105 protein-coding genes and 1 tRNA gene (1 of these 106 cut by a window edge) are annotated in these 113,695 nt (G+C 62.0%); 39 read left to right on the top strand and 67 right to left on the bottom strand.

Annotation, left to right across the window (positions count from 1 at the left end; translation table 11 throughout):
* The 3 genes from ACXX81_RS05010 to ACXX81_RS05000 form a co-directional block, all read right to left on the bottom strand.
* Nucleotides 1–46, bottom strand: partial view of an ABC transporter substrate-binding protein gene (locus ACXX81_RS05010; RefSeq protein WP_231421462.1) — the beginning only. It extends 1,592 nt beyond the left edge of the window; 46 of the gene's 1,638 nt are visible here — the first part of the coding sequence; it begins with the start codon at nt 44–46; the stop codon falls past the left edge of the window.
* Between the two features lie 95 nt (nt 47–141).
* On the bottom strand, nt 142–1,416 hold the full coding sequence (locus ACXX81_RS05005; protein WP_458571301.1) for an NAD(P)/FAD-dependent oxidoreductase: 1,275 nt from the start codon (nt 1,414–1,416) through the stop codon (nt 142–144).
* A gap of 30 nt (nt 1,417–1,446) precedes the next feature.
* Nucleotides 1,447–2,115 (bottom strand): haloacid dehalogenase type II, encoded by a 669-nt coding sequence (locus ACXX81_RS05000; protein ID WP_209983724.1) that lies wholly within the window; start codon nt 2,113–2,115, stop codon nt 1,447–1,449.
* Between the two features lie 501 nt (nt 2,116–2,616).
* Between ACXX81_RS05000 and ACXX81_RS04995 the strand changes: the two genes are divergently transcribed.
* From ACXX81_RS04995 to ACXX81_RS04985, 3 genes are read left to right on the top strand one after another with little or no spacing between them, the layout of a single operon-like run.
* Entirely contained in the window at nt 2,617–3,468 is an 852-nt protein-coding gene (locus ACXX81_RS04995) for a GNAT family N-acetyltransferase (protein WP_458571300.1), read from the top strand.
* Between the two features lie 21 nt (nt 3,469–3,489).
* Nucleotides 3,490–4,203, top strand: a complete 714-nt coding sequence (locus tag ACXX81_RS04990; RefSeq protein WP_209983728.1) for a cupin domain-containing protein — start codon at nt 3,490–3,492, stop codon at nt 4,201–4,203.
* Between the two features lie 28 nt (nt 4,204–4,231).
* On the top strand, nt 4,232–5,695 hold the full coding sequence (locus ACXX81_RS04985; RefSeq protein WP_458571299.1) for an aldehyde dehydrogenase family protein: 1,464 nt from the start codon (nt 4,232–4,234) through the stop codon (nt 5,693–5,695).
* A 296-nt stretch (nt 5,696–5,991) separates the two neighbouring features.
* Here ACXX81_RS04985 and ACXX81_RS04980 read toward each other — a convergent pair whose 3' ends face one another.
* Nucleotides 5,992–7,317, bottom strand: coding sequence for an NAD(P)/FAD-dependent oxidoreductase (locus ACXX81_RS04980; protein WP_322214211.1), 1,326 nt, complete (start codon nt 7,315–7,317; stop codon nt 5,992–5,994).
* Nucleotides 7,318–7,562: 245 nt separating this feature from the next.
* On the opposite strand from ACXX81_RS04980, the gene ACXX81_RS04975 reads away from it, so the two are divergent.
* Both ACXX81_RS04975 and dacB read left to right on the top strand, forming a co-directional pair.
* The gene (locus tag ACXX81_RS04975; RefSeq protein ID WP_209983734.1) at nt 7,563–7,907 is read left to right on the top strand and encodes a YggL family protein; all 345 of its coding nucleotides are present in this window, start codon (nt 7,563–7,565) and stop codon (nt 7,905–7,907) included.
* A 303-nt stretch (nt 7,908–8,210) separates the two neighbouring features.
* Nucleotides 8,211–9,671: a D-alanyl-D-alanine carboxypeptidase/D-alanyl-D-alanine endopeptidase gene (gene dacB, locus ACXX81_RS04970; protein WP_209983736.1), complete on the top strand. Its 1,461-nt coding sequence runs from the start codon at nt 8,211–8,213 to the stop codon at nt 9,669–9,671.
* 107 nt (nt 9,672–9,778) lie between these two features.
* Here the strand turns inward: dacB and ACXX81_RS04965 are convergent, their stop codons facing one another.
* Together ACXX81_RS04965 and rlmKL are read right to left on the bottom strand one after the other, a co-directional pair.
* Nucleotides 9,779–12,163, bottom strand: coding sequence for a sensor domain-containing diguanylate cyclase (locus tag ACXX81_RS04965; protein ID WP_458571298.1), 2,385 nt, complete (start codon nt 12,161–12,163; stop codon nt 9,779–9,781).
* 136 nt (nt 12,164–12,299) lie between these two features.
* Entirely contained in the window at nt 12,300–14,564 is a 2,265-nt protein-coding gene (rlmKL, locus tag ACXX81_RS04960; protein WP_209983740.1) for a bifunctional 23S rRNA (guanine(2069)-N(7))-methyltransferase RlmK/23S rRNA (guanine(2445)-N(2))-methyltransferase RlmL, read from the bottom strand.
* 532 nt (nt 14,565–15,096) lie between these two features.
* Here rlmKL and rmf point away from each other — a divergent pair.
* On the top strand, nt 15,097–15,312 hold the full coding sequence (gene rmf, locus ACXX81_RS04955) for a ribosome modulation factor (protein WP_002553055.1): 216 nt from the start codon (nt 15,097–15,099) through the stop codon (nt 15,310–15,312).
* Between the two features lie 749 nt (nt 15,313–16,061).
* Here the strand turns inward: rmf and ACXX81_RS04950 are convergent.
* The 4 genes from ACXX81_RS04950 to sctC all read right to left on the bottom strand — a co-directional run bounded on the left by ACXX81_RS04950 (nt 16,062) and on the right by sctC (nt 19,661).
* Entirely contained in the window at nt 16,062–17,102 is a 1,041-nt protein-coding gene (locus ACXX81_RS04950; RefSeq protein ID WP_458571297.1) for a quinone-dependent dihydroorotate dehydrogenase, read from the bottom strand.
* Between the two features lie 85 nt (nt 17,103–17,187).
* Nucleotides 17,188–17,649, bottom strand: coding sequence for a transglycosylase SLT domain-containing protein (locus ACXX81_RS04945; protein ID WP_209983744.1), 462 nt, complete (start codon nt 17,647–17,649; stop codon nt 17,188–17,190).
* On the bottom strand, nt 17,642–18,037 hold the full coding sequence (locus ACXX81_RS04940; RefSeq protein WP_458571296.1) for a winged helix-turn-helix domain-containing protein: 396 nt from the start codon (nt 18,035–18,037) through the stop codon (nt 17,642–17,644). The genes ACXX81_RS04945 and ACXX81_RS04940 overlap by 8 nt, the downstream gene beginning before the upstream one ends.
* A 166-nt stretch (nt 18,038–18,203) precedes the next feature.
* Nucleotides 18,204–19,661: a type III secretion system outer membrane ring subunit SctC gene (gene sctC / locus ACXX81_RS04935; protein ID WP_458571295.1), complete on the bottom strand. Its 1,458-nt coding sequence runs from the start codon at nt 19,659–19,661 to the stop codon at nt 18,204–18,206.
* 161 nt (nt 19,662–19,822) lie between these two features.
* Between sctC and ACXX81_RS04930 the strand changes: the two genes are divergently transcribed.
* The 8 genes from ACXX81_RS04930 (at nt 19,823) to cobA (ending at nt 31,338) form a co-directional block, all read left to right on the top strand.
* Complete coding sequence (locus ACXX81_RS04930; protein WP_231421452.1) at nt 19,823–21,049, top strand: CmpA/NrtA family ABC transporter substrate-binding protein; 1,227 nt, start codon at nt 19,823–19,825, stop codon at nt 21,047–21,049.
* 13 nt (nt 21,050–21,062) lie between these two features.
* The gene (locus tag ACXX81_RS04925; protein WP_209983751.1) at nt 21,063–21,638 is read left to right on the top strand and encodes an ANTAR domain-containing response regulator; all 576 of its coding nucleotides are present in this window, start codon (nt 21,063–21,065) and stop codon (nt 21,636–21,638) included.
* Between the two features lie 365 nt (nt 21,639–22,003).
* Nucleotides 22,004–23,215 carry a nitrate/nitrite transporter gene (locus ACXX81_RS04920; protein WP_003230331.1) on the top strand — a complete coding sequence of 404 codons (1,212 nt, stop codon included), beginning with the start codon at nt 22,004–22,006 and terminating at the stop codon, nt 23,213–23,215.
* Complete coding sequence (locus ACXX81_RS04915; protein WP_458571294.1) at nt 23,215–24,885, top strand: bifunctional protein-serine/threonine kinase/phosphatase; 1,671 nt, start codon at nt 23,215–23,217, stop codon at nt 24,883–24,885. Before ACXX81_RS04920 ends, ACXX81_RS04915 begins: the two co-directional genes overlap by 1 nt.
* A 223-nt stretch (nt 24,886–25,108) precedes the next feature.
* Nucleotides 25,109–27,562: a nitrite reductase large subunit NirB gene (nirB, locus tag ACXX81_RS04910; RefSeq protein ID WP_209983755.1), complete on the top strand. Its 2,454-nt coding sequence runs from the start codon at nt 25,109–25,111 to the stop codon at nt 27,560–27,562.
* Nucleotides 27,559–27,876, top strand: coding sequence for a nitrite reductase small subunit NirD (gene nirD, locus ACXX81_RS04905; protein WP_003230326.1), 318 nt, complete (start codon nt 27,559–27,561; stop codon nt 27,874–27,876). Before nirB ends, nirD begins: the two co-directional genes overlap by 4 nt.
* A complete protein-coding gene (locus ACXX81_RS04900; RefSeq protein WP_458571293.1) occupies nt 27,876–30,584 on the top strand; it encodes a nitrate reductase in 2,709 nt (902 codons plus the stop codon). The genes nirD and ACXX81_RS04900 overlap by 1 nt, the downstream gene beginning before the upstream one ends.
* Before the next feature lie 10 nt (nt 30,585–30,594).
* Nucleotides 30,595–31,338 carry a uroporphyrinogen-III C-methyltransferase gene (gene cobA, locus ACXX81_RS04895; RefSeq protein ID WP_458571292.1) on the top strand — a complete coding sequence of 248 codons (744 nt, stop codon included), beginning with the start codon at nt 30,595–30,597 and terminating at the stop codon, nt 31,336–31,338.
* A 59-nt stretch (nt 31,339–31,397) separates the two neighbouring features.
* On the opposite strand, the gene ACXX81_RS04890 is transcribed toward cobA, so the two are convergent.
* The 8 genes from ACXX81_RS04890 to ppsA form a co-directional block, all read right to left on the bottom strand.
* Nucleotides 31,398–32,378 carry an OmpA family protein gene (locus tag ACXX81_RS04890; protein ID WP_003230320.1) on the bottom strand — a complete coding sequence of 327 codons (981 nt, stop codon included), beginning with the start codon at nt 32,376–32,378 and terminating at the stop codon, nt 31,398–31,400.
* Between the two features lie 107 nt (nt 32,379–32,485).
* Nucleotides 32,486–33,076 carry an RNA polymerase sigma factor SigX gene (gene sigX, locus ACXX81_RS04885; protein WP_209983760.1) on the bottom strand — a complete coding sequence of 197 codons (591 nt, stop codon included), beginning with the start codon at nt 33,074–33,076 and terminating at the stop codon, nt 32,486–32,488.
* Between the two features lie 85 nt (nt 33,077–33,161).
* The gene (locus ACXX81_RS04880; protein WP_209983762.1) at nt 33,162–33,986 is read right to left on the bottom strand and encodes a mechanosensitive ion channel family protein; all 825 of its coding nucleotides are present in this window, start codon (nt 33,984–33,986) and stop codon (nt 33,162–33,164) included.
* 2 nt (nt 33,987–33,988) lie between these two features.
* The gene (locus ACXX81_RS04875) at nt 33,989–34,231 is read right to left on the bottom strand and encodes a CrfX protein (RefSeq protein WP_209983764.1); all 243 of its coding nucleotides are present in this window, start codon (nt 34,229–34,231) and stop codon (nt 33,989–33,991) included.
* Between the two features lie 87 nt (nt 34,232–34,318).
* The gene (gene cmaX, locus ACXX81_RS04870) at nt 34,319–35,314 is read right to left on the bottom strand and encodes a divalent cation transporter CmaX (protein ID WP_209983766.1); all 996 of its coding nucleotides are present in this window, start codon (nt 35,312–35,314) and stop codon (nt 34,319–34,321) included.
* Between the two features lie 25 nt (nt 35,315–35,339).
* The gene (rraA, locus tag ACXX81_RS04865; RefSeq protein WP_139136753.1) at nt 35,340–35,828 is read right to left on the bottom strand and encodes a ribonuclease E activity regulator RraA; all 489 of its coding nucleotides are present in this window, start codon (nt 35,826–35,828) and stop codon (nt 35,340–35,342) included.
* Between the two features lie 178 nt (nt 35,829–36,006).
* Nucleotides 36,007–36,996, bottom strand: coding sequence for an alpha/beta fold hydrolase (locus tag ACXX81_RS04860; RefSeq protein ID WP_209983768.1), 990 nt, complete (start codon nt 36,994–36,996; stop codon nt 36,007–36,009).
* Nucleotides 36,997–37,102: 106 nt separating this feature from the next.
* The gene (gene ppsA, locus ACXX81_RS04855) at nt 37,103–39,478 is read right to left on the bottom strand and encodes a phosphoenolpyruvate synthase (protein WP_057009261.1); all 2,376 of its coding nucleotides are present in this window, start codon (nt 39,476–39,478) and stop codon (nt 37,103–37,105) included.
* Between the two features lie 179 nt (nt 39,479–39,657).
* Here ppsA and ppsR point away from each other — a divergent pair, with 179 nt between their 5' ends.
* Nucleotides 39,658–40,476 carry a posphoenolpyruvate synthetase regulatory kinase/phosphorylase PpsR gene (ppsR, locus tag ACXX81_RS04850; protein ID WP_003230310.1) on the top strand — a complete coding sequence of 273 codons (819 nt, stop codon included), beginning with the start codon at nt 39,658–39,660 and terminating at the stop codon, nt 40,474–40,476.
* 34 nt (nt 40,477–40,510) lie between these two features.
* Here ppsR and ACXX81_RS04845 read toward each other — a convergent pair whose 3' ends face one another.
* Nucleotides 40,511–41,935 (bottom strand): aminotransferase-like domain-containing protein, encoded by a 1,425-nt coding sequence (locus ACXX81_RS04845; protein ID WP_231421446.1) that lies wholly within the window; start codon nt 41,933–41,935, stop codon nt 40,511–40,513.
* Between the two features lie 160 nt (nt 41,936–42,095).
* On the opposite strand from ACXX81_RS04845, the gene ACXX81_RS04840 reads away from it, so the two are divergent.
* From ACXX81_RS04840 to ACXX81_RS04820, 5 genes are read left to right on the top strand one after another with little or no spacing between them, the layout of a single operon-like run.
* Nucleotides 42,096–42,989 carry a DMT family transporter gene (locus ACXX81_RS04840; RefSeq protein ID WP_209990459.1) on the top strand — a complete coding sequence of 298 codons (894 nt, stop codon included), beginning with the start codon at nt 42,096–42,098 and terminating at the stop codon, nt 42,987–42,989.
* Nucleotides 42,990–43,015: 26 nt separating this feature from the next.
* Nucleotides 43,016–44,878, top strand: a complete 1,863-nt coding sequence (gene moeB, locus ACXX81_RS04835; RefSeq protein ID WP_231421445.1) for a molybdopterin-synthase adenylyltransferase MoeB — start codon at nt 43,016–43,018, stop codon at nt 44,876–44,878.
* Nucleotides 44,879–44,893: 15 nt separating this feature from the next.
* Nucleotides 44,894–45,808, top strand: coding sequence for a PLP-dependent cysteine synthase family protein (locus ACXX81_RS04830; RefSeq protein WP_231421444.1), 915 nt, complete (start codon nt 44,894–44,896; stop codon nt 45,806–45,808).
* A 37-nt stretch (nt 45,809–45,845) separates the two neighbouring features.
* On the top strand, nt 45,846–46,838 hold the full coding sequence (locus tag ACXX81_RS04825; RefSeq protein WP_209983776.1) for a serine O-acetyltransferase: 993 nt from the start codon (nt 45,846–45,848) through the stop codon (nt 46,836–46,838).
* 2 nt (nt 46,839–46,840) lie between these two features.
* Entirely contained in the window at nt 46,841–47,569 is a 729-nt protein-coding gene (locus ACXX81_RS04820; RefSeq protein ID WP_209983777.1) for an alanyl-tRNA editing protein, read from the top strand.
* A gap of 65 nt (nt 47,570–47,634) precedes the next feature.
* On the opposite strand, the gene ACXX81_RS04815 is transcribed toward ACXX81_RS04820, so the two are convergent.
* The 6 genes from ACXX81_RS04815 to ACXX81_RS04790 form a co-directional block, all read right to left on the bottom strand.
* Entirely contained in the window at nt 47,635–48,564 is a 930-nt protein-coding gene (locus ACXX81_RS04815; protein WP_458571291.1) for a hypothetical protein, read from the bottom strand.
* A gap of 291 nt (nt 48,565–48,855) precedes the next feature.
* Complete coding sequence (gene prpF / locus ACXX81_RS04810) at nt 48,856–50,046, bottom strand: 2-methylaconitate cis-trans isomerase PrpF (RefSeq protein ID WP_322214226.1); 1,191 nt, start codon at nt 50,044–50,046, stop codon at nt 48,856–48,858.
* Nucleotides 50,047–50,056: 10 nt separating this feature from the next.
* Entirely contained in the window at nt 50,057–52,651 is a 2,595-nt protein-coding gene (gene acnD / locus ACXX81_RS04805; RefSeq protein WP_209983781.1) for a Fe/S-dependent 2-methylisocitrate dehydratase AcnD, read from the bottom strand.
* Nucleotides 52,652–52,775: 124 nt separating this feature from the next.
* Complete coding sequence (gene prpC, locus ACXX81_RS04800; RefSeq protein ID WP_209983783.1) at nt 52,776–53,903, bottom strand: bifunctional 2-methylcitrate synthase/citrate synthase; 1,128 nt, start codon at nt 53,901–53,903, stop codon at nt 52,776–52,778.
* Between the two features lie 42 nt (nt 53,904–53,945).
* Nucleotides 53,946–54,839 (bottom strand): methylisocitrate lyase, encoded by an 894-nt coding sequence (gene prpB, locus ACXX81_RS04795; RefSeq protein ID WP_209983786.1) that lies wholly within the window; start codon nt 54,837–54,839, stop codon nt 53,946–53,948.
* Nucleotides 54,836–55,549 carry a GntR family transcriptional regulator gene (locus ACXX81_RS04790; RefSeq protein WP_209983788.1) on the bottom strand — a complete coding sequence of 238 codons (714 nt, stop codon included), beginning with the start codon at nt 55,547–55,549 and terminating at the stop codon, nt 54,836–54,838. Before ACXX81_RS04790 ends, prpB begins: the two co-directional genes overlap by 4 nt.
* A gap of 271 nt (nt 55,550–55,820) precedes the next feature.
* On the opposite strand from ACXX81_RS04790, the gene rloA reads away from it, so the two are divergent.
* From rloA to ACXX81_RS04750, 8 genes are all read left to right on the top strand, one after another.
* Nucleotides 55,821–56,357: a retropepsin-like aspartic peptidase RloA gene (gene rloA, locus ACXX81_RS04785; RefSeq protein WP_231421441.1), complete on the top strand. Its 537-nt coding sequence runs from the start codon at nt 55,821–55,823 to the stop codon at nt 56,355–56,357.
* A gap of 5 nt (nt 56,358–56,362) precedes the next feature.
* Complete coding sequence (gene rloB, locus ACXX81_RS04780) at nt 56,363–57,895, top strand: osmotic stress tolerance membrane protein RloB (protein WP_209983791.1); 1,533 nt, start codon at nt 56,363–56,365, stop codon at nt 57,893–57,895.
* Nucleotides 57,895–58,881, top strand: a complete 987-nt coding sequence (locus ACXX81_RS04775) for an alpha-L-glutamate ligase-like protein (RefSeq protein WP_231421440.1) — start codon at nt 57,895–57,897, stop codon at nt 58,879–58,881. Before rloB ends, ACXX81_RS04775 begins: the two co-directional genes overlap by 1 nt.
* 192 nt (nt 58,882–59,073) lie before the next feature.
* Nucleotides 59,074–60,417, top strand: a complete 1,344-nt coding sequence (pabB, locus tag ACXX81_RS04770) for an aminodeoxychorismate synthase component I (protein ID WP_209983795.1) — start codon at nt 59,074–59,076, stop codon at nt 60,415–60,417.
* A 226-nt stretch (nt 60,418–60,643) separates the two neighbouring features.
* On the top strand, nt 60,644–60,946 hold the full coding sequence (locus ACXX81_RS04765) for a type II toxin-antitoxin system HigB family toxin (RefSeq protein WP_209983797.1): 303 nt from the start codon (nt 60,644–60,646) through the stop codon (nt 60,944–60,946).
* Nucleotides 60,946–61,302 carry a helix-turn-helix domain-containing protein gene (locus ACXX81_RS04760; RefSeq protein WP_209983800.1) on the top strand — a complete coding sequence of 119 codons (357 nt, stop codon included), beginning with the start codon at nt 60,946–60,948 and terminating at the stop codon, nt 61,300–61,302. Before ACXX81_RS04765 ends, ACXX81_RS04760 begins: the two co-directional genes overlap by 1 nt.
* A gap of 151 nt (nt 61,303–61,453) precedes the next feature.
* On the top strand, nt 61,454–62,188 hold the full coding sequence (locus ACXX81_RS04755) for a phosphoadenylyl-sulfate reductase (protein WP_057009232.1): 735 nt from the start codon (nt 61,454–61,456) through the stop codon (nt 62,186–62,188).
* A gap of 31 nt (nt 62,189–62,219) precedes the next feature.
* Entirely contained in the window at nt 62,220–62,948 is a 729-nt protein-coding gene (locus tag ACXX81_RS04750) for an aspartate/glutamate racemase family protein (protein ID WP_458571290.1), read from the top strand.
* 17 nt (nt 62,949–62,965) lie between these two features.
* On the opposite strand, the gene ACXX81_RS04745 is transcribed toward ACXX81_RS04750, so the two are convergent.
* A complete protein-coding gene (locus tag ACXX81_RS04745; protein ID WP_209983804.1) occupies nt 62,966–63,652 on the bottom strand; it encodes an HAD-IA family hydrolase in 687 nt (228 codons plus the stop codon).
* 110 nt (nt 63,653–63,762) lie between these two features.
* Between ACXX81_RS04745 and ACXX81_RS04740 the strand changes: the two genes are divergently transcribed.
* The 3 genes from ACXX81_RS04740 (at nt 63,763) to ACXX81_RS04730 (ending at nt 65,406) form a co-directional block, all read left to right on the top strand.
* The gene (locus ACXX81_RS04740) at nt 63,763–64,128 is read left to right on the top strand and encodes a DUF2784 domain-containing protein (protein WP_209983806.1); all 366 of its coding nucleotides are present in this window, start codon (nt 63,763–63,765) and stop codon (nt 64,126–64,128) included.
* 55 nt (nt 64,129–64,183) lie between these two features.
* Complete coding sequence (locus ACXX81_RS04735; RefSeq protein WP_209983808.1) at nt 64,184–64,762, top strand: DUF4337 domain-containing protein; 579 nt, start codon at nt 64,184–64,186, stop codon at nt 64,760–64,762.
* A 308-nt stretch (nt 64,763–65,070) separates the two neighbouring features.
* Nucleotides 65,071–65,406, top strand: coding sequence for a hypothetical protein (locus ACXX81_RS04730; RefSeq protein WP_057009237.1), 336 nt, complete (start codon nt 65,071–65,073; stop codon nt 65,404–65,406).
* 164 nt (nt 65,407–65,570) lie between these two features.
* Here the strand turns inward: ACXX81_RS04730 and ACXX81_RS04725 are convergent.
* A tRNA-Ser gene (locus tag ACXX81_RS04725) sits at nt 65,571–65,660 on the bottom strand.
* 319 nt (nt 65,661–65,979) lie between these two features.
* Between ACXX81_RS04725 and ACXX81_RS04720 the strand changes: the two genes are divergently transcribed.
* From ACXX81_RS04720 to ACXX81_RS04710, 3 genes are all read left to right on the top strand, one after another.
* A complete protein-coding gene (locus ACXX81_RS04720; RefSeq protein ID WP_209983866.1) occupies nt 65,980–66,672 on the top strand; it encodes a crotonase/enoyl-CoA hydratase family protein in 693 nt (230 codons plus the stop codon).
* A gap of 214 nt (nt 66,673–66,886) precedes the next feature.
* Complete coding sequence (locus ACXX81_RS04715) at nt 66,887–67,627, top strand: lysophospholipid acyltransferase family protein (RefSeq protein WP_209983869.1); 741 nt, start codon at nt 66,887–66,889, stop codon at nt 67,625–67,627.
* A gap of 88 nt (nt 67,628–67,715) precedes the next feature.
* Nucleotides 67,716–68,687, top strand: a complete 972-nt coding sequence (locus tag ACXX81_RS04710) for a magnesium and cobalt transport protein CorA (RefSeq protein ID WP_209983872.1) — start codon at nt 67,716–67,718, stop codon at nt 68,685–68,687.
* Here the strand turns inward: ACXX81_RS04710 and ACXX81_RS04705 are convergent.
* Nucleotides 68,684–69,406, bottom strand: a complete 723-nt coding sequence (locus tag ACXX81_RS04705) for an amidotransferase (protein ID WP_209983874.1) — start codon at nt 69,404–69,406, stop codon at nt 68,684–68,686. The genes ACXX81_RS04710 and ACXX81_RS04705 overlap by 4 nt on opposite strands.
* A gap of 717 nt (nt 69,407–70,123) precedes the next feature.
* On the opposite strand from ACXX81_RS04705, the gene ACXX81_RS04700 reads away from it, so the two are divergent.
* The gene (locus ACXX81_RS04700) at nt 70,124–70,930 is read left to right on the top strand and encodes a cytochrome c (RefSeq protein WP_458571289.1); all 807 of its coding nucleotides are present in this window, start codon (nt 70,124–70,126) and stop codon (nt 70,928–70,930) included.
* Between the two features lie 25 nt (nt 70,931–70,955).
* Here the strand turns inward: ACXX81_RS04700 and ACXX81_RS04695 are convergent, their stop codons facing one another.
* From ACXX81_RS04695 to ACXX81_RS04635, 13 genes are all read right to left on the bottom strand, one after another.
* The gene (locus tag ACXX81_RS04695; RefSeq protein ID WP_209983878.1) at nt 70,956–71,759 is read right to left on the bottom strand and encodes a transglutaminase family protein; all 804 of its coding nucleotides are present in this window, start codon (nt 71,757–71,759) and stop codon (nt 70,956–70,958) included.
* A 114-nt stretch (nt 71,760–71,873) separates the two neighbouring features.
* Nucleotides 71,874–73,283, bottom strand: a complete 1,410-nt coding sequence (locus ACXX81_RS04690; RefSeq protein ID WP_209983880.1) for a circularly permuted type 2 ATP-grasp protein — start codon at nt 73,281–73,283, stop codon at nt 71,874–71,876.
* 400 nt (nt 73,284–73,683) lie between these two features.
* Nucleotides 73,684–74,025, bottom strand: a complete 342-nt coding sequence (locus tag ACXX81_RS04685) for a ribonuclease E inhibitor RraB (RefSeq protein WP_057009243.1) — start codon at nt 74,023–74,025, stop codon at nt 73,684–73,686.
* A gap of 214 nt (nt 74,026–74,239) precedes the next feature.
* Nucleotides 74,240–74,476: a hypothetical protein gene (locus ACXX81_RS04680; RefSeq protein WP_209983882.1), complete on the bottom strand. Its 237-nt coding sequence runs from the start codon at nt 74,474–74,476 to the stop codon at nt 74,240–74,242.
* Between the two features lie 103 nt (nt 74,477–74,579).
* The gene (locus tag ACXX81_RS04675) at nt 74,580–75,185 is read right to left on the bottom strand and encodes an START domain-containing protein (protein WP_458571288.1); all 606 of its coding nucleotides are present in this window, start codon (nt 75,183–75,185) and stop codon (nt 74,580–74,582) included.
* Between the two features lie 41 nt (nt 75,186–75,226).
* Entirely contained in the window at nt 75,227–75,481 is a 255-nt protein-coding gene (locus ACXX81_RS04670) for a YkgJ family cysteine cluster protein (RefSeq protein WP_209983886.1), read from the bottom strand.
* Nucleotides 75,482–75,640: 159 nt separating this feature from the next.
* A complete protein-coding gene (locus ACXX81_RS04665; RefSeq protein WP_209983888.1) occupies nt 75,641–76,114 on the bottom strand; it encodes a translation initiation factor 2 in 474 nt (157 codons plus the stop codon).
* Between the two features lie 104 nt (nt 76,115–76,218).
* On the bottom strand, nt 76,219–77,658 hold the full coding sequence (locus tag ACXX81_RS04660; RefSeq protein ID WP_209983892.1) for an aminotransferase-like domain-containing protein: 1,440 nt from the start codon (nt 77,656–77,658) through the stop codon (nt 76,219–76,221).
* Nucleotides 77,659–77,931: 273 nt separating this feature from the next.
* Entirely contained in the window at nt 77,932–78,741 is an 810-nt protein-coding gene (locus tag ACXX81_RS04655; RefSeq protein ID WP_231421411.1) for an OmpA family protein, read from the bottom strand.
* A complete protein-coding gene (locus ACXX81_RS04650) occupies nt 78,738–79,100 on the bottom strand; it encodes a DUF4398 domain-containing protein (RefSeq protein WP_209983896.1) in 363 nt (120 codons plus the stop codon). Before ACXX81_RS04650 ends, ACXX81_RS04655 begins: the two co-directional genes overlap by 4 nt.
* A gap of 9 nt (nt 79,101–79,109) precedes the next feature.
* Nucleotides 79,110–79,925: a substrate-binding periplasmic protein gene (locus ACXX81_RS04645; protein ID WP_458571287.1), complete on the bottom strand. Its 816-nt coding sequence runs from the start codon at nt 79,923–79,925 to the stop codon at nt 79,110–79,112.
* Nucleotides 79,926–79,996: 71 nt separating this feature from the next.
* The gene (locus ACXX81_RS04640; protein WP_209983900.1) at nt 79,997–80,926 is read right to left on the bottom strand and encodes an electron transfer flavoprotein subunit alpha/FixB family protein; all 930 of its coding nucleotides are present in this window, start codon (nt 80,924–80,926) and stop codon (nt 79,997–79,999) included.
* Between the two features lie 2 nt (nt 80,927–80,928).
* Nucleotides 80,929–81,678 carry an electron transfer flavoprotein subunit beta/FixA family protein gene (locus ACXX81_RS04635; RefSeq protein ID WP_122718035.1) on the bottom strand — a complete coding sequence of 250 codons (750 nt, stop codon included), beginning with the start codon at nt 81,676–81,678 and terminating at the stop codon, nt 80,929–80,931.
* Between the two features lie 520 nt (nt 81,679–82,198).
* On the opposite strand from ACXX81_RS04635, the gene ACXX81_RS04630 reads away from it, so the two are divergent.
* Entirely contained in the window at nt 82,199–83,863 is a 1,665-nt protein-coding gene (locus ACXX81_RS04630) for an electron transfer flavoprotein-ubiquinone oxidoreductase (RefSeq protein ID WP_458571286.1), read from the top strand.
* Between the two features lie 86 nt (nt 83,864–83,949).
* On the opposite strand, the gene ACXX81_RS04625 is transcribed toward ACXX81_RS04630, so the two are convergent.
* Nucleotides 83,950–84,843, bottom strand: a complete 894-nt coding sequence (locus ACXX81_RS04625; protein ID WP_209983904.1) for an AraC family transcriptional regulator — start codon at nt 84,841–84,843, stop codon at nt 83,950–83,952.
* A 181-nt stretch (nt 84,844–85,024) separates the two neighbouring features.
* Between ACXX81_RS04625 and ACXX81_RS04620 the strand changes: the two genes are divergently transcribed.
* A complete protein-coding gene (locus ACXX81_RS04620; protein WP_209983906.1) occupies nt 85,025–86,077 on the top strand; it encodes an NAD(P)-dependent alcohol dehydrogenase in 1,053 nt (350 codons plus the stop codon).
* Here ACXX81_RS04620 and ACXX81_RS04615 read toward each other — a convergent pair whose 3' ends face one another.
* From ACXX81_RS04615 to ACXX81_RS04580, 8 genes are all read right to left on the bottom strand, one after another.
* A complete protein-coding gene (locus tag ACXX81_RS04615; RefSeq protein ID WP_458571285.1) occupies nt 86,078–86,881 on the bottom strand; it encodes an IclR family transcriptional regulator in 804 nt (267 codons plus the stop codon).
* Between the two features lie 181 nt (nt 86,882–87,062).
* Complete coding sequence (gene araH, locus ACXX81_RS04610; RefSeq protein ID WP_069665466.1) at nt 87,063–88,031, bottom strand: L-arabinose ABC transporter permease AraH; 969 nt, start codon at nt 88,029–88,031, stop codon at nt 87,063–87,065.
* 9 nt (nt 88,032–88,040) lie between these two features.
* Complete coding sequence (gene araG / locus ACXX81_RS04605) at nt 88,041–89,543, bottom strand: L-arabinose ABC transporter ATP-binding protein AraG (protein ID WP_458571284.1); 1,503 nt, start codon at nt 89,541–89,543, stop codon at nt 88,041–88,043.
* The gene (locus ACXX81_RS04600; protein WP_245229013.1) at nt 89,540–90,535 is read right to left on the bottom strand and encodes a substrate-binding domain-containing protein; all 996 of its coding nucleotides are present in this window, start codon (nt 90,533–90,535) and stop codon (nt 89,540–89,542) included. The genes araG and ACXX81_RS04600 overlap by 4 nt, the downstream gene beginning before the upstream one ends.
* A 32-nt stretch (nt 90,536–90,567) precedes the next feature.
* Nucleotides 90,568–91,389, bottom strand: a complete 822-nt coding sequence (locus tag ACXX81_RS04595) for an SDR family oxidoreductase (protein WP_209983914.1) — start codon at nt 91,387–91,389, stop codon at nt 90,568–90,570.
* A gap of 236 nt (nt 91,390–91,625) precedes the next feature.
* The gene (locus ACXX81_RS04590) at nt 91,626–92,105 is read right to left on the bottom strand and encodes a GNAT family N-acetyltransferase (protein WP_003193496.1); all 480 of its coding nucleotides are present in this window, start codon (nt 92,103–92,105) and stop codon (nt 91,626–91,628) included.
* Between the two features lie 65 nt (nt 92,106–92,170).
* On the bottom strand, nt 92,171–92,770 hold the full coding sequence (locus tag ACXX81_RS04585) for a 4'-phosphopantetheinyl transferase family protein (protein WP_458571283.1): 600 nt from the start codon (nt 92,768–92,770) through the stop codon (nt 92,171–92,173).
* Nucleotides 92,725–96,762 carry a Pls/PosA family non-ribosomal peptide synthetase gene (locus ACXX81_RS04580; RefSeq protein ID WP_458571282.1) on the bottom strand — a complete coding sequence of 1,346 codons (4,038 nt, stop codon included), beginning with the start codon at nt 96,760–96,762 and terminating at the stop codon, nt 92,725–92,727. The genes ACXX81_RS04585 and ACXX81_RS04580 overlap by 46 nt, the downstream gene beginning before the upstream one ends.
* Nucleotides 96,763–97,081: 319 nt before the next feature.
* Between ACXX81_RS04580 and ACXX81_RS04575 the strand changes: the two genes are divergently transcribed.
* Together ACXX81_RS04575 and ACXX81_RS04570 are read left to right on the top strand one after the other, a co-directional pair.
* Nucleotides 97,082–97,420 carry a hypothetical protein gene (locus ACXX81_RS04575; protein ID WP_209983918.1) on the top strand — a complete coding sequence of 113 codons (339 nt, stop codon included), beginning with the start codon at nt 97,082–97,084 and terminating at the stop codon, nt 97,418–97,420.
* A gap of 51 nt (nt 97,421–97,471) precedes the next feature.
* Nucleotides 97,472–97,738, top strand: coding sequence for a hypothetical protein (locus tag ACXX81_RS04570; RefSeq protein WP_057010104.1), 267 nt, complete (start codon nt 97,472–97,474; stop codon nt 97,736–97,738).
* Between the two features lie 136 nt (nt 97,739–97,874).
* Here the strand turns inward: ACXX81_RS04570 and ACXX81_RS04565 are convergent, their stop codons facing one another.
* The 17 genes from ACXX81_RS04565 to fabD form a co-directional block, all read right to left on the bottom strand.
* Nucleotides 97,875–98,792: a PfkB family carbohydrate kinase gene (locus ACXX81_RS04565; RefSeq protein ID WP_458571281.1), complete on the bottom strand. Its 918-nt coding sequence runs from the start codon at nt 98,790–98,792 to the stop codon at nt 97,875–97,877.
* Nucleotides 98,785–100,251: a purine-cytosine permease family protein gene (locus ACXX81_RS04560; protein WP_209983921.1), complete on the bottom strand. Its 1,467-nt coding sequence runs from the start codon at nt 100,249–100,251 to the stop codon at nt 98,785–98,787. Before ACXX81_RS04560 ends, ACXX81_RS04565 begins: the two co-directional genes overlap by 8 nt.
* A gap of 102 nt (nt 100,252–100,353) precedes the next feature.
* A complete protein-coding gene (locus tag ACXX81_RS04555; RefSeq protein ID WP_458571280.1) occupies nt 100,354–101,355 on the bottom strand; it encodes an ADP-ribosylglycohydrolase family protein in 1,002 nt (333 codons plus the stop codon).
* Entirely contained in the window at nt 101,352–102,065 is a 714-nt protein-coding gene (locus tag ACXX81_RS04550; RefSeq protein ID WP_209983926.1) for a GntR family transcriptional regulator, read from the bottom strand. The genes ACXX81_RS04555 and ACXX81_RS04550 overlap by 4 nt, the downstream gene beginning before the upstream one ends.
* A gap of 70 nt (nt 102,066–102,135) precedes the next feature.
* Nucleotides 102,136–102,696 (bottom strand): DUF1285 domain-containing protein, encoded by a 561-nt coding sequence (locus ACXX81_RS04545; protein ID WP_458571279.1) that lies wholly within the window; start codon nt 102,694–102,696, stop codon nt 102,136–102,138.
* A 16-nt stretch (nt 102,697–102,712) separates the two neighbouring features.
* Nucleotides 102,713–103,318: a DUF4823 domain-containing protein gene (locus ACXX81_RS04540; protein ID WP_003233456.1), complete on the bottom strand. Its 606-nt coding sequence runs from the start codon at nt 103,316–103,318 to the stop codon at nt 102,713–102,715.
* 138 nt (nt 103,319–103,456) lie between these two features.
* A complete protein-coding gene (locus tag ACXX81_RS04535; RefSeq protein ID WP_209983931.1) occupies nt 103,457–104,425 on the bottom strand; it encodes a GTP 3',8-cyclase MoaA in 969 nt (322 codons plus the stop codon).
* 139 nt (nt 104,426–104,564) lie between these two features.
* Complete coding sequence (locus ACXX81_RS04530; protein ID WP_209983933.1) at nt 104,565–105,233, bottom strand: TetR/AcrR family transcriptional regulator; 669 nt, start codon at nt 105,231–105,233, stop codon at nt 104,565–104,567.
* 443 nt (nt 105,234–105,676) lie between these two features.
* Nucleotides 105,677–106,462, bottom strand: a complete 786-nt coding sequence (locus ACXX81_RS04525; protein WP_209983934.1) for a TatD family hydrolase — start codon at nt 106,460–106,462, stop codon at nt 105,677–105,679.
* A 56-nt stretch (nt 106,463–106,518) separates the two neighbouring features.
* Entirely contained in the window at nt 106,519–107,508 is a 990-nt protein-coding gene (locus tag ACXX81_RS04520) for a DNA polymerase III subunit delta' (protein WP_015372760.1), read from the bottom strand.
* Complete coding sequence (tmk, locus tag ACXX81_RS04515; protein WP_231423773.1) at nt 107,501–108,133, bottom strand: dTMP kinase; 633 nt, start codon at nt 108,131–108,133, stop codon at nt 107,501–107,503. Before tmk ends, ACXX81_RS04520 begins: the two co-directional genes overlap by 8 nt.
* Nucleotides 108,134–108,152: 19 nt before the next feature.
* Nucleotides 108,153–109,259: an endolytic transglycosylase MltG gene (gene mltG / locus ACXX81_RS04510; protein WP_458571278.1), complete on the bottom strand. Its 1,107-nt coding sequence runs from the start codon at nt 109,257–109,259 to the stop codon at nt 108,153–108,155.
* Nucleotide 109,260: 1 nt separating this feature from the next.
* Nucleotides 109,261–110,076: an aminodeoxychorismate lyase gene (gene pabC, locus ACXX81_RS04505; RefSeq protein WP_458571277.1), complete on the bottom strand. Its 816-nt coding sequence runs from the start codon at nt 110,074–110,076 to the stop codon at nt 109,261–109,263.
* Nucleotides 110,076–111,320, bottom strand: a complete 1,245-nt coding sequence (gene fabF / locus ACXX81_RS04500) for a beta-ketoacyl-ACP synthase II (protein WP_057010090.1) — start codon at nt 111,318–111,320, stop codon at nt 110,076–110,078. The genes pabC and fabF overlap by 1 nt, the downstream gene beginning before the upstream one ends.
* Nucleotides 111,321–111,431: 111 nt before the next feature.
* Entirely contained in the window at nt 111,432–111,668 is a 237-nt protein-coding gene (gene acpP / locus ACXX81_RS04495; RefSeq protein WP_003175607.1) for an acyl carrier protein, read from the bottom strand.
* A 191-nt stretch (nt 111,669–111,859) separates the two neighbouring features.
* On the bottom strand, nt 111,860–112,603 hold the full coding sequence (gene fabG, locus ACXX81_RS04490; protein WP_209983944.1) for a 3-oxoacyl-ACP reductase FabG: 744 nt from the start codon (nt 112,601–112,603) through the stop codon (nt 111,860–111,862).
* Between the two features lie 28 nt (nt 112,604–112,631).
* Nucleotides 112,632–113,570 (bottom strand): ACP S-malonyltransferase, encoded by a 939-nt coding sequence (fabD, locus tag ACXX81_RS04485; RefSeq protein WP_322214284.1) that lies wholly within the window; start codon nt 113,568–113,570, stop codon nt 112,632–112,634.
* Nucleotides 113,571–113,695: the final 125 nt, after the last annotated feature.

Raw genomic sequence — 113,695 nt, 5'->3', positions numbered from 1 at the left:
TTTCTGCACCGGAGATGAGGTCGGGCGTGTTCTTGTTGTCTGTCATGGCAAGGCTACCTGTCGAAGATGAAAAGATTCGAGTGCTCACGGATATCCGGAGCGTCCTGGAAACGCAAACGACGGTGAGTCAACTGCGGCGCTTCAATGCAAGTAATCCTGGAAGCGGTAATAGGCGCCCACGAACGGCAGGAACCAGGGTGTGCCGAAGTGTCCGGGGATCGCCGGCCACTCAAGCTCGCGCCAGGGATTGGCCGCCGCATTGCCGGCCATCACCTCGGCCATCACCTGCCCCATGTGCACCGACATCTGCACGCCATGGCCGCTGTAGCCCATGGAGTGAAACACGCCGCCGTGCTGGCCTGCGCGTGGCAGGCGGTCGGAAGTCATGTCCACCAGGCCGCCCCAGCAGTAGTCGATCTTCACCTGCGCCAACTGCGGGAACATGTTCACCATCGCCGCTTGCAGCACCTTGCCGCTCTTGGCGTCGGACACACTGTTGGACATGGCGAACCGCGCACGCCCGCCGAACAGCAGGCGGTTGTCCGGGGTCAGCCGAAAGTAATTGCCGATCATGCGGCTGGTGACATAGGCACGGTGCTGCGGCAACAGCTGATCGATCAGCGCCTGGGGCAACACCTCGGTGACGATCACAAAGCTGCCCACCGGCACGATGCGCCGGCGATACCAGCCGAGGCCGCCGTGCTGGCAGGCGCCGCTGGCCAGCAACACCTGACCGGCGTGCAGCGAGCCCTTGGCAGTGTTGACTTGATAGCCTCCGGCGTGCGCCTTCCAGTCGTTGACGAGGGTGTGCTCGTGAATCAGCGCGCCACGTCGCGCGGCGGCGTCGGCCAGCCCCACACCGAAGCGGCCGATATGCATCTGCACGCCGTTGCGTTGCAGCAGGCCGCCATGAAACTGCACCGAATTGACTTCAGCACGGGCCTGCCCGGCGTCGAGCAACTCCACATCGGCGTCCACCTCGCGCCGGATCAGTTCGCAGGTGCGTGCCAGTCCCTCGTAATGCAGGGGCTTGGCCGCCAACTTGAGCTTGCCGTTGCGCACCAGGTCGCAGGCGATCTGCTCCTGCGCCACCAGCGACACCACCGTGTGCACCGCGCTTTCATAGGCTTGGTAATAGGCGCGCGCGCGGTCGGCGCCGAGGCTGGCGTGCAGCCCGGCGTAGTCCTGAGCCACGCCGGTGTTGCACTGCCCGCCGTTGCGCCCCGACGCTTCACCGACCACCCGCCCGGCATCCAGCACCACCACGCTGGCGCCGCGCATGGCCAGTGCACGGGCAGCCGACAGCCCGGTGAACCCGCCACCGACGACCGCCACATCGACCTGCCGGGGCAGGTCACCCGACTGTGCGCCGGTGAAGGCCGGTGCGGTGTCGAGCCAATAGGATTCACTGCCCATGTCTAACCTCGCGCGCTGTGGACGTTCGTTTTACAAACCCACCAGGCCTGGCAACCCGCCGATATCGGTAATCTGCTGGTAACCATAGGCGGCATTGGCCGGCACTTCATGCCCACGGGCAACGAAGGCTTTGTGCTTGATCTTCATATCGTGGGCCGGCATCAGGTCGTAGCGGAAGCTGGACGACACATGCAAGATGTCTTCCGGACCGCAGCCCAGGTTGTCGAGCATGAACTCGAACGCGCGCAGGCGTGGCTTGTAGGCCTGGGCCTGCTGGGCGGTGAACACTTTGTGGAACGGTGCGCCGAGCTTCTCGACGTTGGACATGATCTGACTGTCCATGGCATTGGAAAAAATCACCAGGGGAATCTTGTCGGCGATCTTCGACAGGCCGGCTGGCACATCGGCATGGGGCCCCCAGGTCGGCACGGCGTCGTAATACAGCTGGCCTTCTTCGCGATACTCAATGCCCCAACGCTTGCAGGTACGGGCCAGGGCGGTCTTGAGCACTTCATCGTAGGGCCGCCAGTCACCCATCACCTGGTCGAGGCGGTAGGCGGTGAAGTCCTTGACGAACTGTTCCATCTGCTCAGGCGTGACGCGGTCGGCAAACAGCTCGCGGGTCAGGGTGCCCATGTGGAAGTTGGTCAGCGTACCGTAGCAGTCGAACGTAATGAATTTGGGACGAAGAAAGCTCATGGCGTGTGGTCCTGGAGTCAATGGAATGTGGCCAAGCGTTCGCGGCTCTGGCGGCGCGTCAGCCCTGTGCAACACAGCTTCATTACAACACTGTGAAATCAGCAGATGGCGTCAAAAACGCCCGCACCTCAATACAAAGCACCGTTTTTAGCGCCAGCGCCAGCAGAGTTTGCGGCGCGCACAAGCCTTGGGCAAAGCCCGTATTCATGCGCCTTAATGGGCCTTTTACGGCATGAAGGCTCAAGAATGGGGCTGGCGAGCGGCAGAAAGTGTGGTGGGCCGCCGCGCTTGGTGCTGCGCGCTGACGCGGCCATAAACAGCCCTCTCTACGGCAACGCATTTGCTGCTGAGCGCCGCCTCGAATTTAGTAGTAACTATGGTGGTGTGACCCTCCTGCATCGCAAATCTGCCGAATACTGCGCGCCCTCTTGCCAGCCCTGAAAACAGGTGGGATACAGGCATTCCAATGATGCTCCCCCTTTTGCTCAACGGAGGCCCGCCATGGCAGCCCAGCCACACACTGATTACCTCTATCGCTCGATGACGGTGGCCGACTTGCCGGCCGCCCATAACTTGTCGGTGCAACTCAAATGGCCCCACCGCCAGGAAGATTGGGCGATGCTGCAGCGGGTCAGTGACGGCTTTGTGGTACTCGATGGCGAGCGCCTGATCGGCACCGCATTCGCCTGCCCTCAGGGCGACTACGCCACCATCGGCCTGGTGATTGTCAGCGACGACTATCAGGGCCGGGGCATTGGCCGACGTTTGATGGAGCTGGCGCTGAAAGCCTGTGCCGCGCGCACACCGTTGCTCAACGCAACCGTGGCCGGCGCGCCGCTGTATGCCAGCCAGGGTTTTGTCGAGTTCGGCCATATACAGCAGCACCAAGGCAATGTGCAGGTGCCCGAGCAGACCGCGCTGGCCGAGGGTGAACACTGTCGCCCGCTGACGGCCGACGATCACGCCGCCGTGATTGCCCTGGCCAACGCCGGCAGCGGCCTGGACCGCCGTGAAATCCTGCGCGACCTGCAGGTGGAACACGCCGTGGGCATCGAACGCGACGGCCAGTTGCGCGGGTTTGCGCTGCTGCGCCCATTCGGCCGCGGACGTTGCATCGGCCCGGTGGTGGCCGAAACCCTCGAACAGGCCAAACACCTGATCACCACGTTGCTTGAGCAGGTGCCGGACGCCTTCGTGCGCATCGACATTCCCGCCAAGTGCGGCCTCGGCGACTGGCTCGAACAGGCCGGTCTCAAGTGCGTCGACACCGTCGCCCGCATGGCCAAGGGCACACCGCCCAAGGCCAGCGGCGGCGTCCACCTGTTTGCCCTGATCACCCAAGCGGTCGGTTGATTCTTTCCTGGAGCCTTACCCATGTCCTCTCCCCGTATTCTGATGCTGGCCCGCGCTGACGGCAGCGCCGTTGGCACCCCCTTTCGCCACGCGGCCCTGAACACGCTCGACCCGTTCGGCGACGCCCGCCAGATCGCCTGGCTCAGCGACGACGGCGTGTCGGCCGGGCGCGTTGCGTTCAGCGGCGAAGCTGTCATCGACGATTTCCCCTACAGCGAAACGCTGGTAGTGCAGGCAGGTTCCGTGCTGCTGCACAGCGCCGAGCAGACCCTGGAACTGGGCGTCGGCGACAGCGCCGTGATCGGCCGGGGCACACGCCTCACCCTGCAGGCGAGCCCCGGCAGTTGGTGGGCTTTCTGCGCGCTGAACCTCACCGACGCGCCGCTGCGTCCCGGCCTCACCTGGCTCGATCCACGCACCCCGCTCAACCCGTCTGCCGCCCCCGACGCGCAGATTTTGATCGGCCCCGCGCCGCAGTGCCGCGCGAACAACCTGTTCGATGATGAAAGCACCGAGCTGCGCGTGGGCATCTGGGATTCCACGCCCTATGCCCGTCACGGTCGCCCGCACAAGCTGCATGAATTGATGTACCTGATCGAAGGCAGCATGACGCTGCAGGACGCCGAAGGTGTGGACACAACGGTCAACCCCGGCGACACCGTATTCGTCGCCAAAGGCGCGCCCTGCGCCTGGCGCGGCTCGGTGTATGTGCGCAAGGTTTACGCGGTGAAATAAGCTGTTATCGCTCCAGGGAGCCCGTTGAATGACTACACACTCTTCGAACCGCTACAGCGTCGATGCGCACACGGCGGACAAGTTCTACATCGATGGCCGTTGGGTGGCGCCGGCCGTTCCGGCGAGCCTGGCGGTGATCAACCCGGCCACCGAAGAGGTGGCCGCGCAGGTGGCGCGCGGCTCCAGCGAAGATGTCGACCGTGCCGTCGCTGCGGCGCGTGCGGCGTTTCCCGGCTGGTCGGCCACTGCTCCGGCGGCGCGCGCCGTGGTGCTGGGGAACATCCACGCGTTGATTCTGGAGCGCAAGGAACAACTGGCCCAGGCGCTGTCCCTGGAAATGGGCGCGGCCATCGGTTTTGCCCGCGCCATGCAGGTGCCGCTGGCGGCCGAACATGTGCGGGTGGCGCGTGACCTGCTGAAGAGCTACCGCTTTCACACGCTCGAAGGCAGCACCGCCATCGAACGCGAAGCCATCGGCGTGTGCGGGCTGATCACGCCGTGGAACTGGCCGCTGTACCAGATCACCGCCAAGGTCGCGCCGGCGATTGCCGCCGGCTGCACCGTGGTGCTCAAACCCAGCGAACTGTCGCCGCTGAGCGCGTTGCTGTTCGCTCAACTGGTGCACGACGCCGGCCTGCCGCCGGGGGTGTTCAACCTGGTCAACGGCAGCGGTCACGAGGTGGGCGCGGCGATGGCGGCGCACCCTGACATCGACATGATTTCCATCACCGGCTCCAACCGCGCCGGCGCCCTGGTAGCGCAGGCCGCCGCGCCGACGGTCAAACGCGTGACCCAGGAACTGGGCGGCAAGTCGCCGAACGTGCTGCTGCCCGATGCGGACTTTGCCAACGTGGTGCCGCTGGGGGTGATGTCGGCGTTTCGCAACGTGGGCCAGTCGTGCAGCGCGCCAACGCGGATGATCGTGCCGAGGGCGCGGTTGGCCGAGGTCGAAGCCCTGGCGGCGGCGACGGCCAACGCGATCATCGTGGGTGACCCGTCAGCGGAGGACACGGTGCTGGGGCCGATTGCCAATCAGGCGCAGTTCGAACGCGTGCAAGTGATGATCGAGGCCGGTATCGACGAAGGGGCGAAACTGGTGTGCGGCGGTCCAGGGCGGGTGGCGGGTTTTGATTACGGCTTTTACACGCGGCCGACGGTGTTCTCTGAAGTGGACAACCGCATGCGTATCGCCCAGGAGGAAATTTTCGGGCCGGTGCTTTGTATCATTGCGTATGACACGGTGGACGAGGCGGTGGCCATTGCCAATGACACGGTGTATGGGCTGGGCGCGCATGTGCAGGGGCAGGACCTGCAGGCTGCCCGGGCAGTGGCATCGCGTATTCGGGCGGGGCAGGTGCATCTGAATCATCCGGCGTGGGATCCGATGGCCCCGTTTGGGGGGTATAAGCGGTCGGGCAATGGGCGGGAGTATGGGGTGGTGGGGTTCGAGGAGTATCTGGAGATTAAGGCGATTGTTGGGTTTGGCGGGTAGATTAATGTAGGGGCAAAAACCAAAGCAAAGCAGATCAAAAGCAGTGTGATATCTATCAGACAAATGGAGATCAAATGTGGGAGGGGGCTTGCTCCCGATGGCAGTGTGACAGCCAGTCTATGTATTGACTGATTCACCGCTATCGGGAGCAAGCCCCCTCCCACAGTTTGAACAGCGCCAGGCAGGAAAACCTCGGTCGGCTCTAAGGTCGCCGCGCTCTTGATCTGGGGCGCTGTAAAAGCGGAACCGCCATTAGCCGTTACCGAAGCAACGGCTATACCCCCCCCAAAAAAACCTCAAAAGTCCGCCACCTTTCCCCAAGCCGAAGACTTGAACCGATCCGGGTGATAAGGCTGCGGATCCACAATCGGCTGCGCCCCGCTCACGATATCCGCAATCAAATGCCCCGCCCCCGGCCCAATCCCAAACCCATGCCCACTGAACCCCGCCGCCAACACCAAGCCTGGCAAGCTGGCCATCTCCCCAATCCCGGGAACTCCGTCAGGCGTGCTGTCCACGTACCCCGCCCAAGCCGCCGTCACCGATGACTCTTTAAACGCCGGCATCAGTTGCGCAGCCCGCGCGTAAGTCAACTTCACCGCCGCCGCATCAGGCGTGGGGTCCAGAATCCGCATCTTCTCCATCGGCGTTGGCTCATCCAGACGCCAGCGCTTCCAGCTTTCATGCCCTGCCCGCGCGCCTTCGAACCCGCCCACCGCCAGGTTGCGCCAGCGGCGTTGAAACATCGGTAAAAACTGCGGCGCAAAGCTGAGCAACTGCGGCGTCGGATCAACCCGGCCGCGTCCACTGATGGCCAGCGTATAGCTGCCATCAAAGCGACGTGTCATCGAGGCCTGGGAGGTGTGCAGCGCACTGGGCAGTTCCTGATTGGGCGGCGACACGCGAAGCACCGTTTGCCGAATGGTCGCCTGGGGAAACCGAATGCCGTACTGACGGCAGAACGACGACGCCCAGGCACCGGCGGCGAGTACCGCGAGACGGGTGCGGATGGTGCCCTTCTCGGTCACCACTCCCGACAGTCGCCCGCCTTCGGTCTCCAGCCCGCGCACGGCGCAGTCCTGATGCACCGTGCTGCCCAGCGCCATGATCGCGCGCGCGACCGCAGGCGCTGCGCGGGATGGGTCGGCGATGCCGTCGGTGGGCGCGTAGACCCCGCCCTTCCACTGTTTGCCGGTGGCCCGACCCCGCTCAGCGGCTTGCTGCGCGGTGAGCATATGGGTCTCGACGTTGACCGAACGGGCAAATTCGCCCCAGCGCGCCCAACCGTCGATTTCCTTTTCGTCATTGCTCAGGTAAAGCAGGCCGCAGCGGGTGAAGCCGGTCTGCTCGCCGGTTTCGGCGGCGAACTGCGACCACAGTTCCAGGCTCTTGGTGGCCATCGGCAGCTCGCGCGCATCGCGATTCTGCTGGCGGCACCAGCCCCAGTTGCGACTCGATTGTTCAGCGCCGATACGGCCCTTTTCCACCAGCGCGACCTTCATCCCGCGTTTGGCCAGGTAATAGGCGGTAAAGGCACCGATGATGCCACCGCCGATCACGACCACATCGGCGTCCGTCGGCAGGTCAGGCGAGGTTTCTACAGGAATCAGGGGAGCTGGCATGGGCGGGTTTCCGTCAAGGTCGGTCGTGGGGGCTCTGGCATCGCGGCAGCATGGATTTATTACACCACCATGAAGCCATGCATAAACGGCGAAAAATACCGGCTGACTGATACAAACCACCGTTTAACAGGCCTGCCCCGGCAGACTTTACCGATGAAGCGGATGAGGGTTTGCGTAACGCCGTGAGGCGGCCGCGTCTATTAGCTGGTAAAGTGCGCACCGTTATTTATTAAGAGGAATGTTTCATGGCCACTAACCGCTCCCGGCGTCTGCGCAAAAAACTGTGTGTGGACGAGTTCCAGGAACTGGGTTTCGAACTGAACCTGGAATTCAAGAAAGACCTGGCCGACGATGCAATCGATACTTTTCTCGACGCATTCCTCAAAGAAGCCATGGAAGCCAACGGCCTGGGCTACGTCGGCGGTGACGACTACGGTCTGGTCTGCCTGCAGAAGCGTGGCTCGGTCAGCGAAGAGCAGCGCGCCAAGGTTGAAGCCTGGCTCAAATCCCGCGATGAACTGACCAACGCTGAAGTCAGCCCGTTGCTGGACGTCTGGTACCCGGAAAAGCCGATCAACCCGGTTGCCTGATTGTCCTCAGGGCCATCTTCGTGATGGCCCTGTTTGTTTACGCGAGCCCCTCCTCTGGTGCTCCGCGCCCACGACATTTGGTCGCCGGGCAACCGCTCAAAATCACTCGATCAATGAACTCACTGCCAACTCTGTAGTGAAAGCAACGCCGCGCCTGCAAAAAAACGCCAATTTCCAGCTATCGTTCAGCTACAAGTGGCGCGACCTTGGGGCATAATGCCGACACTTTCATGACCACTGAGGGATTTTTCTTACGTTCCCCTCGCTTTTTTCACCCTCCTCAGCAGTAGGGTTCTATTTTTTATGATCAAATCCTTGCGTCCATTGTTACTCGCCGGTCTGCTTCTGCCACTGGCCTTTTCCGCCGCCGCCGCCCCCGTCAACAACAGCCTGCCGCCCAATGTCGCGCAGGCCCTGCAGAAAGCCAAGCTGCAAAATACCGCCCTGTCCCTGGTGATGATTCCGCTGAACGGCCCGGGCACGCCGACCGTGTTCAACGCCGACGTCTCGGTGAACCCCGCCTCCACCATGAAGCTGGTCACCACCTACGCGGCCCTGGAAATGCTGGGGCCCAACCATCAGTGGAAAACCGAGTTCTATACCGACGGCACCCTCAGCGGTGGCGTGTTGCACGGCAACCTGTACCTCAAGGGCGGCGGCGATCCCAAGCTGAACATGGAAAAACTCTGGCTGCTGATGCGTGACCTGCGGGCCAATGGCGTACAGCAGGTCACCGGCGACCTGGTGCTGGACCGCAGTTTCTTCAACCAGCCACTGCTGCCCGAGTTCAATGACGACGGCAACGACGAGAACAAACCGTTCCTGGTCAAGCCCGACGCGCTGCTGGTCAACCTCAAGGCCCTGCGCTTTGTCACGCGTAACGATGGCGGACGGGTGATCGTCTCGGTTGAGCCGCCGATTGCCACCATTCGTATCGATAACCAGGTCAAGGTCTCCAACGCCAAGCAGTGCACCGGCGATGTGCGCTACAACCCGGTCACCGCCGCCGATGGCAGCGTCACCGTGACCGTCAGCGGCCAGTTGGCCGATGGCTGCAGCTCACAGACCTACCTCTCGCTGCTCGACCACGCCACCTACACCGCCGGCGCCGTGCGCGCCATCTGGAAAGAGTTGGGCGGCAGCATCCAGGGCCGCGACCTCCAGGCCCCGGTGCCCAAGAGCGCCAAGGTACTGGCCCGCGCGTTCTCGCCGGACCTGGCGGAAATCATCCGCGATATCAACAAATACAGTAACAACACCATGGCCCAGCAGTTGTTCCTGAGCCTGGGCGCGCAGTTTCGCAACGACGCCGACGGCGACGATGCCAAGGCCGCGCAACGCGTGGTGCGCCAGTGGCTGGCGAAGAAAGGCATCACCGCGCCGCACCTGGTGATGGAGAACGGTTCCGGCCTGTCCCGCGCCGAGCGCGTCAGCGCGCGCGAGATGGCCGCCATGTTGCAGGCCGCGTGGAAAAGCCCGTACGCCGCCGAATACATCAGCTCCCTGCCGATTGCCGGTACCGACGGCACCATGCGTAAACGCCTGAAGACCACCGCCATGCGCGGCGAAGCCCACGTCAAGACCGGCACCCTGAACACCGTACGGGCGATCGCCGGGTTCAGCCGCGACAACAACGGCTACACCTGGGCGGTGGTGGCGATCCTCAACGATCCGAAGCCGTGGGGCGCCTCGTCGGTGCTCGACCAGGTGCTGCTGGACCTGTACCGCCAGCCGAAAGTGATGGCGGCAGCGCCGGTGCTCTAAATGTGGGAGGGGGGCTTGCTCCCGATGGCGGTGAATCAGTCCACGGATTGACTGATTCACCGCTATCGGGAGCAAGCCCCCTCTCACATTGGTTTTTGTGTCTGCCTTCAGGCCGGTAGTTTTTCCGGCGTGACACGGTCGCGGCCGGCCTGCTTGGCCAGGTACACCGCCGAATCGGCGCGCAGCAGCAAGCCGTCGATGCCCTCATCGACACGCCAACTGGCCACGCCGAAACTGGCGGTCACCGTACCCACTGCCTCCATCGGTACGCTGCGCAACGATTCCCACAGCTCCATCGCCAGGCTGTAGGCCTGCTGGCCATCGGTGCCGGGGCACAAGACCATGAACTCTTCGCCACCCAGGCGGCAGAACACATCGGTGCGGCGCAGGCGCTGGCTGATGCGCTTGCACAGTTCCTGCAGCACGCCGTCGCCCACCCCGTGACCATAGCGGTCGTTGATGCGCTTGAAGTGGTCGATATCCAGCATGATCACCGACAACGCCCCCGACGTACGCCTGACGCGCACCATCTCGGCCTTGAGACGGTCCTGGAAGTAGCGACGGTTGTGGATGCCGGTCAGGGAGTCGGTGATGGAGAGCGCGCGCAGTTCTTCTTCCACTCGCTTGAGATCGGAAATATCCGACACATAACCGTGCCACAGCGTGCCACCTCCGGGTAACTCCTCCGGCGTGGCCTCGCCACGAATCCAGCGCAGACCCCGCTGCGGCAAGATCACCCGGTACTCTTCGCGCCAATGGCTCAGCTGCACCGCCGACGAGCGAATCGAGGCACGTATGCGTTCGACGTCCAGTGGATGGATGCGCTCGAAGACCTTTTCCGCATCCTGCTGCAACACCCCCACCTCGATTTCATAGATATCGCGCATGCCATCGCTGGCATATATGAAGCGCCACTCACCCCGGGGCTTGAGGGTGAACTGGAAAATCCCGCCGGGCACGTGGGCACTGAGTTTTTTTAGCAGGCGATCCCTTGCGGCCAGTGCCTCATAGGCGCGCTTTTGCTCGGTCACGTCGAGGTAGATCGCCAGGTGGCCCACCCACAGGCCATGGTCATCAAGCAACGCGGTGCCGAGCATATTCACGATCAACTGGCTGCCATCCTCACGGACCAGGGTCCATTCGCGCGCCTCGTGCAGGCTGTCCGGGCTCTGTACCAGCATGGCCTGGCTCGGCGGGATACGCTTGCCCAGCAGCAGGCTCACGCTCGCGGCGCTGGCTTCCAGCTCCGACGCCAGGTGCAGGCTTTCGAGGGTGGCGCGCCCAAGCACCTCAGCGGCCTTGAAGCCGAGCATCTGTTCGGCACCGGCGTTGAAGGTATTGATTACGCCGCGCAGGTCGGTGGCGATGATAGCGACCTGGGTGGCGGCATTCAGCACGCTGCGCAGTTGGCTGTGGGTACCGCGCAGTTCCTGCTCGCGCGCGCGCAGCTGCCCGGTGCGCTGCTCCACCAGTTTCAGCGCGCGCTGGCGCTGGCTGACCAGCACGTAGAGCAAGACTGCAACCAACAGGCTAAGCAGCCCGCCCATGCTCAGGATGCTGATCAGCGAGGAGTGCCCGGTGCCGTCGAACACCTGGCTGGGACGCAGTGTCAGGGCGTAGACATGGTCGCCCAGGGTCAGGCGGCGGGTCACGCTGAGGTCGTTGTCGCTCGGCGTGTTGCCCGACTCATAAAGCCTGCGTTGCTGCAGGTCGGAGGTGTCAACGATCTGCGTCACCAGGTTATCGCGGTCGGGCCTGGGCAAGCCGTCGGCCACCAACTGGCGCAGGCTGATCACTGCCATCACGAAGCCAAACGGCTCTGCTCCTGCCTGGGAAGCGACCGGCGCAACCAGCAGCACGCCCGTCGCGTAGGCAGGCTCCACGCCCACCAGTTGCATCGGCTGGGACACTGCCAGCTTGCCGCTCTTCTGCGCCCGTTCAAGGGTCGAGCGCCGCAGGGGCTGGGCCAGCAGGTCAAACCCCATGGGCGAGCCGAACTGGCTCTGGGTCTGGTTGTACAGCACCGGCACGTATTCATCACGTTCAGCCGCCAGAGCCAGTTCGCCGACGGCATTGAGTTCACGGATGGCGAACGGCGTGCCGAGCGCGCGCGAGATGTCCTGTTCAAAGCGGCTGCGCTGCGCGCGCACTACGCGCGGCGCCCACGCATAGGCGCGCGCGTGCAGCAGCAAGGGCTGGGCAAAACCGTCGAATTCTGCGCGGGTCACGTTCTGGGAATTAGTGAAGAAACGTTGCAGGCTGCCCAGGCGTTGCTCCTGGTCTTCGAAACGTTCCTGCAGGCGACTGAAGCGCTCACTGACCAGCAATTGGAAGCGCTGGCGCACTTGTTGTTGATTGAGCTCGCAAGCGGCCCAGGCGACGATAATGGTCAAGGCAACCCCTGCCAGGAATACCACCGACGCCACCCACCAGGCGGATGCCTGCTCACTGATAAAGCCTAGTATTTTCGGGCGGACGGCTTGCAACGGCATGGACAACACTCAAGACGCCAACGTGCGGAGGTGTCACGTTGGCCAGGCCTTAGTTATAGCCATAGGCCAGGGGTTTGACCAGCCTCAAACCACTGCAGAAGCAAGTAAGCTCGCGCCTGCAGTGGACACGCGCCAATCAGCGTGCGGTGATTTTCCAGGCGCGGTGAATTTTGGCATTGCGCGCAAAATCCGGGTCGAGGGTCTTGTCGCTGATTTCCTCGACGGCGTAGCGCTCGCTGAGGTTGTCCTCGAGCACGAACTTGCGGAAGTTGTTCGAGAAGTACAGCACGCCGCCCGGCGCCAGGCGCGCCATGGCCAGGTCGAGCAATTGCACGTGGTCGCGCTGTACGTCGAAGATGCCTTCCATGCGTTTGGAGTTGGAGAAGGTCGGCGGGTCGATGAAGATCAGGTCGAACTCATCGCGGCTCGCCTCCAGCCACGCCATCACATCACCCTGCTCCAGGCGGTTCTTGTCGGAGAAGCCGTTGAGCGAGAAGTTGCGACGCGCCCAGTCCAGGTAGGTTTTGGACAGGTCGACGCTGGTGGTGCTGCGCGCGCCACCCTTGGCGGCGTGCACGCTGGCGGTGGCGGTGTAGCAATACAGATTGAGAAAGCGCTTGCCGGCCGCTTCCTTCTGAATGCGCATGCGCATCGGACGGTGGTCGAGGAACAGGCCGGTGTCCAGGTAATCGGTGAGGTTGACCAGCAGCTTCACGCCACCTTCGCTGACCTCGGTGAACTTGCCCTGGGCGCTCTGGCGCTCGTACTGCTTGGTGCCGCTCTGGCGCTCGCGACGCTTGACCACCACGCGGCTCTTGTCGATGTTGAGCGCCTGGGGAATCGCGGCCAGGGCATCGAACATGCGTGCCGAGGCTTTTTCCGGGTCGATGGACTTGGGCGCGGCGTATTCCTGCACATGGACCCAGTCGTGGTACAGGTCGATGGCCATGGAGTATTCCGGCATATCGGCGTCGTACACGCGGTAGCAATCCACGCCTTCACGCTTGGCCCACTTGCCCAACAGCTTGAGGTTCTTTTGCAGGCGGTTGGCGAACATCTGCCCGCCTTCGCTCAGGCGTGCCTGCTCGACGACCGGTGCTGGCGCCGGTTTGATCGGGTTGCCGTTCTTGTTGTACTGGCGCTCTTGCGGCTCGACCGGGGCCTGGTCGTAAGCGGCCTGCTCGCGCTCGGCCTGACGCTGCTCCGGGGTGCGACGCTCGCCGGTGACGAACTGATCCGGGTTGACCTTGATCAGCAGCAGCTTGCACGGCAGTGCGCCGTTCCAGAACGAATACTGTTTGTGGCTGCGGATGCCCATGCGCTTGCCAAGGTCCGGCGCGCCGGTGAACACCGCCGCTTCCCAGCCCATGCAGGCCTGACGCAGACGTTCGCCAAGATTCTGGTAGAGGTACAACAGGCTGGCTTCGTCACCCAGACGCTCGCCGTAGGGCGGGTTGCAGATCACCAGGCCTTTCTGGTTCTGGTCCGGACGCGGCTCGAAGGTGCCGACTTCGCCCTGGTACACCTTGATCCAGTGACTCAGGCCCGCGCGTTCGATGTTGTTGCGTGCCGGCTGGATCAGGCGCGGGTCGGCTTCATAGCCACGCACCCACAGCGGCGGTTTGTTCATGCCGATGGCGGCACGTTCCGACGCTTCGGTGTGAAGTTTCTTCCACAGCGCCGGCACGTGGCCGAGCCAGGTGGTGAAGCCCCACAGTTCGCGATTGAGGTTGGGCGCCATGTCGGCGGCGATCATCGCGCCTTCGACGAGGAAGGTGCCCACGCCGCACATCGGGTCGGTCAGCGCGCCGCCTTCGGCAGCAATGCGCGGCCAGCCGGCACGGATCAGGATCGCGGCCGCGAGGTTTTCCTTCAGCGGCGCAGCGCCCTGCTGCAGGCGGTAACCGCGCTGGTGAAGGCTGTGGCCGGACAGGTCGAGGGAGAGGATGGCTTCGCCACGGTCAAGGCGCAGGTGGATGCGCAGGTCCGGGTTGATCTTGTCGATGGACGGCCGTTCGCCGGTCGGGGTGCGCAGTTTGTCGACAATCGCATCCTTGACCTTCAGCGCGCCGAAGTGGGTGTTGTCGATGCCTGAACCGTGGCCGCTGAATTCCACCGCCAGGGTGCCATCGGGGACCATGTGCTCGGCCCATTCGATGTCCAGCACGCCGTGATAGAGGTCTTCGGCATCCTTCATCGGGAAGCGCTTGAGCACCAGCAGCACGCGGTTGGCCAGACGTGACCAGAGGCACAGGCGGTAGGCGGTCTCCATGTCGGCCATGCCGCGCACGGCCGAGGTGTGCTCGCGGGCGTCCTCAAGGCCAAGCCCGACGGCTTCCTCGATCAGCAGGCCTTCAAGGCCTTTGGGGCAAGTGAGGAAGAGTTCAAAACGGTCCGACATGGGGCATTCCAGGCTTTTCAGCAATAAATGAACGGGCGACGCATCGCCGGTTCGGTTTTCAATCAAGCACTTTTCTTGAAGAGTGCTCGCGTGGCGCGAATGTGCCGTCCCACCCGGGCGATAGGGCCCGTAGGCCCTGAATGCAAAGGCAGATCAATAATTTTAGGCAACAAAAAGAAATATTCCGACCCTTCGTCGAATAATAACCGACTGCAACGGGCGGGCATTCTCACCAAGGGATTGCACCCATGGTCTGCGCGGGGCACATCATAGCTGGCTTTGGCGATAAAAAGGGGCGAAAAGCCATCCCAGCTTATGGCTATAGCATCCAAAACGTTACGTGCTTATGACAAAACGATCATTGAATCCATGTGACCTATTGGTTAGAAATCAACACAGGTTGGCGCCGTAACGACGCCGACACACAGGCTCGCCACGCCGGCAGCGAGCCCACCAACGGCAGAAAAACTCTGCCCGGCCCCAGACGAGGCCGAAGGATATCTAGACAGTCAACCAGTGAGGGAAACACCCTATGAGAAGACTTAAGCGTGATCCGTTGGAAAGAGCATTTTTACGCGGATATCAATATGGCGTTCATGGCAAATCCCGTGAGCTTTGCCCATTTACTCTACCGTCGGTACGCCAAGCCTGGATCAACGGCTGGCGAGAAGGACGCGGCGACAACTGGGACGGTATGACTGGCACTGCGGGTATCCACAGACTCAACGAACTTCACGCCGTCGGCTAACTCAGGGCATTTAATTCCGACATACCACCTTTGAATATGTAACGACTTAACCACGCACGCCTGACCCAGGCGGCGGGCTTCGGCCCAGGGGCTCCTTTATGGAGCCCTTTTTATTGGATGGCAAAACCCATTGAGGCTAGCGTTTTTTGTGGGTTGCCCTATTGCCCGCTCTGTGGCGAGCAGGCTTGTCCTGCGTTGGGTTGCGCAGCAGCCCCAAAACCGGACACTCGGCTCCAACTGAAAGAACGCAGCGTCATGACTGGGTCTGCTGGCAGACTCGCGCGGGGCAAGCCCTAATGCCAGTCAGTTAAGCGCAGATCCCTTATGGAGTCGTCGCACCGCCGCTCCCACATTTTGTACAGCTTTCGGCAAACCATTCCGGTCGGCTCTAAGGCCGCCGCGCTTTTGCTTTTGATCTTGAGCGCCCCGTCAAACACGCTGGCCGAACGCAGGCTTTGGAGTGTGGGTAACCCGGCAGGACGCCGGGTTAGCCGCGCTGGGCCAGGGATGGCCCATCGCGGCGGCCCACGCTCCGAAGCCTGCGTTCGGGCACACCGAGCCTGGGCGAGGTGCCGAGTGTTGGGGCAAGAGCGTTTTGCTTACTTTTGCGCTTTTCAAAAGTGAGCCGCTGTAAGAGCGGAACCGCCAGCAGCCGTTACCGCAGAAACGGATATGTACACCGAAAAATCGTCTTCGCAGGCAAGCCAGCTCCCACATTTGATCGTCGTTGCCTTGAGCATTGCGTTCGCTTAACTGACTGGCATTAGGGCAGGCCCGCTCGCCACAATGGCATCCACCGATTCGCGAATCAGCGCGGGGCCCTTGTAGATGAAGCCGGAGTAAAGCTGCACCAGGCTGGCGCCGGCGGCGATTTTTTCGGCGGCGTGTCTGCCTTCGGTAATGCCGCCCACGGCGATGATCGGCAAGCGTCCGGCCAGCTCGGCCGCCAGCACCTTGACGATGTGGGTGCTCTGCTCACGTACCGGTGCACCCGAGAGCCCGCCCGCTTCATCCCCATGGGCCAGGCCTTCGACACCTGCGCGGCTCAGGGTGGTGTTGGTCGCGATCACCGCATCCATCCCCGAATCCACCAGCGCCTGGGCCACCAGCACGGTCTCTGCGTCGCTCATGTCCGGGGCAATCTTGATCGCCAGCGGCACGCGCTTGCCATGCCGCACGGCCAGGTCTTCCTGGCGCTGGCGCAGGGCTTCGAGCAGTTGTTTGAGCGAATCGCCGAACTGCAGGCTGCGCAGGCCCGGCGTGTTGGGGGAACTGACATTGACGGTGACGTAGCTTGCGTGGGCGTAGACCTTGTCCAGGCAGATCAGGTAGTCATCCACCGCGCGCTCGACCGGGGTGTCGAAGTTCTTGCCGATATTGATGCCCAGGATGCCCTTGTACTTTGCCGCCTGAACCCGCGACAGCAGGTGATCGACGCCCAGGTTGTTAAAGCCCATGCGGTTGATGATCGCCTCGGCTTCCGGCAGACGGAAGATGCGCGGCTTGGGGTTGCCCGGCTGCGGCCGTGGGGTCACGGTGCCGATTTCGACAAAACCAAAACCCAACTGGGCAAAGCCGTCGATGGCCGCGCCGTTCTTGTCCAGGCCGGCTGCCAGCCCGACCGGGTTGGGAAACTCGAGCCCCATCACTGACACCGGCATTTTCGCTGGCGCCTTGCAGACCAGGCCATTGAGCCCCAGACGGCCGCCGGCACCGATCAGGTCCAGGGACAGGTCGTGGGAGGTTTCCGGGGAGAGTTTGAACAACAGCTGGCGGGCCAGGTTATACATGGGCGGGCTAGACTCGGATGGCGGCGAAAGGTGGCGCGATTATAGCCGGGGTGATCGCCCCGGTGCGAGGCGTGCCGCCCAATCGTCACTGACGCAGTGCGACCAGCGCCTCATAGCGGGCCCAGATTTTCTGCGCGTACTGCTCGCGCAAGGCGTCACGCTGCGGCCCCGACCCTGGCCCCGCATTGTAGGAGCCCACGGCCGTCCAGTTGTAACCGAAACGCTGGATAAACTCGGCGAGGATCGAAGCGCCCACTTCAACCGACAGGCACGGCTCGCTCAGCAGCCGCTCTTCGGTAATGCCCTGCTTGAGCAAGCGCGGCAGGTGCATGCTGTTGATCTGCATCAAGCCGATATCACGGCTGCCGTCGCTGTTCGCGTTGTTCATCGCGTTCGCACGGTATCCCGACTCCACCGCCGCGATGGCCTGCAGCAGCTCCGGTTCAATGTCGTAGCGACCGGCCACGTCTGCCCAGCAATCGGCCCAGGCCGGGCTGCCGAGCAGCGCCGCAGTCAATACGATGCTGCTGACCAGGCGTTTAATCATGCTGCACCTGGCCACAGGCCGAGCAGAGACGCGGCCCGTGCGCCCCTTCCCGCAGCGGCCTGAACTGGACATTCACGGCGCAGGTAAAACGATAGCCCTTGCCATAAATCGTCTTGATAAAGCCCTTGTCGGTCTTCAGGTACTTGCGCAGCGAATAAATGCAGCGGGTGAGCGACTCCTCGGACACCTCTCTACGGGGCCAGGCCGACTCCAGCAAATGGTCCTTGGTCATCAACGCACCGCCGGATGCCAGCAGCAATCGCAGCACATGCCACTCTTTGGGCGGCAACTGAAGGTCCACATTCTGCCCGGTCAACCGGCCATAGCCATGCAAGGTCCATCCGGCAAACACCCATGAGGCAGTCAGCTCATCATTCGCGATGGCCATGGGCACCTCGGTATCCATCTACTGACATTGAATTTCTTGCTTCCTGAATCGACCGATACGGCAACAGCAGGACTATAAAAACCTGATCGCCGAACGGAGCTAGGAAACTGCCTATACGCGTGAGGATTTCGAGAGTCACTAAGTAGGACTTTTCGCCGCGCGCAGATCACTCAGCGCCCTCGGGGTTCACGCCCATAAAGGCACGTCGCACGCGCTCGTATTGGGTCTCGGTCAGTGGCGGCGGTCCTACGGCGCCCGCCAGCAGCTTCGGCTCGCCGCCCACCGCGCGCGCCTGGATCACGAACAGCCGCACCTGGGCACCCCGGGCGCGGCGCATGCCCTCGTCATCACGGCGAAAAGCCCCCAACCACAAACGGCGGCCCTGAGGCACACGCACCACCGTGCTGATCGCGATGCGGCCCACCGCCCCTGTCGAACCTGGCGTGAGCTTGCCGGCCATGGGCCGCCCATCTTCAAGGTTCAGTTGCATCTCGATCTGGCTCGCATCGGCAAACCGCGGCAGCACACTGGCTTCGGTGCGATAGCGCACCGGTTGCCACTGGGCGTCGTCTTGCGCCGATTTGGGCAGGTAAAAGGTGTGGGCGTCATGGAACACCGCCGGGACGTTTTCCTGGGTAAGGATCACCGGAAACGCCACCACCCTGGCCTTGCGACGACGCTCCAGCGCAGCCAGTTGCGCCATCAGGCGGTTGTCATCCAGAGGGGCCAGCACCTGCGTTACTGAAGGCGGGTCGTTGCCCTCCCCGGACCAGGCGGTCGCCAGCTTTTCCAGCTCGGCACGGTCCACGTCGATCTGCCACAACGCCACCTCAATCGGCCGCCTGGGCGTGTCGAGTTGCGCCACCAGTTCCTCGATCACCTTCACCTGAGCCGGCGTGCCCTTGATCAGCAGGCTGTTGGAGTCGGGATAGGCGATCACCAGCAGGCTCTTGTTCGCCAGCGGACCTCGCGCACCGCCCTTGCGCTCGGCAGCCAGTACGGTTTCGATCATCGAGGCCATGCCGGGAACATTGACCTGCTCATCACCCAGGGCATATTGACGATCGGCCACGTGGGTGTTGAACACCTGCACCACGCCAAACGCCTGATCGCCCACTCGCACCTGAGTGCGCTGGCGATCCATCAGTTGCGCCAGGTGCAGCACCTGGTCCACATAATTGGGAGGGCCGGACACATAAAAGGTGGGCCCGGTGCTTTCGCGCAGGGGAAAGCGTGATTCATCCAACCCCGAACGGCGCATGAACCCGCGCAGCCGGTCGACCGAGATATGCCGCAGCGTCACTGCCGAGCTTTTCGCTTCGCTGGCGTCATACACACGCAGTACCTGGCCGTCGCTGTACCAGATCAGGCCATGCTGCTCGGCCACGGCCTGCAGGGTGTGCTGCGCGGCGCTCAAATCGAACACCCCGGAAACGCGCTTGCGCGAGACGTCGCGGCTGACCACCACGGGCAACCCCAAGGGCACTGACAATGCGCTGAACACGGTATGCAGGCTTTCATCCTGCGCCCGGTAGTCCTCGGCCGAGGCGAACGCGCTTGCGCACAGCACAGCCAGGCACAGCAACCGGCGCAAGCGGGTCATGACAGGGGAATCGATCGTCACCGTGGATGTTCCTGGCTGTATGGCGCAAAGAGGCGGCCATACTGAAAGCCGGTCGCGTTTCAATCTTGATGAGAAACTGACGGCCAGCCGCGCCTACGGGGCCGTGGCATGTGCCTTGCTAAGCCTTGCTCACTGGTTTTTTGATTGAAAAGGCGGCATTGATGAACGATTCGGCAGGCAGCGGCCCGGCCAGAGATCCATTGGCCTGGGTTCACGGCAGTGACGCCCCGGAAAAGAGCAGCCTCGATCTCGGATTCATGGCCTTGAGCGATTGTGCCTCGCTGGTGGTCGCGGCCACCCAGGGCTTTGCCCAACCCTACGGCTTGACCCTGAACCTCAAGCGCCAGTCATCCTGGGCCAACCTGCGCGACAGGCTGGTCAGCGGTGAACTGGATGCCGCCCACAGCCTGTATGGGCTGATCTATGCGGTGCACCTGGGCATCGGCGGCGTGGCGCCCACCGACATGGCGGTGTTGATGGGCCTGAACCAGAACGGCCAGAGCATCAATCTGTCCCACGGCCTGCAGGCACAAGGGGTGACCACTCCTGAGGCGCTGGACCACCACGTGCACCAAAGCCGCACAAAACTGACCTTCGCCCAGACATTTCCCACCGGCACCCACGCCATGTGGCTGTATTACTGGCTCGCAAGCCAGGGCATTCACCCCTTGCAGGATGTCGACAGCGTGGTGGTGCCGCCGCCGCAGATGGTTGCGCACCTGCAGGCGGGGCGCATCGACGGTTTCTGTGCCGGCGAACCCTGGGCCGCCAGCGCAGTGAAGCACAATCAGGGCTTCACCCTGGCGACCAGCCAGACGATCTGGCCAAACCATCCGGAAAAAGTGCTCGGCTGCACCCAAGCGTTCGTCGATCAATACCCCAACACCGCACGCGTGCTGGTGATGGCGGTGCTCGAAGCCAGCCGTTTTATCGAGCAGAGCCACGAAAACCGCCGTTCCACCGCGCAACTGCTCAGCGCCCGCGAGTACCTTGATGCCCCACTCGACTGCATTGAGCCGCGCCTGCTCGGCCAGTATGACGACGGCCTGGGCAACCAGTGGCAGGATCCCCATGCCCTGCGCTTTTTCGCCAATGGCGAGGTCAACCTGCCCTACCTCTGCGACGGCATGTGGTTCATGACCCAGTTCCGCCGCTGGGGCCTGTTGCGTGAAGACCCGGACTACCTTCAGGTTGCCCGCCAGGTCCAGCAACTGGACCTGTATCGCCAGGCCGCCGCCGTCGTTGACGTGCCTGCGAGCCGCCAGGACACGCGCAGCAGCCAGTTGATCGACGGCAAGATCTGGGACGGCTCCGACCCCGCCGCCTACGCCCGCAGTTTCCGTCTGCACGCCCTGGCGGACCACCCCAACCGCCAGGCCCGGCGCTGACAGGAGCACCACCATGTTGCGAATCCTGTTGATCAACGACACCCCGCGCAAGGTCGGGCGGCTCAAGGCAGCGCTGGTCGAGGCCGGCTTCGAGGTGATCGATGAGTCCGGCCTGACCATCGACCTGCCGGCCCGCGTCGAAACGGTGCGCCCGGACGTGATCCTGATCGATACCGAGTCAGCCGGGCGCGATGTCATGGAGCAAGTGGTGCTGGTGACCCGCGACCAGCCGCGGCCGATTGTGATGTTCACCGATGAGCACGACCCGAATGTGATGCGCCAGGCGATCAAGGCCGGCGTCAGCGCCTACATCGTCGAAGGCATCCAGGCCCAGCGCCTGCAACCGATCCTCGATGTGGCCATGGCCCGCTTCGAAAGCGACCAGGCCCTGCGTGCCCAGTTGCAGGCCCGTGACCAGCAGTTGGCCGAGCGCAAGCGCATCGAACTGGCCAAGGGCATGCTGATGAAAATGAAAAGCTGCAACGAGGAAGAGGCCTACACCCTGATGCGCCGCCAGGCCATGAGCCGCCAGCAGAAACTGATCCAGGTGGCCGAGCAGATTATTGCCATGAGTGAGTTGCTGGGCTGACTGTGGCAAAGCCTTGTGATGGGCAGACTGGTTTTGATTGTTGTTGTGGCGAGCAGGCTTGTCCTGCGTTGGGCTGCGCAGCAGCCCCAAAACCAGACGCTGAGCCGTATCAGGTACACCGCGTTTTGCTTGATTGGGGGCGCTGCGCACCCCAACGCGGGGCAAGCCCGCTCGCCACAGGAGGCTTGTTCTGCACAAAGTTTAGTGTTGGCGCAGGACTTGCTAAGCATTCATCACAGGTAGCCAACGGCGGTTGCCCTTCCACGACAAAGACGTCGCACATCCGGTTTGCTTTCGCGAACCCGATGGCGGCGTTTTTTTTCGTTTTGGCCTTCTGACAAGACCCCCAACCGTTGAGGTGCGTGATGAAATCAAGCTTCTGGAAATCCGGGCACACCCCGACCCTGTTTGCCGCGTTCCTGTATTTCGACCTGAGTTTCATGGTCTGGTACCTGCTGGGCCCGCTGGCGGTGCAGATTGCCGCCGACCTGCACCTGACCACCCAACAGCGTGGCCTGGTAGTGGCAACGCCGATCCTGGCGGGCGCGGTGCTGCGCTTTCTGATGGGCATGCTGGCCGACAAGCTGTCACCCAAGACCGCCGGGCTGATTGGCCAGGTGATCGTGATCGTCGCGTTGTTCGGCGCCTGGAAACTGGGCATCCATAGCTATGAACAAGCCTTGCTGCTGGGCTTGTTCCTCGGCATGGCCGGCGCATCCTTTGCGGTCGCCCTGCCCCTGGCCTCGCAGTGGTACCCCGCTGAACACCAGGGCAAGGCCATGGGCATTGCCGGTGCAGGCAACTCCGGCACGGTGTTCGCCGCGTTGCTGGCGCCAGTGCTGGCCGCCGCCTTTGGCTGGAGCAATGTCTTTGGTTTTGCGCTGATTCCGTTAGTGCTTACGCTGATCGTGTTCGCCTGGCTGGCGCGCAACGCCCCGCAACGCCCGAAAGCCAAAGCCATGGCCGACTACTTCAAGGCCCTGGGCGACCGTGACAGTTGGTGGTTCATGTTTTTCTACAGCGTGACGTTCGGCGGCTTCATCGGCCTGGCCAGCGCCCTGCCCGGCTACTTCAACGACCAGTATGGCCTGAGCCCGGTGACCGCCGGCTACTACACCGCCGCCTGCGTGTTCGGCGGCAGCCTGATGCGGCCGTTGGGCGGCGCCCTGGCGGACCGCTTCGGCGGCATTCGCACCCTGCTGGGCATGTACAGCGTGGCGGCGGTGTGCATCGCCGCGGTGGGTTTCAACCTGCCAAGCTCCTACGCCGCCCTCGCACTGTTCGTCTGCACCATGCTCGGACTGGGTGCCGGCAACGGCGCGGTCTTCCAACTGGTGCCCCAGCGTTTTCGCAGCGAAATCGGCGTGATGACCGGCCTGATCGGCATGGCTGGCGGGATCGGTGGTTTCGCCCTCGCCGCCGGCATGGGCGCGATCAAGCAAAGCACCGGCAGTTATCAACTGGCCCTGTGGCTGTTCGCCAGCCTCGGCGTGCTGGCCTGGTTCGGCCTTTACGGCGTGAAACGCCGCTGGAGAACCACCTGGGGTTCGGCCGCCGTGACCGCCGCGCGCGTCTGATGAGCCTGCAACTGAGCGTTGCCCAGGCCAGCGCCATTGGCCCGCGCAGTGAAAACCAGGACGCGCTGCGGGTGGTCACGCCCAGCGCGCAACTGGCCGCGAGCAAAGGGTACCTGTGCGCCCTCGCCGACGGCGTCAGCCAATGTGCCGACGGCGGCCTGGCCGCACGCTCAAGCCTGCAGGCGCTGGCCCTGGACTACTACGCCACACCGCAGACCTGGGGCGTGGCCCAGGCGCTCGAACGGTTATTGCTCGCACAGAATCGCTGGCTGCAAGCCAACGGCGGCGGCCAGCCGTTACTGACCACCCTCAGCGCCCTGGTGTTTCGCGGTCAACGCTTCACCCTCGCGCATGTCGGCGATTGCCGCGTGTATCGCTGGCTGGACGGCGAGCTGCAGCGCATCAGCGAAGACCATGTGTGGGAGCAACCGGGCATGCAGCATGTGCTCAAGCGCGCCCTCGGCCTGGATCAACACTTGGTGCTGGACTTTCTCGACGGCGAACTGCGCGCGGGCGAGTGCTTTCTGCTGCTCAGCGACGGCGTCTGGGCCACATTGGGCGAGCACAGCATCCGTGCGATCCTGCGCGAGCAAGCCGACCTCGACCTGGCCGTCAACACTCTGGTGAGCGCCGCGCATTTGGCCGGCAGCCAGGACAACGCCAGCGCGTTGCTGGTGCGCATCGACGCACTCGGCGCCGCCACCCTGGGCGATGCGCTGGTGCAGTTGCAGCAATGGCCACTGCCACCGCCGCTCAAGCCCGGCCAGGCGTTCGAAGGCTGGCAGGTGGAAAGTGTGGTGGCGCAGAGCCGACAATCGTTGCTGTACCGGGTCCGCGACGCGCAGCAACAGCCCTGGCTGCTGAAAACCCTGCCGCGCAGCCATGACAATGACACCGATGCGGGCCAGGCCCTGCTGTCGGAGGAATGGTTTCTGCGCCGGGTGGCCGGGCGCGCGTTCCCGCAGGTCCACCCCGCCAGCGGGCGTCAGCATGTGTACTACGTGATGCGCGAATACCCTGGGCTTACCCTGGCCGAGCTGTTCAAGCAGCAAGGCCCGTTGCCCCTGGCGCAATGGCAGTCCATCGCCGAGCGTTTGCTGCGCGCGGTCGGGCTGCTGCATCGTCGGCAAATCCTGCACCGCGATATCAAGCCGGAAAACCTGCTGCTGGGCGACGACGGTGAACTGCGCGTGCTGGATTTTGGCCTGGCCTACTGCCCGGGCCTCTCCGCAGACCCGATCAACACACTGCCCGGCACGCCGAGCTTTATCGCCCCCGAAGCGTTCAATGGCGAGCGTCCTGCGGCCCAGCAGGATTTGTACAGTGTCGGCATTACGCTGTATTACCTGCTGACGGGGCATTATCCCTACGGCGAAATCGAAGCCTTCCAACGCCCCCGCTTCCATCAACCGATCAGCGCCAGCCGCTATCGCCCCGACCTGCCGGACTGGCTGCCCCTGAGCCTGGAGCGCGCCGTGGCCGCGCAACCGGCGCAGCGGTATGAAACCGCCGAAGAATGGCTGCTGGTGCTGGAGCAGGCCGACCGCCGCGAACTGAGCGTGCGCCCGCGCCCGCTGCTGGAGCGTGAACCCTTGAAGGTGTGGCGCACATTGGCGCTGCTGTCGCTGCTGCTCAATCTGGTGCTGCTGTATGGGCTGTTGCACCACTAACGGGCAAAACGTTTCGGCTGTGGGTTTAAACGCCCAGTAAAACCGGGGTTATGCGGACTTGGCACAACCGCTGCATTAGCCTTCCCAACACCCCACATACAGCCGCCCCTTCAACGACGAAGGATCGAGCTTCCCGAGAGAACGGGACCGGACAAAGGCGTCCTCGCTAGGTAACTAGCGGGGACGCCTTTTTTTGTTTGCGCGTGATTGGTCGGAGAGCGACATGAAAAAACTCAAATTGGTGATGATCGGCAACGGCATGGCCGGGGTTCGTACCCTTGAAGAACTGCTCAAGCTGAGCAGCGACCTCTACGCCATCACCGTGTTCGGCGCCGAGCCCCACACCAACTACAACCGCATCCTGCTGTCGCCGGTGCTGGCCGGCGAACAGACCTTCGAAGAGATCGTGCTCAACGACCTGGACTGGTACCTGGACAACAACGTCAAGCTGCTGCTCAACCGCAAGGTGGTGCAGATCGACCGGGTCAAGCGCAAAGTCATCGCCGACGACGGCACCGAGGCCGAGTACGATCGCTTGCTGATCGCCACCGGTTCCACGCCGTTTATCCTGCCGATCCCCGGCAACACCTTGCAGGGCGTGATCGGCTATCGCGACATTGCCGACACCCAGGCCATGATCGACACCGCCAAAACCCATAAACACGCGGTAGTCATCGGCGGCGGCCTGCTCGGCCTGGAAGCCGCCAACGGCCTGATGCTGCGCGGCATGCATGTAACCGTGGTGCACATCGGCGAATGGTTGCTGGAGCGCCAGTTGGACAAGACCAGTGGTCAACTGCTGCAAACCGAGCTGGAAAGCCGTGGCCTGGTCTTTCGCCTGGGCGAACACACCCAGGCCCTGCACGACGCTGGCAATGGCCGGGTCGGCTCGGTGCAGTTCAAGAATGGCGACATCATCCCCGCCGACCTGGTGGTGATGGCCGCCGGCATCCGGCCCAACACCGAACTCGCGGAAAAATCCGGCATCCCGTGCAACCGTGGGATTCTGGTCAATGACACGATGCAAACCTACGACCCGCGTATTTATGCGATCGGCGAATGCGCCAGCCATCGCGGGATTGCCTACGGCCTGGTGGCGCCGCTGTTCGAACAGGCCAAGGTCTGCGCCAACCACCTGGCCCAGCTGGGCTTTGCCACCTACAAGGGCTCGGTGACTTCGACCAAGCTGAAAGTCACCGGCATCGACCTGTTTTCCGCCGGCGACTTCATGGGCGGCGAAGGCACCGAGACCATCACCCTCTCCGACCCGATCGGCGGCGTGTACAAAAAACTGGTGATCAAGGACGACATCCTGGTCGGCGCCTGCCTGTACGGCGACACCGCCGATGGCGGTTGGTATTTCCGCCAGATCCGTGAGAACCATGCCATCGGCGAGATCCGCGATCACCTGATGTTCGGCGAGAACGCCCTGGGCGATGTCGGCCATCAGGGCCAGGACAAGGCCATGAGCATGGCCGACAGCGCTGAAGTCTGCGGCTGCAACGGCGTGTGCAAGGGCACCATCGTCAAGGCGATCCAGGAACAGGGCCTGTTCAGTGTCGACGAGGTGAAAAAACACACCAAGGCCGCCAGTTCCTGCGGCTCCTGCGTGGGCCTGGTGGAACAGATCCTGATCAACACCGTGGGTGGCGCGGCCGATGTAAAACCCAAGAGCGAAAAAGCCATCTGCGGCTGCAGCGACCTCAATCACGGGCAAATCCGCCAGGCCATCCGCGAACAGCACCTGCTGACCATCGCCGGCACCATGAGCTACCTGAACTGGCGCACGCCCAACGGCTGCGCCACCTGCCGCCCGGCGCTGAACTATTACCTGATTTCCACCTGGCCTGGCGAAGCCAAGGATGATCCGCAGTCACGGCTGATCAACGAACGGGCCCACGCCAACATCCAGAAAGACGGCACCTACTCTGTCGTGCCACGGATGTGGGGCGGCGTGACCAACCCTTCGGAACTGCGCCGCATCGCCGACGTGGCCGACAAGTACAACGTGCCGATGGTCAAGGTCACCGGCGGCCAGCGCATCGACTTGCTCGGCATCAAAAAGCAGGACCTGCCCGGCGTGTGGAAGGACCTCGACATGCCGTCCGGCCACGCCTACGGCAAATCTATCCGTACCGTGAAAACCTGCGTGGGCAGCGAGTTCTGCCGCTTCGGCACGCAGAACTCGACGCAACTGGGCATCGAGCTTGAGCATGACCTGTTCAACATGTGGTCGCCGCACAAGGTCAAGCTGGCGGTGTCCGGTTGCCCGCGCAATTGCTCGGAAGCCGGCATCAAGGACGTCGGCATCATCGGCGTCGACTCCGGCTGGGAGATGTATATCGGCGGCAACGGCGGCATCAAGACCGAAGTCGCGGAGTTCTTCGTCAAGCTCAAAACCGCCGACGAAGTGCGCGAGTACAACGGCGCGTTCCTGCAGCTGTACCGCGAGGAAGCCTTCTACCTGGAGCGCACCGTGCATTACCTGCAGCGCGTGGGCATGGAACACATCAAAAAGGCCGTGCTGGAAGACCCGGCCCGGCGCAAGGCGCTGAACGAGCGCCTGCAATTCTCGCTGTCATTCGAGCAGGACCCGTGGAAAGAACGGCTTGAACAGCCGCTGCTGAAAAAGGAATTCGAGGTGATCCCCGTCAAACACCTGGAGGTGCAGGCATGAACTGGCTGGATATTTGCGCCCTCGACGACATCAACGCACTGGGCTCACGCATCATCAACGGGCCCAAAGGCGACATCGCGATCTTTCGCACCAGTGACGACGAAGTCTTCGCCCTCGACGACCGCTGCCCGCACAAGGGCGGCCCGCTGTCCCAAGGCCTGATCTACGGCAAACGCGTGGCCTGCCCGCTGCACAACTGGCAGATCGACCTGGCCTCCGGCGAAGCCCAGGCGCCGGATATCGGCTGCGCCCACCATCACCCCGCCCGTGTCGAAAACGGCAGGGTGATGCTGGCCCTGCGGGACGCCGGTTGATGGACCGCCAAGTCACCGCGTCCACCTGCTGCTACTGCGGGGTGGGCTGCGGCGTGCTGATCGAGCATGACGGCACGCAGATCCTCGGTGTGCAGGGCGACCCGAGCCACCCGGCCAATTTCGGCAAGTTGTGCAGCAAAGGCGCCAGCCTGCACCTGACGGGCGACCTGAGCGCGCGCGCGTTGTACCCGGAGTTGCGCCTGGGCAAAGGCCTGGCCCGTAGCCGCACCAGCTGGGATACCGCACTGGACCACGCGGCCAACGTGTTTGCCGACACCCTCGCCGAACACGGGCCGGACAGCGTGGCCTTCTATATTTCCGGGCAACTGCTCACCGAGGACTACTACAGCTTCAACAAACTGGCGCGGGGGCTGGTGGGCACCAACAATCTCGACAGTAATTCACGGCTGTGCATGTCCTCGGCGGTGGTCGGCTACAAGCGCAGCCTGGGCGCCGACGCGCCACCCTGCAGCTATGAAGACCTCGACATCAGTGACTGCGTGATGATCGTCGGCAGCAACATGGCCTACGCCCATCCGGTATTGTTCCGACGCCTGGAGGAAGCCAAGGCGCGGCGTCCGCAGATGAAAGTCGTGGTGATCGACCCTCGGCGCACCGACACCTGCGAATTGGCTGACATGCACCTGGCCATCCTGCCGGGCACGGATGTGGCGCTGTTCCATGGAATCTTGCACCTGTTGTTGTGGGAAGACTGGATCGACCGCGACTTTATCCAGGCCCATACCGACGGACTGGCGGAGCTAAAGCGCCTGGTACATGACTACACGCCGCAGATGGTCACGCAGCTGTGCGGGATCAGTGTCGAACAATTGCGTCTGTGCGCCGAATGGGTAGGCACCTCCCCTGGCTTTCTGTCGCTGTGGTGCATGGGGCTCAACCAGTCCACCGCCGGCAGCGCTAAAAACAGCGCGCTGATCAATCTGCACCTGGCCACCGGCACAATTGGCCGGCCGGGCTGTGGGCCGTTCTCCCTGACCGGCCAGCCCAATGCCATGGGCGGGCGCGAAACCGGCAGCTTGTCGAATCTGTTGCCGGGCCATCGGGAAGCCGCCAACCCTGAACACCGCGCAGAGGTCGCTGCTTACTGGGGCGTCGATGCGTTGCCGGAGCCGACCGGGCTGACGGCCATTGAGCTGTTTGAGCAGGTGCAGGCCGGTAAAATCAAAGCGTTGTGGATCGCGTGCACCAACCCCGCGCAATCGTTGCCGGACCAGACCGCTGTGCGCGCCGCCCTGGCAGCCTGCCCGTTCGTGGTATTGCAGGAAGCCTTTCGCACCACCGAGACCGCCGCCTACGCCGACCTGCTTTTGCCGGCCGCCAGTTGGGGGGAGAAAGAAGGCACGGTGACCAACTCCGAACGGCGTATTTCCCACGTACGCCGCGCCATCACCCCACCCGCAGAAGCACGGCCGGACTGGGCAATCACCGTGGATTTCGCCCAACGCCTGGAACAGCGACTGCGCCCGGGGCTGCCGAGCCTGTTCGCCTTCGAGCATCCGGCGCAGATTTTTGATGAGTTCAAGCTGCTGACCCGTGGGCGTGATTTGGATTTGTCGGGTATCAGTCATGCCCTGCTCGACGAACTGGGGCCGCAGCAGTGGCCGTTCCCCATGGGCGCGCGCAGCGGCACCTCGCGTCTGTATACCGACGGGGTGTTCCCGACCGACGGGGGGCGCGCGCACTTTATCGCCGACCCTTATCGTGCGGCCAAGGAGCAGCGCGACGCGCGCTTCCCGCTCACCCTGATTACCGGGCGCCTGCGTGACCAGTGGCACGGCATGAGCCGCACCGGCACGGCGGCGCAGTTGTTCGGGCATGTGAGCGAAGCGCTGCTGAGCCTGCACCCCGATGAACTGCGTCGTCATCGCTTCAAGGAAGGCGACCTGGTGAACCTCAAAAGCCGGCGCGGCAATGTGATCGTTGCCGTGAGCAGTGATGACAGCGTACGCCCCGGCCAGGCCTTCCTGCCGATGCACTGGGGCGACCGGTTTCTCAAGGGCGGCGTGAATACCCTCACCCAGCCGGCGTTCGACCCGCTGTCGAAACAACCTGAACTCAAGCACAGCGGCGTGCGCCTGGAGGCGGTGCAGTTGCCATGGCAGCTGTTCGCGCTGATCGAGGGCGATGTGCAGCAACACTTCGAGGCCCTGCGCCCGCTGTGCGAAGGTTTTGCCTATGTGAGCCTGAGCCTGGCCGGGCGGGAACGGCCGGCGTTGCTGGTACGCGCGGCACATACCGCAGCGCCCGAGCTTGAGCTGCTGACCCGTATCGACCAACTGCTGGGCCTGCACGACGGCCCGGTGATGGCCTACGACGACCCGCGCCGCTCGATCGGCAAGCGGGTGAAGATCGAAAAAGGCCGCATCACGGCCGTACGTCTGGCCGGTGAAACCCTCGCCCGCCACTGGCTGCAGAGCCTGTGGCTGGAAGGCCGCACCGATGAGCAGTTGCGCCGCTGGCTACTCGCGCCCTTGAGCGCAGCGCCCGGCGGTGCGGCGGCCAGCAGCAAGGTGTTGTGTAACTGCATGAACGTCAGTGAAAACGCGGTGTGTACCGGTATTGCCCAGGGTCTGGACCTGGATGGACTCAAGCAGTCCCTGGGATGCGGCACGCAATGCGGCTCCTGTGTGCCGGAAATCAAACGTCTGCTGGTCAGCCATCCGCAGCCAATCGCTATCAGTGTGTGAGGACAGGAATATGAGCGCAAAAGTCTGGCTGGTAGGCGCAGGGCCGGGGGATCCGGAGCTGTTGACCCTGAAGGCGGTGCGGGCGATGAACGAGGCCGATGTGGTGCTGATTGACGATCTGGTCAACCCGGCGGTGCTGGAACATTGCGGCGATGCGCGGGTGATTACGGTGGGCAAGCGCGGCGGCTGTCGTTCAACGCCGCAGGATTTCATCCACCGTTTGATGCTGCGTTACGCGCGTCAGGGCAAGTGTGTGGTGCGGCTCAAAGGCGGCGACCCGTGCATTTTCGGACGCGGCGGTGAAGAAGCCATGTGGCTGCGCGAGCGCGGGATCGAGGCACAGGTGGTCAATGGGATTACGTCGGGGCTGGCAGGCGCAACTAACTGCGATATCCCGCTGACGTTGCGCGGTATCAGCCGTGGCGTAACGCTGGTCACGGCGCATACCCAGGACGACAGCCGCCTGAACTGGCGCGCGCTGGCTGAAGGCGGGACGACGCTGGTGGTGTATATGGGCGTGGCGAAGCTGGAAGAAATACGCCAGCAGTTGCTGGACGGCGGCATGGCGGCGGATATGCCGGTGGCGATGATCGAGAATGCATCGCTGCCCCAGCAACGGGAGTGCCGCAGCGTGCTGTCGCGCATGCAGGAAGATGCACAGGCTTTCGCGTTGAAGAGCCCGGCGATTCTGGTGATTGGCAGGGTTGCAGCGGCTGAACAGGCGGCTTATGTCGCAGTGGCCGCCAGCGCCTGAGCAAATTGCAGACGAAAAAAAGCCCGGCCTGAGCCGGGCTTTTTTCTACTACTCAGTAATTACTGAGCGGTAGCTTCAACCGACGCTTCTACGCGACGGTTAACAGCGCGACCAGCTTCAGTTGCGTTGTCAGCAACTGGGCGGGATTCGCCGTAACCTACAGCAGTTACACGGCTAGGAGCCACGCCGTCTTTAACCAGGACTTGCTTAACAGCGTCAGCACGACGCTGGGACAGCTTCTGGTTGTAAGCGTCTGGACCTACGGAGTCAGTGTGACCAGCAACTTCTACGTTGGTGGACGGGTACTGAGCCATGAAGTCGGCCAGGTTTTTCACGTCGCCGTAGCTGTTAGGCTTAACAACGGCTTTGTCGAAGTCGAACTTAACGTCCAGCTCAACACGAACAACCTGAGCAACTGGAGCTTCTGGCTCTGGAGTTGGCTCTGGAGCTGGTGCTGGGGTAGGAGCTGGAGCGACTGCGCCAGCGTTACCGCCGAAGTTCACGCCCAGGCCGACCAGTGCGGAGTAGTCCCACTTGCCGTTGTCCAGACCGTAGTCAGCTTCAACACCGGCACGAGCGTACAGGTTGTTGGTGAAGTAGTACTTCACGCCGGTACCGACGGTGGCGAAAGTGGTCTGATCGCGACCGCTGTGGCCGTCAGCTTGCACGTTGCCACGGCTCTGGTGGCCGAAACCGCCTTCAACGTATGGACGCAGGCTGTCAACGCCGGCCTGACCGAAGTGGTACTGGGCCACGAGGCTGCCAGTGTCACCTTTGATCTTCTGGCTACCAGTACCGTCATTCGAACGGGTGTGGTTAGTCTTGTCGTAGGACAAGTTCAAGGACAGATCGTCGGTCAGGAAGTAACCAATGCGAGCGCCTGGGTTGAAGCCGTCTTCGATGTGCTTGACGCTATCGTTGTACTGCTTCTTGTAGAACAGCTCGCCTTCAACTGCGCCTTGGCCTTGTGCCAGAACGCCGAAAGAAGTTGCGGCAATAAGAGAACCAATGGCCAAGCCCAAGGTGTTTTTCAGTTTCATCCGTTAAATCCCCATCTGGTGATTGTAAAGCAGTCCCACAAACCGGGGGACAACTCGGCGACAAGTCTAACAGAACTTGCCTACACGTAAGAGATATTTGCCACGCACTAAGTTTCAGTCTCGTCCGCAAATTTCTCACGTAATTTATCTAGAGCACGTTTGTACCGCATTTTTGTAGCACTCAAACCCATGTGCATGATGTCAGCGATCTCCTGGAACTCCAGCTCTGCGACGAATCGCAGCACCAGAATCTCCCGATCGATCGGGTTCACATACACCAGCCAGCGATCGAGTCCGCCCTTGTCCTCGGGTGCCGGCGCCTTTTCTTCAGACGCTTCCTCAAGGGGGTCCAGACTCAAGGCGTCCATCAAGCGACGCTTTCGCCGTTCCTTCCGATACTGCGTGATGCACTCGTTGTACGTGATGCTGTAGAGCCAGGTCTTGAACTTCGATTTGCCCTCGAAGTTCTTGAGGCCGTACAGCACCTTTAGCATCACTTCCTGACAGACATCGTCCGCATCTCTATCGTTCCCTAAATACCTTGAACAAACGTTGAACAGAGTGCGTTGATACCTGCGCATCAATTCTTCATAGGCGCGCGTGATGTGAAACAGCTCCGTATGTGCACGCGCGACCAGCTCCTCATCAGAGAGCTCACGGGGGTCATAGCGCGTGGACAGCGTTTGAGCTTTATTCAAAACAAGTCGTGCCGACAGTCAGGTCAATGTCCGCTACGGCCCGGCAAGCCGGGTTCGCGGCGGCGTACATTAGCAGGGTGCCGGGTCAGCGGCTACTGACCTGCTGTTCAAGGAGTATCCGATTGGACAGCGACACCAGCTCGCCATCATCGGTCAGTACTGTCGTTTTGACGGTACCGATCTCCTCGATTTGCCCCTCGACCTCGCCTACACGCACATTTTGCCCTACCTGATACAGCTCACGCACGTAGATTCCCGCAAGAATCTGACCGGCAATTTCCCGGCTTCCCAACCCCATGGCCAGCGCAACTGCCAGACCAACGGTAATCAAAACAATCACAATCACGTGGTTGAGCAGGTCGGTCTTGACCTCCAACTGGCTGATCGCGACCGAAATACTGATGATGATCACCAGCCCCTGAGCGATTCGCCCCAGACCGGCAGCATAGTCCAGCCCCACGCCTTCGGCGGCCCCGCGTACCAGCCCATTGGCCAATTGTGCGAGTAAAACGCCTACCAGCAATACCAGCGCGCCGCCGAAAACCTTGGGCAAATACAGCGCCAGCATGTCGAGCGTAGCTGAAACTCGCTCAAGTCCAAGGGATTGCGCCGCCGAAACCAGAAATATCAGCAAAACGAACCAATAGACAATCTTGCCGATCAAGGTCGAGATCGGCACTTGCAGCCCGGCGCGCCCCAGCAGCTTGGTCAGGCCGGTGCCTGCCATCAAGCGATCCAGGCCCAGTTTCGCGAGCAGCTTGGACAACAGCGTGTCGAGCAGCTTGGCCACGACAAACCCCAGCAGCACCAGCACCAGGGCACCAAACAGGTTGGGAATGAAATTCGCCACCTTGGTCCACAATGCCGTCATCGCGGTGACCAGGCTCTGGGTCCAGAGATCAAGTTCCATGTTCAATCAGCCTTATCAGTGCGAGCAAGAGGTTTGCCACGGGAAACCGGGGATACGTGGGCCGAACCGTTGTTCAGGGCCATCATCAACGCCGGCACCCAACGCCCGAGCAGCCCGAACAGGTCTCCCGCCCCAACCTGACGGTTGGCGGTTTTCAATACGCGGCCCAGGCAGGCATCGTCATCACGGTTGGATGGCGAAGCATTCAGCATGTCACGCAAAGACTGTTCAAACGGATCGTGCATAAAAGACCTCTCGCAAGTGAATTAAAAGACGAGGGTTAAATTCCTGAGGTCACATCCGACCCTTCCTACGTTCAGCTCGTATTCAGGTCAAACCCAGCGCAAGCGTCGAAACAACCACCATTGCCCGAGCGCCACCGACACCATCAACAGGCACGCAATCGCGAATCCATAGGGGCTGGAGGAAAAAGGAATTCCCCCCACATTTATACCCAGCAGACCAGTGAGAAAACTCATCGGCAGGAAAATCCCGGTGATGATTCCGAAGCGGTACATGGTGCGGTTCATGCGCACGCTCAAGCGCCGGTCCTCGGCCTCAAGTACAAGCCCCACGCGCTCCCGGGTCAATTCCAGCTCTTCCAGGTAGCGGGTCAGGCTGTTGTTCAATTCGTTCCAGTAGTCGGCATCGTCGTCACAGAACCACGGCAATTTGATCCGCGTGAGCTGACCGAAAATATCCCGTTGCGGCGCCAGGAATCGCTTCAATCCAGCGGCTCTGCGACGGATCTGCAGGATACTGCCATGCTCCGGAGTATACCGTTCGTCGGCATCGAGTTTTTCTTCCTCTGAATCGACGATTTCAGACAGGTCGGTAACCAGATCCTGCACCTTATTGGTCAGGTACTGCGCCATATAAAGGATGAGTTCAGAGGTATTTTTCGGCCCCTTGCCCTCCGCCAGTTGCACCAGCAACTCATCAGTCGCGCGCAATGGGCGCAAACGCAGGGAGATCACACGGCTGGCAGAGGCGAAGATGCGCGCCGAGACCATGTCTTCCGGTTCGGCACCCGGGTTGAGGTTGACCCCGCGCAGAAACAGCAACAGCTCGGCGTCCGGTAACGGCAACAGGCGTGGACGGGTGTTCTCCTCCAGCAGCAGGTCGCAGGCGAACTCGCTCAATCCGCTGGATTGGCGCAGCCAGGTGCGGGTTTGCGGATGGCTGCGATCCCAATGCAGCCACAGGCTTTCCCGCGGCTGCAGTTGCAGGTCATCCAGTTCAGTCCGGGCAATCGAACGCGCGCCGCCTTTACCGTCCAGCACCAGGGCATGCACCAGCCCCCATTGCGCGTTTTCTTCCTCGAACATCCTCACCCCTGTCGGCTATTGCGGTTTATTCAGGCATCTTCAGCGGACTGGGCGACACGATCACACCGTTATTGTCGGCATAGATGTATTCGCCCGGACGAAATGTGACGCCGGCAAAGGTCACCACCACGTTCAGGTCACCGATGCCGCGCTTGTCGGTCTTCATCGGGTGGCTGGCCAGGGCCTGCACACCCAGATCGGTCTGGGCGATCACGTCGACGTCACGGATGCAGCCGTAGATCACCATGCCTTCCCAGCCATTCTTTGCGGCTTTTTCGGCGAGCATGTCGCCCAGCAATGCGCGACGCAGCGACCCCCCACCGTCGACCACCAGCACCTTACCGGCACCCGGCAGGTCAACCTGCTCTCGGACCAGCGAGTTGTCTTCGAAACATTTGAGGGTGACGATTTCGCCGCCAAAGGAATCGCGTCCGCCGAAGTTGCTGAACATCGGCTCGACCACCTGCACCAGATCGGGGTAGGCATCGCACAGGTCAGGGGTTACGTAATGGATCATGAAAAGAGTCCCTTGCGTCAAAAAGCTGTCTTTGGAAAGAAGCGTCTGCCTCGCAGGTACGCAACATCCCATCCGTTTCGCCGCAACGCAAGCGCGCAGCAGCGACTGAATATGACCAGAAGCGTTTAACGCGTCATAGCTTAGCCGCAACCGCAGATCAGCGAAAAGCCCCGGATCAAGCCGTGGCCATCAGCTCGGGCCGGGCAGCGGACAACGGTGTCAGCGGATCTTTCAGCCACTGCGCCGTCAACGGCCAGACTTCAGCCTGCGCGGCCTTGCTGACGAGCATTTCCACATGCCCGAAATCCCCGGTAAACCCTTGCCCACGCCCCAGGCACAGGTATTGGCGATGTTCGCTGCCCACTTGTTCGAACAGCTGGCGGCAGGCCCAGTCCGGGTCTTGCTCGTCGCCCGCGGCGCTAACCGCCAGCAAGGGCACATCGACCTGGGCCAGGCCCTTCCACCAGTCGGCATCAGCATCGCCAAACCGGCCAAACAGACCGTTCCAGCGCAACGCCTCGATCATCACGCCGGCGGGCTCGTCCTCGGGCCCGCGCTTGAAACGTGGTCCGGACACATGGGCAAAGCGCTTGAGCAACCAGCGACCTGCCCACTCCACCGGCGGGATTTTCAACGGCCAGTGCGTGCGGCTGACCTGACAGCCGAACAACGCCGCCGACGCCACCGCCGATGCTTCCAGGTGGCGCGCGCCCAGGGCGGCAGCCAGGGTGATGGCACCGAGGGAATGCCCGATCCAATGCGGCGTCTGCGCGCTTTGCTCACGCACGAACGCGCCGATGGCCGGCAAATCGTAACGCGCATAGTCGGCCACGCGATTTTTCGCATAGTCCTGATTACGCCTGGACAGCCCGTGGCCGCGCATTTCCGGGATCCACACATCAAACCCCTGGCGCGCCAGGTAGGCGCCCAGGCCGATGCCCTTGGGCGAGTACCAGAAACGCCGGTTGGAAAAACTGCCGTGCAACAAAATAACCGCAATGCCCCGGTTTTCCGGGACATCGGCCAGGCCCAGACGGGTCACTGCCAGCTCGACGGTGCCGTCGGGGCTGTTACCGGGTTTGAGGCGATACACGTCTTCACTCAGGTCGCCACGACGTTCAGCACTGATCAGGGCGACGGGAAACAGATTGCTGCTGCTTTGCATAATGCTCTTGCACAAAAAAGGGCGGCGTCCGCGAGGATTCCCGCCCTGTACAGATAAGAATGCCGGTCATCCGCAACGGGTGACCGGCACTTTTGACGTTGCGATCTTAAGCGGACGCTTGGCCTTCGGCGAGGAAGAACCAGGTTTCCAGCACCGAGTCAGGGTTCAGCGAGACGCTTTCGATGCCCTGCTCCATCAGCCATTTGGCCAGGTCCGGGTGATCCGATGGGCCCTGGCCGCAGATGCCGATGTACTTGCCGGCCTTGTTACAGGCCTGGATGGCGTTGGCCAGCAGCTTCTTGACCGCCGGGTTACGCTCGTCGAACAAGTGCGCGATGATCCCCGAGTCGCGGTCCAGGCCCAGGGTCAACTGGGTCAGGTCGTTGGAGCCAATGGAGAATCCGTCGAAGAACTCCAGGAACTCTTCGGCCAGAATGGCGTTGGACGGCAACTCGCACATCATGATCACGCGCAGGCCGTTTTCGCCACGGGACAGGCCATTTTCGGCCAGCAGGTCGACCACCTGGCTCGCCTCGCCCAGGGTGCGCACGAACGGCACCATGATTTCGACGTTGGTCAGGCCCATCTCATTGCGCACGCGTTTGAGCGCACGGCATTCGAGCTCGAAGCAGTCGCGGAAGGCTTCGCTGATGTAACGCGAGGCACCACGGAAGCCCAGCATCGGGTTTTCTTCTTCCGGCTCGTAGAGCTTGCCGCCGATCAGGTTGGCGTACTCGTTGGACTTGAAGTCCGACAGGCGCACGATCACCTTTTTCGGGTAGAACGCCGCCGCCAGGGTACTGATGCCTTCCACCAGCTTGTCGACATAGAAGCCCACCGGGTCGTTGTAGCCGGCGATGCGCTTGTCGACGCTCTCTTTGATGTCCAGCGGCAGCCCGTCGTAGTTCAACAGGGCCTTGGGGTGCACGCCGATCATGCGGTTGATGATGAACTCCAGGCGGGCCAGGCCCACACCGGCGTTCGGCAACTGCGCGAAATCGAAGGCGCGGTCCGGGTTGCCGACGTTCATCATGATCTTGAACGGCAGGTCGGGCATGGCGTCGATGGAGTTCTGCTTGATGTCGAAGCCCAGCTCGCCTTCGAAGATGAAACCGGTGTCGCCTTCAGCGCAGGACACGGTCACGCCCTGGCCGTCTTTCAACAGTTGGGTGGCATTGCCGCAACCCACGACCGCCGGGATGCCCAGCTCACGGGCGATGATCGCCGCGTGGCAGGTACGCCCGCCACGGTTGGTGACGATGGCGCTGGCGCGTTTCATCACCGGTTCCCAGTCCGGGTCGGTCATGTCGGAGACCAGCACGTCACCCGGCTGAACCTTGTCCATCTCGGACACGTCCTTGATGATCCGCACCTTGCCCGCGCCAATGCGCTGGCCGATGGCACGGCCTTCCACCAGCACGGTGCCGGTTTCCTTCAACAGGTAGCGTTCCATGACGTTGGCCGAGGTGCGGCTCTTCACGGTTTCCGGACGAGCCTGCACGATGTACAGCTTGCCGTCGTCACCGTCCTTGGCCCACTCGATGTCCATCGGGCACTTGTAGTGCTTTTCGATGATCATCGCCTGCTTGGCCAGCTCACTGACTTCCGCGTCGCTCAGGCAGAAGCGCGCGCGCTCGGCTTTGTCCACATCGACGGTCTTGACCGAACGACCGGCCTTGGCCTCGTCGCCGTAGATCATCTTGATCGCCTTGCTGCCCAGGTTACGGCGCAGGATGGCCGGGCGACCGGCCTCAAGGGTGTGCTTGTGCACGTAGAATTCGTCCGGGTTGACCGCGCCCTGTACGACCGTTTCGCCCAGGCCGTAGGCGCCGGTGATGAATACCACGTCACGGAAGCCCGATTCGGTATCGAGGGTGAACATCACGCCGGCGGTGCCGGTTTCCGAACGCACCATGCGCTGCACGCCGGCAGACAGGGCCACCAGCTTGTGGTCGAAACCCTGGTGCACGCGGTAGGAAATGGCGCGGTCGTTGAACAGCGAGGCAAACACTTCCTTGGCCGCGCGGATCACGTTTTCCACGCCACGGATATTCAGGAAGGTTTCCTGCTGACCGGCAAAGGAGGCGTCGGGCAAGTCTTCGGCGGTGGCCGAGGAACGCACGGCGACGGCCATGTCCGGATTGCCGGCCGACAGGGTGGCGAAGGCGGTGCGAATTTCTTCGTTGAGCTTTTCAGGGAACTCGGCCTCCATGATCCATTGGCGGATCTGGCTGCCGGTTCTGGCCAGGGCGTTGACGTCATCGACGTCCAGAGCGTCCAGCGCGGCGTGGATCTGAGCGTTGAGGCCGCTCAGCTCGAGGAAATCACGGTACGCCTGGGCCGTGGTGGCGAAACCACCGGGCACCGACACACCTGCGCCTGCAAGATTACTGATCATCTCGCCGAGGGATGCGTTCTTGCCCCCTACGTGCTCTACATCATGGACGCCGAGCTTATCGAGGGAAACTACGTACTCTACCAAGGTGATCTCTCCACTTTCTGTGTTGGAAAAGCTCATGGACGCCGACGGCTCAGTAGGAGCATTCGCCAGCGCTTGTGGCCTGGGCCTGGAAAATAAGTGAGAATGCGGCCCACTGCGGGACAGCAAAATCGCGCCTATCATATCCAAGATTCGCCATCAGCTTAAGGCCCAGGGCTCAAATGAAACGATCTGCTTTCTTTATCTCCGATGGCACTGGCATTACTGCCGAAACCCTGGGCCAAAGCCTGCTCGCGCAGTTCGAAAACATTACCTTCGCCAAATTCACCCGGCCTTATATAGACAGCGTGGATAAAGCGCGGGCCATGGTACAACAAATCAATCTGGCGGCTGAAAAAGACGGCTGCCGCCCGATCATTTTCGACACCATCGTCAATCAGGACATTCGTGAGATTCTTGCGACCTCCAATGGTTTCATGATCGACATCTTCTCCACCTTCCTCGCGCCGCTGGAGCAGGAGCTGAGCGAACACTCCTCCTATTCGGTAGGAAAGTCCCACTCCATCGGGCATAACTCCAACTATATGGAGCGTATCGAGGCGGTCAACTTCGCCCTCGACAACGACGACGGCGCACGCACGCACTACTACGACAAGGCTGACCTGATCCTGGTGGGCGTGTCGCGTTGCGGCAAGACGCCAACCTGTCTGTACATGGCCATGCAATTCGGCATCCGCGCGGCCAACTACCCGCTGACCGAGGACGACATGGAACACCTGACCCTGCCCGCCGCCCTGCGCGCGCACTCGCACAAGCTGTTCGGCCTGACCATCGACCCGGACCGCCTGACCGCCATCCGCAACGAGCGCAAGCCCAACAGCCGCTATTCGAGCTACGCGCAGTGCGAGTTCGAGGTGCGTGAAGTGGAAAATCTGTTCCGGCGCGAGAATATTGCGCATATCAATTCCACGCATTTCTCGGTGGAAGAGATTTCGGCAAAGATTCTGGTGGAGAAAGGGGTGGAGCGCAGGTTCAAGTAATCAACGCCCCCTCCCACAAAAAGCCTGATCAGCCTTACAGATGAAACCTTCCGCCACCCTGCCCCAGCGCGGTTGCCAACGCATCGAACCCCGTCCGCAACAACTGATCATCCCCGGACGTGTTACAGATACTCGCCCGAATAAACTGCGGCACCGCCGTCTGCCCCACCGCAAAGGCTTCTGCGGTGGCGATCAGGTAATTGTTCTGTTTGAGTTCGGCTTCTATTTCCGACGCGCGCCAGGGCTCCGGCACTTCGATCCAGAAGTGCGGACTATTCAGGTGAGTACGGTAAGCCAGGCCAGCCAGCAAATCCTCCACCAGCGCCTTGCGCCGGCTGATCTCACTGATCTGTTGACGCAACAGGTATTCCGCCGTGCCGTTTTCGATCCACTGGGTGGCCAACTCCAGGGTCACTGGCGTGGCCATCCAGCAGGTGGAGCGCAAGGCGGCAGAAATGCGGCTGACCAGCGCGGGCGGCGCATGCACATAACCCACGCGCAACCCGGCTGACACCGCCTTGCTCAGGCTACTGATCAAAATCGTACGCTCGGGCGCGAAATAGCTGAGAGGCGGCGGCCGGTCTTCCACCAGAACGCCGTGGGCCTCATCCTCAAGAATCAACAGATTGTGTTCGCGACAGACTCTGGCCAGCGCTTCGCGGCGCGCCACCGATAACACTGACGTCGTAGGGTTCTGAATCGTGGGTGTGCAGTACAACGCCGAAATTCGGTGATTACGACAGAGTTCATCCAGCGCGCCCGGCAGCACACCCTCCTCATCCATCTCCAGGCCGATCAGGCGGATACCGAGCATGCGTGACGCCGTGATCAACCCCGGATAAGTCAGCTGTTCGGTGACCACCGTATCGCCGGCCCGCAGCAGGGCCATCATGGCGCAGAGCAAACCGTGCTGACCGCCATTCACGCAGATGACCTGCTCGGGAATCGGATGGAAATCGCGCTGTACCAACCACTGCGCACCGGCTTCGCGGTAACGCGGCAGGCCCGCGTCCGGGGTGTAGGCGCTGATCTCCTGGAGAAACTTGGCGTTGGTCGACAGGGTCTGGAAGCTCTGTGCCAGGAACACCGTCTCCTGCCCGGGGATATGCATGTTGCGGCTCATGTCGAAGTACTGGCGCGGCTCCTCGCTGACATTGCGAAAGCCTTCATCGCGCTGGCGCTCCATCCCGCGCTTGCGCACGAAGGTGCCGTCACCGACCCGCGCCACCACCAGCCCCAGACGTTCCAGCTCGCCGTAGGCGCGGCTGATGGTACCGATGGTGACGCCCAGATTGTCCGAAAGCACCCGATGGGGCGGCAGTTTTCGTCCCGGTTCAATCAAGCCTTCAAGGATGCCCCGCTCCATGACATCGGACAGGCGCTTGTACTTGACACCCTGCCCGTTGGACAACCCCTCACGCATAATTGACACCATGTCAATATTTGTTTTGACAGTCATCTTTCGCCCTAATAGTGTGCTTTTACGGGTTCAATCGCCGATTTTTACCGCTTGTTACACGCTCAATATAGAGTTCAATGTCGGCTCAGGGAAGCAATAAACGATGCCAATGTCTGCTGTTCTCGAAAACACCGCCAAAACCAAAACACCCAAACAGTGGTTGCCCGGCTTGGTCACCAGTGTGATGTTTCTTATCGTGTGCCTGAGTTGGGGGACCACGTGGCTGGGTATCAAGATCGCGGTGGAAAGCGTGCCACCGCTAACGTCCGCCGGCCTGCGCTTTCTGATCGCATTCCCGCTGTTCCTGTGTTTTGCCAGGGTGCGCCGCGAGCCGATCCTGTTTCCTCGGGAGAGCCGCTGGTTTTTCGTATTCGTGACACTGTCCTACTTCAGTATTCCGTATTACCTGCTCAACTACGGCGAGATGCATGTCTCGTCGGGCCTCACCGCCCTGCTGTTCAGCTGCATGCCGGTGTTCATCCTGATTTTTTCCGCGCTGTTTTTGCGCGAGCGCATCTACTTTTCCCAAGTGGTCGGCATTGGAATCGGTTTCGGCAGTCTCTACATGATCATCCGCAGCCAGGGCCTGCACCTGGACCACGCCGAGTTCTTCGGGGTGCTGGCGATCCTCGGCGCCGCGATCATGCATGCGTTGTGCTATGTGATTACCAAGCAAAAAGGCAGCGCCATCAGCGTGATCACCTACAACACCCTGCCCATCGGGATTGCCGGCCTGATGCTGTTCGTGGCCGGCTTGTGGTTTGAAACGCCGACGTTCGAAGACATTACCCTGCGCTCCTGGAGCGCGCTGTTCTACCTGGGGCTGGTGGCATCGGTGGGCGGTTTCATCGTGTACTTCATGCTGCTCAAGCGCCTGAGCCCGATCATCCTGTCGTTCGTGTTCATTATCTTCCCGGTGTTCGCGGTGATCATCGGCGCCTGGTACGAGGGCGTGGCGCTGTCCCGTGACCTGATGCTCTACTCGGCAGTCCTGCTGGCCGGTTTTGCGATCACCAAGCTGCCCATCGAAAAATTCCTGGCCAAGAAAAATTGAGCCGCCCACCACGACGCGAGAGCAACATGGATGTCCTTCGTCCCACCGCCCTGGAACAAATCTACGCCCACGCCGGCCGCTGCTACCCCGAAGAGTGCTGCGGTTTCGTCTTCGCCGATGGCAGCGTGTACCCGGGCTGCAATATCCAGAACGAACTGCACCGCAAAAACCCCGAGATGTACCCACGCAGCGCGGCCAATGGCTACACCTTTGCCGTGGCCGACACCCTGCTGCTGAACAAGGCGTTGCGCAGCGATAACCCGGTGGTGGTGATCTACCACTCGCACCCGGATGTCGGCGCCTATTTCAGCGATGAAGACCAGGACAAGGCGCTGTTCATGGGCGAACCGATCCACCCGGTCAGTTATCTGGTGGTCGACGTCCGTCAGGGCCAGGCCCAGGGTTCCAAGCTGTTTGCCTGGGATGGCAAGCATTTCGCCCTCACCCCTTTCAACGACCTGCATGCGGAGCTGTCCATGAACGCTGTCTCTTTCCCCGACATTCTGGTTCGCGTGGCCAAGTTGCCGGAGTCGACCCTCGAGGGCGCCGGATCGACATTGCGCGAGGTCATGGAAAACCTGTGCAGCCGCCACCCGCAGCTGCGCGCACACTTGTTTCACGAGAACAACAACCAGCTCAAGGAACATTTTCTGTTCACCGCCGAAGAAGCCTTGATCGACGCCGACGAGCCACTGCCGGAAAAAGCCCATATCGATGTGCTGCTCGCCACTTCCGGCGGCATGGACGTCGACGCGCTGAGCAATGAAGAAGTGCAACGCTACGTGCGGCACATCACCCTGCCCGGCGTCGGTCGCGAAGGCCAGTTGAAGCTGAAAAAGGCCAGGGTGCTGATCATCGGCACGGGAGGCCTGGGCTCGCCCATCAGCCTGTACCTGGCCGCCGCCGGCGTCGGCACCCTGGGCCTGGTGGATTTTGATGTGGTGGAAAGCAGCAACCTGCAACGCCAGATCGTTCACGGCAACAGCAGCCTGGGCATGTCCAAGGTCGAATCCGCCAAACAGCGCCTGCAGGACCTCAACAGCCATATCCGGATCAACACCCACGACACCGCCTTCAATGCCGATAACGCCCTCGAGCTGGTCGGCGCCTACGACCTGGTGATCGACGGCACCGACAATTTCGACACGCGCTATCGGGTCAACGACGCCTGCGTACAGCTGGACAAGCCGCTGGTGTACGGCGCCATCTACCGCTTCGACGGGCAGATCAGCGTGTTCAACTACCAGGGCGGGCCGTGCTATCGCTGCCTGTTTCCCAGCCCACCGCCAGCCGAACTGGCGCCCAACTGCAGCGCCGGCGGGGTGATCGGCGTGCTGCCGGGGGTGGTCGGGATGATCCAGGCCACCGAGGCGATCAAGCTGCTGATCGGCATTGGCGAGCCGTTGTCCGGGCGCCTGATGCGCTTCGATGCCCTAGCGATGAAATTCACTGAGGTGCGCTTCAAGCGCCGCGCCAATTGCCCGTGCTGCTCCGCCCAGCGCCACAGCCACACCGTCGCCCCGGCAGTTTGCGCCGACGCCGTGGCGCCCCAGCCGTGCCTCGCCGAGGAGCGCTACATCAAGCCGCACGTCCTCAAGCAAGTGCTGGAACACCCGAACAGCGCCGATGTGCTGGTGGATGTGCGCGATGCCAGCGAACTGGAGGTGTGCAAGCTGCCGGGCGTGGTGCACATTCCCCTCGACGAGCTGGATTCGCAGCTCGGCCGCCTGAGCCGCGACAACACCCATTACCTGATCTGCTACGCCGGCACCCGCGCCGAGCAGGCGGCGAGCACCCTGCTGGCCGCCGGTTTTGCCAACACCAGGGTGCTGCAGGGCGGCATGAAGCATTGGGTGCGCGACGTCGAACCCGACATGCCGTTGTATTGAGCGGGGGGCAGAGCGATGTTGCATAACTCGATTATCGACGCCATCGGCCACACGCCGACTGTGCGCCTGGCGCAGTTTTCCGAAGACCTCGGCATCGAGGTCTACGCCAAGCTCGAATCCCTCAACCCCGGTGGCAGCCACAAGGCGCGCATCGCCCTGGGCATGATCCTCGACGCCGAACGCCGTGGTGTGCTGATCCGTGATTCCGGGCAAACCCTGATCGAACCCAGCGGCGGCAATACCGGCATCGGCCTGGTGATGGCCGCCAATGTGCTGGGCTACAAAGTGGTGCTGGTGATTCCCGACAACTACAGCCCGGAAAAACAGAAACTGCTGCGCCTCTACGGCGCCAGGGTGGTGTTGTCGGACAGCCGCCTGGGCAACAACTCCCACGGCGAGAAATGCATGGAGTTGCAGTTGGAAAACCCCAACTACGTGATGCTTAACCAGCAACGCAACGGCGCCAACCCGCAGACCCATCGCGACACCACCGCGCCGGAGATCCTGCGCGACTTCGGTGAGCTGCGTGCGGACTATTTCGTCAGCGGCATCGGCACCGGCGGCCATATCACCGGCATCGGCGAAACCCTCAAGGCCGCCTGGCCGGGCCTGCGCGTGATGGGCGTGGAGCCCGAAGAATGCGACCTGCTCAAGGACCGGCATGCGCCGCACGACATTCAGGGCCTGTCGATCGGCCTGATCCCGAGCATCCTCAACCTGGACGTGATCGACGGCATGCTCAAGGTCTCGCACCGGGCGTGCGTCGACATGATCAAGCGCATCATGCGCACCGACGCCATCAGCCTGGGCCTGTCCTCGGCCGCCAATATGGTCGCCATCGCCCAACTCGCCCCCGAACTGCCGCCTGAAACGGTGGTGCTGACCCTGGTCTACGACAATGCCGACAGCTACCTGCCCAACTTCGAGTAACCGGCCTTCCAACTATCCAGACTGCGGAGGTGGCTCCATGGGGGGCTTTATCGACATGCAACTGCTGCACGATGAGCTGCTCACGCACCTCATCAAGACGCTCACGCCGGCGCAGATGAAGCAGCTGGAACCGCACCTGGCGCCATTGATCCAGGACGCGGCGCAGGCGGTGGCCGAAGACCTGATCGCCTACGCCAGCCGCGACCCGGCTTCACGCGGGCGCGGCGAGTTGATCCTGGAGTCCTACGCCTCGTTCAAGGCGGTGCTGTACTACCGGCTCGCGCACCGTGTGTGGAATTTCCCGGACCAGACGGATGAGGCGTTTGCGCACATCGCCTCGCAGTTGAGCAACCAGGGCAAGATGCTCTCCGGCGCCGACATTCACCCGGCGGCACGCATCGGCCGGCGGTTTGTGCTCGACCACGGCTACGGCACGGTGATCGGCGAAACCTGCGAAATCGGCAACGACTGCTACATCCTCTGTGGCGTGACACTTGGCGCGCGCGGCATCGCCAACAACCCCGACGGCAAGCGCCACCCGCGCCTGGGCAATAACGTCGAGATCGGCTCCGGCGCACGGGTGCTGGGCTACGTGCTGATTGGCGACAATGTGTTTATCAGCCCGGCCTGCGTGATCACTCAGGACGTGCCGGCGGGCACCAAGGTCAAGGTGGTCAACCAGATCCAGATGCAGAAGAACGATGCGTCCGAGCACAGCACCTACCTCGGCGCATTCGCCCTCGAGGAGCGCTTGCATGTGGTCGGTGAAATCACCGCCGGGCACAAGGTCACGGTGCTGGACGCCGACTTTCATCCGTTGCCGGGGCTGATGCTGGAGCCCACGATGAAGGAGCGCCACCACCTGCAATTTCGCCTGCATCGCACCGAACCGAACAACCCGCTGCCGCGCCTGCCGCTGAACCTGAAAGTCTGCGGGCCGGAGTTTGAAATCACCCTGCTGTCCCCGCCGGGCTTGAGTGCGATGGTGCGCTCGGTGTTGCAGGCCAGCCCATTGATCGTCGGAGGTTGAACATGTCTGTGCACTCCATGGAAACCCTGGCGCTGTTCGACAGCGCGCCCTACCAGAACACGTTCAGCGCCCGGGTAAGGGCCGTCGGCGAACACGGCATCGCCCTGGAGCACACGCTGTTCTACCCCACCGGCGGCGGACAACCGGGCGATACCGGCCACTTCATTCTGACCGATGGCACGCGCGTCGACGTGATCGGCACCGTGCGCGACCCGGTATCGCGCGCGATCATCTGGCACCAGGTGCACCAGTGTCCCGCGCAGTTGATCGCCGGCGTCCAGGTGGAGGCGGAAATTGACTGGGATCGGCGCTACTTGCACATGAAGATGCACACCTGCCTGCACCTGCTGTGCTCGATCATCGATGCGCCGGTGACCGGCTGCAGCATCAGCGCAGACAAGGGCCGCCTGGATTTCGACCTGCCGGAAATGACCCTGGACAAGGACAGCATCACCCGCGACCTGAACGCACTGATCGAACAGGCCCACGAGGTAAAAACGCTGTCGATGCCTGCGTCGGAATACGCCACGCTGCTGCAGATCACCCGTACCCAGGCAGTCGCGCCGCCGGTGATTCAGGGCTCGGTGCGGGTGATCGACATCGCCGGCGTGGATATCCAGCCGTGCGGCGGCACCCATGTGGCCAACACCGACGAGATCGGCCGGGTGTTCTGCGAGAAAATCGAGAAGAAGAGCAAGCACAACCGTCGGGTGATACTGCGGTTCGAATGAATATCGGTACTGACGCCGCCAAGTGCAGGAGGTAACTCCTATACCGGCGGGCGGGGTGCTGGAGCCTATTTCTTTTGTTGAATGACTTGCTGACTCAAGCTGTCAACTTTCAGCTGAAGTTGTGCAATGAATTGCTCGTAAGCCTGTGCCGCGTTATCAAGGTGGGTGTTGAGCTGCTCGTTTTGTCTCTTCAGTTCTTCGATGGTGCGGGCCTCAGACGTTGCTGGCTGAGTGGCCGGAAGCGTTTCTTCGCTTTGCCTGGCGGCGGGTACTTTAGGCTGCATGCTGTCCGACTCAGTGGTCATGTCGCTATCCGCCGGCATGGTCGGAGTATCGCTGGGGGAGGCACCCGTGCCGCTGATCTTTTGAAACAAGCCATCAATTTGTTGACTCAGTCCCATCAGCAATTCCGCGAGCTTCCTGAGTGCCTCATCGACCTTCTGGTAAAACTGATCGGTTTGGCTGCTCAGTGCTCCGAGACCAAGAGTCTGCGGCGACTGCGTTTGCGGTGACTCTTGCATGGGTGTCTGTTGCACGGGAGTCGAATCTTGAGTCTGAGCGAGGTTCTGCCCCTCGACTGCGGCATTCCTGACTTGGCTACCGTTATCAAAAGGGGTTTGCCGAGTGGCTTTTTCCGGGTGTTCAAGTTGCTGGGTCAGGTCGGCAATCTGTTGCTGAAGTCCTTTTATCATCGACTCAAACCTGGCGACCAATGCGCTGAATTTCTCATTGAGCGCTTGGTTTTGCAGGGTCAGTTTCGTCACCTGGCCTGGTTCAGCGGCTTTCACCTGCTCGGTGTTGACCAGTGCACTGTGACCCGAAAATTGGCCGCGCTGCTGGGCCGTCATGGCGCTACGGGGCGGCGTCGAGTCCTGGGGAGCAGCCAAATATTCAGCGGCCTCAGCGCTGTGCTCACGACGGATGGGCGCCGGATTGGGGGACATTTCGTAGCCGACGGTATAAGGCGTTTGTGACTGAGTATTTACGCTGGTCATAGGTACCTTCCAAGATTCAGGTAGTGGGTGTTCACAAGGCCTGCTCGAGCAAGTCTTATGGCTACCTGATTGGTGTTTATCCCGGAAGAAGTTCCGTACTGTTCAGGAGTCGTAAGTAGCAACCTGTTTCGAGTAAAAAACAGGCTGCTCAAGGCAACGAAGATCAAATGTGGGAGCTGGCTTGCCCGCGAAGGCGGTAGTCCAGCAACCATTGATGTTGGCTGACCCGGCGCGTTCGCGGGCAAGCCGCTCCCACAGGGGGAGTCGGCAGTTTTCGGGACGAAATTGGCTCTAGAACGCGTCGCCAGGGATGCGCACGAAGCCCTCCATCAGCACCCGCGCACTGCGGCTCATGATGGCTTTTTTGACCACCCACTCACCGTTCACCTGGCTGGCCTCGGCGCCCACGCGCAGGGTGCCGGAGGGGTGCCCGAAGCGCACCGCGCTGCGCTCCACGCCACCTGCCGCCAGGTTGACCAGGGTTCCGGGAATCGCCGCCGCGGTGCCAATCGCCACTGCCGCCGTGCCCATCATGGCGTGGTGCAACTTGCCCATGGACAGCGCGCGCACCAGCAGGTCCACGTCGGCGGCCTTGATCGACTTGCCGCTGGACGCCACATAATCCGCAGGCGTCGCCACGAACGCGACTTTCGGCGTGTGCTGGCGCTGGGCGGCTTCGTCCAGGTGGCTGATCAGGCCCATGCGCAACGCGCCGTGGGCGCGCACGGTCTCGAACATCGCCAGGGCCTTGGGGTCGCCGTTGATCGCACCTTGCAGTTCGGTGCCGGTATAGCCGAGGTCTGCGGCGTCGATGAAAATCGTCGGGATGCCGGCGTTGATCAGTGTCGCCTTGAAGGTCCCCACGCCGGGCACTTGCAGCTCGTCGACCAGGTTGCCGGTGGGGAACATAGCACCACCACCGCCCTCCTCTTCCGCCGCCGGGTCGATGAACTCCAGTTGCACTTCGGCGGCCGGGAAGGTCACGCCGTCCAGTTCAAAGTCGCCGGTTTCCTGCACCGCGCCGTCGGTGATCGGCACGTGGGCGATGATGGTCTTGCCGATATTGGCCTGCCACACGCGCACGACGGCGACGCCGTTGTGCGGTATGCGCGCGGCATCGACCAGCCCGGCGCTGATGGCGAACGCACCGACCGCCGCCGACAGGTTGCCGCAATTGCCGCTCCAGTCGACGAAGGGTTTGTCGATGGCGACCTGGCCAAACAGGTAGTCCACGTCATGCTCGGCGCGGCTGCTCCTGGACAGGATCACGGTTTTGCTGGTGCTGGACGTCGCACCGCCCATGCCATCGATCTGCTTGTCATAGGGGTCGGGGCTGCCGATCACTCGCAACAGCAGGGCATCGCGTGCGGCGCCGGGCACCTGCGCCGCAACGGGCAAGTCCTGGAGACTGAAAAAAACACCCTTGCTGGTACCGCCACGCATGTAGGTGGCGGGGATTCTGATTTGCGCTGCATGTGCCATGGTCAGTCCCTCAGGCGGTTGCCGCCGATGCCAGGAAGTCCTGGGCAAAACGCTGCAACACGCCGCCCGCCTCGTAGATCGATACTTCTTCGGCGGTGTCCAGACGGCAAGTCACCGGCACGTCGACACGTTCGCCATTTTTACGATTGATCACCAGGGTCAACTGCGCACCCGGAGTGCGCGCGCCAAGCACGTCATAGGTTTCACTGCCGTCGATCTGCAGGGTGTGACGGTCGGTGCCCGGCAGAAACTCCAGCGGCAGCACGCCCATGCCCACCAGGTTGGTGCGGTGGATGCGTTCGAAGCCTTCGGCGGCAATCGCTTCCACCCCGGCCAGGCGCACGCCTTTGGCCGCCCAGTCGCGGGATGAGCCCTGACCGTAGTCGGCGCCGGCGATGATGATCAGCGGCTGCTTGCGCTGCATGTAGGTTTCGATGGCTTCCCACATGCGCGTGACCTGGCCCTCGGGCTCGATGCGCGCCAGTGAGCCCTGCTTGACCTTGCCGTTTTCCACCACCATTTCATTGAACAGTTTCGGGTTGGCGAAGGTGGCGCGCTGGGCGGTCAAGTGGTCGCCCCGATGGGTCGCGTAAGAGTTGAAGTCGACTTCCGGCAGGCCCATTTTTGCCAGGTATTCGCCGGCGGCGCTGTCGAGCATGATGGCGTTGGACGGCGACAGGTGATCGGTGGTGATGTTGTCCGGCAGCACCGCCAGCGGGCGCATGCCCTTGAGCGGCCGCGCCCCGGCCAGCGCGCCTTCCCAATACGGCGGACGGCGAATATAGGTGCTTTGCGGGCGCCAGTCGTACAGTGGCGCCACCTTGGGGCCGGTGTCTTCGTGAATCGCGAACATCGGGATATACACCGCGCGGAACTGCTCCGGCTTGACCGAGGCCTTGACCACCGCATCGATCTCTTCGTCGCTGGGCCAGAGGTCCTGCAGGCGGATTTCATTGCCCTGCGCGTCGAGCCCAAGCACATCCTTTTCGATGTCGAAACGGATGGTGCCGGCAATCGCGTAGGCCACCACCAGCGGTGGCGAAGCCAGGAATGCCTGTTTCGCGTACGGGTGAATCCGCCCGTCGAAGTTGCGGTTGCCCGACAACACAGCGGTGGCGTACAGGTCGCGGTCGATGATTTCCTGCTGGATCACCGGGTCCAGCGCGCCCGACATGCCATTGCAGGTGGTGCAGGCAAAGGCCACCACGCCAAAGCCGAGTTTTTCCAGTTCGTCAGCCAAACCGGCTTCTTCCAGGTACATCGCCACCGTCTTCGAGCCCGGCGCCAGCGACGACTTGACCCACGGCTTGCGCGTCAACCCCAGCCTGTTGGCGTTGCGCGCCAGGAGGCCGGCGGCGATGACGTTGCGCGGGTTGCTGGTGTTGGTGCAACTGGTGATGGCGGCGATGATCACCGCGCCGTCGGGCATCTGCCCTGGTACTTCGTCCCACTGGCCGCTGATGCCTTTGGAGGCCAGGTCACGGGTGGCTACACGGGCGTGAGGATTGCTCGGGCCGGCCATGTTGCGCACCACGCTGGACAGATCGAACGTAAGGCCGCGCTCGTATTGCGCGCCTTTCAGGTCATCGGCCCACAGGCCGGTGTGGCGGGCGTACTGTTCGACCAGGGCGACCTGTTCGTCTTCACGGCCGGTGAGTTTGAGGTAGGCGATGGTCTGCGGATCGATGTAAAACATCGCTGCCGTGGCGCCGTATTCCGGGGCCATGTTGGAGATGGTCGCGCGGTCGCCCAGGGTGAGCCTGGAAGCGCCCTCACCGAAGAACTCCAGCCATGCACCGACCACTTTTTGCTTGCGCAGAAACTCGGTCAGCGCCAGCACCATGTCGGTGGCAGTGATGCCCGGCAACAGCTTGCCGGTCAGCTCGACGCCGATGATTTCCGGCAGGCGCATCCACGACGCGCGGCCCAGCATCACGCTCTCGGCTTCGAGGCCACCGACGCCGATGGCGATCACGCCCAAGGCGTCCACATGCGGGGTGTGGCTGTCGGTGCCGACGCAGGTATCCGGGAAGGCCACGCCGTCGCGCACCTGGATCACCGGGGACATTTTCTCCAGGTTGATCTGGTGCATGATGCCGTTGCCCGGCGGGATCACGTCGACGTTCTTGAAGGCTTTTTTGCTCCACTCGATAAAGTGGAAGCGGTCTTCGTTGCGGCGATCTTCGATGGCGCGGTTTTTCTCGAACGCGTCCGGGTCGGCACCGCCGGCTTCGACGGCCAGGGAATGATCGACGATCAACTGCGTCGGCACCACCGGGTTGACCTGTGCCGGGTCGCCGCCTTGCAGGGCGATGGCGTCACGCAGGCCGGCGAGGTCGACCAGCGCGGTCTGGCCGAGGATGTCATGGCACACCACGCGGGCCGGAAACCATGGGAAGTCGAGATCGCGCTTGCGCTCGATCAACTGGCGCAGGGACGCATCGAGGGTGGCCGGATCGCAGCGGCGCACCAGGTTTTCGGCCAGTACGCGGGAGGTGTAGGGCAAGGTGGCGTAGGCGCCGGGGGTGATGGCTTCGACGGCCGCGCGGGTGTCGAAGTAATCCAGCCGGCTACCGGGGAGCGGTTTGCGAAATTCAGTGTTCATCGTCAGAACTCGGTCACGGTGATTGCAAAGGAAGCCGGAGCTCGAACTGGAACGCGATCCCATGTGGGAGGGGGCTTGCCCCCTCCCACATGGGATCCGATTGCCAATTCGGGATCGACGGTCTTCAGCGACGTTCGATTGCCACGAACTTGCGCTGCTCGACGCCGGTGTACTCGGCGCTTGGACGGATGATGCGGTTGTTGGCGCGCTGTTCGAACACATGGGCCGCCCAGCCGGTGAGGCGTGAGCAGACAAAGATCGGGGTGAACAGCTTGGTCGGGATGCCCATGAAGTGATATGCCGAGGCGTGGTAGAAGTCGGCGTTGGGGAACAGTTTTTTCTGTTCCCACATGGTTTTGTCGATGGCTTCGGAAACCGGGAACAGCACGGTATCGCCCACTTCGTCAGCCAGCTTTTTCGCCCAGCCCTTGATCACTTCATTGCGCGGGTCGCTGTCTTTGTAGATCGCGTGACCAAAGCCCATGATCTTGTCCTTGCGCGCCAGCATGCCGAGGGTGCCCTCCACCGCTTCTGCGGCCGAGCCGAAACGCTCGATCATTTCCATCGCCGCTTCGTTGGCGCCGCCGTGCAGCGGGCCACGCAGCGAGCCGATGGCTGCGGTGACGCAGGAATACAGGTCGGACAAGGTCGAGGCACACACCCGCGCGGTGAAGGTGGAGGCGTTGAATTCGTGCTCGGCGTAGAGGATCAGCGACACGTTCATCACTTTGACGTGCAGGTCGCTGGGCTTCCTGCCATGCAGCAGGTGCAGGAAGTGGCCGCCGATGCTCGGTTCGTCGGTCACGCAATCGATGCGCTGGCCGTCGTGACTAAAGCGGTACCAGTAGCACATGATCGCCGGGAAGGCGGCGAGCAGGCGGTCGGTGACATCGTGCTGCGCACTGAAGTCTTTTTCCGGCTCGATATTGCCGAGGAACGAGCAGCCGGTGCGCATCACGTCCATCGGGTGGGCGTCGGCGGGGATGCGTTCGAGCACTTCCTTCAAGGCTTGCGGCAGGTCGCGCAACGTGCCGAGCTTTTTGCTGTAGTCCGCCAGTTGGGCCTGGGTCGGCAGCTCGCCGTACAGCAGCAGATAGGCAACTTCTTCAAACTGCGCGTCGGCGGCCAGTTCACGCACATCGTAGCCACGGTAGGTAAGACCGGCGCCGGCCTGGCCCACGGTGGACAGCGCAGTCTGCCCGGCCACCTGGCCACGCAGGCCGGCGCCACTCAATACTTTTGCTTCAGCCATGGTGTTTCTCCAATTTTGTCGTTGTTCAGGGAGCCACAAGGTTTATTTTTTGGCGGCGAACAGCGCGTCGAGCTTCTGTTCGAAGGTGTGGTAGTCGATACGGTCGTAAAGCTCCATGCGCGTCTGCATGGTGTCGATCACGTTCTGTTGGGTGCCGTCGCGACGGATCGCGGTGTAGACGTTCTCGGCGGCCTTGTTCATGGCGCGAAAGGCCGAAAGCGGGTACAGCACCAGGGAAACATCCGCAGATTTCAACTGTTCGGTGGTGTACAGCGGGGTCGAGCCGAATTCGGTGATGTTGGCCAGGATCGGCGCTTTGACGCGGGCAGCGAACAGTTTGTACATGTCCAGTTCAGTGATGGCTTCCGGGAACACCATATCGGCACCGGCCTCGATGCACGCGGCCGCGCGTTCCAGGGCAGACTCCAGCCCCTCGACGGCCAGGGCGTCGGTGCGCGCCATGATCACGAAGCTGTCATCGGTGCGCGCGTCCACGGCGGCCTTGATGCGGTCGACCATTTCCTGCTGGGACACGATTTCCTTGTTGGGACGATGGCCGCAGCGCTTGGCGCCGACCTGGTCCTCGATATGAATGGCTGCGGCGCCGAACTTGATCATCGACTTGACGGTGCGCGCCACGTTGAACGCCGAAGAGCCGAAACCGGTGTCCACGTCCACCAGCAGCGGCAGGTCGCACACGTCGGTGATGCGGCGCACATCGGTGAGCACGTCGTCCAGGCCGGTGATGCCCAGGTCCGGCACCCCCAGGGAGCCCGCTGCGACGCCGCCGCCCGACAGGTAGATCGCCTTGAAACCGGCGCGTTTGGCCAGCAGGGCGTGGTTGGCGTTGATCGCGCCGACCACCTGCAAGGGGTGCTCGCTGGCGACGGCGTCACGGAAACGCTGGCCCGGCGTACGCTTATTGTGGGAACTCATGACTCACCTCGTGATTGGGCGCAACCGTCGGGAAAGTGACGGGCAATGTTGCGTTTGGAAGCGCCGATATGGCGGCGCATCAGCAGTTCGGCCAGTTCACCGTCGCGCTCGGCAATCGCGTCGAGAATGCGGTGATGCTCGGCAAAGGCCTGGCGTGGACGATTGGGCGTGGCGGAAAACTGGATGCGGTACATGCGCACCAATTGATACAGCTCGCCGCAGAGCATTTGGGTCAGGGTGCGGTTACCGGCACCTTGAATTATCCGGTAATGAAAATCGAAGTCGCCTTCCTGCTGGTAGTAGCCCAGGCCGGCCTGAAACGCTTCGTCGCGCTCATGGGTGTGCAGCACCTGGCGCAGTTCTTCGATCTCGGCGTCGGTCATGCGCTCGGCGGCGAGGCGGCAGGCCATGCCTTCAAGGGACTCACGGATTTCATAGAGCTCGACCAGCTCGGCGTGGCTCAAGGACACCACTCTCGCGCCGACGTGAGGCACCCGCACCAGCAGGCGCTGGCCTTCAAGGCGGTGGATCGCTTCACGCAGCGGACCGCGACTGATGCCGTAGGTACGCGCCAGCTCCGGCTCGGAGATCTTGCTGCCGGGGGCAATCTCGCCCTTGACGATGGCGGCCTGGATACGCCGGAACACGTTCTCGGACATGGTCTGGGAATCGTCCTGCGCCGGCACCGGGGCTTGCAGCTGATCCAGCATATTGTCGACACCTTTAAAAGCAATGTGGCAAAAACTAGCCAATCACCCCCTATTAGTCAAAGAATAAATCCATATTGTCGACAATCGTCTAATAACCTCCGACGAGCTCCAAGCAGACATGGCCGCCTGCCAGCGCTGGCGCCAAAAAAGCATCATGTTAGAATGCCCGCCGCTTTTGCCTGACATCATTGGATGAAACGGCGCACGAGGGAGTTTGCGCAGCAATGCCAGTCGCCTTGAATCGAACATCGCACTGCACGCCTCAGGATCTATGAGACTCAAGCCCTTCCTTTTATTGATGTGCCTGCTGGCCGTACCGGGCTTTGGCGTCGCTGCCGAGAAGACCGTGTATGGCCTCAACGAATACGCGCAATTGGCCGGAATCGACCTCGAAGTGGCCGCCAAACTGGACACGGGCGCCAAGACCGCCTCCCTCAGCGCCCGCGATATCAAGCGCTTCAAGCGCAACGGCGAATCCTGGGTGCGCTTCTACCTGGCGATCGATACCGCCCATTCCCACCCCATCGAACGGCCCCTGGCCCGCGTCAGCAAGATCAAGCGCCGCGCCGGTGACTACGACCCCGATGAAGACAAGAACTACACCGCCCGTCCGGTGATTGCCCTGAATATCTGCATGGGCAGCGCTTTACGCAGCATAGAAGTGAACTTGACTGACCGAAGTGCCTTCCAATACCCGCTGTTGATCGGCTCCGAAGCGCTGAAGCGCTTTGATGCGCTGGTCGACCCCAGTCTTAAATACGCAGCGGGCAAGCCTGCCTGCGCCGCCGACGCTCATACCGCCGAGTAAACCGAATGCGCTCTCTGACCCTGCACCTGAAAATTCTCATCACCATCCTGGTGGTGCTGGGTATTTCGGTCACCTGCTACCAGATCTTCGTGCTGGGCATTCCTGTTACCGAGGATGCCACCGACGATCTGTGGAACATCGACGCCAAGGTCGAGTTTGTCGCCAATCCGAAAGACCCGGTGAAGATCCAGATGTTCGTGCCGCCCCTGAGCCGCGACTTCGTGAGCCTTAACGAGAGTTTTATCTCGAACAACTACGGGGTCAGCGTCAACCGCACCGATGGCAATCGCAAGGTCACCTGGTCGGCGCGCCGCGCCAAGGGCAACCAGACTCTGTATTACCGCCTGGTGCTGACCAAGCGTTACAGCGGTGAGAAGATCAAGGTCAAGGGCCCGACCTTCCGCGACAGCATCGCCGTGGAAGGCCCGGAAAAAATCGCCGCTGAAGCCCTGCTGGCGCCGATCCGTCAGCACTCGGCCGACGTCGAGACCTTCATCACCGAAGCGATCAAGCGCACCAACAACCTCAGCGACGACAACGTGAAACTGCTGCTGGCGGGCGACCCGTCCACCGCGCACAAGGCCAAGATCGTCGAGCTGCTGCTGTCCATCGCCCATGTGCCGGTGGAAAAGGTCCACACCATTCGCCTGGTCGCCGACCAGCCGCAAAGCCCGGAACTGTGGCTGCGCAGCTTCAACGGTAACGACTGGCTGTATTTCAACCCGGAAACCGGCGAACAGGGCCTGCCCGCCGACCGCCTGCTGTGGTGGACCGGCGATGAAAACCTGATCACCGTGGACGGTGGCAAGAAAGCCATGGTGACCTTCAGCCTGAACAACAGCGAGATGAACGCGATTCGCCTGGCCAAGCTGACGGACGAGAACACCGACGCCAACTTCCTTGAATACTCGCTGTACGGCCTGCCGCTGCAGACCCAGCAGACGTTCATGATCATGGTGATGATCCCGATTGGCGTGCTGGTGATCCTGATCCTGCGCAACCTGATCGGCCTGCAGACCCTGGGCACCTTCACGCCGGTGCTGATCGCCCTGGCGTTCCGCGAGACGCAGCTGGGCTTCGGGATTGTGCTGTTCACGATTATCACCGCGCTGGGACTGTCGTTGCGCTCCTACCTGGAACACCTGAAGCTGCAAATGCTGCCCAGGCTGTCGGTGGTGCTCACCTTCGTGGTGGTGCTGATCGCAGCCATCAGCCTGTTCAGCCACAAGCTGGGGCTGGAGCGCGGGCTGTCGGTGGCGCTGTTCCCGATGGTGATCCTGACCATGACCATCGAACGCCTGTCGATCACCTGGGAGGAACGCGGCGCCAACCACGCACTGAAAGTGGCGATCGGCACGCTGTTCGCGGCGTCGCTGGCGCATATCATCATGAGCGTGCCGGAGTTGATCTACTTCGTGTTCACCTTCCCGGCGATCCTGTTGATTCTGGTGGGCTTCATGCTGGCGATGGGTCGTTATCGCGGCTACCGCCTGACCGAACTGGTGCGTTTCAAGGCCTTCCTGAAGGCTGACCAGTAATGTTCGGTTTCTGGAAGACCTGGAAGGCCCTCGAAGCGCGCGGGATCATGGGCATCAACCGGCGCAACGCCGACTACGTGCTCAAGTACAACAAGCGCAGCCTGTATCCGCTGGTGGATGACAAGATCATCACCAAGGAGCGCGCGATGGCCGCCGGCCTGCATGTGCCGGAGATGTACGGGGTGATTTCCACCGAAAAAGGCATCGACAAGCTCGACGAGATCATCGGCGGGCGCAGTGACTTCGTGATCAAACCGGCCCAGGGCGCCGGCGGTGACGGCATCCTGGTGGTGGCAGACCGTTTTGAGGGGCGCTATCGCACAGTGTCGGGCAAGATCATCAGCCATGAAGAAATCGAACACCAGATTTCCAGCATCCTCACCGGCCTGTATTCCCTGGGCGGCCACCGCGACCGCGCGCTGATCGAATACCGCGTGGTGCCTGACCAGATCTTCAAGAGCATCAGCTACGAAGGCGTGCCGGACATCCGCATCATCGTGCTGATGGGCTACCCGGTGATGGCCATGCTGCGCCTGCCGACCCGTCAGTCCGGCGGCAAGGCCAACCTGCACCAGGGTGCAATCGGCGTGGGCGTGGACCTGGCCACCGGCCTGACCCTGCGCGGCACCTGGCTGAACAGCATCATCACCAAGCACCCCGACACCACCAACGCCGTGGACGGCGTGCAGTTGCCCAATTGGGACGGTTTCATGAAGCTCGCGGCCGGCTGCTATGAGCTGTGCGGGCTGGGCTACATCGGTGTGGACATGGTGCTGGATCAGGAGAAAGGCCCGCTGATCCTGGAGCTGAATGCGCGGCCGGGATTGAACATCCAGATCGCCAACGATTGCGGTTTGACCCTGCGCACCCATGCCGTGGAAGCGCGGCTGGAAACCCTGAAAGCCGATGGCGTGACGGAAACGCCGGAAGAACGGGTGAGGTTTGTGCAGGAGATGTTCGGGCATATTCCGCCCGTGGAAGGCTGACCGCCAACACAATGTGGGAGGAGGCTTGCTCCCGATCGCATTGTGTCAGTCGGTTCATCTGTCACTGATCCGCCGCCCTCTCGAGCAAGCCCCTCCCACACTGAACGGGTCGTCTGCGGGCAATTGCCTCTAGGAGCAAATCCTACGCCGGACTACAATCCCCTCCCCCGCGCCTTGGCTGATCCACCCCGCATGTCGACCTGCTCCGTTTACCCGTTGCCCTACCAGGCAAATCCCGCCCAGTACTTTGCGGCGATCCGCCATGCACCCGGCGCGGTGCTGCTGGACAGCGGCCGGCCGACAGCCGAGCGCGGGCGATATGACCTCCTGAGCGCCTGGCCGCAGGCCACCCTCACGGTATCGCCGGATGAAAGCGGCAGCGATTTCCTGCAACGCTTGCGCAAAAACCTTACCCGGTTAGGTGAAGCGAACGTGCCCGACGGTTATGAATTACCGTTTGCCGGCGGGCTGATCGGCTATTTGAGCTATGACTTCGGCCGCCATCTGGAGCAGATGCCGCAGTTGGCCGCGGACGACCTGCACCTGCCGGACGCACGCCTGGGCCTGTATGCCTGGGCGCTGGTCAGTGATCACCTGGTGCAGACCAGCCAACTGGTGTTTCACCCGACTCTGGCAGAGAGCGAACGGCAACGCCTGATTGCCGTATTCAGTCAGCCGGTCGTGGCCTCAACCGCCAGTTTCAAGCTGCGTGGCCCCATGGCAGCGGACCTCAGTGCCGAGGCCTATCAGCACGCCATCGCGCGCATCCACAGCTATATCCAGGCCGGCGACTGCTACCAGGTCAACTTCGCACAGCGCTTTCGCGCGCCCTGCCTGGGCGATCCCTGGGCGGCCTATTGCGCCCTGCGCGAGGCGTGCCCGACGCCGTTCTCCGGCTTCCAGAGCCTGCCGGATAATGGCGCGGTGCTGAGCCTGTCACCGGAACGCTTTGTCAAAATCAGCCAACGCCAGGTCGAAACCCGGCCGATCAAAGGCACCCGGCCGCGCGGCCTTACGCCCGAGGAAGATGCCGCAAACGCCGCCGAACTGCTGGCCAGCCCTAAGGATCGTGCCGAAAACCTGATGATTGTCGACCTGCTGCGCAACGACCTCGGCCGCAGTTGCCGCACCGGGTCGGTGAAGGTGCCGGAACTGTTCAGCCTCGAAAGCTACCCCAACGTGCACCACCTGGTGAGCAGCGTGACCGGCGAGTTGGCAAGCGACAAGGACGCCCTCGACCTGATCGCGGGCAGCTTCCCCGGCGGCTCCATCACCGGCGCACCGAAGATCCGCGCAATGCAGATCATCGACGAGCTGGAGCCCACTCGACGCGGTTTGTACTGCGGCTCGCTGGTGTACCTGGACGTACGTGGCGAGATGGACAGCTCGATCGCCATTCGTAGCCTGCTGGTCAAGGACGACCAGGTGTGCTGCTGGGGTGGCGGCGGGATTGTGGCCGACTCGCAGTGGGAGGCGGAGTACCAGGAGTCGATGACGAAGGTACGGGTTTTGTTACAGACGCTGGAAAATCTGTAGTCCCCCCGGCAATCCGGCCTCTGACCTCACGAAGCGCGAAGCACGAAAAAGCCTGAATCAGTACGCGGATGGACGACCTGCCGGCACGCCTATAGCGTCGACGGCTACTGCCTATACGCGCCGGTGAAGGATCACATATGCGACTGCTTACTCGTGAGAATTTGTTTCCGGAGTTGCATCTCCACCTGCCCATGCCTAACATCTCCCAAATCGGGAGGTCTGCACGATGCGAATAATCGCGTTATCAACCTTGCGACGGTTCTGGGAAAGCCACCCAAACCATGCCGACGCGAGGACGCCTTTGGTCGAACTGTATCGGTACATGGAGAACGCTACCTACCCGACACCACAGGCACTGAAGGCAACCCTCAGAACAGCGAGCATTCTCAAGGCCGGCAGGGTCGTCTTCAACGTAGGCGGCAACAAATATCGAGTCATCATGGCCATCGATTATCAGCGCCAGCTTGGGTTCATACGTTTTGTAGGCACTCACGCGCAATACGATCAAATCAACGCGGAGACCGTGTAATGAACATTAAACCCATTCATTCCTCTGAAGACCTGACCGCCGCGCTCGCGCGGGTGGAACAGCTATGGGGAGCGCAGATCGGCTCACCCGAGGGCGACGAACTGGAAATTCTTGCCGTGCTCATCGAGAAGTACGAAGCGGAACATTTCCCCATGCCGGCGTCGGATCCAGTGGAAGCGATCAAATTTCGCATGGAGCAAATGGGCCTGACGGCCCGCGACCTGGAGCCCTTTATCGGCACCAGCGGGCGGGTCTCGGAAGTATTGAATCATAAGCGCAAGTTGAGCCTGGCCATGATCAAGCGCCTGCACGATGGCCTGAGCATTCCTTATGAGCGGCTGCTGGCAGGCGTTTGAGCAGAACGGGCTTCACATCAGGACCGCCGAATGCCCGCAGCCAGTTGGCGGGCCCGATGGCTCAAGCGCAGCGCCGCACCCCGGGGCTGATTTTGATACCATCGCTCCCCTATAGAGCGCTCAGCGCCACTGACCTGTAGGAACCGTCCTGATGAACCAAGCCTTCGACGTCGTTGAACTCGCCACGACCTATGCCAACAAGTCTGCCCAGGACATTCTCAAGCTGGCTTTCAGCCAGTTCGGTGATGACCTGTGGATTTCCTTCAGCGGTGCCGAAGACGTGGTGCTGGTGGACATGGCCTGGAAGCTGAACAAGAACGTCAAGGTGTTCAGCCTCGACACCGGCCGCCTGCACCCGGAGACCTACCGGTTTATCGAGCAGGTACGCGATTTCTACAAAATCGACATCGAACTGATCTCGCCGGACCAGAGCAAACTGGAACCCTTCGTCAAGGAAAAGGGCCTGTTCAGCTTCTACCGCGACGGCCATGGCGAGTGCTGCGGCATACGCAAGATCGAACCGCTGCGCCGCAAATTGTCCGGCGTCAGCGCCTGGGCTACCGGCCAGCGCCGCGACCAGAGCCCCGGCACGCGCAGCCAGGTGGCCGCACTGGAAATCGACACGGCCTTTTCCACCCCGGAACGCACCCTGTACAAGTTCAACCCACTGGCGCAGATGACCAGTGAGGAAATCTGGGGCTATATCCGCATGCTGGAGCTGCCGTACAACAGCCTGCATGAGCGCGGATTTATCAGCATTGGCTGCGAGCCGTGCACGCGCCCGGTGTTGCCGAATCAGCATGAGCGCGAAGGTCGCTGGTGGTGGGAAGAGGCAACGCAGAAGGAATGCGGGCTGCATGCCGGGAATATCATCAGCAAGGCTTGAGGCGACGTCTGTCACTCATCAAGGAGGTTTCATGCGCATCCTCGTGGTCAACGTCAACACCACCGAATCCATCACCGACGCCATCGCCCAGCAGGCGCGGACCGTGGCCTCTCCGGGCACGGAGATCGTCGGACTCACCCCGTACTTTGGCGCCGAGTCGGTAGAAGGCAACTTCGAAAGCTACCTGGCGGCCATTGCGGTGATGGACCGGGTGATGGCCTACGACCAGCCGTTCGATGCGGTGATCCAGTCCGGCTATGGCGAGCATGGCCGCGAGGGGCTGCAGGAATTGTTGAACGTGCCGGTGGTGGACATCACCGAAGCGGCCGCCAGCACGGCGATGTTCCTGGGCCATGCGTATTCGGTGGTGACCACCCTGGACCGCACCGTGCCGCTGATTGAAGACCGGCTGAAACTCGCCGGCTTGTATCAGCGTTGTGCGTCGGTGCGTGCCAGTGGCATGGCGGTGCTGGAACTGGAAGAGGATCCGCTGGCCGCCATGGAGGCCATCGTGCGCCAGGCGCAATTGGCGATTGCCGAAGACAAGGCCGAAGTCATCTGCCTGGGCTGTGGCGGCATGGCGGGCCTGGACGAACAGATCCGCCAGCGCACCGGCGTGCCGGTGGTGGACGGCGTGACGGCGGCGGTGACGATTGCCGAGGGCCTTGTGCGCCTGGGCTTGTCGACGTCAAAGGTACGCACCTACGCGACGCCAAGGCCGAAGAAAATCATCGGCTGGCCGGGCACGTTCAGCCGCTGAAGAACGACGGTGCCTGTTCAGGGCAGAGGCGGCAGGCCGTAGGCAGCCAGGTCGAAGTCCGCCAGCTTGCGGATGATCTGGTCGGCATGCTGGTATTTGCTGTCGGCCATGGCTTCATCGGGCACCGCAATGGCCGTCATCTGCGCAGCTTTGGCGGCCGTGACGCCGAACGGCGAATCTTCGAACACCAGGCAATCCTGCGGCGCCACACCCAGGCGGCGGGCGGCAGTGAGAAAGATGTCCGGCGCGGGCTTGGCGGCACCGACTTCCGGGTCGTCAGCCGTGACGATGGTGTCGAACAGGCCAAACCATTCGCGGTGCAAGGTGGTCTTGTGGCCAAACGAGTTTCGCGACGAACTGGTGCCCACGGCAATCGGAATGTCATGCGCCTTCAAATGCCGCACCAACGCCTCGGCGCCGGGCATGCCCAAAGCCTTGGGAAAACGCTCGCTCATCAGCGGCTCGCGGATCTCCAGGAACTCGGCCGGAGTGATCGGCAGGTCCAGCGCCTTGACGACGTAATCCGCCAGATCCTGTGAACCGCGCCCGATGATGTGCTGCTTGATCCCCCAGTCATAGGTGCGGCCATAGCGCTCAGCGATGATCTGCGTGACTTCGGTGTAGATGCCTTCAGTGTCCAGCAGCAAACCGTCCATATCGAAAATCACGGCCTTGATCGGGACAGCGGTACGCGGTGCACTCATCGGAGAAGGATCCTGGGGACTGACTGGAGGGATGCAGCACAATAGCGGCCACGCTTGCCTGCAAGCAACCCTTTAGACTGTTAGGTTCTCCCCTTACAGAGTGATCCACGATGCTCTACCGTCTGGCCGCCGATGGCCTCGTGCTGTTCCACCTGTGTTTCATCCTGTTCGCGCTGTTCGGCGGGCTGCTCGCCTTGAAATGGCGACCGATCCTCTGGTTGCACCTGCCGGCAGCCGCGTGGGGCGTTGTTGTCGAGGTGCTTCATCTGCCCTGCCCGCTGACCCGCTGGGAAAACCTGTTTCGCCACCTGGCCGGGCAGGACGGCTACGGCGGGGGCTTTGTCGAGCGTTACATCCTCACGCTGATTTACCCGGCCGGGCTGACGCCGCAGATTCAACTGGGCCTGGGTGCCTTGGTACTACTGGTCAATATCGCGGTGTATGGGCGAATTTTCCGACGTTACGGACAGGCTTGAGACAGCCTCGCCAGTGAAGAATCAGACTCCCTCAGTTCGTTTGTAGCCGCCCCCCATGTCAGAAGCTTTCGAAGTCCCCAGCCCCCACGAAAAGCACATCGAACACACCACAGAACATGCCCACGGCCGCGGAGACAGGTTCGCCAGCCGCATCGCCGTGATGACCGCGCTGATGGCCACCCTCGGCGCCATGCTCAGCTATCAGGCCGGCTCCACCGAGAGCGAAGCCGCGATGGACAAGAACAACGCCGCCATCTTCAAGACCGAAGCGGCCAACCAGTGGAATTACTACCAGGCCAAATCCAGCCGCCAGAATCTGGCCGAACTGGCCACGCACATCCCCGGTGTCGACGTCGCCCACTACAGCGACGAAATCCAGCGCTATAAAGGCCAGAAGGAGGAAGTACGCAAGCAGGCGGAAAAACTTGAAGCCACCTCCAGGGAATGGAATGACAAGTCCGAGGAGGCCCTGCACCAGCACCACCGCTGGGCACAGGCGATGACCGCGATCCAGATCGCGATTTCGTTGGCGGCGATTACCTTGCTCACGCGCAAGGAATGGCTCAAGCGCCTGTCGTATACCGCCGGCGGCGTGGCCGTGATACTCGGCAGCCTGGCCTGGTTGCATCTCTGATTGAAGGCGTGACGCGCTTTGTGGCGAGCGAGCTTGCCCTAATGCCGTTCAGTTAAGCGCAGACTCCCTGTGGCGAGCAGGCTTGTCCTGCGCTGGGCTGCGCAGCAGCCCCAAAGCCAGGCGCTGAGCCGTATCAGGTACACCGCGTTTTGCTCGATTGGGGGCGCTTCGCACCCCAACGCGGGGCAAGCCCGCTCGCCACAGAAACCCAGGAAATTTCCCACGACGGATTTCAATCCGGCCTTCACGCCATTAGAGTGTCGCGCCTTCGAGAATTGAATCTCGATATTCAGCCCATGGAGTTACCCGTGAAGTACGCCCGTCAAGCAGTTGCAGCAGCCGTTCTCGGTTTCACCCTCGCCGGCTGCACCGGCACCGCCATCAAATCCCCGCAATACGACAGCAGCCAGTACACCGTACTGGGCCACAGCGAAGCCAGCGCCACCGGCATCATGCTGTTCGGCATCATCCCGATCGGCCAGAACAGCCGCTTCGTGCGTGCACAGACCGCCGCCATCCAGGCCAAAGGCGGTGATGCGCTGATCAATACACAAATTCAGGAGAAGTGGTTCTGGGCGTGGGTATTGAGCGGCTATACCACGAAGATTTCGGGTGATGTGGTCAAGTTGAAGGCTGCGCAGTAAGCAGGAACCGTCAGAGTCATTACTCTGGCAAGCGACGTATCATGGGCCAGACCTCAGAGGACGGCCCATGGTTTTGCGAGCTGCCTGAACGCGCCTTTTCAAGGGCCAGAAACTACAAAACCCCTGATTTCTCTCGAAACCAGGGGTTTTGTTTACATCAAATTTGGCGGTGAAGGAGAGATTCGAACTCTCGATACAATTTCTTGTATACACACTTTCCAGGCGTGCTCCTTAAGCCACTCGGACACTTCACCGTATCTCGGCAAACCAGTTCAGTCTGTCGAGGCGCGCTAATGTAGTCGAAAGCCTTTCTGATGGCAAAGGTTTTTTTCAGAATTTTCATGCGGTTAGACCGCTCCGTCAGGACGTCCCCGACGGGGGCGGTGATTGTGTCATTCTCGGGCACTGGTGGCATGGCTCTGACTCGCCTTTCACACCCTGCTCCGGGCCGTCTGCCCTTGCAGGTGTGGGAAAAGCCTGACTGGGTAGTCAGTCACGGCGCTTTACCGAGGCGTGCGTGGTGGGTAACGTCTGCTGCATTCTTCTCTAACAAGTCCTGCAAGGAAACGCGTCATGAGTGAGTTGATTGCCTACCACTTCGAAGAAGGTATCGCGACCCTGACCTTGAGCAACGGCAAGGTGAATGCCATTTCTCCGGCGGTGGTCAGCGCTTTTAATGAGGCGCTGGATCAGGCCGAGAAGGATCGCGCGGTGGTGGTCATCACCGGGACGCCGGGCATTCTGTCGGGGGGTTATGATTTGAAGGTAATGACCGCAGGCCCCAAGGAGGCCATCGGCCTGGTAACTTCCGGTTCGACGCTGGCGCGGCGCCTGTTGTCGCATCCGTTCCCGGTGATTGTCGCGTGCCCCGGGCATGCGGTGGCCAAGGGCGCGTTCCTGCTGCTGTCGGCGGATTATCGGATCGGCGTGGAGGGCCCGTTCAGCATTGGCCTGAACGAAGTGGCGATCGGCATGACCATGCACCACGCCGGTATCGAGCTGGCGCGGGACCGTCTGCGCAAGTCGGCCTTTCACCGCTCGGTGATCAACGCCGAGATGTTTGACCCGCAAGGTGCGCTGCAAGCGGGTTTCCTCGACAAGGTGGTGGCTCCTGAGGAATTGCACGCGGCGGCCCTGGAAGCGGCGCGGCAGTTGAAAAAGATCAATATGACTGCGCACAAGCAGACCAAATTGAAGGTACGCAAGGCACTGCTGGAGGCACTGGATGAGGCAATCATCCAGGACCAGAGCCACGGCCTCAGTTAAGCCTCCTGCACAGCGCTCACCGAAGCCCGACCTCGTGTCGGGCTTTTTCTTACAAGAGAACCCGAAACTTTCCTAGCCGCTCTAGAAGGGGTTTGTCAGCGATCGTTGAAACATGTGCTTAAACATCGGCTATCTCCGACGTCCTTAGGGTCAATTGCCGAATACAGTGCACATCCGTACACTGCGCCACCTTTTGTCTCGATGGGCCGTGTCGATGCTGTTTCTGTTACGTATGTTGTTGATGGGTCTGCACTTCATGGTCGCCGGTGTGCTAGGCGTGCTGTTGGGTATTTGCCGGCCATTCAATCCGGACAACAGTCGCTTGTGTGCCCGCCTGTACGCAGTGCCGGCGATGTGGATCCTGCGCCTGAATGTAAAGGCGAACGTAGACTCGCTGCGTCAGAAACCGGGGCCCTGCGTGGTGATCGCCAATCATCAGTCCAACTACGACCTGTTTGTGCTGGGCACCGTGGTGCCCCACCGTACCGTGTGTATCGCCAAGAAGAGCCTGAAATGGGTGCCGCTGTTCGGCCAGCTGTTCTGGCTGGCGGGCAATGTGCTGATCGACCGGGGCAATGCGCACAAGGCGCGCCGGGCGATGCTCACCACCACGCGTACCCTGCAACATGAAGACACGTCGATCTGGGTGTTCCCGGAGGGCACGCGAAACCTGGGCAAGGGTTTATTGCCGTTCAAGAAAGGCGCCTTTCACATGGCGATTGCCGCGGGTGTGCCGGTGGTGCAGGTGTGCGTGAGCAATTACGTCACGCATATGCAACTCAATCACTGGAACAGTGGCGATGTACTCATACGGTCGTTGCCGCCGATTCCTACGATTGGTCTGACGACGGATGACATTCCGGCCTTGATGCAAGCATGTCAGACGCAGATGGATGAATGCATCGCGCAGATGGACCGTGACATTGCAGAGCACGCGCTCCTGAAGAACACCTGAACGACGTGAAATGTCATCGAGCAACAACGGAACGTCAATCAGACTAAGCTGCCCAACTCCTGTCCTCACGATAGAAGTGATCAGCATCATGGGTAGAGTTGTTGCAGCCGCCGTCTACAGCGATGGCAAGAAAGTCACGGATATCACCCTTGATGAAGGCGCGGCCTGGGCCGCCAAACCGGGTCATTTTGTATGGATCGGGCTGGAAGAGCCCACCACCCTGGAGCTGACCAACCTGCAACGCCAGTTCAACCTGCACGAACTGGCAATCGAAGATGCGATGGAAAAGCACAGCCGCCCGAAGCTCGAGACCTTCGGCGATGCGCTGTTTATCGTCACCTACTCGCCGGTGCGCGAGAACGGCAAGCTGGAGTTTATCGAAACCCATATCTTTGCCGGCAATGGCTACATCATCACCGCGCGCAACGGTCACTCGGCGTCCTACGGCTTTGTGCGTCAGCGCTGTGAGGCGCGGCCGCTGTTGCTGGAGCATGGGGAAGATTTCGTACTCTATGCGCTGCTGGATTTCGTCACCGAGAACTATCAGCCCGTGAGCGAGGCGATCCATGCCGAGATCGATGAGCTGGAGCGCAACGTGCTGTGCAGCTCGCTGAGCGAGCGCGACATCCAGAAGATCCACGGCCTGCGCCGCGATGTGCTGCGACTCAAGCGCCATGTGGCGCCGATGGTGGAGATCAGCCAGGAACTGCAGAAGCTGAGCTTCCCGTTCATCGACAAGAACATGCGCCCGTACTTCCGGGACGTGCAGATCCACGTGACGCGGCAGATGGAAGACCTTACCACCCTGCGCGATATCGCCAGCCAGACCATCGAGATCGGGGTGTTGCTGGAGGCGTCACGCCAGAGCGTGGTACAGCGCAAGTTCGCCGCCTGGGCGGCGATCCTGGCATTCCCCACGGCGGTGGCGGGGATTTATGGGATGAACTTCCAGAACATGCCCGAGCTGCAATGGCACTACGGCTACTTCGCGGTACTCGGGTTGATTGCCACCGGCTGCATCAGTCTGTGGGCCAGCTTCAAGCGGTCAGGCTGGCTTTAAGCCGACTCGGGCTTGTGCGCCACGAAGCGCATCATCCATTCCGCCACGGTCGCGCCGTGGTGGTCTCGCTCAAGGCTTGCGACGCCCTGGGTGTAGACCTTTTCCCCAAGAGTCGTCTGAAGAATTTCCAGCAGCTCGCGCGAATAGTCAGCGACAAACTCAGGGTGGCCCTGGAAGCACAGCACCTGGTCGCCGATGTGATACGCGGCGATGGGGCAGAACTCACTCGAGGCGATAACCGTGGCATTGGCCGGCAACGTGGTGACCTGGTCCTGGTGACTGATCAGCAGGGTCAGTTCGGGCACCTCGGGGCTCATCCACGGGGCCTTGGCATCGAGCGTGTAATCGTGGATGCCCATGCCCCAACCCTGGCTTGCGCGTTCGGTCTTGCCGCCGAGCAGCAATGCCAATAACTGGTGACCAAAACAAATGCCGAGCAATTTATCGCCGCGCGCGTAACGCTCCAGCACATACGTTTTGAGGGTCTGGATCCAGGGGTCGGTGCCGAAGGAATCGGCCTTGCTGCCGGTGATCAGATACGCATCAAAAGTTTCGTCATCCGGCGGGTATTCGCCTTGCACGACGTTGTATACGACGAACTCGGCAGCAATCGGCTGCCGGGAAAACAGACGCTTGAACATCTGCCCATAACCCTGGTACTGATCGATCAAGCCAGGGCGCAGGATATCGGTTTCCAGAATGCAGACGCGTAGCGACATAAAAAATACCTGACACGGCGATGGGAATAATGAACACCCAGAGCCTGCCTTGAAACATACCTGCAACGCAAGCGCAGAACTGCGCATTCACCCCGTACGCCTTTATTCACGCCCGATTGACACGGTTTCAATGGCGGATGCGTTGACTGCTTTGACCCCCTGCGCCCGGACGAACGGTAGGCACCTGGGCGAATGACCTGATTAATCGTTTTAGCTGTCTAGCCAAGGCATTGGCGCCAATATGGCGTTCTGCCTTATGCCTTTTTAATCTCTAATTAAGATTGTCTGATATGAAATGAGTCTAAGACTGCAAGAACGAGCGCTCTAAGGTTGAACTCAGTAAGAGGTTGCTGCCGGGTTTTGCTGGAGCAGCTGTAAGAAAAATGTCACGCCAGATCGCGATACTGAATTTAACGGCACGCATTTGACGCTCAGGAATAACAACAAAAGGCAGTCAGCCATGTTCAAACATTCGAAAGTACGTCAGGCGGGACTTATTCTTTTCGCCACCACATTGATTTTGATCCTGCCCAATTTAACCAAGGTTATCGGGTAACGATCCGAGCCACGAGTTCTGTGCACCCACCGCATCAGAATTACAGTTTTTGACAGCACCTGCGAGGCATTGCGCATAGCGATCCCGTTGCAGGGGCTGTCTTTTTACATGCTGATTTCCGCTATCTTGCAGGTCATCGCCACTTGAAAACGGACTCACTGTTGAAAACGATCCTTGCGCTGTTCGCCCTGCTGCTCAGCGTGCCAGCCGGCGCCGCGCAATTGACCATCGAACTGGACCACACCAGCAAGACCTGGCAGACCGCCGAGCTGCTCGAACACCCGGATGCGCAGACGGTGCACATCATTGATGACGTTTCCTACAAGCGCGACATGACATATCGCGCAGTGCCGCTGGCGGTACTGCTGCCGGGGCTTGCGCCGCAGAGTCATCTGCAGGCGGTCGCCCTGGATGGGTTTGCGGCCGAACTCAGCGCCGCGCCCCTGCTGGAAACAACCGGCGCCCGCGCCTGGCTGGCGGTGGAAGACCCGGCCCACCCCTGGCCACCCCTGACGTCAGGCAAACCTGGCGCCGGGCCTTTTTACCTGGTGTGGACCGACCCGCAGGCGGGACCGATCAGCCCGGAGCAGTGGCCGTTTCAGGTTTCCCGCATCAAACAGTTGAAGACCGTGGCCGAGCGTTTCCCGGCGTTATTGCCCGACCCGAAGCTGGCGGCGAATGATCCGATCAACCAGGGCTTTGCGCTGTTCCAGAAAAACTGCCTGGCCTGCCATCGGCTCAATGGCGCCGGGGATGCAGAGGTGGGCCCGGACCTGAATATTCCCTACAGCCCCACCGAGTATTTCAGCGGCGATTTTCTCAAGCACTATATTCGCGACCCGCAAAGCGTGCGGCACTGGCCACAGGCGAAGATGCCGGCGTTCGCCGCCAGTGTATTGCCCGACAGCGAACTGGATTTGCTGGTGGGGTATTTGAAGCACATGGCCGGGCGTAAATCCCAACCCTGAGTTTTATGCTGTGGGAACAGTGCGATTATTGCTGCTGCACAGCGATCACCGGCGTCGGCATCACCAACACCTTGGCGTGCATCTGCTCTTGCCCGCCGCCCCGGCGCATGCCACGCACCGGGCAGGCGTCGAGATAGTCCAGGCCCACCGCCAGCTTGAGGTGCCGCTCCGGCCGCGCCATCTGGTTGGTCACGTCAAAGCTGTACCACGCGCCTTCCAGCCAAGCTTCGGCCCAGGCGTGACTGGCCAGGTGCGTGCTGTCTTCGCTGTATAAATACCCCGATACATAACGCGCCGGAATCCCCAGGCTGCGCGCGCAGGCCAGGAACGCGTGGGTATGATCCTGGCACACGCCCGCCCCGCCGGCGAAGGCCTGGGCTGCGCAGGTATCGACCTCGGTGGCGCCAGGCGTGTAAACCATGGTCTGGTTGAGCGCGTGCATCAGGTCGATCAACGCGCTGCGGTCACGGCGTTGATGACAGTGCTGGTCGGCAAAGCCGCGCAGAGCCTCGTCCGGCTCGGTCAGGCGGGTGCAGCGCAGGAAAGGAAATGCCGACTGGCCCTCGTGCTCCGCTTCACGCAGCTCGTCGATATCCACCTGGCCGCGAGCACGGATAACGATTGCATCGTGGGGTTCATCCAGGGTCAGCACATGCAGAATGTTGCCGAACGGGTCCACCTGGGCGCGCACCGGGCGCGGCAGGTCGAGCTGCCAACTGATGACCTGCTGGCGCTCGCTGTCGTGGGGTGTAAGGCGCAGGTACTGGATGCTGGCGCGCACCTGGTCTTCGTAGTGGTAGGTGGTTTCGTGACTGATGGAAAGTCTCATGGGGCCTCCGTGCAGGAACCGTAAATGGCGTCGCCCAACTGGCGCACCGAGGGGATGAAGGTGGCGTGGAGGTTTCCCCGCAGGTGGTGCAAGGCAGCTCGATTCAACATGGCATCAGTCCTCCACCACCCAGGTGTCCTTGGTGCCGCCACCCTGGGACGAGTTGACCACCAGCGAGCCCTCGCGCAGCGCCACACGCGTCAAGCCGCCGGGCACCACGCGGGTTTCCTTGCCGGACAGCACGAACGGGCGCAGGTCGATATGACGCGGGGCGATGCCGTTGTCGACGAAGGTCGGGCACGTGGATAAACACAGGGTCGGCTGGGCGATATAAGCGTGGGGCTTGGCTTTGATGCGTGCGCGAAAGGCTTCGATTTCGGCGGCGCTGGATGCCGGCCCGACCAGCATGCCGTAGCCGCCGGAGCCCTGGGTTTCCTTGACCACCAGGTGCGGCAGGTTGGCCAGCACGTGGGACAATTCGTCAGGCTTGCGGCATTGAAAGGTTGGCACATTCTTCAGGATCGGTTCTTCATCCAGGTAAAAACGGATCATCTGGGTAACGAAGGGGTACACCGACTTGTCATCCGCCACGCCAGTGCCAATCGCGTTGGCCAGCACCACATTGCCACAGCGATAGGCCGCGAGCAGACCGGGCACACCGAGCATGGAATCGGGGTTGAATGCCAACGGATCGAGAAACGCGTCATCAAGGCGACGGTAGATCACATCCACGGCCTTGGGCCCGTCGGTGGTGCGCATGAACACGTGGTCATCGCGCACGAACAGGTCGGCGCCTTCCACCAGCTCAACGCCCATTTCCCTGGCCAGGAACGCGTGTTCGAAGAAGGCGCTGTTGAAGCGTCCCGGAGTCAGTACCACAACGCTGGGGTTGTCGATGGGGCTGGCGCTCTTGAGCGTGTCGAGCAGCAGGTTGGGGTAATGATCGATCGGTGCAATGCGCTGGGCGGCAAACAGTTCGGGAAACAGGCGCATCATCATCTTGCGGTCTTCGAGCATGTAGCTGACACCGCTGGGTGTACGCAGGTTGTCTTCCAGTACGTAATAAGTGCCGTCGCCATCGCGTACGAGATCAACCCCGGAGACGTGTGAATACAGGTCACGGTGCAGATTCAGACCCTGCATGGCCAGTTGGTATTGCTCGTTGGCCAGTACCTGTTCGGCGGGAATGATGCCCGCCTTGATAATGCGCTGTTCGTGATACAGGTCGGCAAGAAACAAGTTCAGCGCCTTGACCCGCTGGATGCAGCCGCGCTCGACAATCTGCCATTCACTGGCCGGAATGCTGCGGGGGATGATGTCGAAGGGAATCAGGCGTTCAGTGCCTTGCTCGTCGCCATAGAGGGTGAAGGTGATACCCGCACGGTGAAACAGCAAATCGGCTTCGCGCCGACGCTGGGCCAGCAGTTCGGGCGGGGTCAGCGCCAGCCAACGGGCGAATTCGCGGTAATGGGGGCGTACCTGCCCTGCCCCGTCGTACATTTCGTCGAAATAAGTGCGGATCATGCCGAACTCCTTGTCACCCGGACACGAGCACTATCGCAAGGCCCGTGCCAGCGGCATAAACACTTGAACATCAGTGAGTTGAATGGCCGCCGGGATCTGCCAGCACCGTCCTGGTGCACAGAATACCCAGCGCATGGCCGCCTGCTTCATCGCAAGGCGGCGTTTTACTATCAACAGCATAGTCAGACTTGATTTCACTGCGCGGCGCAAGCTGCGGATAATCGCCAACATCTGCTGAACAGGACGCGTCCTACAGTTTCAGCGCAACGATCTTCCCTTTAGGCCACCCGACTTGGGTGGCTTTTTTTTGCTTTCGAAAAACCCGCGCAGCGTTTTCCCACGGCACAAACAAAATCGGCCGACCCAAAGGTCAGCCGATACGCTGTGCTTGTGCAAACAGCTACATGGGTAACCCACGCACCTCCTGCTTGACGCCCCATCCTTCAATGATCCCGCCCAACGGCTCGACCACCGCTTCAAAGTCCTGCTCGAAGTCTCCTATGCCGTCGTAGGTGGCTGACATGATCTTGCTCAACTCCAGATACCAGGCGCCGTCATCGCGCGCGCTGACCTGGGCATTCAGGGACTCGCCGCGAAACTCACCCGCCGCCCTGCGCGCCCGTTCTTCATCCGGGAAAATCGCGTAGAACTCGATGGGGTGAAACCGTGAAAAGTCAAAACCGCCTTCTTTCATGCGGCGTAGGACGTGGGTGCTGATGTCTTCTTGATAGGCTGTGCTCATGAAACGTCCTCCTAAAACCGATGGATAGACTTTCCGTGCCTCCCGAAGCCCGCGCGCTGCTGGCGCGAGCACCACGGCAATGACTGCACCGCAGGGAAAACAAGCATGTAGCTGACAAGACCAGTACCTAGCGAATCATTCGCTGATCTCGCTTGCAGAGTAGCGCGAAGCTATCACCTCCACCAGAGGGGCTGCACTGGCAAACAGGGAATGTTCAGGCGGCGGGCGAAATGTCGAGGATCTGGATACTGTTCTGATCTTTGAGGATCTTGACCGTAGGCTCCGGCTTACGGCCCTCAAGGTCGTTGAGGTCGAGTTCGGCGGCGACCGGCACGAGTTTGTTGCGAATCATGTGCGCCGCATCTTCGAGGCTGGGCTTGTGGTCGCAGTCGAACTGCTCCACGGCCTGCACACCGTGATCGTCAACGAAGGTAATTTGCCACATTTGCATCGGTGCCTCCTCGATAAAACCCATGTGTGGGCTCACATCCATCTGGACCTTGAGGGCTCGTCAAACGTTCCACTCAAGGCCACAGGCACCTGATCGACAGCGGTTATTTCTCGGCGTGTTCCTTGAGGGCTTTCAAGGTGTTGAACGGCGCGTCCACCACGAACTTGTTGGCCAACCAGGAGGGCACGCTGCCGCCCGGCTCCGTGTGCACCTGATAGGTGACCTCGGTCTGGTTATCGCCCTTGGGTACGAGCTTCCAGAAACCCTCGACCTGCGCCACGCGCACGTAGCCTTTTTCTTCCGGCTTGTAGGTCGGCACGCCCTGCAATGTGCGCGTTATACCGCCATCGGCGTTTTTGGTGGTGGTGATGTGGGTGTAGGAATCACGGTCAGTCACCGGGAACGGTGCGTTGAACTGGGTGTAGGTCCAGGCCTCACCGCCCTTCTTGTCCACCAGCTTCTGGGATTTGCATTCGTGAATCCATGAACAGGCAGCGGCGACGTCTTCCTGCAGGGCCTGGATTTTCGCCACGGGCGCCTTGATCAGGGTGACACCGCGATAGGCCTTGTACTTGGAGCCGGCAACCTCGCTCAGGGACACTTTGATGCCGTCTTCGTCCTTGGCCACCTGCCAGTCCTCGGCCTGCGCGGTGGCCGCGAACAACACCGTGAAACCGCACAGCACAGCCATTCGTTTCAGCGAACCCATCGTTGTATTCCTTATTGTTGAAGTTCCGAGAGTAAAGCCCATCAAGCCGCCGTCATCTGTTCCCACCAGCCGATCAGCCGGATTGCATCAGCCTGGTCGGTGCCGCACACCTCCAGATCCGCCTTGAAGTCACTGCACACCGCCGGGCGCTCGGGCTTGCCGAACAGCTGGCATAGCTGTTCGACCGACAGGTGCAGGCAGCGTTCGCCCGCCGGCTTGCCCTTGGGCATTCCGGGTAATGGCGAACTGATAGAGGGGGCGATGCAGCAAGCACCACAGCCTTCACGGCATTTCATAACCGGCAGGTCCTCGACGACTCAATGGGATGGCGGAGCTAGGGTACGCCCCTGAACAACCGTTTTAAAACGGTCCAACGAGGGTTTTTCACGGAAAAGACAAGTGACTGACCAGTCCGCGACAAATGGTCGATCCAGCGCCTCACATGTGCGCAATAGTTATTGCTTGAATTCGAAATCCAGCGCCGCACCTTCAACATCACGGCGTTCTTCGTTGCGCAGTTGCAGCTTCATCTCATTGCTGAGCAAGCGGCCGTTGATCTGAAACGCGCTGTTATCGGTGGGCTTGTCGCCGAACATCGGCGGTAGCAGCGGTACGCTTTTGGGCTTGGGCATGGTACCGATAGGCTGTAAATGCCTGACCATGTCGGACGGCAGCGACAGGTCCAGTTGTGCCGGTGGCAGTTTAGTCTGGGCGACCTCACGAGCTGATCTGGATTTTTTTCTGGCCGAGGCGCGCTTTTTCTTGGCGACCGTGGCTTTCCTGGCCTCTGCCGTTTTTTTCGTGGAGGCCGCCTGTTCGGCACTTGGCGCAGACCTGGTGTCCGATACGGGCGCGGCCGCCATTAAGACGCCGACATTGCACAGCGTTAACAGGCCAATCATCCCTACAGCGCGAAAAATCGAATTCATATCGCCAACAGCATTAACGGCAGAAGGCCATATGCTCGCTTGTTGTGCGCAGCATGACAAGCGCGGCAATCACACCCGTGCAGGAATTGTCCCGGTTCTGCGCCTCAGAGACCGGCGCTGGTCTCCTGGCATAACTGGCTGGCCAGCATTCCCAGGGTCATCAGCGCCCGCTCTGCTTCGCGGTTCCATGGCGTGCCACAGTTGAGCCGAATGCAATGGTTGAACTGTTCTGTATTGCTGAAGATCAACCCGGGCGCAATGCTGATGCCCTGTTGCAGGGCGCGCACATGCAACTCCTGAGTATTGACGCGCCCCGGCAAGCTGACCCACAGGATAAAACCGCCGGTAGGCCGGGTCATCTGCGTGCCTTCAGGGAAGTACTGCTGCACTGCCAGCTGGAAAGCGCTGAGGTTCTTGCGGTATTCCTGACGGATGTAGCGCAGGTGGCGGTCATAGCCACCGTTCTCCAGGTATGCGGCGACGCCCATCTGCGTGACGCTGCACGCCGAATGGGTACTGAACATCTGCAGGCGCTGGATCTCCTGCTGATATTTACCGGCAATCATCCAGCCAATGCGCACACCGGGCGACAGCGTCTTGGAGAAGCTCGAGCAGTAAATGACCCGGTCCAGGCGGTCATAGGCTTTCAGCGCCTTGGTGCGGCCCAGTTCGAACATCAACTCGCCGTAGATATCGTCCTCGACAATCTGGATATCGAAATCCGAGGCCAGACGCAGCAGTTGCTTCTGCCGCTCTTCGGGCATGGTGCCACCCAGCGGGTTGCTCAAGCGTGTGGTCAGCACCAGCGCCTTGATCGACCATTGGTTGGCCGCCAGCTGCAGGGCTTCCAGGCTCATACCGGTGGAGGGGTCGCTGGGAATTTCGATCACTTTGAGGCCGAGCAGATCGGCCAGTTGCAGCAAGCCGTAATAGGTCGGCGACTCGGCGGCGATCAGGTCGCCGGGACGGGTCAGTACGCGCAGGGACATCTGCAACGCGTCGACGCAGCCATGGGTGATCACCACTTCGGATGGGTCAATCACCACGCCTGCATCACGCATGCGGATCGCCACCTGGCGGCGCAGCGGCTCGAAACCGGGGCTGAACATGTAGCTGAAGGCCCGTGGGCTCTGGAAGCGCGTGACCTTGGCCAACTGCTGGTGCAGTGCTCGCACCGGCAGGTAGTCGACACTCGGCACCGCGGCGCCAAGGGGAAACACGCCTTCGCGGCGCGACTCGCCCAATACCTGTTGAATGATGCTGCTGCGGGTGACCAGCCCCGGGCGTTCGACCCGTGCGATATCCGGCGTCGGCGCGGTGAGCGCGGGCGTCTGGTGCACGTAATAGCCGGACTGTGGCCGCGCCCTGATCAGCCCCTGGTCTTCCAGGTTGGCATAGGCCTGCAAGACCGTGGCGTGACTCACGTTGAGCTGGGAACTCATCTTGCGCACCGAAGGCACACGCTCCCCCGGTTGATAGACACCGCGCCGGATGTCCTCAGCCAGTTGCTGGGCGATACGTTGGTAAAGCAACAGATTGGTCATGACGCAGCACTCGATTTCACGGGCGTTTTATTTTTGTGTGGAACATACCGGCACAGTTTAGAAGTGTACGGGGACAGTTGCCACAATAGTCGAGGCCGCGCGGCAGTGACAGCAAAAACTGTAAGGGTTTAGGATAGAGCTTTCAGCTGTACCTCAAAACAAATGTGGGAGGGGGCTTGCTCCCGATAGCAGCGTGTCAGTCGTCAAAGATGTTGACTGAACCACCGCTATCGGGAGCAAGCCCCCTCCCACATTTTGACCTGCGCCAGGCGCCTAGCGAGCAGCGCCCAATTGGCCCTTCGCGTCGGAGAAGACGATTTCCACGCGGCGATTCTGCGCCCTGCCCCGCTCGGAGGCGTTGGCCTCCACCGGGTACTGGTCGCCATACCCCTCAACCTGAATGCGTTTTTCATCGATACCCAGGTCCACCAGCACATCGGCCACCGATTGTGCACGCTCGCGGGACAGCCTGAGGTTTTCCTGCTCGCCGCCGGTGTTGTCCGCATACCCCTCAATACGCACCACGCGCTTGGGGTTCAGTTGCAGGAACTGCACGATTTTCAGCACTGTGCGGTTGGCCGAGTTTTTTAGCTCCGCGTCACCGGTGTCGAACAGCACGTCCCCCAGGGTCATCACGAGGCCGCGGTCGGTCTGGGTGGCGAGGCTGGTGATCTGCTCTTCGAGCCACTTGCCCTGCTGTTGCACGCTCGACAGCTTGCTTTCGCGCAGGGCCAGTTGCAGGCGTTGGCGCTCCAGTTCCAGCTTCGCGCCGCGCTCTGCGTTGAGCCCCTGCTCGGTATGTTCCCGGGCAATCGCGCTGTAGCGACGGCTCAGGTAGGCGTAATGCTCCACATCGGCGCCGCTGCCCCAGTAGCTGGACAGGCGGTCGGCACGGGCCAGCGACTCCCCGGCGCGGATCACATCCTTGGGCGCGAAGCGCAGCACATTGGCGTCTTCCTTGACCTTCTGGAAATCGCCGGCCGCCTGCTGCAGGGCCTGCTCGCTGTTCGGATGGGTGGCACAGCCACCCAACATGGCGCCGGCCAGCAGCACGGCGCTCATCCCACGGATCAGCCGGCTCATTGGGCTTCCCCCAACTGCAATTGCTTGCGCAAGCGGGTGATGCGGGTGTTGAGCACGTTCAGTTGCTCCTGGCTCTTGCGAGTCAGCACCTGGGCTTCGGCCAGGCGGGCATCCAGTTCGGCCTGCTCGGCCTGCATGCGCGCGTCCTTGTAGGACTGGTCGGCCATGTCGGCCTCGGCCCGGGCGAATTTGTCTTCGGCCAGTTTCAATTCGGCCGACTCCTCGGCGACGGCGCCGACCGCGCTGGCTTGCTCAAGCGCTTGCCGGGTCAGGCGCAGCTGTTCATTCGGCGCGGGATCGGTTGCACATCCCGCCAGAGCGACAGCGGCGAGGGCCGCTAAAAGAGGTCGAAAAATCACTGAAAATCCCTACTGTGTTGAGGTGCCGACAGGTTGCTGCAATTGCGCCTTCCAGCGTTCCAGATTGCGCTGCAACGCAGCTTGCGCCACACCGGACGCGGGCAATTCTGTCATCTTTTTCGCCAGCTGTCCGCGCAGCCACGGATCATTGCAGGCCGAGTTGTGGGAAATCGCCAGGTACAGGCCGGGCTGATCGATGGGCACTTCGCGGGCCACCAGGTCGTTGCTCATGCCCAGGCTCTGGGCCATGGCCATGCCGGAATAGCGACTGGCGAGCACATAGTCCACCTCCCCCAACAATAGTTTCTGAAACGCCGGCGTCAGCGTGGGCAGGCGTTGCAGGTTGAGCTGCTGACTGGCGAAAGTGTCGAAATCCGCGCTCAAGCGCGCCCGTTCCGATACTGCGCCCGAGTGGCCGTGCAGGTCGGCCGCAGTGGTATACACCAGGGCGGAATCCTTACGGGTCCAGACGAGGTAGTCGAGCTGCATCAGCGGCGGGTGAATGTAGTCCAGGGTTTGCAACTCGCCGAGGTTCAACGTTGCGTCGGCGAGAATGTCCATGCGTCCGCTGCGCACTTCATCCAGGGCTGCCGCGCGTTTGCCGCCGTAGAGCAGGTCAATTTTCAGACCGAGGTCCTTGGCCACCTGCTGCAACACATCGGCGGTGGCGCCGATCAGGTGCGTGGGGTCTTGCGGGTCGCGCCAGAGCAGGGGTGGCGCGTCCGGGCTGCCGGTGATGACCAGGCGATTACATTTGCCGGCGGCGTGCGCCAGGGTCGGCAGCAGCGTGAGGCCCAGCAGTACGATCCAGGGGCGCAATTCCATGGCGAAGGTCTCCGATAGTCAAAAAAAAGCCCGGTCACAAGACCGGGCTCTTTATAAGTGAAGCGGCTGGATTAGACCAGCTTCTCCAACTCGGGTACGGCTTCGAACAAATCCGCCACCAGGCCGTAATCAGCCACCTGGAAGATCGGTGCTTCTTCGTCCTTGTTGATCGCAACGATCACTTTGGAGTCCTTCATGCCGGCCAGATGCTGGATCGCGCCGGAGATACCGACGGCGATGTACAGCTGTGGCGCAACGATCTTGCCGGTCTGGCCGACCTGCATGTCGTTGGGGACAAAACCTGCGTCGACGGCAGCGCGGGAAGCGCCGACCGCCGCGCCCAGCTTGTCGGCCAGGGCGTACAGGTGCTTGAAGTTGTCGCCGTTCTGCATGCCGCGCCCGCCGGAAACGACGATCTTGGCAGCGGTCAGCTCAGGACGATCCGACTTGGCCAGCTCTTCGCCAACAAAGCTGGAAGTACCTGCGTCGTGGGCGGCGGAGACGGCTTCAACAGTGGCCGAGCCACCTTCAGCGGCGACCGGATCGAAACCGGTGGCGCGCACGGTGATGACCTTGATCGCGGCGGTCGATTGCACGGTGGCAATGGCGTTACCGGCGTAGATCGGGCGCTTGAAGGTATCGGCGCTTTCGACCGAGATGATCTCGGAGATCTGGTCGACGTCCAACTGCGCGGCAACGCGTGGCAGGATGTTTTTGCCGTTGGAAGTGGCGGCGGCCAGGATGTGGCTGTAGCCCTTGCCCAGCTCTGCAACCAGCGGCGCAACGTTTTCCGGCAACTGATGCGCGTAGGCGGCGTTGTCGGCGTTCAGCACTTTGCTTACGCCAGCGATTTTTGCAGCGGCCTCAGCCACCGGGCCTGCGCCCTCACCGGCGACCAGCAGGTGAATATCGCCACCGATTTTAACGGCGGCGGCCACGGTGTTCAGGGTGGCCGGGGCCAGCACCTTGTTGTCGTGTTCAGCGATTACCAAGATAGTCATGTTTAGATTACCTTCGCTTCGTTTTTCAGTTTCTCGACCAGTTCAGCCACCGACTTGACCTTGATGCCCGCGCTGCGTGCAGCCGGTGCTTCAACCTTGATGGTCTTGTTGGTGGAGGCGGTGGAAACGCCCAGAGCTTCTGGCGTCAGCGACTCCAGCGGCTTCTTCTTGGCTTTCATGATGTTGGGCAGGGACGCGTAGCGCGGCTCGTTCAAACGCAGGTCGGTGGTGACGATGGCCGGCAGTTTCAGGGAAACGGTCTGCGCGCCGCCGTCGATCTCGCGGGTCACGGCCACGCTGTCGCCGCTCACTTCAACCTTGGAAGCGAAGGTGCCCTGGCCGTAACCGGTCAGCGCAGCCAGCATCTGCCCGGTCTGGTTGTTGTCGCTGTCGATGGCTTGTTTGCCGAGGATGACCAACTGTGGCTGTTCCTTGTCGACAACGGCCTTGAGCAGCTTGGCCACGGCCAGGGAGGTCAGTTCTTCAGCGGACTCGACCAGGATGGCGCGGTCGGCGCCCAGTGCCAGGGCGGTGCGCAGTTGTTCCTGGGCGGTGGTCGGGCCGATGGAAACCACGACGATTTCGGTCGCCACGCCTTTCTCTTTCAGGCGTACGGCTTCTTCCACGGCGATTTCACAGAAAGGGTTCATCGACATCTTGACGTTAGCAAGGTCGACGCCGGAATTGTCCGCCTTGACGCGAACTTTCACGTTGTAATCGACAACGCGTTTGACAGCTACAAGAACCTTCATGGATTCCTCGTTACTCTCCGGTGAAAAGAAAGTCGCCTAGGCGAACCTGGCGGTTGATGCTCATCGGCACACAAGGGCACCTCCAAAAACCTTGGCACGTGACCTTGATCACGGACAGCGATGACCGTTCGTCAGGGGTGACTGAGAGGTCATTCTTGATCGCGGCGTGTAAACTGAGCGCTCTTTAAAAAAGCGCCCATGCCCTGGCCTGCTTTTGGACGTACTCCTGAAACCTGCAGTCTGCCTACGGTAAGCGCGAAACCGACCGTATCTTGACCGGAACACCTATTCTGGTCAATACGGCAAAATAGCCAGTTATAAGCCGCGTTGCTTTGATTTACCTAGCCTGCGGGCAATTCAAACAAACGTTTGTATTGGACGCTCACAGTGGTGTAGATATACTGCGCGACCTAGAATGCGCCACCTAGAGAGAAAGGTGAGTCCTGCCATCGCCGCACGGCCGCACCGAACCTCCACCCATTAGAAAAAAGCCTGTTGAGCCTTGAGTAGGAGATAGCCTGTGGAACGCGAATACATGGAATTCGACGTGGTCATCGTCGGCGCCGGCCCTGCGGGCCTGTCCGCCGCCTGCCGCCTGAAGCAGAAGGCCGCTGACGCCGGCAAGGAAATCAGCGTCTGCGTGGTCGAGAAAGGCTCCGAAGTCGGCGCTCACATCCTCTCCGGTGCCGTGTTTGAACCTCGCGCCCTGAACGAACTGTTCCCGGACTGGAAGGCCCTCGGCGCCCCGCTCAACACGCCAGTGGTGCGCGATGACATCTATGTACTGCGCAGCCCTGACGCCTCCACCAAGGTGCCCGACTTCTTTGTGCCCAAGACCATGCACAACGAAGGCAACTACATTATCTCCCTGGGCAATCTGTGCCGCTGGCTGGCCCAGCAGGCCGAGAACCTCGGCGTGGAGGTCTACCCAGGCTTCGCCGCTCAGGAAGCGTTGTTCGACGAAAACGGCGTGGTGCGCGGGATCATTACCGGCGACCTCGGCGTCGACCGCGAAGGCAAACCCAAGGAAGGCGTGTACACCCCCGGCATGGAATTGCGCGGCAAGTACACGCTGTTCGCCGAAGGTTGCCGCGGGCATATCGGCAAGCAACTGATCCAGCGCTTCAACCTGGACAGCGACGCCGACGCCCAGCACTACGGCATCGGTCTCAAGGAAATCTGGGAGATCGATCCGGCCAAACACCAACCCGGCCTCGTGGTGCACACCGCCGGCTGGCCGCTGGATATCATGGGCACCGAGAACACCGGCGGCTCGTTCCTGTATCACCTGGAAAACAACCAGGTGGTGGTCGGCCTGATCGTCGACCTGTCATACAGCAACACCTTCCTGTCGCCGTTCGACGAGTTCCAGCGCCTCAAGCACCACCCGGTGCTGGCCCAGCACCTGGAAGGCGGCAAGCGCATCAGCTACGGCGCCCGCGCCATCTGCAAGGGCGGCCTGAATTCGCTGCCGAAAATGGTGTTCAAGGGCGGTGCGCTGATCGGTTGCGACCTCGGCACCCTGAACTTCGCCAAGATCAAAGGCAGCCATACCGCGATGAAGTCCGGCATGCTCGCCGCCGACGCCGTGGCCGACCGCCTGTTTGCCGAGTCCGAGGGCGGTGATGAACTGACCGCTTACGTCGACAGCTTCAAGTCGAGCTGGTTGTACGAAGAACTGTTCGCCAGCCGTAACTTCGGCGCGGCCGTGCACAAGTTCGGCGCCATCCTCGGCGGCGGCTTCAACTGGCTGGACCAGAACATCTTTGCCGGCAAGCTCCCCTTCACCCTGCACGACAACACGCCGGACTACGCCTGCCTGAAGCTGGCCAAGGACTGCAAGAAGATCGACTACGCCAAACCCGACGGCAAGCTGAGCTTCGACAAGCTGAGCTCGGTGTTCATCTCCGGTACCAACCATGAAGAAGAGCAGCCGTGCCACTTGAAGCTCAAGGACCCGAGCATCCCGATCGGCACCAACCTGCCGCTCTACGACGAACCGGCGCAGCGCTACTGCCCGGCCGGTGTGTATGAGGTGATCACCAAGGAAGACGGCGAAAAGCGCTTCCAGATCAACGCCCAGAACTGTGTGCACTGCAAGACCTGTGACATCAAGGACCCTTCGCAGAACATCACCTGGGTATCGCCGGAAGGCGCGGGTGGGCCGACTTACCCGAATATGTAAACCAGTTGCTTGAGAACAAGGCTCCCAGACGGGGGCCTTTTTTGCGCTCGGAAAAAGGCCAGTCGACCGAGTTGCATCAACAGAATCTAGGCAGCCCGCTCTTCGCCAGGGTTGCGCAGAAAATAGCGCTTGTACTCGCGACTGAACTGCGACGTGCTCTGATACCCCACGCTGTGCGCCGCCTGCGCCACACTCAGGCCGTCCACCAGCAGCAACTGCTGCGCCTTCAATAACCGCAGACGCTTGAGGTACTGCACCGGCGACAACAGGGTGCAACGCTTGAAGTGTTCATGAAAGGTCGATGCACTCATGTGCGCATACCCGGCCAGGGTCTCGATATTCAGCGGCTCGGCGTAATGGGCATGCAGGTGACTCAGCGAGGTGGCGATGCGCGAGAATTGCCCCTGCTGCTCGACCAGCGCGCGCAACACGTCCGCCTGCGGGCCGCGCAACGCGGTAAACAACAATTCGCGCACTCGCGCCGGGCCCAGGATGCGGCTTTCCAGCGGATCGTGCAGGCATTGCAACAGCCGCTCCACGCAACCACGCATGGCATCATCGAGCACCACTGAACTCATCGACTCAAGGGTCTGCGGCATCGGCGGCGGCCCGGCCTGCATGCCCATGGCCATCACCAGTTCGCCCAGCACCACCCGGTCGATCCCCACGGTCACGCCATACAGCGGTGCGTCGGGGGCCATGGCAAAAGTCTCGCATTCGAACGGCACCGGCATCGCCTGGATCAGGTAATGCCCGGCGCCGTATTCGAGGGTACGCGGGCCCAGGTACGCGACCTTGCTGCCCTGGGCGACGAACATCAGGCTGGGCTCATAGATCTGCGGCCCGCGTGCCACGTCGCAACTGGCGCGCAACACTTTCACGCCTGGCAGGTGAGTCGGGGAAAAACCATCGCGGGGCGTCAGCCCCTCAATCAGGGAAACCAGCGTGGCGTTGGCGTCGAGATGGCGGGTCAACAACATGGCAAAAAACTTCGCAAAAAAGGGATGAGAACATCATCGCAGGTCTGGCGGCCAATGCATCCAAACCAGGGGCACTCCCGGACGAATAGGCATAAGACCCGGAGCAATCACCATGGCCGCGCGCAGGCTCGGCGGGGAGAATGGCACGCCTCACTTGTTATTGTTTTTGCGAGGCTTCCCTATGTATACCGCTATCGGTTACGCCGCCCAGTCGGCCACCACTCCCCTCGCCCCCATGTCGTTTGAACGCCGCAGCCCGCGCGCCGATGACGTGGCCATCGAGATCCTCTACTGCGGCGTCTGCCACTCCGATATCCACCAGGCGCGCAACGAATGGGGCATCGCCGTGTACCCGCTGATGCCGGGCCACGAGATCGTCGGCAAGGTTACCGCCGTCGGTGCCAGCGTGACCGCGCACAAAGTCGGCGACCTGGTGGGCGTCGGCTGCATGGTCGACTCGTGCCGCACCTGCGCCGCGTGCACATCGGACCTGGAGCAATATTGCCTCGAAGGCCCGACCATGACCTACGCCACCCCTGATCGCGTGGACGGCAGCAACACCATGGGCGGCTACTCCGACAGCATCGTGGTCAGCGAACACTTCGTGGTGAAGATTCCGGCCAAACTCGACCTGGCCAGCGCCGCGCCGATCCTCTGCGCAGGCATCACCACCTACTCGCCGCTCAAGCACTACGGCGTCAAGGCCGGCGATAAGGTCGGCATCCTCGGTATGGGCGGCCTGGGCCACATGGGCATCAAGTTTGCCAAGGCCATGGGCGCCGAAGTCACACTGTTCACCCGCTCCGCGAGCAAGGCCGAAGAAGGCCGTCGCCAGGGCGCGGACCATGTGATCGTGTCCACCGACGCCGAGCAGATGAAAGCCGCCGCCGGGCACTTCGACTTCCTGCTCGACACCATCCCGGTGCAGCACGACATCAACCCCTACCTGGACACCCTGCGCTTTGACGGCGTGCATATCCTGGTCGGCTTGATCGAGCCAGTGGACCCGCCGGTGAATGCCGCCAAGCTGGTGCTGGGCCGCAAAGTGCTGGCCGGCTCGTTGATCGGCGGCATTGCCGAAACCCAGGAAGTCCTGGATTTCTGCGCCGAGCACGGCATCACCTGCGATATCGAAATGCTCGACATCCGCCAGATCAACGAAGCCTACACCCGCATGATCGCCGGTGATGTGAAGTACCGCTTCGTCATCGACATGGCAACCCTCAAGGCCTGATCAGGCCTTGGCGCCCAACTCCGCGGACAGCCGGGCCGCCACCTGTTTGATCACAGGGATCAGCTCGGCCATTTTCTCCAGCGGCATGTAGGGCACGGTACTGGCGATGCTGATGCCGGCGACGATTCGCCGGCTGACATCGCGCACCGGTGCCGCCACGCAACGGATCGACGGTTCGTTGTCTTCCAGATCGAACGCATAACCGCCCACCACGTACTCATGCATGCGCTGCTCGAACTGCGCCCAGGATTGTTCCGGGTGTTGCGGCCATTGCAGGCTTTTCCCACCCTCCGGCAAGCTGGCTTCGTACAAGCGCTGCCATTCCGCCACGCTGTCATCGAGCAGCATCGCCTTGCCCACCCCGGTACGCGCCAGCGGCATGCGATGGCCAACCCGCGAGCGCATTTCCGGGCCGTTGCGGCCGGGGTTCTTGTGCAGGTAGAGCACATCGTCGTATTCGCGGATGGCCAAGTGAATGGTGTCGCCGGTCAGCGCCGACAGCTCATCCAGGTAGGGCACCGCCAGGCTCACCAACGGCAATTCCTCACGCGCCTGAAAGCCCAGCTCGATCAGTTTTGGCCCCAGCAGGTAGCCGACTTGCGGCACCACACGCAGATAACGTTCTTCCACCAGGCAACTGGCCAGGCGGTGCGTGGTGCTGCGGGTGGTGCCGATGCGCCGGGCGATCTCTTTCAGATCCCGCGCACCGGCCGCCACGGCCTGCACCACGCCCAGGCCACGCAGCAGGGTCTGGGTGCCGGTGGGGGCGACGTCTTTGCCGGGGGTGGAGGATGTTTCCTGCATATCGGGCCCTATAAGTGTGAACGCGGCAGCATTATGGCAAATACCCAACGTCAAAACAGCGCAGATCCAATGTGGGAGGGGGCTTGCTCCCGATGGCGGTGGGTCAGCTATTGATGTGCCAACTGATGCACCGCTATCGGGAGCAAGCCCCCTCCCACATTTGCCTCATACGATTCTGAGGTCAGCGTTGCTTCATGCGGTCGATGACCACCGCCAGCAACAGGATCGAACCGCGGATCACGTATTGATAAAACGTGTCGATGTTCTTCAGGTTCATCGCGTTTTCAATGATCGCCAGAATCAGCACCCCGGCAATCACGTGGCGGATCATGCCGATGCCGCCGCTCAGCGACACCCCGCCCAGCACGCAGGCGGAAATTACCGTCAGCTCGAAACCCTGGCCGATCATCGGCTGGCCCGAGGTCATGCGCGAGGCGAGGATCACGCCGGCCAGGGCGCCGATCAGGCCGTGCACGGCGAAGATGATGATCTTGGTGCGGTCAACGTTGACCCCCGCCAGCAGCGCCGCTTCCGGGTTGCCACCGATGGCCATGGTGTTGCGCCCGTAGGTGGTGTAGTTGAGCAGCCAGCCGAAGAACACAAAGCACACGATGGTGATCAGGATCGGCACCGGCACGCCCAGCAACTGGCCGTTGCCGAAGATGAAGAACTGATCCTGGGACACGCCCACCGCCTTGCCGTCGGCAAAGATATAGGCCAGGCCGCGCACGATCTGCATGGTCGCCAGCGTCGTGATCAACGCATTGACCCGCAGCTTGGCGATCACGATGCCGTTGATCAGCCCCACCAGCAGGCCCATCCCCAGGGCAGCGCCGATGCCCAGCATCACGCTGTCGGTGTCGCGCATCACAATGGCCGCGACCACGCCGGCGCAGGCGATCACCGAGCCCACCGATAAATCGAAGTGCCCCGACGCCAGGCAGAACAGCATGGTGCAGGCGGCGATGCCCACCGTGGAAATCGCCAGGCCGAGGCCGCGCATGTTCAGCGGCGAGAGGAAGTTGTCGATGAGCAAGGCGCACAGCACGAAGATGCTCACCGCCGCCAGCAGCATCGCCCAGTTATCCAGCAGCGCGCGCAGGTCCAGGGGTTTGCGCGCTTTGGGCAGCGCGTTGTCTTGGGTCGTCATAGTCGTCTCTCAGTGGGCCGGGCCGCGCGGCAAGGCCAGCTGCAGCAAGTTGGATTCAGTGGCGTGTTCACGCCGTTGTTCGCCGCGCAGGGCGCCTTCGCACAGCACCAGAATGCGGTCGGAAATCCCCATCACTTCCATCAGGTCACTGGACACCACGATCACCGCAATGCCGCTGGCGGCCAGGTTATGGATGATCTGGTAGATCTCCGACTTGGCGCCGATGTCGATGCCCCGGGTCGGCTCATCGAGCAGCAGCACCTTCATCGGCATCGACAGCCAGCGGCCGAGAATGGCCTTCTGCTGATTGCCGCCGGACAGGTACATGATTTTCTGCTCGGCGTTGGGCGTCTTCACCTTCATCGCCTGGATCTGCTGGCCGGCGTTGCCCTTCTCCCACTTCTCGCGCAGCAGCCAGCCAAACGCGGCATGGGCGCCACGGGCGCTGATGTTGATGTTTTCCGCCACGCTGGACAGCGGAATGATGCCTTCCTTCTTGCGGTCTTCCGGGCACAGCAGCACGCCGGCGTCGATGGCATCGCGCGGTGAGCGCAGGTGCAGGGTTTCGCCGCACAGCTCCAGCTGCCCTGCCGTGCTGCGCTGCAGCCCGGAGAGCAGCCGAAACAGCTCGGTGCGCCCTGCCCCCACCAGCCCGAACAGCCCGAGAATCTCGCCCTTGCGCACCGCAAAGCTGACCGGCTCACGCAAGCCTGGCCCAAGCAGCCCATCGACCTTGAGCGCCACCTCACCGTGCTCGCGCGGACGGTAGTCGTAGATGTCCTGGATATCGCGCCCGACCATGCAGGTCACCAGCTGGTCGTGGGTCAGCGCGCTCATGTCCTCGAACGTGCGCACGTAGCGCCCGTCCTTGAACACCGTGACCGCGTCGCAGATGCGGAACACCTCTTCCATGCGATGCGACACGTAGAGCACCACTTTGCCCTCATCGCGCAGGCGCGCGATGATCGCCATCAGCCGGTCGATTTCCCGCGCCGAGAGGCTGCTGGTGGGTTCATCGAAGGCGATCACATGGGCGCCACGGGACAGCGCCTTGGCGATTTCCACCAGTTGGCGCTGGCCCAGGGACAGGCGACCGAGCTTTTCATCCGGGTCGATTTCATCGGCCAGGCCCTTGAGGCACGCCAGCGCCTGCTTGCGCAGCAGGCCGCCGTTGACCACGCCCAAGCGCGACGGCAGGTGCCCGAGGAACAGGTTCTCCGCCACGCTCATTTCCGGCACCAGGTGCAGTTCCTGGTGAATCACCGCCACGCCGCTGGCAATGCTGTCAGCGGCGCATTTGAACGCCATGGTCTGCGCGCCGATCTGCACCGAACCACTGCTGGGAATGTAGGCGCCGCCAAGAATCTTCAGCAGCGTCGACTTGCCCGCGCCGTTCTCGCCCATCAGCGCATGCACCTGGCCCGGCTGGGCGGTAAAGCAGATGCCGTCCAGCGCCTTGACCCCGGGAAAGGTTTTGCCGATACCCTCAAAACGCAGGGCGGCCGCACTCATTTCCACAGCCCGATTTTGGTCAGTTCTTCCTTGAAGTTTTCCCGGGTGATCAGCGTCACTTCGTCCATCGCCGTGTATTTCGGCGGTTCGGTGCCCTTGGTGACCCACTCGTACATCATCAGCGCTGTGTTGTAGCCCTCGATGTGCGGGCTGGGCAGCATCGAGCCGAAGAAACCGCTGTTGGCCTTCTTCAATTCGCCGATGGCGTCGGTGCCGTTGATGCCGATGCCGATCACGTTGGCCGCCGCAAACCCGGCGCTTTCCGTGGCGCGCACGCCGCCGAGCACGGTGTTGTCGTTCATGCCGCCGATGATCAGGTTTTTCGCGCCGCTGGGCAGCTTGACCAGCGCCGAGTTGGTGGCGTCCATGCTGCCCGGAACGTCGAGGGTTTTAAGCGCGGCAGTGAGGATATGGTCCTTGGGAATGCCGGCTTCTTCGAGGGATTTGATCGAACCGTCGGTGCGTTTTTTACCGGTGTCGAGCTCGTTGAAGGTGTTGATCACCGCGTAGGTGTCCTTCCAGTCCCAGCCACGTTTTTTCGCTTCGGCGGCCATCGCGGCGCCCTGCTTCTGGCCCACTTCGAACGCGGCCATGCCCAGGTACGGCACGTCTTCCATGAACGCGCCCTTGGCGTCGACGAAACGGTCGTCCACGGCAATCACCTTGAGGCCGTTGGCCTTGGCCTTGGCGACGATGGCCGGGCCGAGGGACACGTCCGGCGGGCAGATCACAAAGCCCTTGGCGCCGTTGGCGGCCAGGCTGTCGATGGCCGAGAGGGTTTTCTCGCCATCGGGCACGGCGATCTTGATCACGGTGAAACCGTGTTCCTTGCCGGCTTTTTCGGCGAAGGCCCATTCGGTCTGGAACCAGGGTTCTTCAGCCTGTTTGACCAGGAAGCCGATTTTTACTTCTTCAGCGCAAACAGTCCCACTGAAGGCCAATGCAAACGCCACGGCGCCCAGGGTTTTCTTAAGCCTGTTTTTAACCAGCATGAACCACCTCATTCTTGTTATTGAGCAACGTTTCAGTCGTGGTACATCACAGACCGCCCGCCATCGATCATCAGGCAGGTGGCATTGATAAAGGGCGCCTCGTCGGTCGCCAGGAACAGCGCGGTCATCGCCACCTCGATGGGCTGGCCGATGCGCTTGGGCGGGTGCAGGTCGAACGCGCGCTGGCGTTCGGCGTGGGGATCGGGAAAGGCGTTCCAGTAATCGACGTTAAGCTGGGTTTCGATATAGCCCGGTGCGATCGCATTCACGCGGATGCCCTTGGGCGCGTACTCGATGCCCAGGGCGCGGGTCAGGCCGAGCAGGCCGTGCTTGGCAACGGGGTACGGGAAGCAGCCGGGAATGATGTGGCTGGAATGGGTGGACGCGATGTTGATGATGTTGCCGATGCCCTGCTCGATCATGTGCGGCAACACACTGCGGCAGCCGTACCAGGCGCCGTCCAGGTCGATGGCAAAGCAGCGGCGCCAGTCGTCGTCGGTCATCTCCAGCGGGTCGCGGAATACGTTGACCCCGGCGCAGTTGACCAGCACATCGACGCGACCGAAGCGCTCGATGGCCATGTCGACCAGCGCCTGCCATTGCGCTTTGCAGGTGATGTCGACCGCTTGCGCGTAAATTTCGGCGCCGCGTTCGCGCCAATGGGCAGCGACCTTCTCGACCTTGTCGGCTTGGATATCGGCGATTACCAGGCGCGCCTGCTGAGCCTGGAAACAGGCCACGATGGCCTCGCCAATGCCCTGGGCGGCACCGGTGATGATCACCACCTTGTTCTTCAGCCGCTCGCCGTAAACCGGCTCGGGCACGGCGGGGAGTGACAACGGTTGTGCCTGCATCGCTTCACCTGTTTTATTTTTGGCAGTGAGTGCTGATGCAGGCGACTATAAACCCGGAGCCTGAAATATCTCAATATATAAATTTACATCCCACATAGTGAGAAAAGACACAAACACTGTGGGAGGGGGCTTGCTCCCGATAGCGGTGTGTCAGCTTCAGATGTACTGACTGACACTCAGCAATTGCGAGCAAGCCCCCTCCCACCGTTGATCTTCAGTGTTTTCAGAGATGTACGTCAGCCAAGGGCAAAGTCGCGCAACGCGTCGCCTTCCATGCGGTAGCGCACCCACTCTTCCTGAGGCTGGGCACCGATGGACTTGTAGAAGGCAATCGCCGGCTCGTTCCAGTCCAGCACGCTCCATTCGAAACGCCCGCAGCCATTGTCGCAGGCGATTTTGGCCAGGTGGCGCAGCAACTTCTTGCCCGCGCCGCCGCCGCGCTGTTCCGGGTTGATGTAGAGGTCTTCCAGGTACAGGCAGTTGCTGCCCAGCCACGTGGAATAACTGAAAAAGAACACCGCGAACCCAATCGGCAAACCGTCGCGCAGGCAGATCAGGCCATGGGCGGTGGCACCCTCGCTGAACAGGCTGCGTTCGATATCCACCACGCTGGCGATCACTTCATGCCGGGCCTTCTCATATTCGGCAAGCTCGGTGATGAAAGTCAGGATCTGCGCAGCATCGCTGGGCACGGCGGGGCGAATCTCGATGGTCATGGGTGAGCCTTGGCAGTTTCAAAACACACATACTAAGGCCGTTTCATGACTGAATGCAGCGCAATTCATACCGGCAGCGCCAATGCGCCGACCAGCCCCGCCGGCAACGCCAGCTCCAGGGTGCGGGCCGGCGGCTGCGACTCTGCCGACCATTCGCTCAAGCCCAGCCCCGCACATTTGAGCCGCGCCTCGCGCTCGCACCAGGCGCGGGCAAACAGACGCGCCCGCTGCGCCTGGTTCGCCGCGCACAATCGCGCCAGCACCTGCGGGCCCAGGTAATCGCTGGCAACACCGCGCCAGTCCGCAGTCTCCTGCACGGCCATTACATCCACACCCACCGGGCCATGCAGATGCACCGCCGCTACCGAAAAATCGCCGTCGTGACTGATGGACAGCCCGGCACGCGCATGCCCTGGCACCAGAATCTGCGGTGCCTGCCCGGCCCCGGCGGACGCTTCGATGCTGCAGCCCGGCACCTCCAGCAGTTGCAGGAGCACCTCACGCACGCGCGTGCGCGCCGCATCGCGCGTGGTGCCGAGCATGTGCCGCAAGCCAAGCAGCAGAATGCCGGCCTGCCAACGCGGCACCGCATCCGGCCACATGCACACGGGCACCGGCATCAGGCGCGTGCCGGTGCCGCCGGGCAGCCCACCCAGCTGCTGCACGCCGGGATGCTCTCGCCCTTCATCACCAGGGTCAGCGGCCCCAGCCGCGCGCCGTCGCCGACCTCGGCGCTGTAGAGCACCGCACTGCGCGGCCCCATGTACACCCGTGCACCGATCAGCACACGGTCGATTTTCATCACGCGGTCTTCGAACAGGTGCGTCTGCGGGCAGGCGCCGGCGTTCAATTCGCTGTGGTCGCCGATGCTCACGCAATCAAATTCGGTGATGTCGGTGGTGTCCATGTACACGCCACGGCCGATCCTGCAGCCGAGGCCGCGAAACGCCAGCGGCAGCCACGGCGTGCCGCGCAGGTAGCTCATGAAATTGGGCGCGGCCATGCCTTCGTAAAGGCTGGTGATGCCTTCGGACAGCCACACAAAAGGCGTCCACATCGCTTCGCAGCGCTTGCGATAGCGCCCCAGCACCAGCCATTTCAACGCCGCCACCAACAGGTAGTTGCCCAGGCTGTAGGCCAGGCCGATCAGCGCCAGGTAACCGAACACCGCGCCCCAGCGTTCGTCCTGCGCCACTGGCATCAGGTCGATCATGACCGTGTAGCCCACGGCGATCACCGTGGCGTGGGGCAACACGATGCGCAGGCCCTCGATGCTGCCACGGGCCAGACGACGCCACGGCGAGGGGCGGAACGTCAGGTGGTCCGGGTAGCCACTGACCTGTTCGCGCGCCGGCAGGTTGATCGGCGGCGAGCCGAGCCAGGTGTCGCCGCTGGCAATCTCGGCGTTGAGCGGCGCGCGGGAATGCACACCGATCAGCACGTTCTCGGGCAACGTCGTGCCGTCGGGAATGTAGCTGCCGTTGCCGACGAAGCTGCGGTGCGACACCACGGTCGGCTGAATGCGCATCCAACCGCCGTCGACCTGTTCATCGCCGAGCATCACGGCGTCGGCGATAAAGGTTTCATCGCCCAGGGTCAGCATGTCGGGGATCACGCCCTGAGCGGTGGATATTTCCGCATCGCGGCCCACCTTCGCGCCCAGCAGGCGATACCACAGTGGCGCGTAAACCGTCGCATACAGGCCGGACAACACGTTGAGGCTGGCTTCCTGAATATGGCTCACCAGCCACTTGCTGCAATACACCCGGCTGTGCACCGGGTAGTTGCCCGGTTTTAGGCGCGGCAGCACGGCCCAGCGCAGCGCTGCCGAAATCAGCACCATGGCCACGATCAGCACGGCAGCAGCCGGCAGGGCCAGGGCAAAGTAACGCAGCAGTTGTACGCCCACGTTTTGCGCCTGCAGCCAGGGCAGGATCTGCTGCTCATCGAACCAATCGATAAGGAAAAACGTCGGGAACACTGGGATGAAAAACAGCGTGGCGATCAGCAGGATGCCGACCCCGTAGAACAGGTTTTCCAGCAGCAATTGCCCACGCCCCACCACCGGCCTGGGCGGCAGGCTGGCGGGGTCGAACGCGCCGATATCGACGGCAGGTGACCCGCTCCAGATGCGCTCGGCCGGCACACTCGCACCGTCGGCCAGCGCCGATTGCCCTTGCAGGTGGGCGCTGCGGCCGAGCGCCGTGTTGCCTTCCAGAATTGTGTAGGAGCCCAGGCAGGCATTGTTGTCGAGCGTGACCTGCCCAAGATGCAGTTGGCCGCGCTCGACGCGGGCGTTTTCCAGGCTCACACCGTTGCCGATGCTGACCTCATCGCCGATGTGCAACAGGTCGGGAACGCGCACGCCGAGGGAGCCGATATTGACCTCGCGCCCAACCCTGGCGCCGAGCGCCCGCAGCCACAGGCTGTACAGCGAAGAGCCGCTGAGCAGGTAGACCGGCGCCGACTCGATCATGCGCGACGCGGCCCACCAGCGAAAATAGGTCAGCCCCCACAACGGGTAGACGCCCGGTTTCAGCCGCCCGGCGATCAGCCATTTGCCGGCGATGGCCAGCACGAACTGCACCAGCGTCGCCAGCAGGAATACGCCGATGGACGCCGCCGTGGCCAAGGCCACCGAGTCGCCGGGACCGCCGGTGAGGTAGTGATAGGTGAAAAACGGCGCCAGCCACTGGCTCATGCGCAGGCACACCATCGCCGGCAGCAGCGCGGCCTGGGCCAACCCGCAGCGCCAGCGCGCCAGCGTCGACGGCGGGGTCCAGGCGGCTTGTTGCGCAGCCGGTTGCGGCATGGCTTGCAACACCTGCGCAATCGCGCCGACGCGGCGCTGCTGATAGATATCGCGCACGGTGATGTGGGCGAAGCGTGGGTCGGCGCGCAACGCAGAGGCCAGTCGCGCGGCGAAAAACGAGTGGCCGCCCAGGTCGCTGAAAAAGTCGGCCTCGCGACGAATCGGCTGGCCGGGGAAGAGTGTGTGCAGGGCGGCGAACAGTACGCTTTCGCCGGGGGTTTCCGGGCTGTCCGACTCCAGGCTCGCGCCGCTGGTGTCGACGCCGAGCGGACGTGCCTTGAGGGTTTTGCGGTCGATCTTGCCGGAAGTGAGGCGCGGCATGCTGTCGAGCAGTTCGAAGCGGCTGGGTACCATGTACGCCGGCAGGCGCGCCTGCAAGGCTTTGCGCAACTGCGCCGGCAGGCCTTCGACCGGCACGCCGCCCTCCGCCACCAGGTAGGCAATCAACTGATCCATGCCGGCGTCGTTGCGCAACAGCACCGCGACCGTGCCCACGCCTGGCTGCTGGGCAAGCAAGGCTTCGATTTCGCCCAGTTCGACGCGAAATCCCCGGATCTTCACCTGATCATCGGCGCGCCCCAGGCACACCACTTGCCCATCGGCGTCGATGCGCGCGAGGTCGCCGGTGCGGTACAGGCGCTCGTCGTGGTAGCCGCTGGCCCAAGGGTTGTCGATGAACTTTTCGCGGGTCAGGTCCGGGCGCCCCAGGTAGCCCGCCGCCAGGCCAGGGCCGATGATGCACAGCTCGCCGGTCTGCCCGCGCGCCAGCAGGGTCGGCGTAGCGCCCGGGGCCAGGTCGGTTTCGATCACCAGCAATCCGTAGTTGGGCAGCGGCGTGCCGATGGTCACCGCAGTGCCAGGCTGCAACCGCGCCAGGCTGGCGGAAACGGTGGCTTCGGTGGGGCCATAGGTGTTGAAAATTTGCCGACCGGGTCGACTCCAACGCTCCACCAGCGATTCGGGGCACATTTCGCCGCCGAGGTTGATCAGGCGCAGGCTTGGCACGTCTTCACTGAACAGCGCCAGCAAGGTGGGCACCGCGTGCAGCACGCTGATGCGCTGGCGGGTGAGCATGCGCGGCAGAGCTTCGGGGTCGCCGGTGATGTCCTTGGGGCCAAGCCACAGGGTGGCGCCCACCAGGTAGGCAATCCAGATTTCCTCGAACGACATGTCGAAGGCCACGGAAAAACCCTGGTAGACGCGGTCGCTGGCCTGGATGCCGAGAATCGCGTTCTCGCTGCGCAGGAAGTGGCAGATGCTGCCCTGGGAAATCAGGATGCCCTTGGGTTTGCCGGTGGAGCCCGAGGTATAGATGACGTAGGCCGGGTCTTCGGGCCGGGCACCGCTGCGGCGTTGCAACGCACCTTGCAGCGGCGCGAGCAGATCGTCTGCGCACCAGGCGACAAGTCCAACCTCAGCCAGCGCCGGTGCGCTGCCGTGTGCGCAAACAACGCCGACCGCCTGGGCATCCTCCATGCACACTTGCAGGCGTTCGAGCGGCGTGTCCTCGTCCATCGGCAGCCAGGCAGCGCCGGCCTTGGCGATGCCGGCCTGCATCACCAATAGCTGCATGCCGCGCGGCATCCACAGGCCGACGATCTGCCCCGGCCGCACCCCCGCCTCGATCAGCCGCGAAGCCACACAGGCGGCCTGGCGATCCAACTCGCCGTAGCTGAGCTGGCGCTCGCCGTCGATCAGCGCTACCTGCTGGGGATCACGTTTAGCGGTGGCCTCGAGCAGGTCGGCGAGCACCTCGTCACGCAACAGTTCAGGCTGGAGGGGACCGTACAACACCTCGTCAGGGCGCGTGTTTACGGGGTCTTTCAGCAAGCTCACGGTAGTCATGGCGGCAGTGTTCGCTGTGTGGGGGCCATCCGGTTAAGGCGCCGATACGTAATGTTGCGTGTCCACTTGGTATCACCCTCGATACACACCTGGGCGAATGGGCCCCCTGGGTTCTGTCTGGAATGCGACAGATACCCGAAGACCTGAACAACGCCAGAGGACTATCGCAAAGGCCAGCTGTACGGCGGTTGAACGACTGCGCGTGCGGTACACAAAATCTTACAGGTGCCCTAAGACCGTTCGTCGGCATCAAGGCACGAACCGCAAAGGGGCGCTGACCAATAAGGGGTAAGGACATTAATCATATGGAGACACCCTCATGAAGAATTCCAAGTTTGCTGCCCTCGCCCTCACCGGCCTGCTGTCCGCTGCCTCGCTGAGCGCCATGGCGGCCACCGCCACCACCGGCCCGACCGACCCGACGCCGAACGCCACCACCGAGTCGCAGAAATCCATGGGCACGGGCCTGGACACCAACGGGGGCGCGGTTATCGACAACAGCAACGCCGCCGACCCGCACACCAAGGGCCACGACACCGACCGCAAGGCACCGGCCGCCGTGGGCAATGGCAAGATGGGTCCGTCGGTCAACGAGCCGAAAATCAATACCGGTAACGACTCGAACGTGCCAGGCGCGCCAAAACAACCCGCGCCTTGATGCATCGAGAGCAAGACGAACAGCCGATCATTTCCCAGTGAAGAGGTACGCATGAACGTCGATAGAAACCTTGAGAAAGAAGTCCTCACCCGCCTGTTGCACGCTCACCCGCAAGGTCTGGGCAAGGAGGTGCTGGATAACTACCGCGGCGAAAAGGAGGTTGCCAGTGTGCTGGCGTTTCTCCAGGACCGTGGGTTCATCAAGGATGGACATGTGACCACCGACGACGCCGGCGAATATTCGCTGAACCTGCCCATCAAGCTGACCGCCTCGGGCGTGGATGAAGCGCGCAAGCTTGATGGTGAAAGCACTCAGTGATCCATTGCGGGTCCGGCTGATGTAAATGATGTAAATGTGGGAGGGGGCTTGCCCCCGATGGCGGTGTGTCAGTTGGCTGATCCAGCTCTGATACACCGCTATCGGGGGCAAGCCCCCTCCCACATTGGGTTTGTGTTTAGCCGCCGAGGAAGGCGTTGAGTTCGACGGTGCCAGGTGATGTGGCCGGGCCCCAGCGTGTGACGGCCAGCGCCGCGGCGGCGTTGGCATGGCGTGCGGCCTCTGCGGGCGGCAAGCCTTTGGCCAAACCTGCGATGAACACACCCGCATGCGCATCCCCCGCGCCATTGCTGTCTACTGCCTGCACCTTGAAGCCCGGCACATGTTCAATCGCCGAGCCTCGCCCAACCCAGCAACCGTTCGGGCCATCTCGCACCACCAATAGCGTGTCGGCGTTCAGGTGCTGCTTGAGCGATGGCAACGCCGTGGCGATATCCGCCGCGCCAGTGAATGCCAGGACTTCCGGCCCGTTGCTGGTCCAGATGTCGATGCGCGGCAACAGTGTGCGCATTAGCGCCGACTCCGGCGCCTTGACCAGTGGCCCCGGGTCGAACACCACCACGATCTGCCGGGGCAATGCCAGCAGCCAGTCGATCAACGGCTGCGCCTTGCCGTCGAGCAACAGGCTGTAGCCGCTGACATACACGTAATCGTCGGCAGCGGGCACCACGCCGGCCAGGTCCTCGGCACTCAATTCCCCTTCGGCGCCCATGTGGGAAATGAACGTGCGCTCGGTGCTGGCTTCGGTCAGCGCCACGCACAAACCGGTGTCCTTGGCGCTGCTGGCCGGCAGGGCCATCTCGATGCCCTCGGCCTGCATCGCCGCGCGGGCCAGGTCGCCAAAGCGGCCGTTGCCGTGGCGGCCGAGGTACACCACCGGCAGACCATTACGGCGCGCGGCCGCCATGACGTTGAAGCCGCCGCCGGTTGCGAAACTGGCCGTTTGCGCCAGCACGTCACCGCCGCTGGCAGGCAGGGTGTCGAGGGCCATGACTAGGTCGACGATGACCTGGCCGGTGTGCAGCAATCTAGACATGGGCATGCTCGACCAACGCCGGACGCCGGTCAGTCGCCCCGCCCAATACCGCATAGATCCCGCCGGCCACCAGGAAGGTCACGATCCAGCCGAGGCCGTTGTGGCCCAGCCAAGAGTCGGACAGCGGCCCGGCGAACCAGATGTTTTCGGCGGTGGTGCCGATGGTGGTGAAACTGAAGCCCAGCACAATGGCCACGGCCCAGGCGCCGAAGGCGCGCCACTCCACGCCGCCGCGATACCAGTAGGCGCTGCTCGGGCTCACGTCCAGCAGGTCCTTGGGGCTGTAGTAATGACGATGGATCAGGTCGACCACGAAGATCCCGACCCACGCGGTGATCGGCACTGCCAGCAGCGAGATGAAGGTGATGAAGGGGCCGTAGAAGCTGTCGGCGATCAGCATGAAGTAGATGGAGCCGGCGAAGATCGCCACGATATCGACGATCACTGCGTGCACGCGCTTGACCTTCAGGCCGAGGGTCAAGGTGGTAAGACCGGCCGAGTACACCGACAGGTTGTTCGACAGCAGCAGCCCGCCGAACGCAGTGATCAGGTACGGCACGGCCATCCAGGTGGGCAGCATGTCGCGGATCGCGATGATCGGGTCGGTGGCCGAGGCCAGGTCGTTGTTGCCCACCGACAGCAGGCCACCGAGGGTGATCAGCAGCACCAGCGGGATGCCTGCACCGAACGCGGCGGACGCCACCAGACGCACCGCCTTGACGCTGCGGTGCTGGTAGCGCGACATGTCGGCACCGGCGTTGGCCCAGCCGATGCCGGTGCCGGCTGCCATGGTGCCGACGCCGATGATCATCGCGCTCAGGGGTGCCGGGGTGGCGTTGAATACCGCGCTCCAGTCGATGGTGGCGCAGAGGAAGCCGCCCACCAGGATGTTCAAGGCGCCGAACACGTAGGTGGCCCACTTCTGGATCACCAGCAGGGTGGCATGGCCCAGACCGGAGACCGCCAGGGTCAGCAGCACGAAGATGCCGATGAAGATCAGCGTGAGCACAGGTGCACTCTTGGCCTCGACCGGCGAGCCGAACAGGATCGAACACAGCGACAGCAGCACAAAGGCGGCTGTGGTGGTGTTGACGGTTTCCCAGCCCAGGCGCGACATCAGCGACACCAGCGTCGGGCCGATATTGCCACGCACACCGAAAATCGCGCGCGACAGGGTCAGGCTGGGCGCACGGCCACGACGGCCGGCGATGGAAATGATCCCCACCACCGCAAAGGAGCCAGCGGCGCCGAGAATCGCGACGATGATCGCCTGCCAGATGGCCAGGCCACGAAACGCTACCAGCGTGGCGCCGAGCGGCAGGCCGAGGATGCTGATGTTGGCAGCGAACCACACCCAGAACAATTGCAGCGGATGGCCGTTGCACTCGCCTTCCGGGACCGGTTCGATGCCGCGTGTTTCCAATTGCCCGGCGCTTTGGCCGGAAGAAGGGGTGCTCATGGGGGTGCTCCTGGTGCCTGTATTGTTGTGGTTGTGGCAAATCTTCAAGTTGAAGCTGTAGTCAGCTGTCCTGACTCAATGCGATTTTTTTGATCTGTGGCGTTACCGCAATGCGAGCAGCCCCTGGACCAACGGCTGCAAGTCCAGGTCATTCACGCTCTTGACCTGTTCAATCAATGCCTGCGGCCAGCACTGCATACCCAGGCACGCGCCGAGCATGGCGCCGAGAATCGCGGCGATGGTATCGGTGTCACCGCCCAGGCTCGCGGCCAGGCACACGGCTTCAAACGCGTTCATCGCGCCGACCGCCACCTGTTGGGCCAGGGCAAATGACACCACCACCGATTCCTGCGAAGCGACGGACGTGCCGATCAGTTCGTAGAGCAAGTCGGCGAACAGAGCTTTGTCGCCGCTGCCGACGCTCAAGGTGCGTGCCCAACTGATGCGCGTGGAGATACGTCCGCCGGCGATCCAGTGGCCGTGGCCTTCGGCCTTTTGCGCGATCTGCACGCCGATGTTCAGGGCTTCGCCCAGGTCCGCACCATTGATGCCGGCCGACACCACCGCCGCCACTGCCGCCGCGCTGGAGATGCCCAGGCTGGTGTTGTGGGTGACCTGGCACGCCTGGATCACCGCCTGGATGAAGCGCGCCGGGTCGCTGATATCGGCGGCAATCCCCACCGGCGTGATGCGCATGGCCGCGCCGTTGGTGGTGCCGTAGCGCCCTGATTCTTCCGGCGTATGGCCGGCCAGGATCATGTCGATGGCGCGTTTGGTGGACGGGCCCAGCAGGTCCTGGGAGCCCTTGGCGCGCATCGCCGCTTCCCAGTCGATCAGGCGCTGGGCGAGCACGGTGGGCTCGATGTTGCCCCGACCCTCCACCAGCAATTGGCCCACCAGGATCGCCTGCTCGGTGTCATCGGTGATGGAGCCGGCGGGCATGTTCGGTGCGATGGGCTGATCGGGCCCGGCCGCTTCAAGGGCGGTGATCGCGCCGAAGCGCTGCTGCACCTGTTCGCGGCTCAGGGACTGCGTGGGCATGCCGAGCGCATCGCCCAGGGCCAGGCCCTGGAACGCGGCGAGTGCGCGATTTTCTTGGGTCATTTTGAAGCTCCAAACTGCAGGTGCAGGCGAAAGTGCACGGGGTCGAGCAGGCTTTCGACGTACTCCATGAAACGCTCGCGCCGATCGTATGTGGTGCGCGAAGCCTTGAGAAACACCGTGCCCGTGGGGCGGCCCAGCAAGCGGGCGTCTTCATCGTTCAGGGGCTCGGCGCCTATCCATTGGTCGCCGGCGGCGCCAATGAAACCGTAGGCGGCCAGGGTGATGGTCAGGGAGTTGTCGATCAGGCCGACGCGGGGCAGGCTTTCCAGGCCACCGGACGCGGGCATCAGCGAGCGCTCCAGGGACACGGCGGTGCCTTCGGTGGTGCGCCGACGCCGGTCGAGGGCAATGAACTGGTCACTGCCGAAGCGGCTGAGCAAGTCGCTGCGGGTCACGGCTTCAAGGCGCAGGATATCGGTGTTGACCCGTGCGCCAGTGTCCGCCAGGGCCTGGGCCCAGCCGCTGTGCTGGTCCAGCACCATGCCGTCAAAGGTGACGATGGAGCCGACGCCGCTCTGGGTCGCGATGTAATTGCGGCGCTTGAGTTCGGCCAGCGCTTCACGCAGGGTGCCGCGGCTGACCGCGAACTCCTCCGCCAACTGGTGCTCGCCCGGCAGCAGGAAACCGTCGACCATCACCCCGGCTTCGATACGGCGGATGAGCTCGTCGACGACGCGTTTTTTCTTATCAAATCGAACATGTCTAATCATGTACAAATTGATAACCGAAAGCGCAGGGTCGCAGCAAGCGAATTATTTCAGGGAGATGAAAATCGCGGCCTCAGGGCTCCAGGCCGATGGGGAAAAATACCCCGCCGCTCCATACCCCAAGCCAGTGACTGCCGTTGATCGGACGGCTCACCGCAAGCTCCACCAATTGGTAGAACACATTGCGATGGACCAGGGCTTCGAGGTTGGTGCGCACGCGCAAATAAGGCGAAGGTTGCTGGGTGACGGGGTCGGTGACCACCCGCAGCGGGTGTTCCTGGCCGGCCTCGACAACGTCATCAACGTTGGTGGTAAAGCGCAGCACCTGGCTTTCGCCCTGCCCTTGCACCTCGAGGGTAACGGCCACAAACGGCGCGTCATCCACGCTGATGCCGACTTTTTCCACGGGTGTAATCAGAAAGTAATCATCGCCGTCGCGGCGGATGATGTTGGAGAACAGCTTGACCATCGGCTTGCGCCCGATCGGCGTGCCTTGATAGAACCAGGTGCCGTCGCGGGCGATGCGCATGTCGATGTTGCCGCAGAAATCCGGGTTCCACAGATGCACCGGCGCCGGCCCTTTGCCCTTGGGCAGTTGCGCCAACAGATCGTTGGCCTTGGCGGAATCGGTCATGGGGGTCTCCTTGTTGTTACTGATTGCTCATGCCCAGCAGGCTGCGCGCGTATTGCGCGAGCGGGCGGGCAATCAGGTCCTGTGGCCTGTTGTCGTGGAACGTCAGTAAACCGCCACGACTGCGAATACGTGCAGTATCGATCAAATACTGGGTGCTGGTCTCGATCAGCATGATCTGGATCACGCCGCTGTCCAGCCCTACCCGGTCAAGCGCCTCCTGATCCGACCATTCGTCGGCGTTGCCGATACGGTCATCGGCGGCGGCAAAGCGGCAGTACAACAGGTAGTGGGCACCGGCCGCACGGGCCTCGGACATCGCCTGTTCGAGACCTTCGGGTTTACGGGCGCGGCGCACCATGGGGAAATACTCGACGAAACCGTTGAAGGCTTCTTCGGCCACCACATTCGGGCGCGGGTAGGCGCTGCCTGGGGGCACGAAGCTGCCCTGGGCAATAAAGACGAAGGAATCCGGTTGTATGCGCACGGAGGCTGTCCGGCGAGTGTCGCTATGGTCGAGTAACCCGGCATCGCTCATTTGATAGCGAGTGCCTTCGGCCATATCGCTGACGGTCATGCAACCACCCAGCGCCAACGACGCCAGCAACAAAACCAGACTACGCATCCCAATTCTCCAGAAGCCGGTGACGGAAAACCGGCGAATGGGCACGAGATGCAGATTCTGCGCCAGCTCCAGGGAAACCAAATCAAATGTGGGAGCAAGCCCCCTCCCACATGGATGCTGTGAAATCACGGGATAGCGTTAGCCGCCGATGATTTTCATGATTGTTGCCCCGCCCGAAAAGGCTACTTCCTGTTTGTCGCCCAGGGCCTTCATCAGCAAGCCTTGCAGGGCCGGCAGTGCCTGATGGCGCGGCTTGTCCAGCAGGTCGCCGACGTAGTGACGGTTACTCGACGACAGGCAACCGTGCAACCAACCTGTGGACGACAGCCGCAATCGCGAACAGGTACGGCAGAACGGCACACTCTCGTTGGCGATCACCCCGAAGAAGCCTTTGCCCGGCACTTCATAACGTACCGCCGTGGCATCCACGGGAGCGTTGGCCTGCAGGTATTCGTGATGCTCGCCGATCAGGCTGAGCAGTTGCTGCAGGCTGACGAATTGCTGCAGGAACGCGTTGGAATCCCTCGCCAGATGGCCCATGCGCATCAATTCGATAAAGCGCAATTCATAGCCGCGCTCCAGGCAGTAGTCGAGCAGCGGCATGACCTGGTCGAGGTTCTGCCCGCGCAGCGGCACCATGTTGACCTTGATCTTGATGCCGGCGGCGCGGGCCTGGTCCATGCCGTCGAGGACGGTGGCCAGGTCGCCGCCACGGGCGATGCTGCGAAAAGCGTCGGCGTCCAGGGTGTCGAGAGAGACATTGATGCGCCGAATACCGGCGTCCACCAGCAGCGGCAGTTTGCGTGCGAGCAACTGGCCATTGGTGGTCAGGCTGATATCACTGAGCCCCATCTGCCCCACGGCGCCCATGAAGGCTTCCAGCTTGGGGCTCACCAGCGGCTCGCCGCCGGTGATGCGCAGACGGTCGATACCGGCCGCTTCGATCAGGTACGCCACGCCACGGGCCATGGCCTGGGCCGAGAGTTCGTCCTGGGCAGCCACCAGCCGCTTGCCATCGGGCACGCAGTAGGTACACGCGTAATTGCAGGCTGAGGTCAGGCTGATTCGCAAATTGCGAAAACGCCTGCCTTGACGATCAACGATCATGGATCACTCCGGCAGCGGATAATTCGGGCGCACTGAAAACTGACTTATAACTCAGCTTTTAGCAAGGTCCATGCCTGAGTATATTCCTGGGGTAATGCGCCCGGCAGTAAATCATCACGCCATCACCGTGGCGAATGACTCACGTGGCCGGGGTCTCGCCGGTTTTCGGCTCCGCGGCGGGCTGGTCGCTGCTGTGCTTGCGCTTGTTGCCCATGCGCACACCGATGTCCATCAGGAACTGGAAAAAGCCTTCCTGGTCTTCCAATACATTGCTCCAGAACGGCGAGTGATACAGCGCCACGGCGCCATGCACCAAAGCCCAGGCCGCGCAGTAGTGGAAGTATGGCGGCACGTCTTCGAGCTTGCCTTCGCTGATGCGACCTTTGATTAACAAGGTCAGGCGTTCGAAGTTGGAAGCGCGGATCTTGTGCAGTTCCTCGACCATTTCCGGCACTTGATGGCCTTTGACCACCTTCTCTTCCAGACGATCGAACAGGCGGTAGCGCTGCGGGTCCCGCATGCGGAACTCGAAGTAGGCCCGCGACAGGGCTTCCTTGTCCTTGTCGACGTCGGCCGAGTGCAGCAGCGCGTTCAAATCACGCTCGTAGTCGAGCATCAGGCGCAGGTAGATCTCGGCCTTGGACTTGAAGTGCTTGTAGATGGTGCCTTTGCCGATACCCACGGCATCCGCGATCATCTCGACGGTGACGCTGTCTTCACCCTGGTCGAGAAACAACTTGAGTGCGGTGTCGAGAATTTCCTGCTCACGGCGGCGAAACTCACGGACCTTACGGGGTTCTTTGTGCATGAGGAAGAGTTCTGCAGAGGTCGGAATGGGAGGGTTCGCGCAGGGCCACGGATACGCGGCGATACGATTTACCCGGTGCGAGGGATTATCCCGACTGAACGGTCGTTGAGCAACGCCTATGTGAACCCGTCCGGCACTTTACCTTCAATACGCCAACGTTTTTACCCGTACCAGTCAAAAACAATACGCGAAATCCGCCCCGGTGCCTGCCCAATGAGAACTCAAGGGAAGCGCGCGTATTCCAAATCTGTTTAAAAAACGATCAGTCGCGACTGGACTGAATCCAATACTGATCAATACTTCAACTGTCGGCGCGGCATCTCCCCCAAGTGACGCGGCGACCTGGGTACCGACGGACTGAGTGCCCTTGTTAACTCCTAATGGTCTTAACCCGGATTCACCCCCCCAGAACCCGGGTTTTTTTTGCCTGCGATTTGAGCGGGTCAGCCGGCGACGTGTGCCAGGGGGAATAAGCGCTTGAAGTTCTCGGTCGTCTGCTCGGCAAAACGCTCGTAAGACTCCCCGCGCAGCATCGCCAGGTAATCCGCCACGTCGCGCACGTATTCCGGCAGGTTCGGCTTGCCGCGATGGGGGATCGGCGCCAGGTACGGCGAGTCGGTCTCCACCAGCAAACGGTCGGCGGGTACCTGGCGGGCCACATCGCGCAGTGCATCGGCGTTGCGGAAGGTGACGATGCCCGACAGTGAAATGTAGAAGCCCAGGTCCAGAGCGGCCTTGGCCATGTCCCAATCTTCGGTGAAGCAGTGCAGTACGCCCGCCTGTGGCAGCGCGGCTTCGCGCAGCAGGGTCAGGGTGTCGGCGCGGGCGCCACGGGTGTGGACGATCACCGGTTTGCCGGTCTGCCCGGCCGCTTGCAGGTGAAGGCGGAACGAGGCCTGCTGCACCTCGGCGGCTTCGGGCTCGTAGTGGTAGTCCAGGCCGGTTTCACCGATGGCCACCACGCGCGGATGGTCGAGTTCGCCGAGCAGCCAGTCGAGGGCCGGGGCCTCCCCGGGCTTGAGGTCGAGCGGGTGGATGCCCACCGAGCAATCCACATCGGCATAGCGCTCAGCCAGCGCCTTGACGTCGGCGGCGTTCTCGGCGCTGACGCCGATGCACAGAAAGTGCCCTACCCCGCGCTGGCGTGCCGCTTCCAGGGCGGCATCGAGGGAGCCGCCGTGCTGGGCGAGGTCAAGACGGTCGAGGTGGCAATGGGAGTCTACGAGCATAGGAAATCACGACTTCAGAAGTGGCGGGCCAACGATACACCCGTCGGCCGTGGAAATTAACGGCGGCCGAGCAGGCCGACCCACTGCACCAGCAGCGCTTCAAGCAACAGCACGCGATTGAGGTTGGCCTTGCCGAGTACCTTCTGGCGCTGGGCGAGGATCCAGTCCTGGATCGCCAGCACCTTGTCCTGCGCACTTTTCTGCGCAAGGTATTGCACCACCTTGCGCATATCCGGCAAACCCAGGCCGCTTTCGTCCTGGGTCAACTGATAGCGCAGGATCAGGCTCGACCAGTCGCAGAACCAATCGAACAACAGCAGCAGCGGAATATCCTTCCACGCGGTTTCGGCCAGTTGCGTGGCGGACAATTCTTGCTTGAGCAGCTTCTTCACACCGTCCACCACCAGCGCGCGCTGTTCGCGAACGCCCTGAGCCTGCAGCTTTACGGCGGCCAAGGGTGAACCGGCGGCCAGGGTCAGCAGCTCCACGCGTTCTTCTTCGCCGCAGTCCGGCAGCGCCTGCGCCAGCCATTGCAGGCTCATGGCCTCACTGGGTAATGGGCATGCCTGCTGCACGCAGCGGCTGCGAATGGTCGGTAACAGACGGCTGGACTGGTGGCTCACCAGCAGCAGTACGGTGTCGCCGGACGGTTCTTCCAGACTTTTGAGCAGGGCGTTGGCGGCGTTGATGTTCATCGCTTCCACCGGCTCGATCAGCACCACCTTGCGCCCGCCCATCTGCGCGGTTTGCACCACGAAACTGACAAGATCGCGCACCTGGTCGACCTTGATCGCCTTGTCCGCTTCCTCAGGTTCCAGGAGGTAGTTGTCCGGGTGGCTGCCGGCCTTGAGCAGCAGGCAGGACTTGCACTCACCGCAAGCGTGCAGGTTGACCGGGCGCTGGCACAGCAGGCTGGCCATCAGGCGCTCGGCCAGGGCGCGTTTGCCGATGCCGATCGGCCCGTGCAGCAGATAGGCATGGGCGTGCTGGGCACGGCCGGCCAGTTGCTGCCAAAGGCCGTCCTGCCACGGGTAGGCTTCAGCCACGGGCGCGCTCCAGCAAAGTGGGCAGCAAGGCGTCGATATTCTGTTGCACCCGGGCCAGCGGCTGGGCGGCGTCCAGCAGGTGATAACGCGCAGGCTCGGCCTCGGCGCGGCGAATAAAGGCGCTGCGTACGGCATCGAAGAAGCCATGGCCTTCCAGCTCGAACCGGTCCAGGCGGCCACGAGCACTCGCGCGGGCCATGCCCACGTCCACCGGCAGGTCGAACAGCAGCGTCAGGTCGGGACGCAAATCGCCCTGCACGAAGGTTTCCAGGCTGGCGATGCGCTCAAGGCACAGGCCCCGGCCACCGCCTTGATAGGCGTAGGTGGAATCGGTAAACCGGTCGCAGATCACCACCGCACCGCGCGCCAGGGCCGGGCGAATCACTTCGGCCAGGTGCTGGGCACGGGCGGCGAACACCAGCAGCAGCTCGGTGTCGGGGTTCATCGGCTCATCCGCCGGGGCCAGCAGTACGTCGCGGATGCGCTCGGCCAGGGGCGTGCCGCCAGGTTCGCGGGTCAATACCACTTCGATACCCTGCGCACGCAGGCGCTCGGCCAAATAATCGCGGTTGGTGCTCTTGCCGGCGCCTTCCGGGCCTTCCAGGGTAATAAACAGGCCAGTCACAGGCGGTCCTTAGTCAGAGTCATTGCGGGCTTTGCGGCGCGGGCTCGACCGGGGCGTCGGCCGGCGGCGTCACTTCGTCCAGCGGCTTCACCGCCGGCGCCGGGCTGGAGCGGTAATCGGCGCGGCGCTTGAGCTGAAACTCGCGCACGGCGGCATTATGCGCATCCAGGTCGTCGGAGAAGATATGGCTGCCATCGCCACGGGCAACGAAATACAGGCTGCTGCCCGGCGCCGGGTTCAACGCGGCATGGATCGCCTCGCGGCCGACCATGGCAATCGGTGTCGGCGGCAGGCCGGCAATCATGTAGGTGTTATAGGGGTTGGCTTCCTTGAGGTGAGCGCGGGTCAACTTGCCGTTGTAGCGCTCACCCAGGCCGTAGATCACGGTGGGATCGGTCTGCAACTGCATGCCGATCTTCAGGCGGCGCACAAACACCCCGGCGATCTGCGCGCGCTCTTCCGGCACACCGGTTTCCTTCTCTACCAGGGACGCCATGATCAGCGCCTGGTAAGGGTCGGTATACGGCACATCGGCGGCGCGCTTGCTCCACTCCTGGGCGAGTACGTCGTCCAGGCGGTTGTAGGCTTTTTTCAGAAGTTCGACATCGCTCATGCCACGCACGAAGCGGTAGGTATCCGGGAAGAAGCGCCCCTCGGGGAACACGCCGGGATGACCGAGCTTGTCCATCACTTCACTGTCGCTGAGACCGGAAAGGGATTGCACGATCTTGTCGTGCCTGGCCAGCGCGGACCGCACCTGGCGGAAATTCCAGCCTTCGACCAGGGTCAGGCTGTATTGCACCACTTCGCCGCGCTGCCACAGACCAATCAGGTCCTGGGCCGTCATGCCTGGGGTCATGCGGTATTCGCCGCTGTGCAGCGGCTGGCCGTCGAGGTTGAAACGCCAGTACAGACGCAACCAGAAGGCACCGTCGATCACGCCTTCGTTTTCCAGGCGGTTGAACGTGCCGGTCGGGGTGGCCCCGGCCGGTACGTCGAGTAATTGCTCCTGGGACAATTTCAACGGCTGCTTGAAGGCAGACTCGTATTTCCAGGCGCCAACCCCCACCAGCAACGCTGCCGAGAACAGGCCGATCAGCAGCAGTACAATCAGTTTTCGTATCAACTCAAATATCCAATAGCGCGCGAACGATGCCTTGCAGTTTACGGGTGAGCGGCCCAACCGACCAGCTCATCGCAGCACAGCCGCGCACCGGCCAAATGCCATAAACGCTGTTGCAGACGAAGACTTCATCGGCCTGCTGCAGGTGCTCCAGGCGGATGTCAGCCACGGCCACCGGGATGCCCCGCGCCTGTGCCTGGGCCAGGATCTCGGCGCGCATCACCCCGGCCACTCCGCAACGATTCAGATCAGCGGTCAGCAACATGCCGTCGCACACCAAAAACAGGTTGCTGAACACGCCTTCGATGACGCGACCGGACATATCCAGCATCAGGCCTTCGGCATGCTCGGCGTCCTGCCATTCCGCGCGGGCGATCACTTGTTCGAGACGGTTAAGGTGTTTGAGGCCGGCCAGCAGCGGCTGCTCGGCCAAACGGGTGGCGCAGGGAAACAGGCGGATGCCGAACGTCTCATGGGCCAAGGGATAGGTCGCAGGCGCAGAGCCTTGCAGAATTCGACGCAGCGGGGCGCCGGGGTTGATGCCGTAGCCGCGCAGGCTGTCGCCGCGGGTGAGGATCAGTTTGAGCACGCCGTCACCCAGGGCGGCGGCAAAGGCCTGTACTTCGCTGCGGATCAACCCGTGATCCGCCGCCAGGGCGAGGCGCCTGCAACCTTCTTCGAGACGCTGCAGGTGACGCTCAAGCAGCACCGGCCGCCCGCTCTTGACCGCAAGGGTCTCGAACAGGCCGTCACCGTAGGCCAGGCCGCGATCTTTCAGGGGCACGCTGTCCGCTGGCTGACCGTCGACCCAACTGTGCATCACTCGGCGAACCGGCGGAACACCAGGGAACCGTTGGTGCCACCAAAACCGAACGAGTTGGAAATTGCCACGTCGATCGGCATCGGCTGGGCTTCGTGGGGCACGAAGTTCAGGTCGCAGCCTTCGTCCGGCTCATCGAGGTTGATGGTCGGCGGAGCGACCTGGTCCTTGATGGCCATCACGCTGAAGATCGCCTCGACCGCACCCGCCGCACCCAGCAAGTGGCCGGTCATGGACTTGGTGGAGCTGACCGCCAGCTTGTAGGCGTGCTCGCCGAACACCGATTTGATGGCTTCGGCTTCCGCCAGGTCGCCGGTCGGCGTCGAGGTGCCGTGGGCATTGATGTACTGCACCTGGTCGGCATTGACCTTGGCATCGCGCAGGGCATTGGTGATGCACCGCGCAGCACCGGCACCGTCGGCCGGTGGCGAGGTCATGTGGAAGGCGTCGCCGCTCATGCCAAAGCCGATCAGCTCGGCGTAGATGGTGGCGCCACGCGCCCTGGCATGTTCCAGTTCTTCGAGCACCAACGCACCGGCGCCATCGGACAGCACGAAACCATCGCGGCCCTTGTCCCACGGACGACTGGCACGGGTGGGCTCGTCGTTGCGGGTCGACAGCGCACGGGACGCACCGAAGCCGCCCATACCCAGCCCGCAGGCGGCCATCTCGGCGCCACCGGCGATCATCACGTCAGCTTCGTCGTAGGCGATATTGCGCGCCGCCATGCCGATGCAATGGGTGCCCGTGGTGCACGCCGTGGCAATGGCATAGTTGGGGCCCTGTGCACCCAGGTGGATGGACAGGAAACCGGAAATCATATTGATGATCGAGCCCGGTACGAAGAACGGTGAAATTCGACGCGGGCCGGAATCGTGCAGGATGCGGCTGGTTTCTTCGATATTGGTCAAACCGCCAATACCCGAGCCCATGGCCACACCGATACGCTCACGGTTGGCGTCGGTGACTTCCAGGCCTGCGTTACGCACCGCCTGAAAACCGGCGGCCAGGCCGTATTGAATGAACAGGTCGAGCTTGCGGGACTCTTTGATCGAGAGATATTCCTCGACATTGAAGCCCTTTACCGAGCCGCCAAAACGGGTGGAATAGGCAGAAAGGTCCGTATGTTCGATCAGACCGATACCACTGCGGCCAGCCAGAATGCCCTGCCAACTGCTCGGCACATCCGTACCCAGTGGCGACAACATACCCATACCGGTGACTACGACGCGTCTACGCGACACAGCACTCTCCTTTTTCTTGATGACGACACTTTTCATCAGCGCTAAAGAAAAAACCGCACGCCGTTACAGCAGTGCGGTTTTTCCCTGACAGCAAGCGACGACTACAAACTATTACGCCTGGTGGCTGGTAACGTAGTCGATAGCAGCTTGAACAGTAGTGATTTTTTCAGCTTCTTCGTCCGGGATTTCGGTCTCGAATTCCTCTTCCAGAGCCATCACCAGCTCAACGGTGTCAAGGGAATCGGCACCCAGGTCTTCTACGAAGGAGGCAGTGTTGACCACTTCTTCTTCCTTAACGCCCAGTTGCTCGGCAACGATTTTCTTGACGCGCTCTTCGATGGTGCTCATACCTTGTTTAACTCCTAATGGACAAATTCAGGCAGCTGGCCAGTGGGTAAGTGTATAGAAAGCCATTTCAGCTTTTCAACTGAAAGCTTCACCCTGTACCCGGTCGGCCACCTGCCTATAAATTAAGTTGCAGCTTTATAACGGATTTTAGACAGCTCGTATGACATTTTTTTGAAGCGATCCGTCACAATTTAACTCATGTACATCCCGCCGTTCACTGGGATTGTAGCCCCAGTCACGTATGCCGCACCGTCGGATGCCAGAAAAGTGACCACATTCGCGATCTCTTGAGCCTGGCCCAGACGGCCCAGCGGAATCTGCGCAAGCAAGGTGTCACGCTGTGCTTGCGGCAGTTCGCGGGTCATATCGGTGTCGATGAACCCAGGGGCCACCGAGTTGACCGTAATCGCACGCGAGCCGACTTCACGCGCCAGTGCACGGCTGAAACCTTCCAGGCCGGCCTTGGCGGAGGCATAGTTTACTTGGCCTGCGTTGCCCATGGCACCCACTACGGAGCCAATATTGATAATTCGTCCCCAACGCGCCTTGGTCATGCCGCGCAAAACGCCCTTGGACAGGCGAAACAGACTGTTCAGGTTGGTATCGACCACGTCGTACCACTCGTCGTCTTTCATGCGCATCACCAGGTTATCGCGGGTGATGCCAGCATTGTTGACCAGAATAGCCGGTGCGCCGAATTGTGCCGTGATCTCGGCCAGTACGGCCGTGACGGACTCATCACTGGTCACATTCAGTTCCATACCGGTACCCTGCACGCCATGCTCCTTGAGGGTCGCGGCAATGCGCTCGGCGCCCGGCGCGGAGGTGGCGGTACCGATCACAACGGCACCCTGACGGCCCAGTTCCAGGGCAATCGCCTGGCCAATGCCTCGGCTGGCGCCGGTAACCAGTGCAACTTTACCTTGCAGACTCATGCAGGCTTCTCCTAAGTTCGAAATCGGGTCAAGCCTGCGCCGCGAGTGCGGCAGCAAAGGCATCCGGAGTATTGAGGTTGGCAGTCGATACGCCGTCGGCGCAGCGCTTGTTGAGGCCAGCCAGGACTTTGCCCGGGCCGCACTCGACCAACTGCGTAGCGCCATTGGCGGCCAGGGTCTGCACCGATTCAACCCAACGGACCGGCTTGTACAACTGCTCCAGCAGGTCACGCTTGAGGGTGTCGAGATCGGCGGCAACGGCCGCACTGACGTTCTGCACCAGCGGGATCTGCGGCGCCTGCCAGTCGATGGCGGCGATGGACTCGGCAAACCGCTCGGCTGCCGGGCGCATCAGCTCGCAATGCGACGGCACGCTCACCGGCAACGGCAAGGCACGCTTGGCGCCAAGTGCCTTGCAGCCTTCCATGGCGCGCTCGACCGCAGCCTTGGCGCCGGCGATGACCACCTGGCCAGGGGAGTTGAAGTTTACCGCGCTCACCACCTCACCCTGGGCCGCCTCAGCACAGGCCTGAATCACTACCGCGTCGTCCAGACCGAGGATAGCGGCCATGCCGCCCTGCCCGGCCGGGACGGCTTCCTGCATCAACTGGCCACGACGCTCGACCAGCTTGACCGCCTCAGCAAGGGTCAGGCTGCCGGCCGCTACCAGGGCGCTGTATTCGCCGAGGCTGTGACCGGCGACAAATGCCGGATGCGCGCCGCCTTCGGCCAGCCACACGCGCCACAGGGCAATCGAGGCGGTCAGGATGGCCGGCTGGGTTTTATCGGTTTGATTGAGTTGCTCTTCCGGCCCTTGCTGGGTCAGTGCCCAGAGGTCGTAACCCAGGGCGTCGGAAGCTTCCTTGAAGGTGTCCAGGATCAGCGGGAATTGCGCGCCCAGCTCGGCCAACATGCCGAGGGACTGCGAACCCTGCCCTGGAAAGACGAATGCGAGGGATGTAGACATGTAACAAGCCCCTAATGATCTGGTCGTAGAAAAATGCTCACCCCTACGGTGGGAGCGCACGAAACTGACAGATTGGATGGTCAATTGAACTGGCCGGTCACATTTAAGCATTCCCGGGTCGATTC

The sequence above is a fragment of the Pseudomonas sp. GNP013 genome (assembly GCF_054343995.1).
This window is presented reverse-complemented; position numbering and strand designations above follow the sequence as displayed.

What these genes read in the sequence shown, in the direction of transcription:
- ACXX81_RS05005 (WP_458571301.1), bottom strand. Translation starts at nt 1,416, where the DNA reads ATGGGCAGTGAATCCTATTGGCTCGACACCGCACCGGCCTTCACCGGC.
- ACXX81_RS05000 (WP_209983724.1), bottom strand. Translation starts at nt 2,115, where the DNA reads ATGAGCTTTCTTCGTCCCAAATTCATTACGTTCGACTGCTACGGTACG.
- ACXX81_RS04995 (WP_458571300.1), top strand. Translation starts at nt 2,617, where the DNA reads ATGGCAGCCCAGCCACACACTGATTACCTCTATCGCTCGATGACGGTG.
- ACXX81_RS04990 (WP_209983728.1), top strand. Translation starts at nt 3,490, where the DNA reads ATGTCCTCTCCCCGTATTCTGATGCTGGCCCGCGCTGACGGCAGCGCC.
- ACXX81_RS04985 (WP_458571299.1), top strand. Translation starts at nt 4,232, where the DNA reads ATGACTACACACTCTTCGAACCGCTACAGCGTCGATGCGCACACGGCG.
- ACXX81_RS04980 (WP_322214211.1), bottom strand. Translation starts at nt 7,317, where the DNA reads ATGCCAGCTCCCCTGATTCCTGTAGAAACCTCGCCTGACCTGCCGACG.
- ACXX81_RS04975 (WP_209983734.1), top strand. Translation starts at nt 7,563, where the DNA reads ATGGCCACTAACCGCTCCCGGCGTCTGCGCAAAAAACTGTGTGTGGAC.
- dacB (WP_209983736.1), top strand. Translation starts at nt 8,211, where the DNA reads ATGATCAAATCCTTGCGTCCATTGTTACTCGCCGGTCTGCTTCTGCCA.
- ACXX81_RS04965 (WP_458571298.1), bottom strand. Translation starts at nt 12,163, where the DNA reads ATGCCGTTGCAAGCCGTCCGCCCGAAAATACTAGGCTTTATCAGTGAG.
- rlmKL (WP_209983740.1), bottom strand. Translation starts at nt 14,564, where the DNA reads ATGTCGGACCGTTTTGAACTCTTCCTCACTTGCCCCAAAGGCCTTGAA.
- rmf (WP_002553055.1), top strand. Translation starts at nt 15,097, where the DNA reads ATGAGAAGACTTAAGCGTGATCCGTTGGAAAGAGCATTTTTACGCGGA.
- ACXX81_RS04950 (WP_458571297.1), bottom strand. Translation starts at nt 17,102, where the DNA reads ATGTATAACCTGGCCCGCCAGCTGTTGTTCAAACTCTCCCCGGAAACC.
- ACXX81_RS04945 (WP_209983744.1), bottom strand. Translation starts at nt 17,649, where the DNA reads ATGATTAAACGCCTGGTCAGCAGCATCGTATTGACTGCGGCGCTGCTC.
- ACXX81_RS04940 (WP_458571296.1), bottom strand. Translation starts at nt 18,037, where the DNA reads ATGGCCATCGCGAATGATGAGCTGACTGCCTCATGGGTGTTTGCCGGA.
- ACXX81_RS04930 (WP_231421452.1), top strand. Translation starts at nt 19,823, where the DNA reads ATGAACGATTCGGCAGGCAGCGGCCCGGCCAGAGATCCATTGGCCTGG.
- ACXX81_RS04925 (WP_209983751.1), top strand. Translation starts at nt 21,063, where the DNA reads ATGTTGCGAATCCTGTTGATCAACGACACCCCGCGCAAGGTCGGGCGG.
- ACXX81_RS04920 (WP_003230331.1), top strand. Translation starts at nt 22,004, where the DNA reads ATGAAATCAAGCTTCTGGAAATCCGGGCACACCCCGACCCTGTTTGCC.
- ACXX81_RS04915 (WP_458571294.1), top strand. Translation starts at nt 23,215, where the DNA reads ATGAGCCTGCAACTGAGCGTTGCCCAGGCCAGCGCCATTGGCCCGCGC.
- nirB (WP_209983755.1), top strand. Translation starts at nt 25,109, where the DNA reads ATGAAAAAACTCAAATTGGTGATGATCGGCAACGGCATGGCCGGGGTT.
- nirD (WP_003230326.1), top strand. Translation starts at nt 27,559, where the DNA reads ATGAACTGGCTGGATATTTGCGCCCTCGACGACATCAACGCACTGGGC.
- ACXX81_RS04900 (WP_458571293.1), top strand. Translation starts at nt 27,876, where the DNA reads ATGGACCGCCAAGTCACCGCGTCCACCTGCTGCTACTGCGGGGTGGGC.
- cobA (WP_458571292.1), top strand. Translation starts at nt 30,595, where the DNA reads ATGAGCGCAAAAGTCTGGCTGGTAGGCGCAGGGCCGGGGGATCCGGAG.
- ACXX81_RS04890 (WP_003230320.1), bottom strand. Translation starts at nt 32,378, where the DNA reads ATGAAACTGAAAAACACCTTGGGCTTGGCCATTGGTTCTCTTATTGCC.
- ACXX81_RS04880 (WP_209983762.1), bottom strand. Translation starts at nt 33,986, where the DNA reads ATGGAACTTGATCTCTGGACCCAGAGCCTGGTCACCGCGATGACGGCA.
- ACXX81_RS04875 (WP_209983764.1), bottom strand. Translation starts at nt 34,231, where the DNA reads ATGCACGATCCGTTTGAACAGTCTTTGCGTGACATGCTGAATGCTTCG.
- cmaX (WP_209983766.1), bottom strand. Translation starts at nt 35,314, where the DNA reads ATGTTCGAGGAAGAAAACGCGCAATGGGGGCTGGTGCATGCCCTGGTG.
- ACXX81_RS04860 (WP_209983768.1), bottom strand. Translation starts at nt 36,996, where the DNA reads ATGCAAAGCAGCAGCAATCTGTTTCCCGTCGCCCTGATCAGTGCTGAA.
- ppsR (WP_003230310.1), top strand. Translation starts at nt 39,658, where the DNA reads ATGAAACGATCTGCTTTCTTTATCTCCGATGGCACTGGCATTACTGCC.
- ACXX81_RS04845 (WP_231421446.1), bottom strand. Translation starts at nt 41,935, where the DNA reads ATGACTGTCAAAACAAATATTGACATGGTGTCAATTATGCGTGAGGGG.
- moeB (WP_231421445.1), top strand. Translation starts at nt 43,016, where the DNA reads ATGGATGTCCTTCGTCCCACCGCCCTGGAACAAATCTACGCCCACGCC.
- ACXX81_RS04830 (WP_231421444.1), top strand. Translation starts at nt 44,894, where the DNA reads ATGTTGCATAACTCGATTATCGACGCCATCGGCCACACGCCGACTGTG.
- ACXX81_RS04825 (WP_209983776.1), top strand. Translation starts at nt 45,846, where the DNA reads ATGGGGGGCTTTATCGACATGCAACTGCTGCACGATGAGCTGCTCACG.
- ACXX81_RS04820 (WP_209983777.1), top strand. Translation starts at nt 46,841, where the DNA reads ATGTCTGTGCACTCCATGGAAACCCTGGCGCTGTTCGACAGCGCGCCC.
- ACXX81_RS04815 (WP_458571291.1), bottom strand. Translation starts at nt 48,564, where the DNA reads ATGACCAGCGTAAATACTCAGTCACAAACGCCTTATACCGTCGGCTAC.
- prpF (WP_322214226.1), bottom strand. Translation starts at nt 50,046, where the DNA reads ATGGCACATGCAGCGCAAATCAGAATCCCCGCCACCTACATGCGTGGC.
- acnD (WP_209983781.1), bottom strand. Translation starts at nt 52,651, where the DNA reads ATGAACACTGAATTTCGCAAACCGCTCCCCGGTAGCCGGCTGGATTAC.
- prpC (WP_209983783.1), bottom strand. Translation starts at nt 53,903, where the DNA reads ATGGCTGAAGCAAAAGTATTGAGTGGCGCCGGCCTGCGTGGCCAGGTG.
- prpB (WP_209983786.1), bottom strand. Translation starts at nt 54,839, where the DNA reads ATGAGTTCCCACAATAAGCGTACGCCGGGCCAGCGTTTCCGTGACGCC.
- ACXX81_RS04790 (WP_209983788.1), bottom strand. Translation starts at nt 55,549, where the DNA reads ATGCTGGATCAGCTGCAAGCCCCGGTGCCGGCGCAGGACGATTCCCAG.
- rloA (WP_231421441.1), top strand. Translation starts at nt 55,821, where the DNA reads ATGAGACTCAAGCCCTTCCTTTTATTGATGTGCCTGCTGGCCGTACCG.
- rloB (WP_209983791.1), top strand. Translation starts at nt 56,363, where the DNA reads ATGCGCTCTCTGACCCTGCACCTGAAAATTCTCATCACCATCCTGGTG.
- ACXX81_RS04775 (WP_231421440.1), top strand. Translation starts at nt 57,895, where the DNA reads ATGTTCGGTTTCTGGAAGACCTGGAAGGCCCTCGAAGCGCGCGGGATC.
- pabB (WP_209983795.1), top strand. Translation starts at nt 59,074, where the DNA reads ATGTCGACCTGCTCCGTTTACCCGTTGCCCTACCAGGCAAATCCCGCC.
- ACXX81_RS04765 (WP_209983797.1), top strand. Translation starts at nt 60,644, where the DNA reads ATGCGAATAATCGCGTTATCAACCTTGCGACGGTTCTGGGAAAGCCAC.
- ACXX81_RS04760 (WP_209983800.1), top strand. Translation starts at nt 60,946, where the DNA reads ATGAACATTAAACCCATTCATTCCTCTGAAGACCTGACCGCCGCGCTC.
- ACXX81_RS04755 (WP_057009232.1), top strand. Translation starts at nt 61,454, where the DNA reads ATGAACCAAGCCTTCGACGTCGTTGAACTCGCCACGACCTATGCCAAC.
- ACXX81_RS04750 (WP_458571290.1), top strand. Translation starts at nt 62,220, where the DNA reads ATGCGCATCCTCGTGGTCAACGTCAACACCACCGAATCCATCACCGAC.
- ACXX81_RS04745 (WP_209983804.1), bottom strand. Translation starts at nt 63,652, where the DNA reads ATGAGTGCACCGCGTACCGCTGTCCCGATCAAGGCCGTGATTTTCGAT.
- ACXX81_RS04740 (WP_209983806.1), top strand. Translation starts at nt 63,763, where the DNA reads ATGCTCTACCGTCTGGCCGCCGATGGCCTCGTGCTGTTCCACCTGTGT.
- ACXX81_RS04735 (WP_209983808.1), top strand. Translation starts at nt 64,184, where the DNA reads ATGTCAGAAGCTTTCGAAGTCCCCAGCCCCCACGAAAAGCACATCGAA.
- ACXX81_RS04720 (WP_209983866.1), top strand. Translation starts at nt 65,980, where the DNA reads ATGAGTGAGTTGATTGCCTACCACTTCGAAGAAGGTATCGCGACCCTG.
- ACXX81_RS04715 (WP_209983869.1), top strand. Translation starts at nt 66,887, where the DNA reads ATGCTGTTTCTGTTACGTATGTTGTTGATGGGTCTGCACTTCATGGTC.
- ACXX81_RS04710 (WP_209983872.1), top strand. Translation starts at nt 67,716, where the DNA reads ATGGGTAGAGTTGTTGCAGCCGCCGTCTACAGCGATGGCAAGAAAGTC.
- ACXX81_RS04705 (WP_209983874.1), bottom strand. Translation starts at nt 69,406, where the DNA reads ATGTCGCTACGCGTCTGCATTCTGGAAACCGATATCCTGCGCCCTGGC.
- ACXX81_RS04695 (WP_209983878.1), bottom strand. Translation starts at nt 71,759, where the DNA reads ATGAGACTTTCCATCAGTCACGAAACCACCTACCACTACGAAGACCAG.
- ACXX81_RS04690 (WP_209983880.1), bottom strand. Translation starts at nt 73,283, where the DNA reads ATGATCCGCACTTATTTCGACGAAATGTACGACGGGGCAGGGCAGGTA.
- ACXX81_RS04685 (WP_057009243.1), bottom strand. Translation starts at nt 74,025, where the DNA reads ATGAGCACAGCCTATCAAGAAGACATCAGCACCCACGTCCTACGCCGC.
- ACXX81_RS04680 (WP_209983882.1), bottom strand. Translation starts at nt 74,476, where the DNA reads ATGCAAATGTGGCAAATTACCTTCGTTGACGATCACGGTGTGCAGGCC.
- ACXX81_RS04675 (WP_458571288.1), bottom strand. Translation starts at nt 75,185, where the DNA reads ATGGGTTCGCTGAAACGAATGGCTGTGCTGTGCGGTTTCACGGTGTTG.
- ACXX81_RS04670 (WP_209983886.1), bottom strand. Translation starts at nt 75,481, where the DNA reads ATGAAATGCCGTGAAGGCTGTGGTGCTTGCTGCATCGCCCCCTCTATC.
- ACXX81_RS04665 (WP_209983888.1), bottom strand. Translation starts at nt 76,114, where the DNA reads ATGAATTCGATTTTTCGCGCTGTAGGGATGATTGGCCTGTTAACGCTG.
- ACXX81_RS04660 (WP_209983892.1), bottom strand. Translation starts at nt 77,658, where the DNA reads ATGACCAATCTGTTGCTTTACCAACGTATCGCCCAGCAACTGGCTGAG.
- ACXX81_RS04655 (WP_231421411.1), bottom strand. Translation starts at nt 78,741, where the DNA reads ATGAGCCGGCTGATCCGTGGGATGAGCGCCGTGCTGCTGGCCGGCGCC.
- ACXX81_RS04645 (WP_458571287.1), bottom strand. Translation starts at nt 79,925, where the DNA reads ATGGAATTGCGCCCCTGGATCGTACTGCTGGGCCTCACGCTGCTGCCG.
- ACXX81_RS04640 (WP_209983900.1), bottom strand. Translation starts at nt 80,926, where the DNA reads ATGACTATCTTGGTAATCGCTGAACACGACAACAAGGTGCTGGCCCCG.
- ACXX81_RS04635 (WP_122718035.1), bottom strand. Translation starts at nt 81,678, where the DNA reads ATGAAGGTTCTTGTAGCTGTCAAACGCGTTGTCGATTACAACGTGAAA.
- ACXX81_RS04625 (WP_209983904.1), bottom strand. Translation starts at nt 84,843, where the DNA reads ATGTTGTTGACCCGCCATCTCGACGCCAACGCCACGCTGGTTTCCCTG.
- ACXX81_RS04620 (WP_209983906.1), top strand. Translation starts at nt 85,025, where the DNA reads ATGTATACCGCTATCGGTTACGCCGCCCAGTCGGCCACCACTCCCCTC.
- ACXX81_RS04615 (WP_458571285.1), bottom strand. Translation starts at nt 86,881, where the DNA reads ATGCAGGAAACATCCTCCACCCCCGGCAAAGACGTCGCCCCCACCGGC.
- araH (WP_069665466.1), bottom strand. Translation starts at nt 88,031, where the DNA reads ATGACGACCCAAGACAACGCGCTGCCCAAAGCGCGCAAACCCCTGGAC.
- araG (WP_458571284.1), bottom strand. Translation starts at nt 89,543, where the DNA reads ATGAGTGCGGCCGCCCTGCGTTTTGAGGGTATCGGCAAAACCTTTCCC.
- ACXX81_RS04600 (WP_245229013.1), bottom strand. Translation starts at nt 90,535, where the DNA reads ATGCTGGTTAAAAACAGGCTTAAGAAAACCCTGGGCGCCGTGGCGTTT.
- ACXX81_RS04595 (WP_209983914.1), bottom strand. Translation starts at nt 91,389, where the DNA reads ATGCAGGCACAACCGTTGTCACTCCCCGCCGTGCCCGAGCCGGTTTAC.
- ACXX81_RS04590 (WP_003193496.1), bottom strand. Translation starts at nt 92,105, where the DNA reads ATGACCATCGAGATTCGCCCCGCCGTGCCCAGCGATGCTGCGCAGATC.
- ACXX81_RS04580 (WP_458571282.1), bottom strand. Translation starts at nt 96,762, where the DNA reads ATGACTACCGTGAGCTTGCTGAAAGACCCCGTAAACACGCGCCCTGAC.
- ACXX81_RS04575 (WP_209983918.1), top strand. Translation starts at nt 97,082, where the DNA reads ATGAAGAATTCCAAGTTTGCTGCCCTCGCCCTCACCGGCCTGCTGTCC.
- ACXX81_RS04570 (WP_057010104.1), top strand. Translation starts at nt 97,472, where the DNA reads ATGAACGTCGATAGAAACCTTGAGAAAGAAGTCCTCACCCGCCTGTTG.
- ACXX81_RS04565 (WP_458571281.1), bottom strand. Translation starts at nt 98,792, where the DNA reads ATGTCTAGATTGCTGCACACCGGCCAGGTCATCGTCGACCTAGTCATG.
- ACXX81_RS04560 (WP_209983921.1), bottom strand. Translation starts at nt 100,251, where the DNA reads ATGAGCACCCCTTCTTCCGGCCAAAGCGCCGGGCAATTGGAAACACGC.
- ACXX81_RS04555 (WP_458571280.1), bottom strand. Translation starts at nt 101,355, where the DNA reads ATGACCCAAGAAAATCGCGCACTCGCCGCGTTCCAGGGCCTGGCCCTG.
- ACXX81_RS04550 (WP_209983926.1), bottom strand. Translation starts at nt 102,065, where the DNA reads ATGATTAGACATGTTCGATTTGATAAGAAAAAACGCGTCGTCGACGAG.
- ACXX81_RS04545 (WP_458571279.1), bottom strand. Translation starts at nt 102,696, where the DNA reads ATGACCGATTCCGCCAAGGCCAACGATCTGTTGGCGCAACTGCCCAAG.
- ACXX81_RS04540 (WP_003233456.1), bottom strand. Translation starts at nt 103,318, where the DNA reads ATGCGTAGTCTGGTTTTGTTGCTGGCGTCGTTGGCGCTGGGTGGTTGC.
- ACXX81_RS04535 (WP_209983931.1), bottom strand. Translation starts at nt 104,425, where the DNA reads ATGATCGTTGATCGTCAAGGCAGGCGTTTTCGCAATTTGCGAATCAGC.
- ACXX81_RS04530 (WP_209983933.1), bottom strand. Translation starts at nt 105,233, where the DNA reads ATGCACAAAGAACCCCGTAAGGTCCGTGAGTTTCGCCGCCGTGAGCAG.
- ACXX81_RS04525 (WP_209983934.1), bottom strand. Translation starts at nt 106,462, where the DNA reads ATGCTCGTAGACTCCCATTGCCACCTCGACCGTCTTGACCTCGCCCAG.
- pabC (WP_458571277.1), bottom strand. Translation starts at nt 110,076, where the DNA reads ATGCACAGTTGGGTCGACGGTCAGCCAGCGGACAGCGTGCCCCTGAAA.
- acpP (WP_003175607.1), bottom strand. Translation starts at nt 111,668, where the DNA reads ATGAGCACCATCGAAGAGCGCGTCAAGAAAATCGTTGCCGAGCAACTG.
- fabG (WP_209983944.1), bottom strand. Translation starts at nt 112,603, where the DNA reads ATGAGTCTGCAAGGTAAAGTTGCACTGGTTACCGGCGCCAGCCGAGGC.
- fabD (WP_322214284.1), bottom strand. Translation starts at nt 113,570, where the DNA reads ATGTCTACATCCCTCGCATTCGTCTTTCCAGGGCAGGGTTCGCAGTCC.